General features: G+C 29.1%; 94 protein-coding genes, 6 tRNA genes, 3 rRNA genes and 1 pseudogene (2 of these 104 cut by a window edge). 94 read left to right on the top strand and 10 right to left on the bottom strand.

The genetic code is table 11. The annotated features are described in order from the left end of the window. The 39 genes from WFJ11_RS01150 to WFJ11_RS01340 all read left to right on the top strand — a co-directional run. Positions 1-368, top strand: the 3' end of a protein-coding gene (locus WFJ11_RS01150) for a V-type ATP synthase subunit A (RefSeq protein WP_009354608.1). Its footprint begins 1,402 nt before the window's first position; 368 of the gene's 1,770 nt are visible here — the last part of the coding sequence; the start codon falls outside the window, past its left edge; the stop codon is at positions 366-368. After that, positions 361-1,737 (top strand): V-type ATP synthase subunit B, encoded by a 1,377-nt coding sequence (locus WFJ11_RS01155; RefSeq protein WP_041954576.1) that lies wholly within the window; start codon positions 361-363, stop codon positions 1,735-1,737. The genes WFJ11_RS01150 and WFJ11_RS01155 overlap by 8 nt, the downstream gene beginning before the upstream one ends. A 13-nt stretch (positions 1,738-1,750) precedes the next feature. After that, the gene (locus tag WFJ11_RS01160) at positions 1,751-2,386 is read left to right on the top strand and encodes a V-type ATP synthase subunit D (RefSeq protein WP_004832806.1); all 636 of its coding nucleotides are present in this window, start codon (positions 1,751-1,753) and stop codon (positions 2,384-2,386) included. Positions 2,387-2,520: 134 nt separating this feature from the next. Next, positions 2,521-3,261 carry a hypothetical protein gene (locus tag WFJ11_RS01165; protein WP_338817507.1) on the top strand — a complete coding sequence of 247 codons (741 nt, stop codon included), beginning with the start codon at positions 2,521-2,523 and terminating at the stop codon, positions 3,259-3,261. Between the two features lie 592 nt (positions 3,262-3,853). Then, complete coding sequence (locus WFJ11_RS01170; RefSeq protein ID WP_338817508.1) at positions 3,854-4,150, top strand: DUF1292 domain-containing protein; 297 nt, start codon at positions 3,854-3,856, stop codon at positions 4,148-4,150. Between the two features lie 56 nt (positions 4,151-4,206). Next, complete coding sequence (locus tag WFJ11_RS01175; protein ID WP_009354405.1) at positions 4,207-5,067, top strand: Cof-type HAD-IIB family hydrolase; 861 nt, start codon at positions 4,207-4,209, stop codon at positions 5,065-5,067. Beyond that, the gene (locus tag WFJ11_RS01180) at positions 5,057-5,497 is read left to right on the top strand and encodes a peroxiredoxin (RefSeq protein ID WP_338817509.1); all 441 of its coding nucleotides are present in this window, start codon (positions 5,057-5,059) and stop codon (positions 5,495-5,497) included. The genes WFJ11_RS01175 and WFJ11_RS01180 overlap by 11 nt, the downstream gene beginning before the upstream one ends. Further along, positions 5,497-6,447, top strand: a complete 951-nt coding sequence (locus WFJ11_RS01185) for a TIGR01212 family radical SAM protein (RefSeq protein ID WP_338817510.1) — start codon at positions 5,497-5,499, stop codon at positions 6,445-6,447. Before WFJ11_RS01180 ends, WFJ11_RS01185 begins: the two co-directional genes overlap by 1 nt. Then, complete coding sequence (gene sdaAB / locus WFJ11_RS01190; RefSeq protein ID WP_338817511.1) at positions 6,444-7,106, top strand: L-serine ammonia-lyase, iron-sulfur-dependent subunit beta; 663 nt, start codon at positions 6,444-6,446, stop codon at positions 7,104-7,106. Before WFJ11_RS01185 ends, sdaAB begins: the two co-directional genes overlap by 4 nt. An 8-nt stretch (positions 7,107-7,114) precedes the next feature. Then, positions 7,115-7,996, top strand: coding sequence for an L-serine ammonia-lyase, iron-sulfur-dependent, subunit alpha (gene sdaAA, locus WFJ11_RS01195; RefSeq protein ID WP_338817512.1), 882 nt, complete (start codon positions 7,115-7,117; stop codon positions 7,994-7,996). Between the two features lie 26 nt (positions 7,997-8,022). After that, positions 8,023-8,108: transfer RNA gene (locus tag WFJ11_RS01200), tRNA-Leu, on the top strand. A 305-nt stretch (positions 8,109-8,413) separates the two neighbouring features. Next, entirely contained in the window at positions 8,414-8,899 is a 486-nt protein-coding gene (locus WFJ11_RS01205; protein WP_338817513.1) for a hypothetical protein, read from the top strand. A gap of 378 nt (positions 8,900-9,277) precedes the next feature. Beyond that, positions 9,278-14,881 (top strand): GbpC/Spa domain-containing protein, encoded by a 5,604-nt coding sequence (locus tag WFJ11_RS01210; protein WP_338817514.1) that lies wholly within the window; start codon positions 9,278-9,280, stop codon positions 14,879-14,881. A gap of 304 nt (positions 14,882-15,185) precedes the next feature. Beyond that, positions 15,186-16,511, top strand: coding sequence for an electron transport complex subunit RsxC (gene rsxC / locus WFJ11_RS01215; protein ID WP_425334775.1), 1,326 nt, complete (start codon positions 15,186-15,188; stop codon positions 16,509-16,511). Positions 16,512-16,521: 10 nt separating this feature from the next. After that, positions 16,522-17,979, top strand: coding sequence for an RnfABCDGE type electron transport complex subunit D (locus tag WFJ11_RS01220; RefSeq protein ID WP_338817516.1), 1,458 nt, complete (start codon positions 16,522-16,524; stop codon positions 17,977-17,979). After that, entirely contained in the window at positions 17,979-18,557 is a 579-nt protein-coding gene (locus tag WFJ11_RS01225; RefSeq protein WP_009355019.1) for an RnfABCDGE type electron transport complex subunit G, read from the top strand. Before WFJ11_RS01220 ends, WFJ11_RS01225 begins: the two co-directional genes overlap by 1 nt. A 10-nt stretch (positions 18,558-18,567) precedes the next feature. Further along, positions 18,568-19,182 (top strand): electron transport complex subunit RsxE, encoded by a 615-nt coding sequence (gene rsxE / locus WFJ11_RS01230; RefSeq protein ID WP_293440467.1) that lies wholly within the window; start codon positions 18,568-18,570, stop codon positions 19,180-19,182. Further along, entirely contained in the window at positions 19,182-19,757 is a 576-nt protein-coding gene (rsxA, locus tag WFJ11_RS01235; protein ID WP_293440465.1) for an electron transport complex subunit RsxA, read from the top strand. Before rsxE ends, rsxA begins: the two co-directional genes overlap by 1 nt. Before the next feature lie 10 nt (positions 19,758-19,767). Further along, entirely contained in the window at positions 19,768-20,601 is an 834-nt protein-coding gene (locus WFJ11_RS01240) for an RnfABCDGE type electron transport complex subunit B (RefSeq protein ID WP_338817517.1), read from the top strand. 146 nt (positions 20,602-20,747) lie between these two features. Further along, the gene (gene fusA / locus WFJ11_RS01245; RefSeq protein ID WP_338817518.1) at positions 20,748-22,808 is read left to right on the top strand and encodes an elongation factor G; all 2,061 of its coding nucleotides are present in this window, start codon (positions 20,748-20,750) and stop codon (positions 22,806-22,808) included. Between the two features lie 94 nt (positions 22,809-22,902). Then, positions 22,903-23,487, top strand: coding sequence for a TetR/AcrR family transcriptional regulator (locus tag WFJ11_RS01250; RefSeq protein WP_338817519.1), 585 nt, complete (start codon positions 22,903-22,905; stop codon positions 23,485-23,487). Between the two features lie 454 nt (positions 23,488-23,941). Further along, on the top strand, positions 23,942-25,993 hold the full coding sequence (locus WFJ11_RS01255; RefSeq protein WP_338817520.1) for a hypothetical protein: 2,052 nt from the start codon (positions 23,942-23,944) through the stop codon (positions 25,991-25,993). A gap of 211 nt (positions 25,994-26,204) precedes the next feature. Then, complete coding sequence (locus WFJ11_RS01260) at positions 26,205-27,161, top strand: RluA family pseudouridine synthase (RefSeq protein ID WP_338817521.1); 957 nt, start codon at positions 26,205-26,207, stop codon at positions 27,159-27,161. A gap of 63 nt (positions 27,162-27,224) precedes the next feature. Further along, positions 27,225-27,509 carry a CC/Se motif family (seleno)protein gene (locus tag WFJ11_RS01265; RefSeq protein WP_264175399.1) on the top strand — a complete coding sequence of 95 codons (285 nt, stop codon included), beginning with the start codon at positions 27,225-27,227 and terminating at the stop codon, positions 27,507-27,509. Positions 27,510-27,844: 335 nt separating this feature from the next. Next, positions 27,845-28,294, top strand: coding sequence for an ASCH domain-containing protein (locus WFJ11_RS01270; RefSeq protein WP_338817522.1), 450 nt, complete (start codon positions 27,845-27,847; stop codon positions 28,292-28,294). A 210-nt stretch (positions 28,295-28,504) separates the two neighbouring features. Further along, complete coding sequence (gene glmS / locus WFJ11_RS01275) at positions 28,505-30,331, top strand: glutamine--fructose-6-phosphate transaminase (isomerizing) (RefSeq protein WP_009354783.1); 1,827 nt, start codon at positions 28,505-28,507, stop codon at positions 30,329-30,331. 46 nt (positions 30,332-30,377) lie between these two features. Continuing rightward, positions 30,378-31,184: an HAD family hydrolase gene (locus tag WFJ11_RS01280; RefSeq protein ID WP_338817523.1), complete on the top strand. Its 807-nt coding sequence runs from the start codon at positions 30,378-30,380 to the stop codon at positions 31,182-31,184. An 8-nt stretch (positions 31,185-31,192) separates the two neighbouring features. Beyond that, positions 31,193-32,383, top strand: a complete 1,191-nt coding sequence (locus WFJ11_RS01285; RefSeq protein ID WP_293440447.1) for a GspE/PulE family protein — start codon at positions 31,193-31,195, stop codon at positions 32,381-32,383. Position 32,384: 1 nt separating this feature from the next. Further along, entirely contained in the window at positions 32,385-33,473 is a 1,089-nt protein-coding gene (locus WFJ11_RS01290) for a type II secretion system F family protein (protein ID WP_293440446.1), read from the top strand. Between the two features lie 21 nt (positions 33,474-33,494). Beyond that, the gene (locus WFJ11_RS01295; RefSeq protein WP_293440445.1) at positions 33,495-34,022 is read left to right on the top strand and encodes an isochorismatase family cysteine hydrolase; all 528 of its coding nucleotides are present in this window, start codon (positions 33,495-33,497) and stop codon (positions 34,020-34,022) included. A 338-nt stretch (positions 34,023-34,360) separates the two neighbouring features. Continuing rightward, positions 34,361-35,635, top strand: coding sequence for a DUF1576 domain-containing protein (locus tag WFJ11_RS01300; protein ID WP_293440443.1), 1,275 nt, complete (start codon positions 34,361-34,363; stop codon positions 35,633-35,635). Between the two features lie 2 nt (positions 35,636-35,637). Beyond that, complete coding sequence (locus WFJ11_RS01305) at positions 35,638-35,997, top strand: hypothetical protein (RefSeq protein WP_009354411.1); 360 nt, start codon at positions 35,638-35,640, stop codon at positions 35,995-35,997. Positions 35,998-36,094: 97 nt separating this feature from the next. Then, complete coding sequence (gene sufC / locus WFJ11_RS01310; protein ID WP_293440441.1) at positions 36,095-36,835, top strand: Fe-S cluster assembly ATPase SufC; 741 nt, start codon at positions 36,095-36,097, stop codon at positions 36,833-36,835. Between the two features lie 2 nt (positions 36,836-36,837). Next, a complete protein-coding gene (gene sufB, locus WFJ11_RS01315; RefSeq protein ID WP_293440440.1) occupies positions 36,838-38,253 on the top strand; it encodes a Fe-S cluster assembly protein SufB in 1,416 nt (471 codons plus the stop codon). Between the two features lie 11 nt (positions 38,254-38,264). After that, positions 38,265-39,296 (top strand): SufD family Fe-S cluster assembly protein, encoded by a 1,032-nt coding sequence (locus WFJ11_RS01320; protein ID WP_338817524.1) that lies wholly within the window; start codon positions 38,265-38,267, stop codon positions 39,294-39,296. A 1-nt stretch (position 39,297) separates the two neighbouring features. After that, a complete protein-coding gene (locus WFJ11_RS01325; RefSeq protein WP_338817525.1) occupies positions 39,298-40,527 on the top strand; it encodes a SufS family cysteine desulfurase in 1,230 nt (409 codons plus the stop codon). Next, positions 40,517-40,942, top strand: coding sequence for a Fe-S cluster assembly sulfur transfer protein SufU (gene sufU, locus WFJ11_RS01330; protein ID WP_293440437.1), 426 nt, complete (start codon positions 40,517-40,519; stop codon positions 40,940-40,942). The genes WFJ11_RS01325 and sufU overlap by 11 nt, the downstream gene beginning before the upstream one ends. Positions 40,943-41,056: 114 nt before the next feature. Continuing rightward, entirely contained in the window at positions 41,057-41,377 is a 321-nt protein-coding gene (locus tag WFJ11_RS01335; protein WP_293440436.1) for a DUF1294 domain-containing protein, read from the top strand. A 97-nt stretch (positions 41,378-41,474) separates the two neighbouring features. Next, positions 41,475-41,651: a hypothetical protein gene (locus tag WFJ11_RS01340; protein ID WP_293440435.1), complete on the top strand. Its 177-nt coding sequence runs from the start codon at positions 41,475-41,477 to the stop codon at positions 41,649-41,651. A gap of 56 nt (positions 41,652-41,707) precedes the next feature. Here WFJ11_RS01340 and WFJ11_RS01345 read toward each other — a convergent pair whose 3' ends face one another. Continuing rightward, a complete protein-coding gene (locus WFJ11_RS01345; RefSeq protein WP_293440433.1) occupies positions 41,708-41,857 on the bottom strand; it encodes a hypothetical protein in 150 nt (49 codons plus the stop codon). 282 nt (positions 41,858-42,139) lie between these two features. Between WFJ11_RS01345 and WFJ11_RS01350 the strand changes: the two genes are divergently transcribed. From WFJ11_RS01350 to WFJ11_RS01390, 9 genes are all read left to right on the top strand, one after another. Then, positions 42,140-45,898: a DNA-directed RNA polymerase subunit beta gene (locus WFJ11_RS01350; RefSeq protein WP_293440431.1), complete on the top strand. Its 3,759-nt coding sequence runs from the start codon at positions 42,140-42,142 to the stop codon at positions 45,896-45,898. A gap of 23 nt (positions 45,899-45,921) precedes the next feature. After that, the gene (gene rpoC, locus WFJ11_RS01355) at positions 45,922-49,584 is read left to right on the top strand and encodes a DNA-directed RNA polymerase subunit beta' (protein ID WP_338817758.1); all 3,663 of its coding nucleotides are present in this window, start codon (positions 45,922-45,924) and stop codon (positions 49,582-49,584) included. Between the two features lie 52 nt (positions 49,585-49,636). Further along, positions 49,637-50,722, top strand: coding sequence for an MGDG synthase family glycosyltransferase (locus tag WFJ11_RS01360; protein ID WP_293440429.1), 1,086 nt, complete (start codon positions 49,637-49,639; stop codon positions 50,720-50,722). Between the two features lie 67 nt (positions 50,723-50,789). Next, complete coding sequence (locus WFJ11_RS01365) at positions 50,790-51,167, top strand: hypothetical protein (protein ID WP_293440427.1); 378 nt, start codon at positions 50,790-50,792, stop codon at positions 51,165-51,167. 436 nt (positions 51,168-51,603) lie between these two features. Next, entirely contained in the window at positions 51,604-53,199 is a 1,596-nt protein-coding gene (locus WFJ11_RS01370; RefSeq protein ID WP_293440425.1) for an ATP-binding cassette domain-containing protein, read from the top strand. A 50-nt stretch (positions 53,200-53,249) separates the two neighbouring features. Next, positions 53,250-54,866, top strand: a complete 1,617-nt coding sequence (locus WFJ11_RS01375; RefSeq protein ID WP_338817528.1) for an ABC transporter ATP-binding protein — start codon at positions 53,250-53,252, stop codon at positions 54,864-54,866. Positions 54,867-55,237: 371 nt separating this feature from the next. Beyond that, entirely contained in the window at positions 55,238-56,308 is a 1,071-nt protein-coding gene (prfA, locus tag WFJ11_RS01380) for a peptide chain release factor 1 (RefSeq protein ID WP_009354571.1), read from the top strand. 3 nt (positions 56,309-56,311) lie between these two features. After that, positions 56,312-57,217, top strand: coding sequence for a C39 family peptidase (locus tag WFJ11_RS01385; RefSeq protein WP_338817529.1), 906 nt, complete (start codon positions 56,312-56,314; stop codon positions 57,215-57,217). A 2-nt stretch (positions 57,218-57,219) separates the two neighbouring features. After that, positions 57,220-57,990: a TIGR02206 family membrane protein gene (locus WFJ11_RS01390; RefSeq protein WP_293440902.1), complete on the top strand. Its 771-nt coding sequence runs from the start codon at positions 57,220-57,222 to the stop codon at positions 57,988-57,990. Between the two features lie 345 nt (positions 57,991-58,335). Here the strand turns inward: WFJ11_RS01390 and WFJ11_RS01395 are convergent, their stop codons facing one another. Continuing rightward, positions 58,336-61,452: a hypothetical protein gene (locus WFJ11_RS01395; protein ID WP_338817530.1), complete on the bottom strand. Its 3,117-nt coding sequence runs from the start codon at positions 61,450-61,452 to the stop codon at positions 58,336-58,338. Positions 61,453-62,036: 584 nt separating this feature from the next. Between WFJ11_RS01395 and WFJ11_RS01400 the strand changes: the two genes are divergently transcribed. The 12 genes from WFJ11_RS01400 to murI all read left to right on the top strand — a co-directional run bounded on the left by WFJ11_RS01400 (position 62,037) and on the right by murI (position 77,184). Further along, positions 62,037-63,110, top strand: coding sequence for a D-alanine--D-alanine ligase family protein (locus WFJ11_RS01400; protein ID WP_293440907.1), 1,074 nt, complete (start codon positions 62,037-62,039; stop codon positions 63,108-63,110). 2 nt (positions 63,111-63,112) lie between these two features. Further along, complete coding sequence (locus tag WFJ11_RS01405) at positions 63,113-64,483, top strand: UDP-N-acetylmuramoyl-tripeptide--D-alanyl-D-alanine ligase (RefSeq protein ID WP_293440909.1); 1,371 nt, start codon at positions 63,113-63,115, stop codon at positions 64,481-64,483. Between the two features lies 1 nt (position 64,484). Then, positions 64,485-65,612 (top strand): M20/M25/M40 family metallo-hydrolase, encoded by a 1,128-nt coding sequence (locus WFJ11_RS01410; RefSeq protein WP_293440911.1) that lies wholly within the window; start codon positions 64,485-64,487, stop codon positions 65,610-65,612. A gap of 8 nt (positions 65,613-65,620) precedes the next feature. Further along, the gene (locus WFJ11_RS01415) at positions 65,621-68,527 is read left to right on the top strand and encodes an insulinase family protein (RefSeq protein WP_293440914.1); all 2,907 of its coding nucleotides are present in this window, start codon (positions 65,621-65,623) and stop codon (positions 68,525-68,527) included. A 205-nt stretch (positions 68,528-68,732) separates the two neighbouring features. Next, entirely contained in the window at positions 68,733-69,803 is a 1,071-nt protein-coding gene (locus tag WFJ11_RS01420) for an ABC transporter substrate-binding protein (protein WP_293440916.1), read from the top strand. Between the two features lie 273 nt (positions 69,804-70,076). Further along, positions 70,077-71,159, top strand: a complete 1,083-nt coding sequence (locus WFJ11_RS01425; RefSeq protein WP_293440919.1) for an ABC transporter substrate-binding protein — start codon at positions 70,077-70,079, stop codon at positions 71,157-71,159. A 12-nt stretch (positions 71,160-71,171) separates the two neighbouring features. Continuing rightward, entirely contained in the window at positions 71,172-72,191 is a 1,020-nt protein-coding gene (locus WFJ11_RS01430; protein ID WP_293440921.1) for an ABC transporter permease, read from the top strand. Then, complete coding sequence (locus WFJ11_RS01435) at positions 72,191-72,952, top strand: ABC transporter ATP-binding protein (RefSeq protein WP_313961491.1); 762 nt, start codon at positions 72,191-72,193, stop codon at positions 72,950-72,952. The genes WFJ11_RS01430 and WFJ11_RS01435 overlap by 1 nt, the downstream gene beginning before the upstream one ends. Positions 72,953-73,172: 220 nt before the next feature. Next, the gene (locus WFJ11_RS01440) at positions 73,173-74,342 is read left to right on the top strand and encodes a double-cubane-cluster-containing anaerobic reductase (protein WP_338817531.1); all 1,170 of its coding nucleotides are present in this window, start codon (positions 73,173-73,175) and stop codon (positions 74,340-74,342) included. Then, positions 74,342-75,097 (top strand): acyl-CoA dehydratase activase, encoded by a 756-nt coding sequence (locus WFJ11_RS01445; RefSeq protein ID WP_338817532.1) that lies wholly within the window; start codon positions 74,342-74,344, stop codon positions 75,095-75,097. The genes WFJ11_RS01440 and WFJ11_RS01445 overlap by 1 nt, the downstream gene beginning before the upstream one ends. 448 nt (positions 75,098-75,545) lie before the next feature. Continuing rightward, positions 75,546-76,382, top strand: coding sequence for a 4-(cytidine 5'-diphospho)-2-C-methyl-D-erythritol kinase (gene ispE, locus WFJ11_RS01450; RefSeq protein ID WP_338817533.1), 837 nt, complete (start codon positions 75,546-75,548; stop codon positions 76,380-76,382). Between the two features lies 1 nt (position 76,383). Beyond that, complete coding sequence (gene murI / locus WFJ11_RS01455; RefSeq protein WP_338817534.1) at positions 76,384-77,184, top strand: glutamate racemase; 801 nt, start codon at positions 76,384-76,386, stop codon at positions 77,182-77,184. A 138-nt stretch (positions 77,185-77,322) separates the two neighbouring features. Here the strand turns inward: murI and WFJ11_RS01460 are convergent, their stop codons facing one another. Further along, a complete protein-coding gene (locus tag WFJ11_RS01460) occupies positions 77,323-78,171 on the bottom strand; it encodes a lipoprotein (RefSeq protein ID WP_009354756.1) in 849 nt (282 codons plus the stop codon). A 368-nt stretch (positions 78,172-78,539) separates the two neighbouring features. On the opposite strand from WFJ11_RS01460, the gene WFJ11_RS01465 reads away from it, so the two are divergent. The 17 genes from WFJ11_RS01465 (at position 78,540) to WFJ11_RS01545 (ending at position 91,673) form a co-directional block, all read left to right on the top strand. Further along, positions 78,540-80,065, top strand: a 16S ribosomal RNA gene (locus WFJ11_RS01465). Between the two features lie 55 nt (positions 80,066-80,120). Beyond that, positions 80,121-80,197 (top strand) — tRNA-Ile (locus WFJ11_RS01470). A 43-nt stretch (positions 80,198-80,240) separates the two neighbouring features. Continuing rightward, positions 80,241-83,141: ribosomal RNA gene (locus WFJ11_RS01475) — 23S ribosomal RNA — on the top strand. Between the two features lie 77 nt (positions 83,142-83,218). Continuing rightward, positions 83,219-83,334: ribosomal RNA gene (gene rrf / locus WFJ11_RS01480) — 5S ribosomal RNA — on the top strand. Together the 16S, 23S and 5S rRNA genes with 4 tRNA genes alongside form the textbook arrangement of a ribosomal RNA operon. Beyond that, positions 83,335-83,409: transfer RNA gene (locus WFJ11_RS01485), tRNA-Asn, on the top strand. Positions 83,410-83,414: 5 nt separating this feature from the next. Beyond that, a tRNA-Leu gene (locus WFJ11_RS01490) sits at positions 83,415-83,503 on the top strand. A 15-nt stretch (positions 83,504-83,518) separates the two neighbouring features. After that, positions 83,519-83,595: transfer RNA gene (locus WFJ11_RS01495), tRNA-Met, on the top strand. A 156-nt stretch (positions 83,596-83,751) separates the two neighbouring features. Then, complete coding sequence (locus WFJ11_RS01500; RefSeq protein WP_338817535.1) at positions 83,752-84,393, top strand: epoxyqueuosine reductase QueH; 642 nt, start codon at positions 83,752-83,754, stop codon at positions 84,391-84,393. Positions 84,394-84,407: 14 nt separating this feature from the next. Continuing rightward, a tRNA-Arg gene (locus WFJ11_RS01505) sits at positions 84,408-84,482 on the top strand. A gap of 113 nt (positions 84,483-84,595) precedes the next feature. Further along, the gene (cls, locus tag WFJ11_RS01510; protein WP_338817536.1) at positions 84,596-86,140 is read left to right on the top strand and encodes a cardiolipin synthase; all 1,545 of its coding nucleotides are present in this window, start codon (positions 84,596-84,598) and stop codon (positions 86,138-86,140) included. A gap of 147 nt (positions 86,141-86,287) precedes the next feature. Next, on the top strand, positions 86,288-87,031 hold the full coding sequence (truA, locus tag WFJ11_RS01515) for a tRNA pseudouridine(38-40) synthase TruA (RefSeq protein ID WP_338817537.1): 744 nt from the start codon (positions 86,288-86,290) through the stop codon (positions 87,029-87,031). Next, on the top strand, positions 87,018-87,527 hold the full coding sequence (locus WFJ11_RS01520; protein WP_323988134.1) for a nucleoside-triphosphatase: 510 nt from the start codon (positions 87,018-87,020) through the stop codon (positions 87,525-87,527). The genes truA and WFJ11_RS01520 overlap by 14 nt, the downstream gene beginning before the upstream one ends. Further along, positions 87,520-87,987, top strand: a complete 468-nt coding sequence (gene tadA / locus WFJ11_RS01525; RefSeq protein ID WP_338817538.1) for a tRNA adenosine(34) deaminase TadA — start codon at positions 87,520-87,522, stop codon at positions 87,985-87,987. The genes WFJ11_RS01520 and tadA overlap by 8 nt, the downstream gene beginning before the upstream one ends. Continuing rightward, a complete protein-coding gene (locus tag WFJ11_RS01530; protein WP_338817539.1) occupies positions 87,984-88,403 on the top strand; it encodes a hypothetical protein in 420 nt (139 codons plus the stop codon). The genes tadA and WFJ11_RS01530 overlap by 4 nt, the downstream gene beginning before the upstream one ends. Continuing rightward, positions 88,396-89,124: a DNA/RNA non-specific endonuclease gene (locus WFJ11_RS01535; RefSeq protein ID WP_338817540.1), complete on the top strand. Its 729-nt coding sequence runs from the start codon at positions 88,396-88,398 to the stop codon at positions 89,122-89,124. Before WFJ11_RS01530 ends, WFJ11_RS01535 begins: the two co-directional genes overlap by 8 nt. 130 nt (positions 89,125-89,254) lie before the next feature. Further along, positions 89,255-89,986 (top strand): ABC transporter ATP-binding protein, encoded by a 732-nt coding sequence (locus WFJ11_RS01540; RefSeq protein WP_009372732.1) that lies wholly within the window; start codon positions 89,255-89,257, stop codon positions 89,984-89,986. Next, positions 89,973-91,673, top strand: a complete 1,701-nt coding sequence (locus tag WFJ11_RS01545) for a hypothetical protein (RefSeq protein ID WP_293440146.1) — start codon at positions 89,973-89,975, stop codon at positions 91,671-91,673. The genes WFJ11_RS01540 and WFJ11_RS01545 overlap by 14 nt, the downstream gene beginning before the upstream one ends. A 66-nt stretch (positions 91,674-91,739) precedes the next feature. Here WFJ11_RS01545 and WFJ11_RS01550 read toward each other — a convergent pair whose 3' ends face one another. After that, positions 91,740-93,221: a nicotinate phosphoribosyltransferase gene (locus tag WFJ11_RS01550; protein WP_293440148.1), complete on the bottom strand. Its 1,482-nt coding sequence runs from the start codon at positions 93,219-93,221 to the stop codon at positions 91,740-91,742. A gap of 19 nt (positions 93,222-93,240) precedes the next feature. Continuing rightward, positions 93,241-94,020 (bottom strand): hypothetical protein, encoded by a 780-nt coding sequence (locus WFJ11_RS01555; RefSeq protein ID WP_338817541.1) that lies wholly within the window; start codon positions 94,018-94,020, stop codon positions 93,241-93,243. A gap of 248 nt (positions 94,021-94,268) precedes the next feature. On the opposite strand from WFJ11_RS01555, the gene WFJ11_RS01560 reads away from it, so the two are divergent. From WFJ11_RS01560 to WFJ11_RS01640, 17 genes are all read left to right on the top strand, one after another. Continuing rightward, on the top strand, positions 94,269-95,381 hold the full coding sequence (locus WFJ11_RS01560) for a metal ABC transporter substrate-binding protein (protein WP_009372496.1): 1,113 nt from the start codon (positions 94,269-94,271) through the stop codon (positions 95,379-95,381). Continuing rightward, complete coding sequence (locus tag WFJ11_RS01565; protein WP_293440153.1) at positions 95,381-96,052, top strand: metal ABC transporter ATP-binding protein; 672 nt, start codon at positions 95,381-95,383, stop codon at positions 96,050-96,052. The genes WFJ11_RS01560 and WFJ11_RS01565 overlap by 1 nt, the downstream gene beginning before the upstream one ends. Then, a complete protein-coding gene (locus WFJ11_RS01570) occupies positions 96,045-96,863 on the top strand; it encodes a metal ABC transporter permease (RefSeq protein ID WP_293440155.1) in 819 nt (272 codons plus the stop codon). Before WFJ11_RS01565 ends, WFJ11_RS01570 begins: the two co-directional genes overlap by 8 nt. Then, positions 96,856-97,536 (top strand): DUF1980 domain-containing protein, encoded by a 681-nt coding sequence (locus WFJ11_RS01575; protein ID WP_293440157.1) that lies wholly within the window; start codon positions 96,856-96,858, stop codon positions 97,534-97,536. The genes WFJ11_RS01570 and WFJ11_RS01575 overlap by 8 nt, the downstream gene beginning before the upstream one ends. A gap of 180 nt (positions 97,537-97,716) precedes the next feature. Next, on the top strand, positions 97,717-98,217 hold the full coding sequence (locus tag WFJ11_RS01580; protein ID WP_293440159.1) for a dihydrofolate reductase: 501 nt from the start codon (positions 97,717-97,719) through the stop codon (positions 98,215-98,217). A gap of 3 nt (positions 98,218-98,220) precedes the next feature. Further along, positions 98,221-98,997, top strand: coding sequence for a class B sortase (gene srtB, locus WFJ11_RS01585; RefSeq protein ID WP_293440161.1), 777 nt, complete (start codon positions 98,221-98,223; stop codon positions 98,995-98,997). A gap of 101 nt (positions 98,998-99,098) precedes the next feature. Beyond that, positions 99,099-100,076 carry a glycosyltransferase family 2 protein gene (locus WFJ11_RS01590; protein ID WP_293440163.1) on the top strand — a complete coding sequence of 326 codons (978 nt, stop codon included), beginning with the start codon at positions 99,099-99,101 and terminating at the stop codon, positions 100,074-100,076. Further along, a complete protein-coding gene (locus WFJ11_RS01595; RefSeq protein WP_293440165.1) occupies positions 100,076-100,885 on the top strand; it encodes a LicD family protein in 810 nt (269 codons plus the stop codon). Before WFJ11_RS01590 ends, WFJ11_RS01595 begins: the two co-directional genes overlap by 1 nt. Before the next feature lie 9 nt (positions 100,886-100,894). Beyond that, the gene (locus WFJ11_RS01600) at positions 100,895-101,707 is read left to right on the top strand and encodes a LicD family protein (RefSeq protein ID WP_293440167.1); all 813 of its coding nucleotides are present in this window, start codon (positions 100,895-100,897) and stop codon (positions 101,705-101,707) included. Positions 101,708-101,726: 19 nt separating this feature from the next. Further along, positions 101,727-103,226, top strand: coding sequence for an oligosaccharide flippase family protein (locus tag WFJ11_RS01605; protein WP_293440169.1), 1,500 nt, complete (start codon positions 101,727-101,729; stop codon positions 103,224-103,226). A gap of 111 nt (positions 103,227-103,337) precedes the next feature. Further along, on the top strand, positions 103,338-105,128 hold the full coding sequence (locus tag WFJ11_RS01610) for an NTP transferase domain-containing protein (protein ID WP_293440171.1): 1,791 nt from the start codon (positions 103,338-103,340) through the stop codon (positions 105,126-105,128). Beyond that, a complete protein-coding gene (locus WFJ11_RS01615) occupies positions 105,121-105,303 on the top strand; it encodes a hypothetical protein (RefSeq protein ID WP_293440173.1) in 183 nt (60 codons plus the stop codon). Before WFJ11_RS01610 ends, WFJ11_RS01615 begins: the two co-directional genes overlap by 8 nt. Beyond that, the gene (locus tag WFJ11_RS01620; RefSeq protein ID WP_338817542.1) at positions 105,303-106,733 is read left to right on the top strand and encodes a cytosine permease; all 1,431 of its coding nucleotides are present in this window, start codon (positions 105,303-105,305) and stop codon (positions 106,731-106,733) included. Before WFJ11_RS01615 ends, WFJ11_RS01620 begins: the two co-directional genes overlap by 1 nt. A 122-nt stretch (positions 106,734-106,855) precedes the next feature. Further along, complete coding sequence (locus WFJ11_RS01625) at positions 106,856-107,701, top strand: energy-coupling factor transporter ATPase (RefSeq protein ID WP_293440177.1); 846 nt, start codon at positions 106,856-106,858, stop codon at positions 107,699-107,701. Beyond that, a complete protein-coding gene (locus WFJ11_RS01630) occupies positions 107,701-108,555 on the top strand; it encodes an energy-coupling factor transporter ATPase (protein ID WP_293440179.1) in 855 nt (284 codons plus the stop codon). The genes WFJ11_RS01625 and WFJ11_RS01630 overlap by 1 nt, the downstream gene beginning before the upstream one ends. Then, on the top strand, positions 108,555-109,373 hold the full coding sequence (locus WFJ11_RS01635) for an energy-coupling factor transporter transmembrane component T family protein (protein WP_009372421.1): 819 nt from the start codon (positions 108,555-108,557) through the stop codon (positions 109,371-109,373). The genes WFJ11_RS01630 and WFJ11_RS01635 overlap by 1 nt, the downstream gene beginning before the upstream one ends. A gap of 17 nt (positions 109,374-109,390) precedes the next feature. Further along, positions 109,391-111,124, top strand: coding sequence for an Rqc2 family fibronectin-binding protein (locus WFJ11_RS01640; RefSeq protein WP_338817543.1), 1,734 nt, complete (start codon positions 109,391-109,393; stop codon positions 111,122-111,124). 32 nt (positions 111,125-111,156) lie between these two features. Here the strand turns inward: WFJ11_RS01640 and WFJ11_RS01645 are convergent, their stop codons facing one another. From WFJ11_RS01645 to WFJ11_RS01665, 5 genes and pseudogenes are all read right to left on the bottom strand, one after another. Beyond that, positions 111,157-111,330 carry a sulfurtransferase TusA family protein gene (locus WFJ11_RS01645; RefSeq protein WP_081446152.1) on the bottom strand — a complete coding sequence of 58 codons (174 nt, stop codon included), beginning with the start codon at positions 111,328-111,330 and terminating at the stop codon, positions 111,157-111,159. Between the two features lie 52 nt (positions 111,331-111,382). Beyond that, a pseudogene (locus WFJ11_RS01650) lies at positions 111,383-112,435 on the bottom strand (YeeE/YedE family protein). Positions 112,436-112,768: 333 nt separating this feature from the next. Then, entirely contained in the window at positions 112,769-113,251 is a 483-nt protein-coding gene (locus WFJ11_RS01655; protein ID WP_338817544.1) for a hypothetical protein, read from the bottom strand. 136 nt (positions 113,252-113,387) lie between these two features. Then, positions 113,388-113,942, bottom strand: coding sequence for a hypothetical protein (locus WFJ11_RS01660; RefSeq protein WP_293440185.1), 555 nt, complete (start codon positions 113,940-113,942; stop codon positions 113,388-113,390). A gap of 726 nt (positions 113,943-114,668) precedes the next feature. Continuing rightward, on the bottom strand, positions 114,669-115,343 hold the 3' portion of the coding sequence (locus WFJ11_RS01665; RefSeq protein ID WP_293440187.1) for an RNA-binding domain-containing protein. The gene runs 834 nt beyond the window's last position; the window shows 675 of its 1,509 coding nt (coding positions 835-1,509); the start codon falls outside the window, past its right edge; it ends in the stop codon at positions 114,669-114,671.

Consider the following 115,343-nt stretch of genomic DNA (forward strand, 5'->3'; position numbering starts at 1 on the left):
TGCAAGAAGTTGTTCGTCTTGTAGGTAGAGATTCACTTTCAGAAACGGATCAATTAAAGCTAGAAGTTGCTAAGTCTTTAAGAGAAGACTTCTTACAACAAAATGCTTTCCACGAAGTTGATACTTATTGTTCTCTTCCAAAACAATTCAAAATGTTAAATCTTATTTTAGGTTTCTATGATGAAGCAAAAAAAGCTTTAGATGCAGGAGTATATCTTGATGAAATTTTGAAGATTGAATCTCGTGAAGGAATAACAAGAAGTAAAAATATTTCTGAAAATGAATTGGAAAAGTTTGATGAATTATTCGAAACAGTTAAAGCTGATATAGAAAAATTAATAAGCGAAGGAGGTAACTCTAATGCTTAAAGAGTATAAGACAGTAAAAGAAGTAGTAGGACCTTTGATGGTTGTTGAAGGTGTTGAAGGTGTTAAATACGAAGAATTAGTTGAAGTTAGAGTTCAAAACGGAGAAAAGAGAAGAGGGAAAGTTCTTGAAATTGATGGCGATAAGGCAATGGTTCAATTGTTTGAAGGTTCAGCAGGAATTAACTTAAGAGATACATCTTGTAGATTTTTAGGTCATCCTCTTGAACTTGGAGTTTCTGAAGATATGATAGGAAGAATTTTCGACGGCCTTGGTAATCCTATTGATAAGGGACCAAAGATTATTCCTGAAATGAAGATTGATATTAACGGATCTCCAATCAATCCTGTATCAAGAGATTATCCTTCAGAATTTATTCAAACAGGTATTTCTACAATAGATGGACTTAATACATTAGTTAGAGGACAAAAATTACCTATATTCTCAGGTTCAGGGCTTCCACATAACAATGTAGCTGCACAAATTGCCAGACAAGCAAAAGTACTTGGTAGTGGAGAAAAATTTGCCGTAGTATTTGGAGCAATGGGAATTACTTTTGAAGAAGCTCAATTCTTTATTGATGACTTTACAAAAACTGGTGCGATAGATAGAGCAGTATTATTTATGAATTTAGCAAATGACCCTGCAATCGAAAGAATTGCAACACCTCGTATGGCTCTTACTTGTGCTGAATATTTAGCATTTGAAAAGGGAATGCATGTTTTGGTAATCTTAACTGACCTTACAAATTATGCGGAAGCACTTCGTGAAGTATCTGCAGCCAGAAAAGAAGTTCCGGGACGTCGTGGCTATCCGGGATATCTATATACTGACCTTTCAACAATTTATGAAAGAGCAGGAAGACTTAAAGGTAGACCTGGTTCAATTACACAAATTCCTATTTTAACAATGCCGGAAGATGACATCACCCATCCAATACCTGACCTTACAGGATATATAACAGAAGGACAAATTATTCTTTCAAGGGAATTATATAAACAAGGTATTCAACCTCCAATTTTTGTAATTCCTTCATTATCAAGACTTAAGGATAAAGGTATCGGTAAAGGAAAGACAAGAGAAGATCATGCAGATACAATGAACCAAATCTATGCTGGTTATGCATCAGGTAGAGAGGCTCGTGAATTGGCAGTAATCTTGGGTGAATCAGCATTGTCAGAAGCAGATAAAGCTTTTGCAAAATTCGCAGACGCTTTTGATAAGAAATATGTTGACCAAGGATATGATACTAACAGAACGATAGAAGAAACTTTAAACTTAGGTTGGGAATTATTAAGTATAGTTCCAAGAACAGAACTTAAGAGAATTAGAGAGGAATATATTGATAAATATTTAGGAAAGACAGAATAAAGGGGAGATATAGATGGCAAAGCTAAATGTAAATCCTACACGTATGGCTCTTTCTAATCTCAAAGGAAGACTTGTAACTGCTAAAAGAGGTCATAAACTTCTTAAAGATAAACAAGATGAACTTATGAGAAGATTTATTGAAATGATTAGAAAAAACAAAAAACTTCGTCTTGAAGTTGAAGAAGAACTCTCAAACTCATTTAAATCTTTTCTTTTAGCGAGTGCTGTTATGAGTCCTGAATTTTTGGAACAAGCTGTGGCGTTTCCAAAAGAACAGGTATCCGTTGCCATTGAAACAAAAAATGTAATGAGTGTAAATATTCCTAAAATGAAATTTGACAGAACAGAATCAAGTGGAGCAATATTCCCTTATGGTTATGCTCAAACTTCTTCTGAACTTGACGATGCGATTTTAGAATTACATTCAGTAATGGATAAGCTATTAGAACTTGCAGAAGTTGAAAAAGCTTGTCAATTAATGGCAGATGAAATTGAAAAGACTCGTAGAAGGGTAAATGCTCTTGAGTATAGAACAATTCCTGATTTGGAAGAAACAATTAAATTCATTAGAATGAAATTAGATGAAAATGAAAGGGCTACTATTACAAGACTTATGAAAGTTAAGGATATAATAGCTAAACAAGTATAAAAAAGGCTGTTGCAAATTGCAACAGCTTTTTTAGTATCCATTTTATACAATTACTTGCAAAAGTTTTTATATAATAGTATAATAAAATAGTATAATGAATGCAATTATATAATTTATTTTTTAGGAGGAATATTATGGATGATTTAAAAAATGATGATTTTGAAACTAAGGAAAACTTAGAAGAAAAACATGAAGAAAATCCAGTTGAAGAAATTAAAGAACAAGAAACTATTAAAGAATCTGTTGAAGTAAATGATGCTGAAGAAAAAGTTGTTGAAGAAAAAATAGAAGAAGAAAAGATTGTTGAAGAAAAAACTGTTGAAAGTAATGCTAATTCTAATGAAGGTGAAGAATCTCAAGTTGATGTGAAAGAAAGCTTTGACAAGTTTATTTCTAAAAAGAATTTGTTAGAATATATAATGTGTGGTATTTCAGTAGTTTTTGTACTTGATTTACTTTATATGGTTATAAAACTTATAAGTGTAGGTAGTCTTGGTAGAGGAGGAAGCAGTACAGAAAATTATTTATCTGGAATAACAAAAGCTGCTTCTAAGTATTCAAGTTTAAGAACAGTTGCTAATCTTAGAGATTTTTCTCACTTCTTAGTTTTCTTATCAATTGTATTAATTCTTGTTATGATTTATAAAAGTATTGTTCTTGATAAGAAGAATGACTTCTTTAAACTTACTAAGAATTTATACTTTATAGGTGCAAATGTTGTTGTTGTAGTAGCTGGATTGCTTTTAAAGTCAGCCTTAAGACATTTATCAACAGTAATGCTATATATATCTATTCTTGTTTATTTAGCAGCAATTGCAGGATTTGGATATATAGTTTATATTCTTTATCTAAGAATGTTTAAAAGTAAAAAATAATTAATTAAAAAAAATATTTTGTTTTTAGTTTATAATTCTATTATTTAAAAGAGTTTATCAGATTTATATTTGATAAACTTTTTTATTGCATAGCATCGTGGTGGGGTTCTTATTACAAAAAATAGAATTCTAAAATATCAATTTTATTACAATTGTAGTGGAAAGATATTTTTGAATAATATTTTTTGTATTCTTTTATAACTGGAAGATTTATTACTGAAAAATGTTATTATGAGACATCAAATGATAATCAAAAAAGTAAAGAGTTTTTTATAAAATTGTGGATAAGTTGAATAACTTGTGGATAAGTGGATATTTTGACCTTTATTTTGTGGATAACTTTTATAAAAATGTGGGATAACTTTTAAATTTTTATAGGAAACCGGGAAAAAATTGTCTATTTTAACATTATCAATAAAAAATGACGATAAAATAATAAAAAAATATTATTTAAAAAATACTATAAAAAGCTATGCTTTTTATTAAAAATGTGGTATCATTATTGTAGATATATATTTCATAATTTTGTGAGAAATATATTTTATCAATTTAAAATTTAAGATTTTAAAAAATTTTAAGGAGGACATACAAAATGGAAGAAAACAAAGGCTGTGGATGTGGCTGCGGTTGCGAAGAAGAAATGGAAGCTGAGTTATTAGTTTTTGAAAATGAAGATGGAAAAGAAGAAACTTTTGAAGTTATAGGAGTTTTTGAAGTTGAAGAAAAAGAATATATGGCTCTTCAAAGTCAAGAAGACGGAAGTATATTACTTTGCAAATATATAGAAAAAGAAGACGGAGAATATGAAGTTGAAGAAATCGAAGATGATGAAGAATTCAATAAGGTTTCTGATGCATTTGACGCTTTAGTTGAAGAAGACGACGAATAGGATTAAAGTCTATAAGGTGCCGTTATCGGCACTTTATTTTTTTGAAAGAGGTGTTTATGTTAAAAGCAGTTTGTTTAGATTTAGATGGGACTTTGTTAGATGATGACAAAAAAATATCTCCTCGTAGTTTTACTTTATTGGACAATTTAATAGGAAATGGTATTGAGGTTGTGATTGCTACAGGTAGACATTTTTATATGGCATCAGGCTTTTTACAACCTTTAAAAAGAGATATAATGGTCTGTGCAAATAATGGAGCAATGAGTAGATTTAAGGAATCCAGTAAATTAGTTAATGTTGAATATGTAAATAATTCTAAGTTTTTAGAAGTTTATAATAAGGCTCTAGATTGTGGAATGAATCCTTATGTTTATGTAGATTCTTTTGTCGATGGTTATCATCTTGCGATTAAAGATGGGCAACCTAAGAAAAGTCATTTTGAAGAAAATATTGTAGATAAAAAGATTGCCACAGATAGTATTAGGTATTTCAGCCAAGTTGATATGAAATCTTTAGAAACTGTTTTATGTATAGCTTTCTTGGATCAAAAAGAAAAGATTGATGAATTTTATGGATTATTTAAAGATGAAAATAGTTTGGTTAAAAATAGGTATATGATTCCAAATGGAAAAAAAGTTTTGGAATTTCAATCTGAAAAAGCTGATAAATGGGTTGCTATAACTAATTATCTTAAGAGTAAGAATATTGAACTTTCAGATGTAGTATCTTTCGGCGATGAATTTAATGATAAATCAATGATTAAAAATTCAGGAATTGGTTTTGCAATGAAAAATGGAATTGATGAACTAAAATCTTTGACAAATAATGTTACTGAATTTACAAACAACGAGGATGGGGTATATTTCGAGTTGAAGAAATTATTTAAGGATGTTATAGGAGAAAAAAATGGCTTGTAATTTAAAGTTTAATGGAATAAATGGTGAATTTTCTTTAGATAAGTTTAAAGGAAATAAGATAGTATTGTATTTTTATCCAAAGGATAATACTTCAGGTTGTACTTTGGAAGCTATTCAATTTAGCGAACTTAAAGATGAATTTGAAAAGTTAAATGCAGTTGTTATTGGAGTTAGTAAAGATTCTCTTGCTAGCCACAAGAAATTTATTGAAAAACATAATTTAACTGTTGAATTGGTTTCTGATGAAGATATTTCTATTCAAGAGTATTTTGATGTTTGGAAACTAAAGAAAATGTGTGGTAAGGAGTATATGGGAACTGTTAGATCTACATTTATTCTGGATGACAAGGGAAATATTTTAAAAGAATTTAGAAATGTAAAAGCTAAAGACCATGCAATAAAAGTTTTAGAAGCATTGAAGGAATTATAATGTTAGAGGAAGATTTTTACAGAACCTATTCAAAATATCTTAAAGATATTTATGGAGAAAAAGTTTATAAACTACCTGTTAAATTGAATTTGAGCTGTCCAAATAGAGATGGTAACATTGCAACAGGTGGTTGTATTTTTTGTGGAGAAGAAGGCGGTTCTTTTGAAAATTGTAATATTTCTATGTCTGTAAGAGATCAAGTTTTGAGAAATAAGGCTTATATTTCAAAAAAGTATAATGCAAAAAAATTCATAGTCTATTTTCAAAATTTTACAAATACATATCTTGGAATGGAAGATTTTAAGAAGATGATTGAAGATAGTGTTGTTGATGAGGACATAATTGGGATTTCTCTGTCAACAAGACCGGACTGTATTTTAGAAGAGCAATTGTTATTTTTAAAGAATTTTCAAAAGAACAGAAATTTAGAGATAGACTTTGAATTGGGATTACAGACTGTAAATTATAGAACTTTGATAAAACTCAACAGAGGTCATACTTTGGCTGAATTTATAAATGCTGTTAATTTAATTCATAAATTTGGATTTAGGGTTTGTACACATATCATCGTTGGACTTCCTTGGGATGATGAGTTAGATATGATAGAATCTGCAAAGATTTTATCTGCTCTAAAAGTTGAAGAGGTAAAATTACATTCACTCTATATTGTAAAAAATACAGTTTTAGGCGAAATGTATTCAAAAGGTGAAATAGAATTAATAAGTAAGGAAAAATTTATTGACTTAGTTATTTCTTTTTTAAGAAATTTAGATAAAAAAATAGTTTTACAAAGACTGCTTGGTCGTGTTCCTGAAGAAAACAGTTTATTTTGTAATTGGAATACGAGTTGGTGGAAAATTAGAGATGAAATTTTAGAAAAAATGGAGAAAAATAATTTTAGACAAGGAGACTTGTTTAATAATTTTGAAGGAGTTGTGAAAAAACAATGAAAAACTATGGACTTTTTGACGTTATTGGTCCTATAATGATTGGGCCTTCAAGTTCTCATACTGCTGGAGCTTGTAGGCTTGGACGAATTTCGAAAATTATTTATGCAAGAGATATAAAGAAAGTAATTTTTCATTTACATGGTAGTTTTAAAAATACATATCAAGGTCATGGAACTGATAAGGCTTTAGTTGGTGGGATATTAGGATATGACACTGATGATGAAAGAATTAGAGATGCTTTAAATATCGCAAAAAGTAGAGGAATAGATGTTTCATTTGTTCCTATGGACTTATTATTTGCACATCCAAATACTGTTAAAACTGAATTTATTGATCCTAATGGAGAGAGCTTTTATGTAATAGGTTCTTCAATTGGTGGTGGAGCCATTGAAATCACCAATATTAATGGAGTTGATGTTAAGTTTGGAGGAGTTTATAACACAATAATTCTTAAATATAATGATAGATATGGAATGATTGCACAAGTAAGTACAATTTTAGCGGAAAACAAGATAAACATAGGTAGTTTAGTTATGAATAGAGAAGAGGGAGTTGCATCAGCAATTATGGAAATTGACGGTGGAATTGATGAAATGGCTATTTATAGAATAAGTAAACTACCAGATATGTTGGAATGTATGATTTTAAAACCATTATAGGAGGTTATATGATTTCTTCAGGAGCACAATTATTACGATTATGTAAAGAAAAAAACAAAAAAATAAGTGAAATTGCATTAGAACATCAACTAGAAGAAATGGGTATAACAGAAGAAGAACTTTTAGAGATGCTTAGAGAAACTTATGAAGTAATGAAAGCTTCAGCATCTGATGTTATAACGAATGATAAAATCAATCCATTCAAAATAACTGGTGGAAATGCAAAGAAAATTTTAAGATATGCACAAAGTGGAAAAAGTATTTTAGGAGAGTCTATGGTTACAGCAATTGCTAGAGGTTTTTCAACTTCAGAAGTAAATGCAGGAATGGGAAAAATTGTAGCTGCACCAACTGCTGGTGGTGCAGGAATTTTACCGGGAAGTCTTTCTTGGATTCAAGACAAATACAATTTTACAGATGATGAAATGTTAATGGCGCTTTTGGTTTCCGGAACAATTGGGAGAATTATTGCAACAAATGCAACAATCTCTGGAGCTGAAGGTGGGTGTCAAGCTGAATGTGGTGCTGCAGCAGCAATGAGTGCAGCTGCAATAGTTGAATTGCATGGTGGAACACCTGAACAATCTTTGACAGCATCATCATTTGCAATGCTTTCTGTATTGGGATTGGTTTGTGATCCAGTGGCAGGACTTGTAGAATTTCCTTGTGCACTTAGAAATGGAACAGGAACTATTAATGCTCTTGTTGCAAGTGATATTGCACTTGCAGGGGTTGAATGTATAGTGCCTTTTGATGAGGTAGTCCAAGCAATGTATGAAGTTGGGAATGCCTTACCTGAAACATTGAGAGAAACTGCTTTAGGTGGATGTGCAGCTTGCCCATCTGCAAAAAAAATGGAATGTAAAGTATTTCCGAATAGATTAAGTTAGTAACGGGCTTTTTAAGTCCGAATTATGCAGAAATGGTGGAACTGGTAGACACGCTATCTTGAGGGGGTAGTGAGCAAAGCTTGTGAGGGTTCGAATCCCTTTTTCTGCACCAACTCCGTTATTTTTACTAGCGGAGTTTTTTTATTATGAAACAACAAGATTTCTCGGAACCATCTCGATGTGAATCATCGTATAAGGGTACAGTTCTTATGTAAATAAAAAAACATATTCTAAAGTATACATATTTAGTTGTATGTTTTAAAAAGTCAAACAATATTGACATAAAAAATATATTTGATACAATATACTTATAGATAAAAGCATTACATTTTAAATATAATAAAAAGGTTTTCTTATAATGCTAGACACAATAATATTTATATTATTGTGATGCTTATTTTATATAAGGAGAATATCATGGATTTACTAATGTTTATATTCAAATGGATATTAATGATTCCAGTTATGTGGGGGTTATTATTTATATCCATATTTTTTCATGAGATGGGTCATTTGATAATGTATCTTATATTTTATCGTGAAAATAATTGGAGAATTGAGATTGGATCAAAAGGGAAAAAATTACTTGAAATTGGAAGATTTACAATTTATCCAAAAATGCTAACTGGTCATATTTATTACAATTTTAAAAAATATAATAAACTTAATTCAATTATGGTTAGTGCTGGAGGACCTTTGGTAAATTTACTTTTAATAATATTTATACTGGGATATATGTTTAACGCTAATCCTGATAAAAATGGCTTATTGTATTGGAATTTGTGCTTTATGTTTTATCATAATCTATCTTTATTTATAACTGCAATAATTCCTATAAATACTAAGAATTATAAAAGTGATGGATGGAGAATTCTAGATGATTTAAGAGGAGATTATGAATAATATTAAAATATATAATTGGAATAATCTTAAGTGAAAAAGAGTTACATTGAATTAAATGAATTTTAATTTTTAGCGCAAAATACAGTAATTAAAATATAATATATTCAAATTCTGATGTGAAATTAATTGCATTATGACAAAAAAATTAAACTTTTGTTAAAGAAATTATGGACTTAAATTAAAAAATATGATAAAATATAGTGAAAAGATTTCTTTAAAAATATGATTTTTAAAAATATTAGAAAAATAGGAATATTAATTTTTTGGGGGACTTTTGTTTTATAATATTAAATTTTTTTGATGTAAAAAATTAATATTTCTTATTGAAAGGAGAAATGGATAGTGAAGAAAAGGGAAATCATTAACAAATTGGTATCTATGCTTACTATATTCGCATTGCTTATGCCAATTGCATCTCAAGTTCATGCAGCTGATTCAGCTAAGGGTTTAGAAATTAATGCTGATCATACTGAATTGGATAAAGCTGTAAAAGAACTTAAGGATTTGGGAGTGAATCCTACACAGACTCCTACTGAAGAAAAAGGAACTGTGAAGACAAAAGCAGATGTAGATGCTAAAGTGGCTGAAGTTAAGGCTGATTATGCTCAACAAATACAACAGCTAAAAAAAGCTAAAGAAGCAATCGAAAAATGCAACAAAGATACTCAAGCTTATGAAGCAGAAAAGAAGAAATATGACGAAGCCTTAGAAAGATATAACAAAGCGAAGGAACAATATGATAAGGATTTAGAGGCTTATAACAAGTCAATGGAAGAGTTGAAAAAGCATAATAAGGAAGAAGGTTATTTATCTCAACCAGTATCTCAAAACTTAAAGTTTTCTTCTGAGCCTCAAGCTAAGATGAGTATTTCAGGAGCAAAGGTATATTCACAAAATGAATTTGATTCTACTGTTAAATCTTGGGGATATAAATCTGGATGGGGATATGCATATTTTGATGCATTAAATAAAGGACTTAAAGGTACTTCAACTCCTTTAGTTGCTGGTGATTCTAGAGTGATTTTAGAAAAGGGAAAACCTGTAACAGTAACTTATACTAATCTTCAAAAATCTTATATGAATGGTGTAAAAATTACAAAGGCTGTATTTACTTATACTTTAAAATCAACATCACCATTACCAAATAAAGTTCCTGTTATTATCAAACAAGATCCTACTGCAACAATTTGGTACACAGACTTTTTTGGGAATACTACTATTGGGGTTAATTTTCAACTATTTGATGAAAATGATAAACCTGTAGATTTAACAGGTGGATTATTGAGTTTTGCATCTCTTAATAAGGGACATACTCCAAAAGTGTTACCAAATTATAAAAATGCTATTGAAAAAGTTGGAAATTTCAATGGGGAATTACTAGAAATAAATGGTTCTAGTATTAAAAATCATAGTGGTTCTGCTTATGCCAATACTAGTAATGCAAATATAGAAGATGGCTCTAAGTATACAACTGGTCAATGGGATACTGAAACTTCTAAACTTAGTTGGTATGGAGCAATTGTTGGAAGGGCAAAAGGTAAGACAGTTAATTATGAAATGTCATCTAATTACTGTGGTAATATTTGGTTTGCACTTAACTCAAAAATAAAAGCTAAAGGTATTCCAATAAAACCAATGGAACCAACAAAACCAACACCTCCAACTGAACCAAAATGTCCAAAGGTAGAAGCTAAATACCATTATGATGTATTTTTCTATCAACCACCGGTTGAAAAGAAAGTTCTTAATCAAAGTGATGCTGATATAAATAATAAAACTGTTGCTACAAATTCTGTTGTTAAATTTGTATTAAATGTTGTAAATTTACCGGCTGGACATGAAAAGCTGGAATCACTTTCATTTAAGGATAAGCTTCCATCAGGATATGAAGTTGATTTAGATGGTACAAAACAAGCAAGTTCTAATTATGATGTAAATTATGATAAGGACACTAATGAAATTACATTTACTGCAAAAGCAGAATATTTAAATACAATTAATGCTGATTTAAATAAAGAAATAAAAATATCTGCTCCTATTATTACTGGTAAAGTAACAAAAGAAGGAACAAAATATGATAATGATTTTGATTTGACTATAAATAATGACTATACTGTTAAATCTAAACCAGTTACTGTTTATACTCCAACTGAACCTAAAAAAGATGTTTTTAAAGGTAGTGATACTACTAGTATTGACGGTAAGATTGTAGAAGCAGGAGATGAATTGCGTTATGATATTACTTATAAGAATACTACAGGAACAAAACAAACTGTAACAATAACTGATAAAATTCCGCAATATACTAAATTTGTTTCTGCAGATAATGATGGTGTAGAAAATGGTGGAGTAATAACATGGGTTAAGGAAGTTGAAAATGGAGCTTCTCTAACAGTTAGTTTTAAAGTAAAAGTTAATGATGATGTTAATGGTAATCCAATAGACAACATATCTCATGTTAAAGATGGATTTAATGAAACTGATACAAATAAGACTCATAATCCAACATCAACAAAACCAGTAAAAGACGTTTTTGATAGCAAAGACGATAAGACAAGTATCGATGGTAATGAAGTAAAAACAGGCCAAGAACTACTTTATAAGGTTACTTACAAAAATACTACAGGAACAAAACAAACTGTAACTATTACTGATAAGATTCCAGAACATACAACATTTGTTTCTGCAGATAACGATGGTGTAGAAAATAGTGGAACTATTAAGTGGGTTAAAGATGTTGAAAATGGTGATTCTTTAACAGTTACATTCAAGGTAAAAGTTGATGAAAATGTAAATGGCGAAAAAATTCTAAATAAGGCTAAAGTGGTTGATGGACATAACGATTATGATACAAATGAAACAACAAATCCAACACCTACAAAGCCAGTAAAAAATGTTTTTGATAGTAAAGACGATAAGACAAGTATAGATGGTAATGAAGTAAAAGCAGGCCAAGAACTACTTTACAAGGTTACTTACAAGAATACTACTGGAAAAGAACAAACAGTAACAATAACTGATAAGATTCCAGAACATACAACTTATGTAGAAAACTCAGCTGATAATAACGGAGTTTTCAAGGATGGAAAAATTACTTGGACTAAAGAAAAAGTAGCCAATGGAGATATATTCGAAGTTACATTTAGGGTAAAAGTTGCTGAAAACGTAAATGGTGAAAAAATTCTTAATAAAGCAAATGTAGTTGAAGGAAAGAATAGTTACGATACGAACGAAACAACAAACCCAACACCTACAAAGCCGGTAAAAGATGTTTTTGATAGTAAAGACGATAAAGCGAGTATCGATGGTAAAGAAGTAAAAGCGGGACAAGAACTACTTTACAAGGTTACTTATACAAATACAACTGGAAAAGAACAAGACGTAACAATAACTGATAAGATTCCAGAACATACAACTTATGTTAAAGACTCTGCAGATAATAATGGTGTTTACAAAGACAGAGAAATTACTTGGACTAAAGAAAAAGTAGCTAATGGCGAAAAATTTGAAGTTACATTTAAAGTAAAAGTTGATGACAATGTAAGCGGAGAAAAGATTTTAAATAAGGCAAATGTTCTTGAAGGAAAAAATAGTTACGATACAAACGAAACAACAAACCCAACATCAACAAAACCAGTAAAAGATGTATTTGAACCACAAAACGATCGTATTAGTATTGATGGACAGGTTGTAAAAGGTGACCAAGAATTACTTTACAAAGTTACTTATACAAATACTACAGGTAAGGAACAAGACGTAACAATAACTGATAAGATTCCAGAACATACAACTTATGTAGAAAATTCTGCAGATAATAACGGAGTTTTTAAAGACGGAAAAATTACTTGGACTAAAGAAAAAGTAGCTAATGGCGAAACATTTGTAGTTACATTTAAAGTAAAAGTTGATAATAATGTAAATGGTGAAACAATCAAAAACAAAGCAAATGTAGTTGATGGAAATAATAGTTATGATACAAACGAAACAACTAATCCAACATCAACAAAACCAGTAAAAGATGTATTTGCTCCTAGCGATAACAAAACTAGTATCGATGGTAATGAAGTAAAAGCAGGTCAAGAACTACTTTACAAAATTACTTATAAAAATACTACTGGTAATGAACAAAAGGTTGTAATTAAGGATAAAATCCCAGAACATACAACATTTGTTTCTGCAGATAATGATGGTGTATATAAAGACGGAACAATCACTTGGACTAAGGAAAAAGTAGCTAATGGCGAAACATTCGAAGTTACTTTCAAAGTTAAAGTAAATGACAATGTAAATGGAGAAAAGATTTTAAATAAGGCAAATGTAGTTGATGGAAATAATAGTTATGATACAAATGAAACAACAAATCCAACACCTACAAAGCCAGTAAAAGATGTAGTTAGCCCTAGTGACAACAAAACTAGTATAGATGGTAATGAAGTAAAAGCAGGCCAAGAACTACTTTATAAAATTACTTATACAAATACTACTGGAAAGAAACAAACAGTAACAATAACTGATAAGATTCCAGAACATACAACATTCGTTTCTGCAGATAATGACGGAAAAGAAAATGCTGGAACTGTTAAGTGGGTTAAAGATGTTGAAAATGGAGATTCTCTAACAGTTACATTTAAAGTAAAAGTAAATGATAATGTAAATGGTGAAAAGATTCTTAACAAAGCAAATGTAGTTGATGGAAATAATAGTTATGATACAAATGAAACAACAAATCCAACACCTACAAAGCCAGTAAAAGATGTTTTTGCTCCTAGCGATAACAAAACAAGTATCGATGGTAATGAAGTAAAAGCAGGCCAAGAATTACTTTACAAAATCACTTACAAGAATACTACTGGAAAAGAACAAACAGTAACAATAACTGATAAGGTTCCAGAACATACAACATTCGTTTCTGCAGATAATGATGGTGTATATAAAGATGGAACAATTACTTGGACTAAGGAAAAAGTAGCTGATAGAGAAGTATTCGAAGTTACTTTCAAAGTTAAAGTAAATGATAATGTAAATGGAGAAAAGATTCTTAACAAAGCAAATGTAGTTGATGGAAGTAACAACTTTGATACAAATGAAACAACAAATCCAACACCTACAAAGCCAGTAAAAGATGTTTTTGCTCCTAGCGATAACAAAACAAGTATCGATGGTAATGAAGTAAAAGCAGGCCAAGAATTACTTTACAAGATTACTTACAAGAATACTACTGGAAAAGAACAAACAGTAACAATAACTGATAAGATTCCAGAACATACAACATTTGTTTCTGCAGATAATGATGGTGTATATAAAGACGGAACAATTACTTGGACTAAGGAAAATGTAGCGGATGGAGAAACATTTGAAGTTATATTCAAAGTAAAAGTAAATGATGATGTAAATGGCGAAAAGATTCTTAATAAGGCAAATGTAGTTGATGGAAATAACAATTTTGATACAAACGAAACAACAAACCCAACACCTACAAAGCCAGTAAAGGATGTATTTGAACCACAAAATGATCGTGTAAGTATTGATGGACAAGTAGTTAAGGCAGGACAAGAATTACTTTATAAAGTTACTTATACAAATACTACAGGAAAAGACCAAAAAGTTGTAATAAAGGATAGAATTCCAGAACATACAACTTATGTAGAAAATTCAGCAGATAATAACGGAATTTACAAAGATGGAGAAATCACTTGGACAAAAGAAAAAGTAGCTAATGGAGAAACATTCGAAGTTACTTTCAAAGTAAAAGTAGATGAAAATGTAAATGGCGAAAAGATTCTTAACAAGGCAAATGTATTAGATGGAAGTAATAACTTTGATACAAACGAAACAACAAATCCAACACCATTAAGACCAAGACCACAAGTACCAAAGACAGGATATGGAGTAAATACAGGATTATATACAGTATTACTAGGATTATCAGCTGGGGCACTTGGAGGAATGAAGATCAGATATAGAAGAAAGAGAAAGAAATAGTTTCTTAAAAGTTAATATTTGATAAAAAGAAAGAAAAGATTGGGAAGCATAATGATCCCAATCTTTTTTTGTATAATAATCAATAAAATTTTTTTATTTAAAAAAGAATAATTTGTGGAAGTTTTAAGGTTATTAATCGATTTGCTGTCTAAATTTAAATTGACATTGAAGTAAAAATGATGTAAAATAATTATGAATACAAGTTTTTAAAATTTTGTTCTTCTGTACTAGCAATTTTTTTATTATTAATTTTGTTTATACAGAGAGTTTTAAAAATTGTGATATGAAAAAAGAGGTGAATAAAGTGAGTGTGAACACTTTTAAAGGTGGAAAGCATATCCACGACTTTAAAGAGTTGACTAATTCGAAGCCAATAAATTTTGGTTTTGTACCTAAGATAGTAACCATACCTCTATCACAACACTCAGGTGCACCCGCTACTTGTTTGGTTAGTAAGAATGATTTAGTAAAAGTTGGACAAAAAATTGGTGAAGCTTCAGCTTTTATTTCTGCAAATGTTCATTCAAGTGTTAGTGGAAAAGTTAAATCTATTGATGAGATTATGACTGCAACAGGTGTTATGTGTCAAGGAGTAACTATCGAAAATGATGGTTTAGACGAATTGGGATATGAAGAAAAGAATTTAACAATTGATGAAGTAAGCGCGACAGACATAATAGACGCCATAAAAGAAGCCGGAATTGTCGGACTTGGAGGTGCAGGATTTCCTACTCATATTAAGTTAACTGCTAGAGAAGGACAAGTTACAGACTACATAATAATAAACTGCGCTGAATGTGAGCCATATTTAACAAGTGATCAACTTATGATGGAATTATATCCTGAAAAAGTTGTTATGGGACTTTTATTAGCAATGAAAGCAATGGGGGCCAAAAAAGGTATATTAGGTATTGAGGATAATAAGCCACTTGCTATTGATAAGTTAAAAGAAGCATCAAAATCTTATCCTGAGGTAACAGTAAGTGTTGTAAAGACTAAATATCCTCAAGGTGATCAAAAAAGGCTTATCCAAGCTACAACCGGAATAGTTGTACCTTCAGGAGCTTCTACTTCTGCGGTTGGAATAAGAGTAATAAATGCCAATACTGCGATTGCTATTAATGATGCTGTTTTACATGGGAAACCTCTATATGAAAAGTTGGTTACTATGACAGGACATGCACTAAAAGATCCACAAAACGTTATGGTTAGAGTAGGATCAAAAGTTTCTGATATTGTAGAATTTATTGGAGGATATGAAAGTGAACCTGGAAAAATTATTTCAGGTGGACCAATGATGGGTGAAACTCAATATACTCCTAATGTAACTACAGGTAAACCTATGGGTGGACTACTTTTTATGACTCAGGAAGAAAGCGCTCCTAAAGCTGTAAGTCCTTGCATAAGATGTGGTAGATGTGTTGATATTTGCCCTGTATACTTACAGCCTTTGTATTTACAGCTATATACTTTGAAGCATAGAGTTGAAGAAGCTGAAAAATTACATTTAATGGATTGTATTGAATGTGGATCCTGTTCATATATTTGTCCGTCAAATAGACCTTTAGTTGAAACTATTAGACTTGGAAAAGCTGAAGTTAGAAAACAAGGTAAAGGAAAGAGAGAATAAGGAGGGTACTATGGACGAAAAAGATTTAAAAGTTGAAGTCCCTTCTGAATTGGAAAAGGGAACAGATATAGATACAAAAGAAACTGAAGTCATAACTGAAAATGTTGAAGAAGTAAAAGAAGTTGAAGGTGAAAATATTGAAACAGCTTCAACTACTGAAGAAACAAAATCAGAAAGACCTGTAAGAGAAAGAAGAGAAAGAACTCCAAGAGAACCTAGAGAGAGGACAGAACGTCCTGCAAGGGAAAGAAGATCAAGAGTTGCATCTGATGATGTATCAACAAGTTCTGAAACTGTAGAAAATTCAGAATCAGGTAAAGAAGCGAAGGCAGAAAGACCCGCAAGAGAAAGACGTGAAAGAACTCCAAGAGAACCTAGAGAGAGGGCAGAACGTCCTGCAAGAGAAAGAAGAGAGAGATCTGCTGAAGCTGGAGATTCTTCAGAAGAAAGACCTACAAGGGAAAGAAGAGAAAGACCCGCAAGAGGAGGACGTAACGAAGAACCACAAATGAGATTATTTGTTGGATCATCTCCTCATTTAAGAAGTGAAGCAACAGTAAGTACTGTTATGAGAGATGTTGTTATAGCTTTGATACCAACATTACTTGCTGGAATTTATTTCTTTGGGTTAAGAGCATTATTAGTTACATTAGTATCTGTAGTTTTTGCTGTAGGTTCTGAATATGTTTATGAAAAATTAACACATAGACCAATTACTATAAAAGATTATTCTGCTGTAATTACTGGTATGCTATTAGCTTTCAATGTGCCATCTACTATTCCTTATTGGATGGTTGCACTTGGAAGTATGTTCGCTATTATAATCGTTAAACAATTATACGGTGGACTTGGAATGAACTTTATGAACCCTGCACTTGCTGCAAGAGCTGCATTAATGGCATCATTCCCAACAGCAATGGCAAATTATGCTGCACCTAATACAACAATTTCAAATTTAATAAATTCATCAACTTACTCTTCACTAGATGCTACAACTTTTGCAACACCTTTATCAAAGGGAACTCAAGTTAATTTTCTTGAAGCATTTATTGGTGTTAGAGGTGGTTGTATCGGTGAAGTTTCAACTATATGCTTATTGATTGGAGCTGGATATTTATTATACAGAGGAGTTATTCAACTTAGAATTCCACTAGTATTTATATCTACAACAGCAGTTGTTTTAGCTCTTACAGGAACAGCTATAGCTGATTTGCCAGTTCAACTTTTAATGGGTGGACTTATATTAGGGGCATTCTTTATGGCTACTGATTATGTATCAGCTCCCGTTAATAGAAAAGCTCAAATATTTTTCGCTATGGGTTGTGGTATAATTACCGCACTTATAAGAAACTTTGGTAATTTACCTGAAGGTGTAAGTTATTCTATTCTATTTATGAATATCTTAACACCACTTTTAGAAAAATATTGTGTCCCTAAAGTTTTTGGAGAAGGGAGAGTTAAAAAGTAATGAAAGAAACTATTAAATTGACAGTCAGATTGTTTATAATTACTGCAATTGCAGGTTTCGTCCTTGCATTTGCAAATAGTTTTACTTCTCCGGTTATTAAAGCAAGAGAAAAGGCTCAATATGAGGCAGCTTTGAAGGAAGTTTTTTCTGATGCAGATAAGTTTGAAACTTTAGAAGAAGAAAAACTTAATACAATAAAAACAAAGATAAAAAATATAGAAAAAATAGAAGTTGCGAAGAAGTCAGATAAAACTGTGGGATATGTTTTTAAAACATTAGGAAAAAATGGTTATGGTGGAGATATTTCAATGCTTATGGCTGTAAATACCGAAAGTCAAACTATAGTTGGGTTTAAAGTTTTAAAACATAGTGAAACACCTGGACTTGGAAGTAGAGTAACGACTGATGAATATGCAAAAAGTGTTGTCGGAAACAAAGTTACTGAACATCTAGTAAAAAATTTACATCCAGATGCAGATAATGATATTCAAGCAATAACAGGAACAACAATAAGTGTTAATGCAGTTTTAAATGGATTAAATGCCGCAATAGATGCATTACAAGAACTTGCAAAGTAGGAGGGACAATATGAAATTAAAAAAGATTTTCTTTGATGGTATATTTTCAAACAACCCTGTACTTGTTCAACTTGTTGGTATGTGTTCTGTTTTAGCCGTAACAACAAGTGTTGTAAATGCGATAGGTATGGGTTCATCAGTAATATTTGTAGTAACTTGTTCAAATATTGTAATTTCGAGCCTTAGAAAATTTATTCCAGATAAAGTTAGAATACCTGCTTATGTAGTAATTATTGCTACATTCGTAACATTAGTACAAATGTTCTTATCAGCTTACATACCTGCACTTTATGATAGTTTGGGACTTTTTATACCACTTATAGTAGTAAACTGTTTAATCTTAGCAAGAGCAGAATCCTTTGCATCAAAGAATTCAGTTTTTTCATCAATGATAGACGGAGTAGGACAAGGAATTGGATTTACTTGTGCATTGATTGTACTAGCAAGTGTTCGTGAAGTTTTGGGTAATGGAACTTGGTTAGGATTTCCAATTCTTGGAAAAAATTATGTAAGTATTGGTGTTATCACACAGGCTCCAGGAGCTTTCATTATTCTTGGACTTTTGGTAGCAGGATTCAATATGTTAAGTAAAAAAGTTAATGCTAAAAAAGAAGGAGGTAACTAATGGCTACAATATTAAAAATTTTAGTTGCATCAATTTTAGTAAATAACTATGTTTTAGGACAATTCTTGGGAATTTGTCCGTTGATTGGTGTATCAAATAAAGTTGAAACTGCATTTGGTATGGGGATGGCAGTTACATTCGTAATTACTATTTCAAGTGCTGTAACTTGGGTAATTCAAAAGACATTATTGGATACTTTAGGTCTTGAATATTTACAAACAATCGTGTTTATACTTGTAATAGCAACTTTAGTACAATTTGTTGAAATGGTGCTTAAAAAAATGAGTCCAAATCTTTATAATGCTTTGGGAGTTTTCCTACCACTTATAACAACAAACTGTGTAGTTTTAGGTGTTGCAATTACAAATATACAAAAAGAATATAATTTGTTAGAAACAATATTTAATGGTTTAGGAGCATCTTTAGGCTTTTTATTAGCCATTGTTTGCTTGGCTTCTATAAGAGAAAAATTGGAAGTAACAGAAGTTCCTAAAAATCTTGAAGGAGTTCCTCTTACATTAATTACCATTGGACTTATGTCTTTAGCATTTTATGGATTTGCGGGATTAGTATAGAGGTGAGATTATGAATGATATAATGATACCAGTTTTGTTACTTAGTATTTTAGGTATTGTATTTGCATTGATACTTGGATTTGCATCAAAAGTATTTTTTGTAAAAGTAGATGAAAAAGTTATACAAGTCAGAAATGAATTACCTGGAGCAAACTGTGGTGCTTGTGGATTTCCAGGTTGTGATGGTCTTGCAAAAGCCATTGCGGAAGGAACTGCAGGAATAAATGCTTGTCCTGTTGGTGGGGCTGACTTAGTTGCAAGACTTGCAAAACTTTTAGGAGCTGAAGCTGGCGAAGTTCAAAGAATGGTAGCTTGTGTAATGTGTCAAGGTGATAAAGACTTTGCAAAAGAAAAATACATATATACTGGCATTAGAGATTGTAGAGTAAACAACTCAATGCAAGGTGGAAGTAAGACTTGTGCTTATGGATGTTTAGGTTGTGGTACTTGTCAAGATGTTTGTGGATTCAATGCAATAGATATGATAAATGGGATTGCAGTTGTAAATAAAGAAAATTGTACAGCTTGTAACAAATGTATAGAAATTTGTCCAAAGAACTTAATTGATTTAGTTCCTTACGAACAAACAGTTATGGTAAAATGTAAGAGTTTTGCAGCTGGGAATGTTGTTAAAAATGCTTGTAAAGTTGGATGTATTGGTTGTAAAATGTGTGCAAGAGTATATCCTGAAGCATTTGTTATCGAAAACAATTTGGCTGTTCTAAATTACAAACATGGTTTAGATGAAGATTTACTTTTACAAGCTGCGGATAAATGTCCTACAAATGCAATTCATCCAGGACTAATAAAGAAAATGGCTGAAAAAGTAAATGAAGTAGCATAAACTTAAGAGCGAAGAAAATTCGCTCTTTTTTTATGCATCCTTTTAATATTTTTTTATAAAAAAACTTGACTTGAAAACATTTCCATATTATAATATCTTTAAGGTATTAATTTATCTATTTTACAATATGTTAGGGGGAATTAGATATGAAATCATATTCTACAGAAAAGATTAGAAATCTTGCGTTAGTCGGACATAGTGCCAGTGGTAAGACTTCAGTTTGTGAAGCTTTACTTTATAAAACAGGCAATTTGAAAAGACTTGGTAAGATTGAGGACGGAAATACCGTAACTGACTTTGATAAAGAAGAAATTTCAAGAGGAGTTTCTATTTCAACTGCTATTGCACCAGTTGAATGGAGAGACTTTAAGATAAATTTAATTGACACTCCGGGGTATTTTGATTTTAGTGGAGAAGTTTATAGTTCTCTAAGAGCATCTGAAGCTGCTTTGGTTGTTTTAGATGCACAAAATGGTATAGAAGTAGGAGCTGAAAAGGTCTTAAAATATACTGAAAGTATTGAATTACCAAGAATCATTTTTGTAAATAAAATGGATAAAGAAAATGTAAACTTTGCGAAAGTAGTTAGTGATTTACACATAGCTTTTGGTAAAAAAGTTATTCCATTTACACTTGCTTTAGGTGAAGGAGAAAATTTTAAAGGTATTATTGACGTTTTAAATAAAAAAGCTTATGAATATGATGGATTTGAAAGAAAAGAAGTTGAAATCCCTGAAATAAGAATTGAAGAAGTAAATCATGTTTATGATACAATAGTGGAAGTTGTAGCAGAAACAGATGATGAACTTATGGAAAAATTTTTCGATGGAGAAGAATTTAGTCACGAAGAATTTATGAAGGGTGTTACAAGTGCATTATTAAATGGATCTGCTGTTCCTTTGATTTGTGGTTCTGCTACAACAGGAGCTGGAATTGATATGTTACTTGATGTTATCACTGATTATATGCCTGCTCCAAATGATGAAAGAGCAAAAAGAGGCTTTAGAAATGAAGATGATAATGTTAGAAAGATTGATGTTAATGAACCTTTCTCAGCAGTTGTTTTTAAGACTATTGTTGACCCATTTGTTGGAAGAATTTCAATTTTCAAAGTGATGAGTGGTAAGATTACTAAAGATACTGAAATTTTTAATTCAACTAAAGATGAATTAGATAAGGCTGCTGGACTTTTCTTCTTAAGAGGAAAAACTCAAATAGAAACATCAGAAATTATTGCAGGGGATATTGGAGCTGTTTCAAAACTTAATTTAACAGAAACAGGAGATACTATTTGCGATAAAGTAAATAAAACCCTTTATAAGAAGATTAAGTATCTTAAACCAAACCTTTATTTTGCAATTGAACCTAAATCAAAAAATGATGAAGATAAGATTTCCCAAGCTCTTCATAAATTACATGAAGAAGATCCAAGTTTTGTTTCTGAAAGAAATGCAGAAACAAAACAACATTTAATCGGTGGACAAGGAAATGTTCAACTTCAAATTGTTTTAGATAAACTAAAAAATGTTTATGGTGTAGAAACAAATATTGTTCCTTTAAGAATTGCATATAGAGAAACTATTAAAGGAAAGTCTGATGTTCAAGGAAAACATAAAAAGCAATCTGGTGGTGCAGGACAATACGGAGATGTATTTATGAGATTTGAACCAACTACAGAAGAGTTTGAATTTGCTGAAGAGGTTTTTGGTGGAGCTGTTCCTAGAAATTACTTCCCAGCTGTTGAAAAGGGTATTAGAGATAGTCTAGAAAAGGGGATTTTAGCAGGATATCCTGTTGTAAATGTTAAGGCAACTCTTTATGATGGTTCATATCATCCAGTTGACTCTAACGAAATGGCATTTAAAATTGCCGCATCTCTAGCATTTAAAAAAGGTATGGAACAAGCTAATCCTGTTTTACTTGAACCTATAATGAAAGTTGAAGTTAGAATTCCAGAAAGCTATATGGGTGATGTAATGGGTGACTTGAATAAGAGAAGAGGTAAAGTTTTAGGTATGGAAATGCTTGAAGATGGAACTCAACTTGTTATTGGAGAAGCACCACATTCAGAGCTTTTTGAATATGCTATAGATTTAAGATCAATGACTCAAGCAAGAGGAGACTTTACTATGGAATTTGATAGATATGAAGAAGTCCCTGCAAATATTGCTGAAAAGATTATTGAAGAATCAAAAGCAGAAAAATAGATAAGTATATAATTATAAAATCCACCCTTCTACGATATAACACATTAGGTAAGGGTGGATTTTTTTACATATGAAGAACTAAAGGAGATAGTATATGCGTAATGAAAGATTACCTGCAGAGGAAAGAAAATGGCAGATAAGATATGCTGCTAAAAATGTATTTCTTAGTAAGGGATTTCATAACACAACTATGGAAGACGTTATTGCCGAGAGCAAAATGAGTAAGGGTGGAGTTTATAGATATTATAAAAGTACTTCTGATATGCTCTATGACCTAATGGAAGATGGTTGTGAATATAGATACAATATAGTAGATAATTTTTTGACTATAAATAAAAATTTGGATAAATATGATGCTGTTGCAGAAATGATTACAGAAAAAATTCTAGATGATAATGAACTTTCTAAGGTTTATGTTATGTTTCTTCAAGAAAAGCAATATGATGAAAATTTAGAAAAATTATTTTTGAAATTGAAAGAAGAGACTTTCATTGAGTTAAAAAAACTCTATGAAAAATTTGGTTTTTCTTTTAATTATTATGAATATGATTTTTTAACAGACTTTATGAACAGTCTAATCTTAGGAAGAGAAATATTAACTGCAAAAAATTCATTTTCTAAGAACAGAGTGGTTCTTAAAAAATTTATTTATGATTATCTAAAAAATTTAGAAGAGTAGTATAACTGCTCTTTTTTTATTGTGAAACAACAAGGCTGCCGGGAGCTCACCCGATTCGAAGCATCGTGGAAGGGTGGGATTCTTATTGATAAATTAAAGTTATCTATTACAATTTTGAAATGATATTTTTTAAAAATATTTTAAATGAAATTTTCAGAATTTTAATAAAATAAATTTTTAACAAAGTTTTTTTATAAAAAATATTGGATTAATTGCCATAATTGAATTAATAAAATATATCATTAATTATAAATAGGTACCATTTTTATTGTTGTTTTGGTTTTTATACTTTTTTTATCGATAATATATAAACAATTATATATATTAATTAAATGTTATATACTGAAATAGAAAAGTGTAAGAAATACTTTAAATCCTTTTATTAGATTATAACACAATATTTTTTAATTATATATTCTATGATAAAATTATAGAAAAATACAGGAGGATTTATATGAATCAAAAAATGTTTAAAAAATTCCTTGTTGCTATGTTGGCATTTAATATTTTTACTACTACAGCATTTTCAATGCAAGTAAATGGAAGTAAGACTACATATGCACAAGAAAAACAAGATTTTGCTTTTGTTATTACAGATCAAAAAGGTCCTATTATGACTAAGGATTTTACGTTTGAAGTTATAAATGAAAAAGGTGAAATTTCAAAGGTAAAAAGTATGATGTCAATGTTGAATTTAAAACTTTCTAATGGTAAATATACTGTTAGGTTAAAAGATGATGAATATACTATGAAAGATGTAAGTTTCACAGTAACGGATGATGGAATTGCTAATTATGATAGTATTGTTAATTTTATGCTTAGAAAGAAAAAATCTGAAGGAAAAGCAAAAGAAATTCCAGTTACTTTAATGCTAACTACTCAAAAAGGAGAAGCTAAGGATGTTGTAATGAGGAATTACGAATTTGAAGTTTTTGATAAGGAAACAGGAAAATTTGTTACATCAGCGACTTCTGATAAATCAATGTTAAATTTAAAGCTTCTTGATGGAATTTATACATTAAAACTTAAGAAGAATAAAGATTACACAATGAAAGATATAAGATTGGATGTATATGAAGATGATGGGTCTTATACTATTGATGAAAAAGAATCTATGGAGTTGAATTTAGTTAAAATCCAATCTGAAGATGAAAAGCCAGCTATTCCGGAAATTAAAGGTTCTAAAGAGGTTTTAGTCAGAGTATTATTTGATGGCAAACCTAAAGTTGATTTTAAAGTTGGTTTAATGGAATTTAATCCAATTCCTAATATAATTCAACAAGGTTCAACAAATGAAAAAGGTGAAGTTAAATTTAGCGGTTTTAAGAGTAATGTTAAATATCAACTAAGACTTAGAAGTACAGATAAAACTATGACTTTTGAAACTGAAGTTTTTGAATTTACTACTAATGAAAAAGGTTTGATAACAAAGATTAATGATAAAGAAGTTAGTAGTAAAGAAGATGCTGTAGTAGAGTTTAGAGGTTCTAATAAAGATTCTGAAAAATTTAAAACTTTTCCGGTCGAATTTTATGCTAAATATAAAGATGGAACTCCTGCAAAAGGAGTAGAGTTTTCTATTAATAGACTTTCTCCAAGATTATCTTCATATAGAAAAGTAAAATCTGATGAAAACGGAAAAGTTGTTTTCATGCTTGAAGGAGAAGCTCCAAAAGATGCTTCCTTTGGAAGATTATATAATATTACAATTTCAAAAATGGAAATGTTTAAACATAAATCAGTTCCTTTTGGTATGGATTTTACTGTTGACGACAAAGGAAATATAAAAGTTATAAGTGTTGAAAGAGAAATAGACGACAAAGAAACAGATACTTCAAATCCTGATAAATATAATAAGACATTTACTCTTGAAAAAGTAGATAAAACACAAATTTATAAAGATTTTAAATTTGTATATGATAAAGCTGTTGAATATTTGAAGAATACTAAATTTGAAAATAGCAAAGAGGCAGATAAAGCAAAAAAAGATTTGGAAAATATAATAGATGCATCAAAGATAGAGTTAGAAGAAACTATTCCTGAATATGCACTTAAAAAGATTGAAGAATTGAATACTGCCATAGATAATTTAAAAAAGTATGAATATAAATCTGAAAAAGTAAAAGACAGTTGGAAATTGATAAACAATGAGTGGTTTAGATATGATAAAGATGGAAATATAATGAAAAATAGTTGGTTTGAAGAAAATGGAAACTGGTATTATCTTGAATCAAATGGTTCAATGTCAAATAGCAAATGGGTATTGGCAAGTGGAAACTGGTACTATGCAAATGCAGGTGGAAGAATTTCACAGAACGAGTGGGTTTTAGTCGATGGAGAGTGGTATTATGCAAATGCAAGTGGACGCATTGTCTCTAATGAATGGTTTATTGTCGATAAAAAATGGTATTATGCAGAAGATGATGGACATATAGCTCAAGGAAAAATACTAAAAATTAAAAATATAAATTATACATTTGACTCTAATGGAGCATTAGTTAAATAATTAATATTGAAAACAGAGAAAAACTCACGATTAAGGAGAGTAAAAAGTGTCAATAAGAAAATATTGACACTTTTTTAATGGAGAAAAGAGTATAGAAAAAATTTGTACTTTTATTTCAATGTTTATTTTGAGATTTTTTCATTGACATAAAAAATTATATGGTTTATAATTTGTTTTAATTGAATTGAAATTTTAAATAAGTGAGATAATTATGAGAGATATTGAAGTTAATAATAATGATTCCGGACAAAGAATTGATAGATTTTTAAAAAAATATTTGAATAATGCGAGTACTTCTATGATTCAAAAATTTTTGAGAACAAAAAAGATAAAAGTTAATAGAAAAAAAGTTGATTCAAGTTATATTTTAGCCTTAAATGATGTAATTAATATTTTTATTTATGAGGAAGAACTTGAAAAACTGATAATTTCGAAATCAAAAAAATATTCTTATTCAAAAAAACTAGATATTATTTATGAAGATGAAAATATTATTGTTATGAATAAACCTAAAAATTTATTGTCCCATGCATCATCTAAAGAAGATTATGGAAATAATTTGGTGGATTTTATGATTGGATATTTGCTTGAAAAGGGAGATTATAATCCAAGAGCTGAAAAGACTTTTGTTCCTGCGATTATCAACAGACTAGATAGGAATACTTCAGGTCTTGTTGTAGGAGCTAAAAATTCTAAAGCCCTAAGAGAGTTAAATAAAATAAAGGAAAAATCTATTGAAAAGTATTATAAAACCATAGTAAGTGGAAAGGTCAAAAAAAATTTTGTAATTAATGAAAAGCTTGAAAAAGATGAAGAAAAAAACAAATCCTCAATTTCTGGAAATGGGAAAGAATCTATAACAGAAGTTTATGTAGAACAAAATAATGATGATTTTAGTCTGCTTAAAATAAAGCTTATTACTGGAAGAACACACCAGATTAGAAGTCATTTAAGTAGTAAGGGATTTTGTATTATTGGTGATATTAAATATGGAAATGCAAAAGTTAATAAGTTTTTTAGAGATAATTTTGATTTAAGAAGTCAATTTTTACATGCGGAAACGATGATTTTTAAAAATATTACTGGAGATTTAAGTTATCTTAACAATAAAGAATTTTTTGCTCCAATGGATAATCTTTATAAAAATATAATTCGAAAAATATTTTGATAAAAAGTTATATAGCTTTTGTGATGGGTATATTTTCCTTACAGAACATTATAGGAGAGTATTATGAAAATTATAATTGATGAAAAAGCAAAAAAATTTTTGAATAGCAAAAATAACAGTGTTATAACTGTTGATGTTAAAGGTTGTAGTTCCTGAAGTGGTACTGTTTTTAAACCAATGGCTTCATTAGGTAGACCTTTAGATGTAGAAAAATACACATTAGAAAATGTAGATGGAATTGATGTGTATCTTATGAATGGAATTAAAGCAGTTAATGATACTGTTAATGTTTCAACTATGAGTTTTCTTTTTATGGAAAATTTAGTAGTTAATGGAATAATTGTTTAAAAGGCTGTTAATTCAGCCTTTTTTGTTAGGAGTGATTTTTATTAAAGTTGTTGTAAATAATAAAGCTGTGAAACTTTTAAGAGAAAATCAAAGAGATATAATTGTTGAGCTTAAAGGTTGGAGCAACTGAAATTGCCCAACGGAATTAAAACCGTCGGTTTCGATTGGTATACCAAAAAATACTAATGCTTTTGACTTTTTTGAAGTTGATGAATATAATGTATATGTAAGTAGAAAAATTCCAAAGGATGCTTTTGTTGAAATTTCTTCTGGAAATTTTTATGGTTTGGAATATTTAATAGCAATTATAAAATAACTTTTAGGGGTTAAAGATTATGAATTATAAAATTAAAAAATATTGGGAAAATTTTTGTAAGGAAAAAAATATTCCTATAGATACAAAATATGAAGCGTGGAGTTTTGGAAACACAAAAGAAATGGCTGATGAATTAGCTGATTTAGTAAATAGTGGAATTAAAACTGCCACAACTGGAGCTTACGATCTTTTCGAAGAAGATGAAGAAATTCCAAAGGTTGGTGAATACAATATTATTTTAGATGGGTCAGGAGAGCCTAAATGTATTACAATAACAAGAGAGGTATATATTTTAGAATATAATTTAATATCATCTAATCATGCTTGGCTTGAAGGTGAAGGTGATAGAAGTTATGAGTATTGGAAAAAAGTTCACGATGAATATTTTACTGAAGAATTTAAAAACTCGGGGAAAGAATTTTATGAACAAGCTCCTATGGTATGTGAAGTATTTGAAAAAGTGTATTAATTATTGAAAACAGTAAATTAAAAGTTTTACTGTTTTTTTGTTGCCTTTCTTATGATTATTATGTAAATTCAACTTTAATAATTTTACATTAATAGAATAGTAAGATAATTGAATTATCAATCTAAGCTAGTTTGTCACTTGAAAATAATTGTAAAATATGATAAAATATGTGAATAAGTAGCAGTAAAATTATTGTTAGGAGGAAATTTTATGTGCGGTATTGTTGGATATATTGGCAGTTCAAATGCCATTGATATAATTTTAAATGGACTAGAAACTTTAGAATATAGAGGATATGATTCATCAGGAATTGCATTCTTAGATAATAATAAGATAGATGTTGTTAAAACTGTTGGAAGAATTAGTAATTTAAGAGAAAAATTAGAAAGTGAATATAAAAATAAAATTTCAAATATTGGAGTAGGTCATACAAGATGGGCTACACATGGAGTTCCGTCAAATGAAAATTCACATCCACATTTGAGTATGAATTCAAAGTTTGCAGTTGTTCATAATGGAATAATTGAAAATTATTTACTTTTGAAAGAAGAACTTTTAAAGAAGAATTTTGTTTTTAAGTCTGAAACTGATACTGAAGTTATTCCACAATTATTGGAAGATTTGGATGATGGAGATTTCTTAAGCACTGTTTTCAAGATGAGAAATAAGGTTAAGGGAAGTTATGCCTTTGGTATTTTAAGACAAGATACTAATGAACTTATCGGAACAAGAAAAGAAAGTCCATTAATTGTAGGTATTGGAGATGGCGAATTTTATATTGCTTCAGATGTTATTGCAGTTTTAAAATATACAAGAGATGTTATTTATCTTGAAAATGGAGATTTAATTCATTTTAAAGATGGAAAATATACAATTTATGATGAAAAAAATAATGTTGTAACAAGAGAGATTAAACATATTGATTGGTCCGTTGAATCAGCTACTAAGGACGGATATGATCATTTTATGTTAAAAGAAATTTACGAACAACCAAAAGTAATTGAAGAAACTTTCCGTAGAAGATTAAATGAAAATGATAAATTAATCTTAGATGGAATGGAAAGTTTATTAGAAGGAAATTTGAAAAAGTTCAATAAATGTTATGTTGTTGCATGTGGTACAGCATACCATTCAGGTCTTGTAAGTAGAGAAATTTTAGAAAAGGCTTTGAGATTTCCGGTAATTGTTGATGTTGCTTCTGAATTTAGATATTCAGACAGAATGATTGATGATAAAACTTTAGTTATAATAATCAGTCAATCCGGAGAAACTGCTGATACTTTAGCAGCTCTTAGAGAAGCTAAAGCAAAAGGAGCAACTATCTTGAGTGTTACAAATGTTGTAGGTTCTTCAATAGCTAGGGAATCTGACAATGTGTTCTATACTTGGGCAGGTCCTGAAATTGCTGTTGCAAGTACTAAAGGATATACAACACAAGTTACAGCTCTTTATATGATTGCTTTGAAATTTGCAGAAATTTTAGGAACAATTTCTGACGATGAATATAAGAATATAATTAATCATTTAAAGGAATTGCCTAGTAAGATAGAATTATTATTAAAAGATACAGAAATTTACAAAAAAATTGCATTAGAATTAAAGGATAAGACTACTTGTTTCTATCTAGGAAGAGGTCTTGACTACTATACTGCTATGGAAAGTGCATTGAAATTAAAAGAAATTTCATATATTTACACTGAAAGCTTTGCAGCTGGAGAGTTAAAGCATGGAACTATTGCATTGATTGAGGACGGTACACCTGTTTTTGTAATTGCGACTCAAGAAAGATTATATGAAAAAATTATTTCAAATGTAAAAGAAGTTAAAGCTAGAGGAGCTAAAGTTTTTGAAATAACTCATTTAGATAACAATCTTGATGTTTCTGATGAAAGAATATTAATTCCAGGTACTATAGAAATTTTAATGCCTATAATTTCGGTTGTTGCAAGTCAACTTATTGCTTATTATGCATCATTGGCTAAGGGAAATGATGTTGATAAGCCAAGAAATTTAGCAAAATCTGTTACGGTTGAATAGATTTAAAGGGACTGGGAAGTCCCTTTTTTATATAAAGGAGAAAATTATGTATAAGTTAATAGCGCTTGATATGGATGGCACTACTTTTAACGAAAATCATGAAATATCTGATGAAGTTAAAGATAGCTTATTTTATGCTATGAGTAAAGGTGTAAAAATCGCATTTATCTCAGGTAGAGAAGAATTTACAGTAAAAGAAATTTTAAAAAATTTAAATTTAGATACTTACTATGGAGCTTTAAACGGCAGTTTGATTTCTACAACTTATAGTGAAGTTCCAAAATTTGTAAAGAGTCTAGAAAAAAAGTATATTTTTGATGTTTTAGATATTATTGAAAATAACGGTTTTTCACCTATTATTTTCTTAAAGGATTTTATTTTTACCAAAGATTTAAAGGATGAATATGTTGAAATTATTTCAAAATTTATTAATCCTGAAATAGCTAGAGTTAAAGATGTAAAACAATATATTAAAGATAATAAATTGGAAGAAAAAGTTTTGAAAATAGGAATTTGTCAAGAATATGATGTATTAAAAGAATTGGACGATAAATTTACTGATACAATAAAGAATGAATACACTATTTCTTTTTCTCTTCCTTTTTTTCTTGAGTTAATGGCAAAAGATACGGATAAAGGCTCTTGCTTAAAAGAAATATGCAGGCTAAATAATATAGATATATCAGAAACTATTGCAATGGGTGATGGAGAAAATGATATACCCATGCTAAATATTTGTGGACTTTCTGTTGCAATGGAAAATGCAATGGAAAATGTTAAGAAAAATGTTGATTATATAACTGATACGAATAAAAATGACGGGGTTGCAAAAGCCATAAGAAAATTTGTTTAGAGGAAATTATGGAAAAGAATTTTGTTGAAAAAATCGAAAATGTGGAAAGTTTTGTAAATGAAGTAATTTTAAATGCAATTAAAAATAATGCTTCAGATATACATTTTGAGCCTAGAGAAGACAATTTTTATATAAGATATAGAATTGATGGAGAACTTATTGATGTTTATCAAATAAATAGTTTTAATGCTCCAATTATTATTTCTCGTATAAAAATTATTTCAAAAATGGATATTACAATTAAGAGAATGCCACAAGATGGAAGACTGGATTTTGATTATAATGGAAATTTAGTTGACATTAGAGTTGCATCAGTTCCTGTAATTTTGGGCGAAAAAATTGTAATGAGAATTTTAAATGCTGGAAATTTTAAAATTGACATAGAAAATCTAGGATTATATGATGAAGAAAGACGATTAATTGAAAATATAATAAAAAGTCCAAACGGAGTTCTTATCATAAGTGGCCCTACAGGAAGTGGAAAGTCATCTACATTGTATTCATTTGTAAAAAAATTACAAAATGAAAATATCAACATAATTACTTTGGAAGATCCTGTTGAAGTTAGAATTAGTGGAATAAATCAAATAAATATAAATTCAGCTTTGGGACTTGACTTTGCGGCAGGTCTTAGGGCGATGTTAAGACAAGATTTTGAAGTTGGATTAGTTGGAGAGATGAGAGATAGAGAAACTGCAAATATTGCTCTAAGAGCAGGAATAACAGGTCATCTTATCTTTACAACTTTGCATACTGCAGACACAGTTTCAGCAATAATAAGACTTTTGAATTTAGGAATAGAAAATTATGTTATTTCTTCAGGTGTAATAGCAATTTTATCTCAAAGGCTTGTTAGAAAACTTTGCCCAAAATGTAAAATTAAAAGAGATTTAACAAATTTTGAAAAAGAAATTTTTAAAGAAAATAATCTTGAAACACCTGAATATATCTATGAAAAATGTGGTTGTGAAGATTGTAATAGAGGATATATTGGTAGAACTTTAATTTTGGAATCTTTAGTTTTAGATGATGAAATAAAAGAAATAATAAATGGAAATTGTAATAGTGTAAGACTTTATGAATATTTTAAGAAAAACGGAAATGAAAGTTTATATAAAAACGGATTAAGAAAAATTGCAGATGGAATAACGAGTTTTGAGGAAGTAAATAAAATTTTATTTTCATTAGGAGAATTTTAAAATGAGCTTTAAAGAAAAAGTTTTTAATATTTTAAATATGGAAATTGGAAATAAACACAACTTATTAGATTTAAGTATTTCTTTAAAAGAAGCAGGACTTCTTTTAAAATCAAATATTAATACTGCAGAAACTATAAACTTGCTTTCAAAAACTTCGCCAAATAAAAATTTAAAGAAAATTTTTTCAGAAGTTTATGAAAATTTATTGCAGGGACATGATTTATATAACTCCTTTTTAAAAGTTAATAAATTTGACAATTTATTTTTATCTTTGATAAAATCAGGGGAAAGTTCAGAAAGACTATCTGAAGTTTTTCTATATCTATCTTTGTACTATGAAAAAAAGTATAAACTTAAACAAAAACTTATAAGTTTATTAACTTATCCCTTTATTTTATTGTCGGTTACAGTTATAGTTTTAATTTTTCTTTTGAATAATGTTATACCGACATTTTTGGATATTTTTGAAGATAGCAATATTGAATTACCTGCCATTACAAAGTTTTTAGTTAAAAGCATTGATTTTGTTAAATATAATTATCTTTATATTATTTTAGGAATCTTGGTTTTTATCATATTGCTAAAACGAATTTCAAAAAAATATAAAGTTAGAAGATTTTTTGGAAAATTGCTATTTAAAATTCCATATATAAAATCGCATTATCAAAACTATATAACTTCTGTAATTGCAAAAAACTTTACTATCTTGCTTAATGGAAATATAAATATAGTTGACAGTTTAGAGATAATAAAAAATTCTACTAGAAATGTATTTATACAAGAACATTTGGATAGAGCAATTTTGGAAATAAAAAACGGTAATTTGATTTCAAAATCTTTAAATGATGAATTAATTTTTAATCCCGCATTTATAAACATGCTTGCAATAGGAGAAAGTAGTGAAAATTTAGTTGAAATATTAGAGAGTGCAACGGAATACTATGATTCAAAAATAAATTATTCAGTTGATAAAATTTTACAGTATTTACAACCTTTAATTATAGTTTTAATCTCCTTATTTGTAGCATTCATTGTATTTGCAATAGCTATTCCAATTTTTGATTTATCAAACGGAATAAGTATAGAATAATTATTTTAATGGAGGTAATATATGAGAGCATTACTTGTAATTGATTTACAGAAAGGAATAATAAGTCAAAGAGATTGTAGTAATGAAATAGATAAAATTAGATGGTTGATTGAGGATTTTAAATGTAAGAATATGCCAATTATTTTTACCAAACATCTTGATGAAAATGTTGAAAGTCCTTTATATAAAAATTGTGAAGGGATTGAAATAATAGATAATTTGGATATAAACGCAAAATATATAGTTGAAAAAAGTAAGCCAGATTCATTTTTCAATACTAATCTTGAAAAAATTTTAAAAAATGAAGGTATCACTGAATTGGTTGTTTGTGGCTTTAATACTGAATATTGTTGTTTGTTTACTTCTATAGTTGCAGCTGATAAAAATTTTAAGGTCTATTTTATAGAAGATGCAACCGGAACGGTTTGTGATGAAAATACTTACGAAATGCCCGGATTGGATATTCAAGATTTTATAGGGTCAATACTAAATTGGTCAAATATGGTAAATGTTTTGTATTTAGATGAATATAAAGAAGAATTTATTTAATAAATTTTTAATTAAAGTAAAGCAAGTTATTTTAAAACTAACTTGCTTTTTTGCTATATATAACTTTATTATTAATATAATTAGGTCCAGCATTATTCTTGAAAATTATTAACATAAGTTGTATAATTTAATTAACGACGAAAACGTCTTTAAGTTATATAATTATTTAAAATATAATTTTTAAGGCTTGTTATTAATAATAAATATCGATAAGAAAATAATTAATTTTTATGTAGCGACTAAATTTTATAATCTTTTTTATAATTAAGTACTTTAGTTATTCACATTTCTTTTCTAATATGATACAATATATGTGAGAAAATTTTGGAGGAAATTTGTTGAGTAGAGAAAAAATATATGTAAAAAACCATTATAGATATGATGCGATATTTGTATTTTCTATTTTAGCGATGTCTGTAGGCTTTCTTTTTGACAGTCCTAAAGAAATTTTATACGGATATATTAATATTTTAAAATCTCCAAGTCATTTACTTACTGATTACATGGCGGTAGGAGGAATAGGAGCAACATTTTTAAATGCTGGTCTTCTTATGTTGCTTGCGTCTTTTGTATTGTGGAAAAGACAGCAGTTGTTGACAGGTCCTATTATAGCAGCACTTTTTACGCTTTTTGGTTTTTCTCTTTTTGGAAAAAATCTATTTAATACAATTCCAATAACTTTTGGAGTTTACCTTTATGGTAAAATCGAAGGGTTAAAATTTAATACATTGACAATGAATAGTCTGTTTGGAACAGCTCTCGGTCCTGTTGTAAGTTATTTATGTTTTGGAATAGGGCTTCCGTTTTTTAAAGGATTACTTATTTCTTATGCAGTTGGGATTTTTATTGGAATGATTATTCCTGCACTCTCTGCATCATTTTTACGTTTCCATCAAGGTTACAGCCTATATAATATTGGTTTTACATGTGGGGTTATTGGCCTTTTCATTCAAGGGGTTTTTAAATCTTTTAATTTAGAAGTAAAAAATGTAAATGTTGTAAGTGATGGAAATTTACGAATTGCAATTATAATGTATATATTTTTTACTATAGTTTTTGTTTTAGGATTTTATCTAAATGGATTTAGTTTTAAAAATTTAGGAAATTTATTAAAGAATAGTGGTAGGGCTCCATCTGATTTTGGGAATATTTATGGTAGAGGTGTCAGCATGATTAATATGTCTGCACTTGGAATTATATATACTACTTATGTGTTAATTATGAATCAACCTTTAAACGGACCGGTTCTTGGTGGTATATTTACTATTTTTGGTTTTGGAATATTCGGTAAACATATTAGAAATGTATTACCTATTCTTGTAGGAACATTAATTGCGTACTTTTTAAATATTTATGATCCACATAGTGTTTCTGCAACAGTTACTATTTTATTTGCAACAAATTTAGCCCCGGTTGCTGGAGAGTATGGTTTTATTGCTGGAATATTTGCAGGCTTCTGCCATGTATCAATTGTTTCTAGTGTTGGTGTCTTGCATGGAGGCTTAAACCTTTATAACAATGGCTTTTCAGGAGGCTTTGTAGCAGCAACATTAGTTCCAATTTTTGAGTCAATTAGAAATTCGAGATTTTTTTATAATAAAGGAGAGGAATAATTTTGAATACAATAAAAAATGAAGAAAATTGTGCTAAGTTAATAGTTAGTGGACTTGTTCATTATTATTTTAGTAAAAGAGTTCAAAATTTAAAAATAGATTTTAAAATAGAAAAAGATTCCCTAAGAGTTATTGCTGAGGGAAATGTTAAAATAAAGCCAAAAGATTTAGAAGAATTAAATAGAATTTCGAATTCTGCAAGACTTCCTGAGTTTGAAAATTATTATGATAATTTAATAGGATTAGGAAGCAATTCAAGTGACATATCAAATATAGATGCATTAGGCTCTATGGTTGATGAAGCTATAGTTTCTTATTCCGATGATGGTCTTTTGACTATTTTATTAGTTAGAAATTTCTAGCCTTTAGTATTTGGTGAATTGTACATATTAGTTTATTGTCTTGCTCTATGGGGTATTACAATTATGCTAAATAAAACTACTATAAGGAGTAACATATATGAAAATATTAGAGGTAAAGGATCTTCATGTTAATGTTGGAGATAAAGAAATTTTAAAAGGTATAGATTTAGATATTTTTGAAGGAAAGGTTCATGTTATTATGGGACCTAATGGTGCAGGAAAATCTACTCTTACTAATTCAATTATGGCTCATCCAAACTATGAAGTTACAAAAGGCGACATATTTTTCAAGGGCGAAAACATAAATGAATTAAGAGCTGATGAAAGAGCAAAACTTGGAATGTTTATGTCTTTTCAAAATCCTGAAGAAGTACCTGGAGTTACTGTTTCTAATTTTATTAGAGCTGCAAGAATGTCAATAACAGGAGAAAAAGAAAGTGTTGTTGAGTTTCAAAAAGAGCTTGAAGAAAAAATGGAAAGTTTAACAATGGATACTTCCTATGCTCAAAGATATTTGAATGTTGGTTTTTCAGGTGGTGAAAAGAAAAAGACAGAGATTTTACAAATGGTAATGTTAAATCCTACATTTGTAATGTTGGATGAAACAGATTCAGGTCTTGACATTGACGCTGTTAGAATTGTTTCAGAAAATGTTGAAAAATTTAAAAATGAAAATAAATCAATTTTAATCATAACTCATCATAGAGCAATATTATCAAGAATTAAACCGGATTATGTTCATGTTTTATATGATGGTAAAATTGTTAAAACATCAGATGCTTCTTTGATTGATAAAATTCAAAAAGAAGGTTATTTATGGATTGAACAAGAGGTGTAGTTATGACATCAGAAAGAAAAAAAACACAAGTAGAAGAAATGGACAGAGGTGTCTATGATATAAAAAACGAGGTAAGATACTCTTCAAAAACAGAAAAAGGCTTAACTCGTGATATTGTTAAACAAATTTCTAAGGAGAAAAATGAACCAGATTGGATGTTAGATTTAAGACTTAAAGCTTTGGAAGTTTTTGAAAAGTCTAAAAATCCAAATTGGGGACCTGATTTATCTCCTGTTGATATAAATGAAATTACAACTTATATCAGTCCAGATGCGAAAATGAGTGGAGATTGGAATGAATTACCTGAAGATATTAAGGGTACATTTGATGCTCTTGGAATTCCGGAAGCTGAATATAAGAGAGAACTTTCAGGGGTTGGAGCTCAATATGACAGTGAAGTTGTTTATCATAGCTTAACTGAAAAAATGAAAAATCAAGGTGTAATCTACACTGATTTTGAAACTGCCGTAAGAGAATATCCTGATATAATAAAAGAATATTTTATGACTTGCATAAAGCCTGAAGATCATAGATATGCTGCATTACATTATGCAGTTTGGAGTGGTGGCTCCTTTGTTTATGTTCCAAAGGGAGTTAATGTAAGTATTCCACTACAATCATATTTCAGACTTAATGCACCGGGTGCGGGACAATTTGAACATACTTTAATTATCATTGAGGAAGGAGCTTATTGTCATTTTATCGAAGGCTGTTCAGCTCCAAAATATAATGTTTTAAATGTTCATGCTGGAGCGGTTGAACTTTTTGTAAAGAAAAATGCAACTTTAAGATATTCTACAATTGAAAACTGGTCAAGAAATATGTATAACTTAAATACAAAAAGAGCAATTGTTGATGAAAATGGAACTATTGAATGGGTTTCTGGATCCTTTGGCTCAAAGGTAAGTTTACTATATCCGATGAGTGTATTGAGAGGAGAAGGAGCAAAGAGTGAATTTACAGGAATCACTTTTGCAGGTAAAGATCAGTACTTAGATACAGGAGCAAAAGTTATTCATGCTGCTCCAAGAACAAGCTCATCAATAAATTCAAAATCCATATCAAAGGGTAATGGAGTTGCTATTTACAGAGGACTTGTAAGTGTAAAACCAAATTGTCCAGGTTGTAAATCAACTGTAACTTGTGAATCTTTGATGTTGGATCAAGAATCTCAATCAGATACAATCCCTGTAATAGATATTCAAACATCAGATATTGACTTAGGTCATGAAGCAAAAATTGGTAGAATTGACGATGATGTAATTTTCTATCTAATGAGTCGTGGTATTCCTGAAGAAGAGGCAAAAGCCATGATTGTTAGAGGTTTTGCTGAACCGATTGCAAAGGAATTACCTTTAGAATATGCTGTTGAAATGAATGCTTTGATTAATCTAGAACTTGAAGGAACTATTGGTTAGGGGGTGTCTGTATGAGAGGAAATTTTATACCAAGTAATACTTGGAATGCAACAAGAGTTAATAATACAGAAGTACAATTACCTAATTTAAATCCAAAAGAGTATTCTTTAATTAAGAGTGAAAGCAAAAATCTTATTTTTTCTTATGAAAAATTTTCTTTTTCAAATGAAATAACTGAAAAATTAAATGAATTTACAAATCTTAAATTGGATTTTGTTTCAACAAAAGAAAATTCTTTAAATCAAGTTGTTTCGTTAGAATTAAATGAAGAAAATAATCAATTAGTTGATATTATAAAAATAAGAGCAGAAAAGAATTCAACTTTAAATTTAACTTTGGATTATTTTTCAGATGAAGCAGTTAAAGGTTTCAGACATTCTATTATAGAAGTTGAAGCTGAAGAAAACAGTAATGTAAAAATTTTCATTTCTCAAAGATTTTCTTTAGATGTTTTGAGTATTCAAAGCGTTTATTACAAGGTTAAAGAAAATGCAAATGTTGAATTTGTTCAAGTCGATTTAGGAGGCAGAGAAAATTATGTTTCCTATATAGGAGATCTCGTTGATAACAATTCAAATGTCAACGTAAATTCTATTTATTTCGGCAAAAACGAACAAAAATTAGATTTTAATTATGTGGCAACTCAAAGAGGACGTGCTACAAATTATGATTTGGCGATTAAGGGAGCATTAGCTGACAAAGCTCAAAAGACTTGTAGAGTAACTATTGACTTTAAGCGTGGATCATCTACTTCTAAAGGTTCTGAACAAGAATATGTAACATTACTTTCAGATGATATAAGAAATGTTGCAGTTCCTATTTTACTTTGTACTGAAGATGATGTTGAAGGACTTCATGCAGCAAGTGCAGGTAAAATTGATGAAAACATATTATTCTACATTATGAGCCGTGGTTTTAGCGAATCAGAAGCAAAGAGATTGATTTTAGAATCAAAATTTGCTGAAACTATTGACTTGATAGATAATGAAGAAATAAGAAAGAGAGTTTATACAACTTTATCCAAAAAACTTTCGGAGGTATAATATGACTAAAACTATTCTTGATATTAGAAGAGATTTTCCATATTTGAACGAAGAAAAAGTTGGGAAAAAAGTTATTTATTTAGATAATGCAGCTACAAGCCAAAAGCCACAAGCTGTTATTGATACTATAACAAATTACTATTCTTATCAAAATGGAAGTCCACATAGAGGCAGTCATTACTTAAGTATGTCTGCAACAGAAATTTATGAGGGAACAAGAAAAAAAGTTAAGAATTTTCTTAATGCAAAGAGAACTACTGAAATAATTTTTACAAAAAATGCTAGTGAAGCACTTAATTTAGTTGCCTATTGTTATCTTAACAAATTAGAAAAAGATGATGAAATAATGCTTAGTATTATGGAACATCATAGTAATTTATGTACTTGGCAATTTTTAAAAGAAAAAACAGGTGCTAAACTTAACTATATTTACCTTGATGACAATTTCCAATTGGATATGAAATCTTTTGAAGAAAAAATTTCCGATAAAGTAAAATTGGTATGTATAACTGCTGCATCAAATGTAGTAGCCACAATGCCTGACATCAAAAAAGTTATTGAAATCGCTCATAAAAACGGAGCAAAAGTTTTAGTTGATGCTTCTCAAATTGTTGCACATAAAAAATTAGACGTCCAAGAATTAGATGTTGATTTCTTAGCCTTTTCAGGACATAAAATGTTAAGTGCAATGGGCGTTGGTGTACTTTATGGAAAATTTGACCTCTTAAAAGAAATGAATCCTTTCCTTTATGGAGGAGACATGATTGAATATGTTTATGAGGATTATTCAACATATCTTTTACCGGCAGGTCGTTTTGAAGCGGGAACGCAAAATGTAGGAGCAGTTGCTTCACTTGGTTCTGCGATTGACTATCTAGAAGAATTGGGATTTGATTATATAGAAAAACTGGAAGGAGAACTTATGAATTTTGCTTTTGAAGAAATGAAAAAGCTAGATTTCATAAAGACTTATACTACAACTGAAGAAAACAGATGTCCAGTTATAGCTTTTAATGTAAAAGATGCACATCCTCATGATGTATCTTCAATACTTGATAGCTTTGGAATTGCAATAAGAAGTGGTCATCATTGTGCAGAGCCTTTGCATAGATATTTGAATGAAAATGCAACTTGTAGAGTAAGTTTTTCTTTCTATAACACTAAAGAAGAAGTAGAATATTTCATTGAGAAATTAAAAGAAGTAAGGAGAATATTACATCTTGGACATTAGAGAAATTTATACTGAGATAATAACAGAAGAAAGTAGAAATACAAAAAATAAAAGATATTTGGAACATCCGACTCACGAAGAAAAAGGTCATAACCCAAGTTGTGGAGATGAAATTACATTACAATTAGATATTGAAGATGGTATAATCAAAGATGCCTCTTATGTTGGAGTAGGTTGTGCAATCTCCCAAGCTTCAACATCTCTTATGATTGATTTAATTAAGGGAAAGACTTTAGACGAAGCAAAAGAACTTTGTGAAACATTTTTGGCAATGATTACAGAAGGACTTGAGGGTGATGAGCTTAAAAAACTTAAGGATGCTGTAGCTCTTCAAAATATTTCTACAATGCCTGCAAGAGTTAAATGCGCTGTTCTTGCTTGGCATACATTAAAAAATATAATCGAAGCTAATTAAATAAGGTCGTAGCTCTTTTGAGTTGCGACTTTTTATTGTGAAACAATAAGGTTACAGGGCACCAACCTGATCCGAAGCATCGTGGAAGGGTGGGGTTCTTATTTTGGAGGGTATATGAGGATATTTTTTATATTATATTTGCTTTTAGACGGTTTGTTATACAACTATAAATTATTGATTTCTATAATTTTTATAATGAATTTAATATCTTTTACAATATTTTATATTGATAAAAGAAAAGCTATAAAAGGCAAGAATAGAATTTCAGAGAATAGCTTATTGTTATCAGCTTTTTTATTAGGCTCAATCGGAGCTTTTTTATCCATGCAAATATTTAGACATAAAACTAAAAAACTTAAATTTAGAATTTTAGTACCACTATTTTTTGTGGGAAGAGTGTTGATTTTATATAATTTATATAAATATGTAATTTAGTATTGACTTTGCTAAATTAAATGAATATAATTGAGTTATAAGAATTGTAAAAGTATTTATAATAATATTTTAAATTATAAGGAATAGAGGTGTTTATATGTCTAATTCAGAAATAACAATTTTGGCATTAATATCTATACAATGTTGTGCAATTGTGTTTTCAATTTATAGTGTGGAGAAAACAATCAATAAAAACAATAAAGAAATGTTGTCTAAAATAGATAAATTAAATAATACAATAAAAAAACTGGAGTCAAAGTTAGAAAAGAAATAAAAAATTATTTAAAGGAAGTGATAAAAATTACTTCCTTTTTTGATTCTGAAATTAAATTAAAATTTATCTTTAAATAAATCGTATAAATGAGAGGCTAATACTATTCCAAAGCAGACAAATGTTATAGTAGAAAGCTCTTTGAAATGAAATATAATTAAAAATACTATTATAGTGATTGTTAAATAATTCATCCATTTTTTTCTCATAATTGCCTCCTTTAGATTAATATTAAATAGTAATTTATTGAACTATCAAAATAATATATTTACAACTATATTATACCATAATATAGTATTTAATTAAAGTATTCATAATATGAAATTAAAATTATCAGGTTCAAAGGTCAATTTCTGTTTAAAAAAATGAAAAAATTCCAAAAAAAGCCTTTACTTTTTATAAAAAATCTGTTAAAATTTAAAGATAATAATGTAATAGTGGGATAATATGTATTTTTATCTTTTTTTAATTTTTCAAAGGGGTGAAGTTTTATGACACATACTGAAAAGTATGGAATCACAGAAAGGGTTAGTTATTCAAAAATTCAAAATGTTTTGGATCTTCCAAACCTAATTGCCATTCAAACTGATAGTTATGATTGGTTTATTAAGCAAGGAATTAGAGATGTTTTTGACGATATTAGTCCGATTAGAGACTATTCCGAAGCTATGAAGCTGGAATTTTTAAATTATCGTTTAGAAAATGCTCCAAAGTATTCAGAACAAGAATGTAAGGATAGGGATATGAACTATTCAACACTTCTAAAAGTAGATGTTCGTTTAACAAACAATAATACAGGCGAAGTTAAAGAACAAGAAGTGTTTATGGGAGAAATTCCTTTGATGACTGACAACGGGACTTTTATTATTAATGGGGCTGAAAGAGTTATCGTAAGTCAGCTTGTTAGAAGTCCGGGTGTATATTATGGAGAAGAAATTGACAAGTCAGGTAATAAGTTATTTTCTTCAACAGTAATTCCGAACAGAGGTGCTTGGTTAGAATATGATACCGACACAAACGGAGTTGTAAGTGTTCGTATTGACCGAACAAGAAAATTGCCTATAACAACTATGATTAGGGCGTTGTTATATGAAACAAATGAAGAAATGGTTGAAAATTTCGGAGATATTAAAGAACTTCATACTACTTTGGAAAAAGATATAACAAAGAGTTATCAAGAAGCTATTCTTGAAATTTATAGAAAATTAAAGCCGGGGGATCCTGCTACTGTTGAAAGTGGGGAAAGTTTATTACATAATTTACTTTTCGATCCAAGAAGATATGATCTTGCAAAAGTTGGTAGATATAAATTTAATAAGAAATTAGCTTTAAGAAATAGATTAATAGGAACAATTTTAGCTGAAGATATTTTCAAGACCGATAAATTTGGTGAAATGGAAAAAATTGCAAGTGTTGGAGATTATATTTCAGAAGAACTTGCTGAAAAAATTGAAAATGCAGGATATAAGAGAGTTCATGTAAAAGTTGAAGACAAAGAGATTATCGTTGTTGGTAACCACTTTGTTGATATTAGTGCGTTTGAATTGGGATTTGATATTTCATGCAATGGACTTTCAGAAAAAATTTACTATCCAGTTATGATGGAAATTTTAGAAGCTGCATCAGAATATGAAGGCGAAGAATATGAAACACAAGTTAAGAGAGCTGTTAGAAATAGAGTTAAAGAGCTTTCTCCTACTCATATTATTCGTGATGATATTGAAGCTACTGTAAGTTATGAATTTAACTTATTCTATGGTCTTGGAATTTGTGATGATATTGACCATTTAGGAAATAGAAGAGTTAGAGCTGTTGGAGAACTTTTACAAAATCAATTTAGAATTGGTTTATCAAGAATGGAGAGAGTTGTTAGAGAAAGAATGTCAACTCAAGATCCAGATCTTGCTACACCTCAAGGACTTATTAATATAAGACCTCTTGTTGCGTCTTTAAAAGAATTCTTTGGTTCTTCACAATTATCACAATTCATGGATCAAAACAATCCACTTGCAGAACTTACTCATAAGAGAAGATTATCAGCATTAGGGCCTGGTGGTCTTAGTAGAGATAGAGCAGGATACGAAGTAAGAGACGTTCATGAAAGTCACTACGGAAGAATTTGTCCGATAGAAACTCCTGAAGGTCCAAACATCGGTCTAATTACTTCTCTTACAACTTATGCAAGAGTTGATCAATATGGATTTATTGAAACACCATATCGTGTTGTAAATAATGGAATTGCTACAAAGGACATTGTTTATTTAACTGCTGATGAAGAAGATGAAGTTATTATTGCCCAAGCTAATGAACCACTTGATGAAAACGGACGTTTTGTAAACGAAAGAGTAAGTGGTCGTGGTATTAATGGCGAAAATGATATTTATCCAAGAGATACAATTCAACTTATGGACGTTTCTCCTCAACAAATTGTATCAGTTGGTACAGCAATGATTCCTTTCCTTGAAAATGACGATGCAACTCGTGCGTTGATGGGTTCAAACATGCAAAGGCAAGCAGTGCCTCTACTTGTTACTGAAGCTCCTATCGTAGGAACTGGTATAGAACATAAAGCGGCAAGAGATAGTGGGGTTGTTATCGTTGCTAAAAATTCAGGAATTGTTACAAAAGTTGATAGTGATGAAATTCATATCAAAAGAGATTTAGATAATGTAGTTGATAAATATAGATTACTTAAATTTAAACGTTCAAACCAAGGAACAACAATTAATCAAAGACCTATAGTTAATGAAAATGACAGAATTAATGCAGGGGATATTATTGCCGATGGTCCTTCAACAGAAAATGGAGAAATTGCATTAGGTAAAAATATTTTAATGGCATTTATGAACTGGGAAGGTTATAACTACGAAGATGCGATGTTGTTGAATGAACAACTTGTTATAGATGATGTTTTAACTTCATTACACATTGAAGAACATGAATGTGAAGCGAGAGAAATCAAATTAGGTTCTGAAGAAATCACAAGAGATGTTATAAATATCGGTGAAGATATGAGAAAGAACTTAGATGAAAATGGTATTATAAGAATTGGTGCTGAAGTTAATTCAGGAGATATCTTAGTTGGTAAAGTATCACCTAAGGGAGAAACTGAGTTAAGTGCTGAAGAAAGACTTTTAAGAGCTATTTTCGGAGAAAAGGCAAGAGAAGTAAGAGATACTTCTTTAAGAGTTCCTCATGGAGAAACTGGTATTGTTGTAGATGTCAAATGTTATAGTAGAAAAAATGGAGATGAATTACCACCTGGAGTTAATGAAGTGGTTAGAGTTTATGTAGCTACTAAGAGAAAGATTAATGTAGGGGATAAAATGTGTGGTAGACATGGTAACAAAGGGGTTATTTCAAGAATTATGCCTCAAGAAGATATGCCATTCTTACCAGATGGAACTCCTTTACAAATCGTTCTTAATCCATTAGGGGTACCTTCTCGTATGAACATCGGACAAGTACTTGAAGTGCATTTAGGACTTGCAGCTAAAAGACTTGGTTGGAAAGTTGCAACACCTGTATTTGACGGAGCAAGTGATATTGATGTTCTTGATGCATTAAAGCTTGCTGGTTGTCCTGAATCAGGAAAAATAAAACTTAGAGACGGAAGAACTGGAGATGAATTTGACAATCCTGTAACTGTTGGTTATATGTATATGTTAAAACTTCACCATTTAGTAGATGAAAAAATTCATGCTAGATCTATCGGACCTTATTCTTTGGTTACACAACAACCACTTGGTGGTAAGGCACAATTCGGTGGACAAAGATTTGGAGAAATGGAAGTTTGGGCATTGGAAGCATATGGCGCAAGTCATACTTTACAAGAAATGCTAACTGTTAAGAGTGATGACATTGTAGGTAGAGTTAAGACTTATGAATCAATTGTTAAGGGTGTAAATATTCCTGAACCAGGTATTCCTGAATCTTTCAAAGTTCTTATGAAAGAATTACAATCATTATGTTTAGATGTTAAATTGATTGATGAAGAAGGAGAAGAAATCAAACTTAGAGAAAATTCCGATGAAATTAAGGCTCAACTTGTTTTAAATGAAGAGTATGCCAAAGAAGAAGAGGAAGAAGATTTTGACTTTGATTCATTCTATGATCAATCTGGAAATAAGGAAGAAGATTTTGATGGCTTTGACCTTAGTTTCTTAGAAGATAAAGATGAAAAAGAAAAAAGTAGTTCAGAAGAAGTAGAACAAGACGAAATATTTATAGAAGAAGATATTGATCAATAACATAGAGGAAGGGAGTGGACTCCTTGTTGGAATTAAATAATTTTGATGCAATGAAAATTGGCTTAGCTTCACCTGATAAAATAAGAAGTTGGTCAAGAGGAGAAGTTAAAAAACCAGAAACCATAAATTACAGAACCTTAAAGCCTGAAAAAGATGGTCTTTTCTGTGAAAAAATATTTGGACCGGTAAAAGACTGGGAATGTAATTGTGGTAAGTATAAAAGAATAAAATACAAGGGAAATGTATGTGAAAAATGTGGAGTTGAAATCACAAAGTCTAAAGTAAGACGTGAGAGAATGGGTCATATAGAACTTGTTGCTCCGGTTTCTCATATATGGTATTTTAAAGGAATACCTTCAAGAATGGGTCTTATATTAGATATGAGCCCAAGAGCACTTGAAAAAATCTTATATTTTGCAAATTATGTTGTTCTTGATGCAAAAGATACTGACCTTTATGTTAAACAATTACTAACTGAATGGGAATATGGAGAAGCTTGTGAAAAATTTGGTGCAGAAAATTTCAGAGTTGGAATGGGTGCTGAAGCAATTAAAGAGCTTTTAGAAAATATAGATTTAGATGAGCTTTCAGATGAATTGAAAAAAGGTCTTGTTGATGCAACTGGTCAAAAGAAAATTAGACTTTCAAGAAGACTTGAAGTTTGTGAAGCTTTCAGAAAATCAGGAAATAGACCTGAATGGATGATTATTGATGTCGTTCCTGTTATTCCACCTGATTTGAGACCTATGGTTCAACTTGAAGGTGGAAGATTTGCAACTTCAGACTTAAATGATTTGTATAGACGTGTTATAAATAGAAATAACAGATTGAAAAAACTTATTGAAATTCATGCTCCGGAAATCATTATGAGAAATGAAAAGAGAATGTTACAAGAAGCTGTGGATACATTAATAGATAATGGTAGACATGGAAAAGCCGTAACAGGAGCAGGAAATAGAGAGCTTAAATCTTTATCAGATATGTTAAAGGGAAAGACAGGAAGATTTAGACAAAACTTACTTGGAAAGCGTGTTGACTATTCAGGACGTTCAGTAATCGTAGTAGGACCAGATTTAAAATTCCACCAATGTGGACTTCCTAAAAAAATGGCTCTTGAATTATTCAAACCTTTCATTATGAAACAATTAGTTGAAGACGGAATTGTTCATAATATTAAGAGTGCAAAAAAATATGTAGAAAGATTAAATTCAAATGTTTGGGACATTTTGGATAAAGTTATCAAAGATCATCCTGTGCTTTTAAACAGAGCACCGACTCTTCATAGACTTGGTATTCAAGCATTTGAACCGGTTTTAGTTGAAGGAAAAGCAATAAAATTACATCCGTTAGTTTGTACTGCATATAATGCCGACTTTGACGGTGACCAAATGGCTGTGCATTTACCTTTATCAACTGAAGCTCAAGCAGAAGCAAGACTTTTGATGCTTTCTACAAATAATATTTTAGCACCAAAAGATGGTAAGCCTATCACAACTCCTACACAAGATATGGTATTAGGTTCATATTACTTAACAAGTGGAACTGTTGAAGAACAAGCTGTTCGTTCATTTATGGATTATGATGAAATGTTTAAGGCTTATTCTACAAATAATGTTAAAATTCATGATACTGTTAATATCTTGTATAGAGATGAAGAAACAGGAGAAAGTCAAATCGTAAAATCAACTGTTGGTAGATTTATATTTAATGAACATATTCCACAAGATTTAGGATTTGTTGATAGAAGTAAAGATAAATTCTCATTAGAAATAGATAGACTTGTAGATAAAAAAATGCTTGGTAAGATTGTAGATAAATGTTTTAGAAAACATGGAAATATTAAAACTGCTGAAGTATTAGACTATATTAAATCTACAGGATATAAATATTCAACAGTTGGAGCTATTTCAATTTCAATGAATGACGTAATAGTTCCGGAAGAAAAATGGGAAATTCTTAAAGAAGCAGAAAAGAAAATTGCTGTTTATGAAGAATTATTTAGAGACGGTTTAGTTTCCGAACAAGAAAGATATGAATATGTAATCTCTGTTTGGACTAAAGCTACTGAAGATATTACAAAGATTCTTGTTGAAAAACAAGATCCTACAAATAGTATTTCAATCATGGCCGACTCAGGAGCCAGAGGTAATATTAACCAAATTAGACAGTTAGCTGGAATGCGTGGACTTATGAGTTCTGCTACCGGTAGAATTGTAGAAATTCCTATCAAAGCTAACTTTAGAGAAGGTCTTTCTGTACAAGAGTTCTTTATTTCAACTCACGGTTCAAGAAAAGGACTTTCAGATACTGCACTTAGAACAGCTGACTCCGGATATTTAACAAGAAGACTTGTAGATGTTTCTCAAGATGTAATTGTTAGAGAAGATGATTGTTGTACAGATGAATATGTATTAGCTAGAGACTTTAAAGACGGAAATGCTATAGTTGAAAAGCTTGCAGACAGAATTGTAGGAAGACATTCATTTGAAGATGTATTAAATCCTACTACAGGAGAAATATTAATTCATAAAAATGAAATGATTACTGAAGGATTGGCTGAAAAAGTTGAAAAGCTCGGAATTACAGAAATAAAAGTTCGTTCAGTTCTAGGTTGTAAATCTAAACATGGTGTTTGTGCAAAATGTTATGGACGTAATCTTGCAACAGGAAATCCAGTTAATATTGGGGAAGCTGTAGGAATTATAGCTGCTCAATCTATCGGGGAACCGGGTACTCAACTTACCATGAGAACATTCCACTCTGGTGGGGTTGCCGGTGTTGGAATTACTCAAGGTCTTCCTCGTGTTGAAGAACTTTTTGAAGCAAGAAAACCAAAAGGACTTGCTTATATAACTGAAATTGATGGTACTGTAAAATTAGTTGATAATAAAAAGAGATATGATATAGTTGTAACTGCAGATGATGGTGATGAAAGAATTTATGCAATACCTTATGGAGCTAGAATTAAAGTTAAAGATGGAGAAGAAATTAAAGCGGGTGATATGCTTACTGAAGGTTCTATAAATCCACATGATATTTTAGTTATTAAAGGTCCAACAGGTGTTCAAGAATACATCACTAAGGAAGTTCAAAAAGTTTATCGTAATCAAGGGGTAGATATCGATGATAGACATATCGAAATCATTATAAAACAAATGCTTTCTAAAGTTAAAATCGATACTTCAGGTGATACTAATTTCTTAGAGGGAAGTTTAGTTCCATTTAGAGAAGTTGAAGCTGTTAATAGAGAAATGCTTGAAGAAGATAAGATGCCAGCAACTTTTGATAATGTACTATTAGGTATTACTAAGGCATCTCTTGCTACTGAAAGTTTCTTATCAGCAGCATCATTCCAAGAAACAACTAGAGTTTTAACTGATGCTTCTATTAAAGGAAAAGCAGATGGATTAATAGGATTAAAAGAAAATGTAATCTTAGGTAAACTTATACCTGCTGGAACTGGAATGAAAGTTTATAAATCAATCGAAATTGATTATGAAACAATGGAAGAAGAAGATAGGCTTGCAAGAGAAGCTGCTCTTGAAAATGCTGAATCAGAGGAAGATCATATTTTCGAGGAATCAAAAGAAAGTGCTGAATCAGATGAAGCAAAAGAAACTGAAACTGAAATCGAATCTGAAGTTGAAACTGAAGAAGTTGAAATCACGGAAGAAGTTGAAGAATAATATTTAGAGTCGGAAGAAACTTTCCGACTCTTTCTATAAAGTGAGGATTAATATGAAAAAAGCTTTAATTTTAACAGCATCTTTTGGTGGTGGACATAATAAAGCTGCTAATAATATAAGAGAAAAACTTGAACAAAAGGGATTTTATGTAGAAGAAATAGATTTACTAAAAGAAATTTCTGAAAAATTGGATAGTTTACTCGTTGGAGGATATTTAGGTATTGTAACAAAAACTCCTGAAATTTATGGACTAATATACAAGGGAACTAATATAACTCAATCACAAAATGTTTTTTCAAAACCAATTTTAAATATGTTGAGTAATAAAATATTACCTATTTTAGAAGAAAAAAAACCTAATGTAGTTATAGGTACTCATGTTTTTGCGATTGGAATTATGGAACATATTAAGCAAAAAAAATATTATGATGTTCCTTTTATTTCTGTAATTACAGATTTTATTACACATAAGATGTATTTTAGTGATTACGTTGATTATTATATTGTAGCAAGTGAATTTACAAAAAATAGAATGATTGATGACGGAATAAAACAAGATAAGATTTGTGCTTTTGGAATACCTATAAGTGATAGTTTTAAAGAAAGACATTATGAAAAGAAAGATGGTTTTAATATTCTAACTATATTTGGAACATTGGGAATGAATGATTTTTCGGAGTATATAATGCCTATATTAGAAATTTCAAATGATATTAGACTTACTATGGTTTGTGGTAAAAATGAAGAATTAAAAGAAAAACTAGAAAAAAAATATAGTTTGTTTATAGATGAAAATAGACTTGAAATCTTAGGCTATACAAATGAAATTGCAAGACTAATGGAAGAAAATCAGATTTTAATTACAAAACCTGGTGGACTTACAGTTTCAGAGGCAATAGTTAAAAATATACCGCTTATAATTCCTTTCTTTATACCAGGTCACGAAGAAGAAAATAAAAACTTCATTGTTGAAGAAGAAATAGGTGTATATGCAAACGGTATTGACGCTGTTGTAAAGGAAGTTAAAAAATTCTATAATAATAGAAGAAGGGTAGAATACATGGCTTTGAATATGAAAGATATAGCAAATGGATTTTCGGTTGATAAAATTGTAGAATTAGTTGAAAAAATAAGCTAAATTCATTGACAAAAATGTTTTCTTATAGTATAATGCACTATGGATAGAGATTTTTAGGAGGTTTTGTATGAAAATTAAAAAATATTTAATTTCTGCTATGGCTTTATTTTTAATGGGATCAATGGTTGCTTGTCAATCAAAACCAGCTGAAAACAAGAAAGCCGAACAAAAAACAGAAGAAAAGAAAGAAGAAAAGAAGGAAATGGAAAAAGCTTCTGAAGAAGAAAAAAATTCAACTATTAAAGCATTAGAAGAACAAAAATCAGTTGAATTAAAAATTCCAAATTTAAGTGATGCAGACAAAGAAAGTATTGAAAAGAAATACGAAAATCTAATTTCTTCAGTTAAAGAAGACAAAATTGACAAAGAAGAAGTTATTAAATTAGGAAAAGCTGCTGAAAATTATGTTAAGAATGTAAAAGAATCAGAAGGTGAAAAAAAATAATTTGATATTTTTAATGAGGGTTTTAAGACCCTCATTTTTTATTGTGAAAAAACAAATTGTAAATGGGATTTTATATATAATATATGAAGCATAAAATATTCTTAAAAATAATTAATAGTAATTATTATTGAAAGTTGTTGGGTATAAATAAGTCATAAATTTACTTCTTAATATAATTATTTTATTAAATTTAAAATAAAAAGTATAAACACTAATCACAAATATACTATTAGGATGTAAATACCACACTTAAAATTTATAGAGAATAAGCTATGTAAAATTTTTACATAGCTATTTTTTTATTCAAGAGCTATATTATAGACAAAGATAAGAAACTATTAAATCGTTGAAAAAACTCATTTACTATGATACAATAATTATGTAAAATAATGAAAAATTATTTTGTATAATTGAAATTTATGGAGTATTAGTTATTATGAAAAAATTAAAGAAAAATATTTATCTATATTCTATATTAATTGTAATTTTTAGTATTTTTACAGTTTATTCAAATGCTAATATGCCAATGATAATTAAGGAAATTACAGATAGTATTACAGAAAAACAATTTGATAAAATTTTTGGATATTTTGTAAAATATGCACTTCTAATAGTCTTAGTATTGTGTTCTGAATTTATTGGTAAATTGTTGAATGCTAAGTATAGAAGATTATTATATATGAAGCTTAGAAATCTTTTTGTAAGAGGGATTTTATTAAAGGGTAAAAAAGGAGAAAATCCTCAAGAGCTTTACTCTATTTATAATAATGAGATAGAATCTGTTGTAGAAGAATACTATTTAACAATACCACATATTATATTTCAAGCAGTATCTATTATTTGGTATATGTATTTGCTGTTTTCATTGAATATTCTTGCATCATTTATTATCCTAGGAACTAATATTATATCGATCCTAATTCCTTATTTTTTTGAAATAGATATGCAAAGAATAAGAGAAAAGAGCATTTTAGGACTAAGACGATTAAATACAGCTTTTTATGATATTGTTGAGGGAATAGGGACTATAAAAAGATATTCCGTAGAAAAAAATATAAATAATAAAATGGAATCCATTTCATCCGATGAACAAAAATATGCTTATAGATATAGCATAAAAAATGCAGTTTTAGAAATTAGCATGGGGGCAATTTCATTTATATCCCAGTTTCTAATTTATTATGTTGTTATCAGTTCAATTATTAGTGGAAAAGAAACTATCGGAGCTTTTATAGCAATTTTGCAATTATCAGAGTTGTTAATATATCCGATTAATACTATTTCCAGCTATTTGATAACTGTATTTTCTATAAAGAAAGTGAAAAATGATTTATTTAATACCTTATCCGATTGTGAATTTGAAGAAAATGAGCAAGAGAGAGTTGAGAAAATTGAATTTGAAAATGTAAGTTTCTCTTATAACCAAAATAAGTTTATAATAGATAATTTTTCAAATGTTTTTGAAAGTGGTAAAAAATACCTTATTAAAGGTCAAAACGGCTCCGGAAAGAGTACGATTTTGAAATTACTGTTCGGGGAGCTTGAAAATTATAGTGGAAATATAAAGATAAATGGTAAAAATATAAAGAATTATCCAGATATTTCAAAAAATCTTGTCTATGTTGAACAAAATTCTTTTCTATTTAATGAAAATATAGTTTCAAATATAACTCTATTTAAAAATATTGAGGATAATTTGATTTATGATATTTTAAATAAAGTGAATCTAGATAAAAAGCTTATAGAAAATAGAAATGAAAATTTAAATGAATTAAATCTTTCAATTTCGGGGGGCGAAAAACAAAAAATTATAATTGCTAGAGCTTTACTTAGAAATAGTAATTTTTTGGTATTTGATGAAGCTATGAGCAATATTGATAAAAATTCAATTTCAATAATTGAAAAAATGATTTTAAGTGATGAAAGCTTAGTACTTATTAATATTTCTCACAATTATTCAGAAGAAAATTTAAAAATGTATGACTATATTTTAGAATTTACAGGAGAAAAAATTAATATAATAAAAAATTGATAAATGTATCTAAGTTAAACATATATTTTCTAAGGAGGAGTTGTTTTCTAATGAAAAATTCAAAATTTGATTTACCGATTAAGTTAAAAAAATCCAGCGTTATTTTTCTATGTGTTTTTTCGCTTGGAGTTTATTTTATTTCACTTATTTTTCCTTATATTTTTAAGAGTATTCTTGATAATGTGGGGAATATAGACAGTGGAAAATTATATTTATACATATTTGGGATAATTGTATTTGCGGTTTTTGTTCATGGAATTAGCTATTTATGTGATTATCTAAATCAGATATTTTGTAATAAAACTGCTTTAAAATATCAAAAACAAATTGTAAAAAAGATTTCTAAGATAAATACACCGGACTATGAAGGAATGAGCAAGGCTAAGGTGTTGAATCTTTTGAATTATGATATAGCTGTAATTTATACATATATTAATTTAAAAATAGATTTAGTAGTGGATTCTATAAAGATTTTATTAGTAGCTCTTATACTGATAAAAATTAATTACATACTTGCAATAATAACTTTTGTATTAATACCGATTTATTATCTTGGAAATTATTTTAATAAGAATCGAATGGAAAAACTTGCAAGTGAAGAGATGAAATTAAATGACAAGATTTTTGAACAAGAAGAAGATGTTGTTTATAAAAAAACAAGTATCGAGTTATTTAAGGCTTGGGGTTTGTTTTTTAAGAAATTTAATTATATAGCTGAAAAACGTTGGAATATTACAGGTACAAAACATAAGTTCTTAATTTTAAATATGGAATTTCCAAAGTTTATTTCAACTCTCAGCCCTTTTATAGTTTTAATTTTGGGAGCAAGTTTTGTTCATAGGGGAATTTTTACTATTGGAACATTGATTATGTTTTTACAATATGCTCAAATGATTTATACACCAATAACTTCTATTGCAAATTTAAAAGCAAATGCAAATTCTTCGGTAGCAAGTTTTGAAAGAATTAGAAATTTTTTAAATTATGAAAATGAAGAAAATAATTATTCAAAACTTTTTGTAAAACAAGAAAGTCCTATAGAAATTAAAAATGTTGAAATTATAAATGCAAAAGATGAGTTATTATTTAAAATAGAAGATTTTACAATTTCTGAAAATGGACTTTATATTCTAAAAGGAGATAATGGAACAGGGAAAACTACGCTTTTAAATTTACTTGCAGGAGTTTATTCTGTAAAACAAATTAAAGAAAAAGGTGGATATTTTAGAATATCGGAGGATAAAAAAGAAGATATTTCCTACTTGTATAATCCGTCAATGTTATTTAATGGAACCGTTAGAGAAAATATAATTTTAACTGAAGTAGAAAGGGAAGAACAAATTTCAAAGATGCAAAATCTTTTGAAAAGATTTAATGCAAAAGATGAAAATTATGAAGTTAAAACAAATCCGGCAAATCTTTCACTTGGAGAACAGCAGAAATTATTTTTGATAAGAACATTTATGCAAGAAAAGAGTATTGTTTTACTTGACGAGCCGTCAGCAAATTTAGATGTTGAATCAAAAGCTATTTTAAGAGATTTTCTAGAGGAAGAAAAAAGAAAATGCATAATGATTTTAATAGCTCACGACCTGCTTTATGAAAAAATTGCTGATAAAATTTATACCATTAATAATAAAAATTTAGAACTTTCTAAACAAAGATAAAAGAATTTTATTCCCGATACTTATGTGTTGGGATTTCTTTTGATTTTTAGTAGATTTTTGGTGAGAAAATTTTACAATAATATAGTAAGTGTGTTATAATATAAGTAGCTTTGCGCCTAATGGCAAAGCTACTTATATTTCATCATAACTACCATAAAAAAAGTATCGTAAAGGAGTTATGATATAATTAATAGCTTTATGCCTGTTGATAAAGCTATATACATTTCATCATAACTACCTTAAAAAATTTATTTAAAAGGAGTTATGATTTAATTATTAGATTTGTGACTATTGATAAAGCTACATTTAAGAAAAAATAAATTGTTAATATAAATTAAAGTTAATTGTTATTAAAGAAGGAGAGATATACTTTGTTTGATAAATTAGAACTATTAGTTGAAAAATTCGAGGAGCTTGAAAAGAAAATTATAGATCCTGAAATTATGAAAGATATGAATGTTTGGCAAAAACTTGCTAAAGAACATGGCGATATGAAGCCAATTGTTGAAAAATATAGAGAATATTCTAAACATAAGAAAGAACTTGAAGAAAATAAAGAAATGTTAAAGGAAAGTTTAGACGATGAAATGAAAGAACTTGTTAAGGAAGAAATTTCAGAGCTTGAAGATAGTATTGAAAAGGAAGAACAAGATCTTAAAATTTTGTTATTGCCAAAAGACCCTAATGATGAAAAGAATGTATTTATGGAAGTAAGAGCTGGTACAGGTGGAGATGAAGCGGGACTTTTCGCAGAGGATCTTCTTAGAATGTATAGAATGTTCGCAGATAAACAAAAATGGAAAACAGAAATAATGAGTATTTCTGAACAAGGAGTTGGAGGAATTAAAGAAGTTGTTTTCTTAGTTAAAGGTCATGGAGCATATTCAAAATTGAAATATGAAAGTGGCGTTCATAGAGTTCAACGTGTTCCTGCTACAGAATCAAGTGGAAGAATTCATACTTCTGCTGCAACTGTTGCAGTTTTACCAGAAGTTGAAGATGTTGATGTTGTAATAAATCAAAATGACCTTAGAATTGATGTTTATAGAGCTAGTGGTAATGGAGGACAATGTGTAAATACAACTGACTCTGCTGTAAGAATTACTCATATTCCTACAGGAGTTGTTGTTACTTGTCAAGATGAAAAATCACAACTTAAAAATAAAGAAAAGGCAATGAAAATTTTGAAATCAAGACTTTATGAAAAGTATCAAGAAGAACAAAATAAGGATATTGCTGATGCAAGAAAATCGCAAATAGGGTCAGGAGATAGATCTGAAAGAATAAGAACTTATAATTTTCCACAAGGAAGAGTTACAGACCATAGAATAAATATGACTATTTATCAATTAGATAGTTTCTTAAATGGAGATATTTCTGATATGATTGATGCTCTTATCACAAGCGATCAGGCTAAAAAAATGTTAGCAATTGCGGAGTAGATTATGAATTTAAATTTACAAAATAAATTTACTAAATTTGGTGTTTATCTTGTATTATATGTATTTGGGATTTTTGTGTTTTTCAATTTTGTTTTTGCAAAAAAAGAAGATGAAGTTTTAGTTAATACAGTAAAAGAGATTGAAACTAATACAAAAACTTTAAATGCTAATGGAATTGATGTGTCTAAACTTTCAACAAAAGTTAATACTGGTGAAAAGGGAAGCATTTTAACAGAACAAACTGTTATGGACGGACTTGCTAACAGTGAAGATTCAGATATTCAAGAAATTTTAAAAAGTAAGGATAAACTAACTTATCCATATCTAGCTTTACTTTATAGAAATCCGTCTGCAAAACTTTTTATTAAAGATAAACTTGAAAATAGAACAGTGGATAATTTTACTGGAGAAAGTGTTGATTTTAAAAGAGATATTCCGTATTATTTACAATGGGATAGACGTTGGGGACAAAAGAAATACACTGATGACAATATTGCCATAAATGGTTGTGGACCAACTTCGATGGCGATGGTTGTTTCGGGGCTTCTAAAAGATAATTCAATAACTCCTGTGGAATTGGCAAAGTATGAAGAATATGCTGAAGGTTCAGGAACAGGTTGGAAATATTTTACAGAAGTTCCAAAAAAATATGGATTAAAAGTTAAAGACTTGAAAACTGATGAAGAAGTTTTTAAAAAGGAGTTGAAAAACGGAAGACCAATAATTGCAAATGTAGGACCTGGAGATTTTTCTTCAATAGGACATTATATTGTTTTAGTTAGTGTTGATGAAGATGGTATGTTCATAATAAACGACCCAAATAGTCCTACAAACACAAGTGAAAAGTGGAGTTATGAGAGATTAAAATCTCAGATGAAAAATGCTTGGTCTTTTACTAAAGGAGAATAGTTTTGAATTTTTTAGAAAGAATAATAAATTTTTTAGTTTATTTTTTTAGATCAGAACCTGAGGGCTATGACATTGAAAAATTTGGGTTTACTCATATTATACTAATGTTAATTGCCTTTTTGGGTGCAATTTTAATTTATAAATATAGAGATAAAATTAAAAATAATAATAAAAATATTTTAAAAATTTTGGTTATAGTATTATTATTTCAACAAATAATACTATATACTTGGTATATATTTAGTGGGGCATTTTCCATAGAGACAAGTTTACCTTTATATGATTGTAGAGTTGCAATTATATGCTTGATATATGGTGTGTTTTTTAATAATGATAAATCCAAAAGAATTGGGATTTATTTAGGATTTGTTGGTTCAATAGTTGCTTTAATAACACCAGAGTTAGACAGATTTATATTTCCACATTATACTTGGATAAGTTTCTTCGTTGGACATACTTTGTTACTTTGGATAAGTTGTTATATATTCTTTGTAGAAGAAATAGAAATTTCATTTAAAAAATATACAGAAGTTTTTGTTTTTACCAACATCTTGCATATTGCAGTTATTATTTTTAATAGTTTTACTAAATGTAATTATGCATTTTTATCAAAGCCACCAATTTTTACTGATGTGGCAGACAGATTGCATCCTATAACTTATATAGCAATTATGATGTTGGTGCTAAATTTTGGTTTATATCTTGTACATTCATATTTTATGAAATCAAGAGATGGAAAATTTAAAATATCACGTAGAAAAATTGAAAATTAATGATGTTAAGGAAAAAGTACTGACTTTATAGTTAGTGCTTTTTATTGTGAAACAACAAGATTCCTGGGTGCCGACTTGATGTGAAGTGTTGCATAATGTAGGTGCTCTTATTGTTAAATAAAATATTTAAGAGTTGTTATATATTCTTTATTGTTTTGCATTTTGTTCCAACTTCAATTTGTTTAGAAATATAAAATTAGGTATAAATTGACTTAGGTAAAGATTGTGTATTTGTATAGTTTCTCAGTAAATATATATGATATAAATTGTAAATTGTATATTCCATTATCATAATAAAAATTTTTCAAATATAAAGGCTGAGTTTTACTCAGCCTTTATCATTAACTATTCAATTAATACACCATTTGAATCGAATATATAATTTATATTGTTGATGTTAAGTATTTTTTCTTGAGCAATACGTCCATCGTCTTCGGCATAATACCATTTTTCACCAACATACACCCATTCATTAGTAGCAATGCGACCACTTTCATTTGCAAAATACCAATTTCCATCAACATACACCCACTCATTAGTAGAGATGCGTCCATTTTCGTTTGCAAAATACCAGTTTTCGTTAACGAACACCCATTCATTAGTAGCAATACGACCACTTTCATTTGCAAAATACCAGTTTCTATCAACATATACCCATTCGTTTTGTGAAATTCTTCCATTAGTATTTGCAAAATACCATGTTCCACCTACTAGTATCCATTCATCATTTGCCATTGAGCCATTTGATTTAAGGTAGTACCATTTTCCATTTTCTTCAAACCAACTATCCTTAAGCATGTTTCCATCTTTATCAAATCTAAACCAAACATTGTTTATAAGTTTCCAGCTGTTTTTTACTTTTTCATTGTTATCTGGGATATCTAATCCTGACTTTTCAAATTCTATTACTAAAGGATGAATTCCTAAACTATGAACATCAGTAATTTTTACAATATCTCCAACTTGTTCAAATTTCAATTCTTCTTTGTTATTTCCGTTTAGATAATAAGCGGAAGAAACTTTTTTACCTGTAGGGATTTTTCTTAGAATTTCAAAATCTCCATAGGCTAATTTAGTTCTTTCACAATTTTGTCTTACATGATTAAGTAGAACTAAATCGAGAATCATAGCATCTTTTTCTTTTAATTCAGGATAATCAGATTTATCTAAGTGGTCAGTAAGCAAGAATAAATTTTTAAAGTCCATTCCTTTTATTGTTGTGTTACCCGGTTTACAAGTAATAGAGCCATTAGTTCTACCTGAAATTTTATTTTTTACTTTGATAATTTCAGCACTTCCACAAGATGAATGATCAAAAACATATTTAATTCCCGGAGTTCCCCATTCAGTTTTATCTTTTACAACGATAGGGAATGTATCAATTATAAGATTTTCATTAGTTGGTTTAGCAACATAAGTTACATCTTCCATTAATCTAACTTTTAAATGTCCTAATTCATCTGTTGTAGCTTTTGTAGTATGAATTGCACTAATAAATTGAATTTCTTCATTTACAAGAGCTTTATTATCTTTTACGAACTTAATGTCAATTTCATAAGTTCCATCATTTTTAACATTAGATGTATTATTCTTAACAACAAGTTCTGTTAATTCTTTTTTATCCTTGAAGGCAAATGGGAACTTACCTTCTTTTACAGCTTCAAAATGTTTATTGTGCATAAAATATTTGTTTGAAACTAATTGTAAGAAATATGAATTCTTTTCAAATAACTCAAGAGCTGGTAACTTTCCGTTTTCATCTAGAGTAAATTCTCCTTCATATTGTTGTTTACTTGAATTAAATAATTTGAATTTTATATCTTTTTTGTCTGCACCTTCCGGTAGTTTTACAGAAATCGGTAAAGTTTTTACTTTGCTTTTACTTACTTCACAAACAACATCTGAATTATCAGGACAACTTGGACAAGAAGGATCTGTATCATTTCCACCAAGACCTGGAATATTATTTCCTACACCGTCATAACGTTTTAAAAATACAGCTTTAAGTTTTCTATTCTTACCTTGAGAAGTATCTCCTTCTGGTACTTTTGGCCAATATAAACCGTCTTCTTTATCTTTTTCAACTGTAAATTCTATAGGCTTTTCTAAATAATATTCAGAGTCCTTATCCTTCATAGTTATTTTATAAGACTTACCGATTTTTGCATCAAAATTTAAAAAGTTATTTTCATTTTTTCTAATTTGAACTGAGTTTGTTCCAATTTCTTCAATTTTAAAATCAATAGATTTTTTTAGATGTTTTCCACCTTGAATAACATAAATTCTAACTAGATAGGAACCTTGATATACATTTAGTTTTTCAACCTTCTCTTTTGATTCGTTTTCAATACTATTATCATCATTTATTCTGAATTTAAAGCCGCTCATTTTATAAGTATTTTCAACAGATCTAACTATATTTATAGTATATTCGGTATTTTTATAAAGTTCTAATTCGATTTTTCCATTTTTACTTACAAATTCTTTAGTTTCTCCACCACCCATAACTACGAATTTTAAATTATTTTCAGTAACTGCTTTATGTGAAGTAATATCAAAAACTTCTAGAATTTTTTTTGTTAATATTCCATTTTCAGGTTTTTTACCAATTAAGTCTGATTTTTTAACAACAACTATTTTTTCTACAGTTTTTTCGGATAATTCTCCGGTTATTTCATTATAATATTTTGCTATACCGTTTTTATCTGCCTTAAACCAAATATAGTTTTCGTATCCATTATCAGTTTTTAAAGTATATTTATCCTTATCAGTTGAAATACCTAATTTCATTCTAGCTCCAACCGGTACTTTAACTACTGATAATTTTCCATTTGAAGTTACATAATCAGCCATATCCTTGTTTTCCTTGTTAAATGTATGGAAATTAACTCCATCCGGAACTTTACTTCCATCAGGGAAAACAACTTCTATTTCTTTAATAGTAACATCCTTATTTTCATCCTCAGTATTTTCGTTATCATTTGATTTTTTTTCAAAAATTAAATTATTGATTTCAACTTCATCACCATTTAAGTTAGAAGTACGCAATGTCTTCTTTACAGAATCAAATTTTAGAATATTAAGATTTTTATTGTCTTTTTTAATATTTGATAATTGATAATCTGATTCTCCTTTAATCTCAATAGTGTAAAGATTACCTTTATCTTCAACTACTGAAAAGTCAAAAACCCCATTAACACTTTCAATATCGTACTCTTCCTCGCCCCAAAATGCATAATCTGGGTGAGTCTTTACTTTTAAAGTAATTTCTTTTGTTAATCTTTTTCCTGTAGCTTTATCAATACCTTCTAAACAAAAGTTTGGAAGTTTTGCATTTTTGGCTTTCTCTGTGTTTTCAGCATATACGGTATTACCAGTAGCCATAGCCATAGGAGTCAATGCTAAACTTAAAAGCAAAGACATTACTACAAATTTTCTAAAAATTCCTTTTTTTCTTTTCATATTTTCCTCCGTAAAATAATTTTTGCAATATAATTGTATACTGAACAACTTTTTTTTGTCAATAAGCACTTAAATTTTCTTTTTTTCTAAATTTTTAGTTTTTGTGACTCTTTTCTTTTTTTGCAGTGTGTAAAAATATATATAAAGATGATTGTTAATTTTTTTGTATATATAATTTTTTTGTGAAATAAAAAATAATTAAAGCCTCTTAAGATAGAATTTTGTTTTATATAAAAATGATAATATTTTAACTTGATTAATTTTTAACTCTTAAAAGATAACTTTATTATATTAAATCTAACAGTAAAATTTATAATTAAATAATTTTTAGAGAAATAAAAAAATGATTTATTAAACGAAAAAACATATTGATAAAAAATGTAAAAAAGATAATTAAAAATTTTTATAGATGTAAAATTTTAAAAAAACAAGTAATATTATGTCATTAATTCATTTTATTTACATAATATAAAAAATTTAAATAAAAATTTATTAAAAATATTTTTGAGTTTAATTATGAAAAATATTCTAATTTATGGTATACTATAAGATGATATTTATAATACAAAGAAGGGGTTTTAATTATGAAAAATTTATATTTGTTATATGGAGGAAAAAGTGCAGAACATGAAATTTCAGTTTTAACTGCAAAGTCCGTTATAAATAATTTAGATAGAAAAAAATATAAGATATTTCCTATTTATGTTGATAAAGGTGGAAGATGGAATTACTTAGGAGAAAATACAAAAAATATTGAAGATGAAAAAGAGCTTATAGTTGAAGGACATGGAAATGTTGCGGATTCTATTTCTAATTTTTTTGCAAATGACTTTGTAAATGAAAATGCGATTTTCTTCCCAGCAATGCATGGAACATTTTCTGAAGATGGAACTATTCAAGGTTTTTTTGATATAATGGATCTTACATATGTGGGAAATAATGTTTTATCCTCTGCTGTTTGCATGGATAAGGGAACTGCAAATGATGTTTTTGCGGGTAATGGTATTTTACAACCTGAATATTATTTAGTTACAAAGTATGAGTTTGATAAAAATAAAGATTTGCAAATAAAAAATATTCTTGAAAGAATCGGTGAGGTTTCTTTCGTGAAGCCTTGTAATGCTGGCTCAAGTGTTGGAGTTACAAAGGTAACTAAAAAAGAAGAGATTGAACCTGCTCTTATTGAAGCTTTTAAATATGATAATAGAGTTTTAGTTGAAGAGGCTGTTATTGGAGATGAACTTCAAGTTTTAGTAATGGGAAATAATATTTTAAAAGCTAGTTTACCTGGTGGGGTTAAAGTTACTAGAGAATTTTTTGATTATGAAGCAAAATATTTGGACGAAACAACAGACCACATTATACCTTGGGATTTAACTGAAGAAGAAATTAAAGAAATTCAATCAGTAGCAAAGAAAGCTTATGCAGTTACAAATTGTAAGGGCTTTGCTAGAGTTGATATTTTTGTAAGAGATAGCGATAGAAAAATGTTAGTTAATGAAATTAATACAATTCCTGGAATGACTGCTGTATCTATGGCGCCTGCAATGTATATGAAAACTTTTGGAAAGACTTATAGCGACTTTTTAGATGAGTTGATTGAACTTGCCGTTGAGAATAAAAAAGAAAAAGATTCTTTGACTACAAATAGGGGGTAATTATGTTAAAAGCAACTTTGGAGACAATTGCTAAAATAGTAGGTGGAAATTTGGTTACTACAAGTATGAAAGATAATGTTGTAGAGGGAGTTTCTACAGATACTCGTGATATTCAAGTTCACAATTTATTTATTCCGCTTGTAGGAGAAAAGTTTGATGGACATAATTTTGCTTTTGATGCTATTCAAAAGGGAGCAGTTGCTACTTTATGGGATAAAAAGCATCCTACTCCTTATCTTGATGCTGGAATTATTGTTGTTGATGATACATTACAAGCATATCAAAAACTCGCAAGCAGTTATTTAAAAGCGACAGGAGCAAAGGTTATTGGAATAACAGGCTCAAATGGTAAAACAGGTACAAAGGATATTTTAGCTGCAATTTTAAAAGAAAAATATAGAGTTCATAAGACTGCAAAAAATTTTAATAATGATATTGGTGTTCCTAAAACTATTATGGAAATGGACTTAGATGATGAAGCTGTTGTTCTAGAGATGGGAATGGATCATTTTGGAGATATTAAAACTCTTACAAATATTGCAAAACCTGATATAGCAGTTATCACAAATATTGGTGATAGCCACTTACAAGAACTTAAAACTAAAGAGAATATTGCAAGAGCAAAGTTTGAAATTTTAGAAGGATTAAAGCCTGACGGAATATTTATTTATAACAATGATGATGATATTTTAAGGGAAGTAATAAAAGAATATACAATTCATCAAAAGATTATAAAAATAGGGACAAGAGAAGATTCTGATGTGATTATAAGACCTATTCGTTCTGATGAAGAGGGAAGTAGTTTTTCAATCGGAGAGTATGCTTATAGCATTCCATTTATTGGAAAACATCAAATCTACAATGTTTCAGTAGCAATTACAATAGCAGGGCTTATGGGAATGAGTTATGAAGATATTGTAAGAGGTCTATCAAAAGTAAAGCTTACTGGAATGAGAATGGAACTTATGCACTTGTCAAGTTTTGATATCTTAAATGACTGTTATAAGTCAAATCCTCAAAGCCTAACTTCCTGTATTGAAACTGTCTATACTATGAAAGGCTACAAAAATAAAATTTTAATTCTTTCCGATATGTTGGAGCTTGGTGAAAACGAGAGAAAGCTACATTTTTCTGTAGGAGAAAAAATAGATAGAAATAAGATTGATTATGTGATATGTATTGGAGATTTAGCTAAAGAGATTTACAATGGAGCAAATAGAAATTTCAATGTCAACAACCTTTTCCATTTTGAAACTAATGAAGAAGTCGTAAATAAAGTTAGAGAACTTATTTCGGAAGATACTTTAATTATGGTAAAAGGAAGCAGAGGAATGAAACTGGAAAAAATTATTGAAATGTTAAAGGAGATTTAATATGAATAAAGAAAGACTTTTAAATACATTTTTAGATTTAGTAAAGATTTACTCACCTTCAAAAAACGAAATAAATGTTATGAAATATATAACAGAAAAGTTGGAAAAACTAGGAGTTAAATATATTTTACATGACCATTCAGCTGAATATGGCGGAAACACTCCTGTAATTATTGCAAAACTTGAAAAAAATTGTGATGATGAAAAACTTAAATCAATTTCTCTTTCGGCTCATATGGATGTCGTAGAACCTTCAAAGGATTTAGATGTTTACGTTGAGGATGGACTTGTTAAAACAAGAACAGAAACAACTTTAGGTGGAGATGATAAGGGTGGAGTTGCAATTATTTTAGAAACTTTTGAAAATTTAGTTGAAAATAATTTACCACATAATGATATATTTGCAGTTATAACTCCATCTGAAGAAATCGGACTTTTGGGTGCAAAATCAATTAAATGGGAAGAAATTCCATCTGAATTTATGCCTGCAAAAGATATGCTTGTACTAGATAATGGTGGTGGATCAGATTTAGTAGCGGTTGAAGGACCTTGTATGTATAAGATAAATGTTCATTATGAAGGAGCTTCAGCACATGCTGGAATTGAACCTGAAAAAGGAAGAAGTGCAATTATAGCTATGAGTAATGCTATTGCAAAGATGAAAATAGGAAGATTAAATGACCATACTACTTCAAATATAGGTAGTATTATTTCTGAATTTCCAACTAATGTTGTTCCTAAAGATTGTAAAATCAAAATGGAAGTTAGATGTTTAAATGAAGATGAAGCAAAAGAAAATGTTGATAATTATATAGATATTTTTGAAAAAACTGCAAAAGACTTTGAAGTTAAATGCAATATTGAAGTTAAATACGATTATCCACCATTAAAACAAATTGATGGAAATAATTTATTAAATAGAGTTTTAGATGCATATAAAAAAGTTGGGATTACTGCCAAACCAATTAAAATTGGTGGCGGTTGTGACGGAAATATTTATTTAAAAAATGGATTCCATTCTGTAATTTTAGGAGTTGGAATGTACAAAATTCATACGATTGAGGAATATTTAGTTATTTCCGATATGGAAAAAACGGCTGAGGCGGTTATGGAATTTATTACAAAATAGGAGGGAATATGTATAAAGGATATAAATTAATTCAAGAAAAACATATAAAGGATGTAAATTCCGATTGCGTTTTGCTTGAACATGAAAAAACTGGTGCTAGAGTTTTTTTGATGAAAAATAATGATGACAATAAAACTTTTAGCATCGGATTTAAAACTATTCCTAAAGATAACACAGGAATTTGCCATATAATTGAGCATTGTGTACTATCTGGTTCAAGAAAATTCCAAACAAAAGAACCTTTTATGGATATGGTAAAAATAAGTACAGCAACATTTTTAAATGCTATGACTTTTCCTGATAAGACTGTTTATCCTGTTTCTAGTAGAAATGAAAAAGACTTTAAAAATTTGATGGATGTATATATGGATGCTGTTTTCTATCCTGCGATGAAATCTGATAGAAGGATTTTTATGCAAGAAGGTTGGCATTATGAACTTGAAAATGAAGAAGATGAACTTAATATTAAAGGTGTAGTTTATAACGAAATGAAGGGAGCTTATTCTGTTCCTGAAACAACTCTTTATTATAAAGTAAATAATGCCCTTTGTCCTGATACTGTTTATGCTAAAGAATCAGGTGGAGAACCTTATGAAATTCCAAATTTAACTTATGAAGATTTTTGTGAATTTCATTCAAAATACTATCATCCTTCCAACTCATATATTTATCTATATGGGGATTGTGATATGGAAGAAAGACTTGAATTTTTGGATAGAGAATATCTTTCAAACTTTGAAAAAGAAGAACTTGATAATTTTGAAGGAAGTCAAGTACCTTTTGATAAACCTAAAAATGTCTTTGATGAATATTCAGTTTCAAAAGATGAAGATACTAAAAATAAGACATTCTTAGCTTATGTTTCTTGCTTTGGAGAAAGTGATGGGCTAAAAGATGGAATTATATCAAGATTACTAAATGAAGTTTTGATTGAGATGCAAGGTGCATATTTAAAAGAAGCTCTTCTTAAAGAAAATATATGCGAAGATGTTTCTTCGATTTCTATGGAATCTACAAAATTTTCAAGTTTTGGAGTTTATGTTACAAATTCAGAAAGGGAAAATTTAGATAAATTTAAGGAAGTTGTAGAAAAAACTTTAACAGATGTTGTTAATAAAGGAATTGAAAAAGAAAAACTAATTGCGGTATTGAATAGAACAGAATTTTCTGTAAGAGAACTTTTAAATTCTACAACTGCTGGAATAGAATGTATGTTACATGTTTGTGACAATTGGTTGTATGGTAAAAATCCTATGGAATCTTTAGCTTTTGATGATGCTTTATCAGAAATTAGAGAAGAAATTCTAAATAATAGATTGTTAGAAAGAATTATTGAAGAAAAGATTTTAAATAACAATCATAAGGCATTTATTGTTCTTTCACCGAGTGCTGGACTTAATGACAAAAAAGATTTAGCTCAAAAAGAGTGGTTAAAGAGGTATAAAGACTCATTAAATAAAATTCAAGTTGAAAAAATAATAGAAAATACTAAAAATTTAATTGAATATCAACAAACTGAAAGTTCTGATGAACAAAAAGCTACAATTCCAAAATTAAAAATTGAAGATATTGATAAGGAAACTTTAAAAATTCCGAATGACATAGATAAAGTGGAAGATATAACAGTTTTAAAACATGATATTTTTACTTCAGGTATTAACTATGTAGATATTTGTTTTGATTTAAAACATATCTCAAAAGATGAAATAGTATATTTATCATTAATCGAAAATCTATTAAAATCTTTGGATAAAAAATCAATGTCTTACAAAGATTTTACAGTTGAAACATTTTTACGTTGTGGAGGAATTTCAACTACAATTGCAACTTTGACAAATTCAAAAAATAGGGAAAAATTTGTTCCAAAATTTGTTGTAAGTGTAAAATTCTTCTCTGAAAAACTTAAAGAAACTGCAGAGCTTGTAAAAGTCTTATTAAAAGAAACAATTTTTACAGATAAGAATAGAATAAAAGAAGAAGTTTTAGCTATAAAAGGTGAATTGGAACAAGATATTATCGGAGCTGGTCATCTTTATGGAATAAACAGAGCAAAATCATATTATTCAAATAAGGCTTATTATGATGAAAAAGTTAAAGGTATTGATTATTTGAGATTTATTCAGGATTTAGCCGAGAATTTTGATGAAAAAATTGATAATGTGATTGAAAAAATGGAATTTGTTTACAATAGGATGTTTAAGTTAAACGAAACAATTGTAAATATAACAACAACAGAGGATAATTTTGATAATATAGAAAAAGAATTTGTTGGACTTGTAAAAGAGTTTCCTAAAATAGAAGATTCTCCTTATGATTTTACATTTGAAAAAGAGAATTTAAAAGAAGGAATTGCAACATCATCTGATGTAAATTATGTTACTTTTGCCGGGGATATGAAAAAGTACGGTATAGAGTATTCAGGAAGTTTTGCATTGCTTTCTAAAATTTTGAGTACTACTCATATGCATAATAATATCAGAGCGATAGGCGGAGCTTATGGTGCTGGATTTAGTATAACTAGAGATAGTGAAATAATTATGTTCAGCTATAGAGATCCTAATTTAAAATCCACAAAAGAAATTTTTTCAACAGTAGGGGAATTTGTTTCAGAAATGGAACTTTCAGAAGAAGATTTAGAAAGTTTTAAAATTTCAATGGTAAAAGATTTTAATCCATTACTTACACCAAAACATAAAGGTTATACTTCTATGATTATGTATATTACTGGGTCAGATGAAAAAGAATTAGAAATCTATCTAGAGGAGCTTTTAAATGCAAGATTAGAAGATTTAAAAGGACTTTCAGAAATAATAGGTAAAGTATTAGATCAAGATACTTTTGTAGTTGTAGGAAATGCAAATAGAATAAAGGAAAATTCTGAAGAATTTAAGAATATTCTGGTTTTAAAAAAATAACCAATAAGTTTTATATTTATTATATTACACAAGATAAAAAGCACTGCATATGCAGTGCTTTTTATATAGAAAATCTTTATAAATAGAGCTTTTTGTATAAGAAATTAATATAATAAAATTATTGACTTAAGTAATTATTACAAATATAATTAAATAAAATAGATAGTTAAAATTTAAAAATTATTTTATTAAATGGAGGAATTTTATGAAAAAAAGAAATCTTGTTTTATTATTAGTTTCTGCATTAGTTCTATGTTCTTGTGGAAAAACAGCTAAGAGAGCTGATGACAAAACTACTACAAAAACTGATGATACTAAAGAAAAATTGACTATTGGAAAAGTTGATTTAAATGATCCTGATTTGGAAGAAAAGTGGAAAAAAGAACCAGCTTATGGAAGAAAGATAATTATAAACTTTGATGGTGGACTTTGTGCTTCTACTTTAGGGGTAACTCATGCAAAGGGATATTTTGCAAAACAAGGATTAGAAACTCAAGTTGTTAATAATCCAGAACCTAAAGATGCGATAGCAACAGGGAAAATTGATGTTATGGTTGAACATATTTCAACATCTCTTATTCCTGCTGTTAATGGTCTAGATATAACTTTTACAAGAGCTGTAAATACAGGATGTAGAACTATGTTTGTTTTGAAAGATTCAGATATTAAGTCAACAAAAGATTTAGAAGGAAAAACTGTTGGAGTTCATGGCGGAATTGGTTCAGGTGATCACAATATAAGTCTTAGATTTTTTGCAAAAGATAATGTAGACCAAACTAAGGTTAAATTTAAACCAGTAGAAAGTGCAGCTTTAATCCAAGCTATGAAAAACGGTGAAATACAAGCTTGTGTATTGTCAGATCAATATGCAAAAGAATTTATTGATAAAGGAATAATTAGAGCAATTCGTTCAATAACTTGGGATGATGATTTTAAAATTGAACCATGTTGTGTACTAATTTTAAATAAAAAGTTTGTTGAAGAAAATCCTATTACTGCTGCAAAGATTACTGAGGCACATAGACAAGCAAGTGAATGGGTAGAAGATCACAAAGAAGAAACAGCTGACATTGTAAAGGCAAATAACTGGGGTTCTGGAGATAGAGATACAGATATTTACTTTTTGAATGCTTATAGCTTTAGAATTTCAGATGAACAAACTGAGAAATCCTTAAATGATATAGTTAGAGATTATAAAAAGTTTGATTTGATAGATAAAAATAAAGAAGCTAAAGATATTTTGAGAGATGTTTGGAAACCAATTAATCAAAAATAAATAGTAATTGTTAATAAAAAAGAGTTGTTTAATTATAACTCTTTTTTATTATATATTATGATATGTTAATAATGTATTATTGATTGAGTAAAACTATTTCATAAAATTTACTAATAAATAGGACTTTTACTATTAAAAATTAATATAAATAAATTGTTGACTTAATTATTTAAGATGTTATAATTTATTTAGTCAAAAATATTTTAAATTATAAAAAAGATTATTACATAAATTAACAAAGTTTTTTGGCGATTATTTATATGGAGGGTGTTTATGAATAAGAAAGGAATTAGTTTATTGCTATTATCAGCTATGCTATTTAGTGTTTCAGGATGTGGAAATACTGCAAAGAGGGCTGATAACAGCCAAAGTTCTGAAAAGAAAGAAGAAAAAAGTGGAAGTAAGATGACCATAGCGGATGTTGATTTGAATGATCCTAATTTAGAGGAAAAATGGAAAAAAGAGCCACGTTATGGAACAAAAATCATTTTAGGATACAACGGGGGACTTTGTACTTCTGGTTTAGGAATTGCTCATGTTAAGGGATTTTTGGCTAAACAAGGTTTAGAAGGTGAGATTAAAAACTTACAATTATCTGTTGCAGATGCTATTGGTACAGGTAAGTTAGATGCGACTACAGACCATATTTCTACTTCTGTTGTTCCTGCGGTAAACGGAACTAATATGGTATTTACAAGGGGAGCGCATACTGGTTGTAAATCTCTTTTTGTTTTAAAAGATTCAGATATTCAAAAAACAAGTGATCTAATTGGAAAAGAGGTTGCTATTCATGATGGAATTGGAGCATCTGACCATAATATAGCTTTAAGATTTTTATCAAGAGATAAGGTTGACTATTCAAAAGTTAAATTTAAAAATGTAGAAACTGCTGCAACTATTCAATCTATGCAAAATGGAGAAATTCATGCAGCGATGTTTTCAGATCAGTTTGCACAAAAGTTTGTTGATCAAGGAATTATTAGACCGATTCGTTCAATAACTACTGATGATGATTTTAAAATCGAACCTTGCTGTGTACTTATTTTAAATAAAAAATTTGTTGAAGAAAATCCTATAACTGCAGCAAAACTTACGAAGGCTCATAAGGAAGCTAGTGATTGGATTGAAGAAAATAAAAAAGAAGCTGCACAAGTAATTAATCAAAACAATTGGGGTTCAGGAAATGCTGATTCTGACCAAAAATTTTTAGAAACATATAATTTTAAGGTTACTGATGAGAGAACTACTGAATCATTGACAGATGTTTTAAAAGATTATGCAGAATTTAAATTAATAAAACCAGAAGCTAATTCAAAGGAAACTTTAGCGGAAATTTGGAGACCTATGAAAAAATAATTTGGAGTAAATATGAGTATTGATGTAAAAAACTTGACTAAGGAACAGTTAAAGGAAATAGAACAGAAGCCAAAAAGCAATTTATATAAATTATTTGATAAAATTATTATATTTTTGCCTGTAATAGCTATAGTAATGGCTTTATTAGAATTTTATTATGTTCCTAATTATGGAGAAAATGGAATAACTGATGTTTATGGCATATTTTTGGGAGTACAACTTGCTTTATTTTTAATTTTTGGAATTTTATCATTCTTTTTAAAGAGAGTTTATTATAAAATTAGACATATTGCTCCCCTAGCTACATTTGTCTATATTTTGCTTATTTTATATGATTATGCAACTTTAAAGACAAATTCACTTTTACTACCTTATTTTCCTTGGGTGGATAATATTTTAAATGCAATGTTAACTGATAGAGCTTATTTGCTAGATTGTATTAAAAATTCATTGAAGTTATTATTTACTGGTTATTTTTGGGGAGTTTTAATTGGACTTATAACTGGTATTGCTTGTGGTTATAGTAAAATTGTAAGTTATTGGATTTCTCCTTTTATGAAATTATTAGGAGCAATTCCATCTATTACTTGGATTCCTGTAATAATGGTATTCGCAAGTTCTCTTTTCAAAGGTGCTGTAATAGTAATTGCACTTGGGGTTTGGTTTTCAGTAACAATGTCTAGTTATACGGGAATTAAAAATATCGATGTAGCCTATTATGAAGCAGCGAGGACATTGGGTGCTAGTGAAAGACAGTTAATTTTAAATATAGCAATTCCATCCGCACTACCACATATCTTTCAAGGTTTAGTGATGGGTATGAGTACGGCCTGTGTATCATTGTTAGCTGCTGAAATGATAGGAGTTGAATCCGGACTCGGTTGGTATATAACTTGGCAAAGAGGCTGGGCAAAATTCTCTAATATGTATGGCGCCATAATCATAATTTGTATTATATTTGTTATAGTAAATTTTGCTTTGGGATATATTAGAAAGAAAGTTCTTAAATGGCAAGAAGGAGTGATACAATAATGGAAAAGAGAAAATTAGAATTAAGGAATGTCACAAAGATTTTTCCAAATTTTGATAATAAGGGTATCACTGAAGTTCTTCACGATATAAATTTAACTGTTGAAGAAGGAGAGTTTGTTTGTATAGTAGGACCTTCTGGATGTGGAAAATCTACCCTGTTAAGATTAGTTTCTGGATTAATTCCTGTAACTACTGGGGAGCTTAAGTTAAATGATAAATTAATTGAAGGAACGAATGTTAATAGAGGAATGGTTTTTCAAAAACATACTTTATTTCCTTGGTTGACACTTAGACAAAATGTAGAATTTAGTTTTAGAATGTCAGGAAAATTAAAAGAAAATAAAGAAAAAGTTGATAGATTTATCAAGATGATAGGAATGGAAGAATTTCAAAATTTCTATCCTCATCAACTTTCAGGTGGAATGGCTCAAAGGGTTGCACTCATAAGGACTATGATAACTGAGCCTGAAGTTTTCTTGCTAGATGAACCTTTGGGTGCTTTGGATGCTTTTACAAGAATGAATATTCAGCATGAACTAATAGAAATGTGGAAAAGTAATAAAAATATGATGTTTATGCTTGTAACACATGATGTGGACGAGGCAATTTATCTTGGAACTAGAGTTATTGTTATGGCACCAAGACCTGGAGTTATAAAGGAAGATATAAAGATAGATATGGAATATCCTAGAAATAGAAATAGTGATGAGTTTATAGAACATAGAAAGCATATTTTAGATGTTCTTAACTTTACAACTTAATTTAAGTTGATATTTATATTGACGATAGTTTGATTATATAATGTTCCCTATAAGCAAAAGAGATGAGTTTGTCAGCGACTTGTCTTTTTTGCTTATAATAGATTTATCTTATGAATAATGATTATTTAATAAGAAAAAATAATTTAACATTTTAAAGCAAATAATATATAATCTAAGTAGTTGCTTTTATGTATACTTATAAAACTAGAAAGGAGTTAAAATGAAAGAAGAAACAACTAAAATTAAACTTCCTAGTAAATTTGAGGATTTTAATGAAACTAGAAAAAATGGTTTTTTAAAGATGAAAGAATTGAAAGAATCTGGTCAAAAGGTTGCTGGTATATTTTGTACATACACTCCTCAAGAAGTGATTTATGCTACCGGACTCATTCCGGTTAGCTTATGTGCCACAACTGAAGATTCTATAAAATACGCCGAAAGAGATTTGCCTAAGAATCTTTGTCCACTGATAAAATCAAGTTATGGTTTTGCTGTAAGCGACACTTGCCCATATTTTTATTTTTCTGATATTGTAATTGGAGAAACAACTTGTGACGGAAAGAAAAAAATGTACGAACTTATGGGAGATTTTAAAAATGTTCATGTAATGCAATTACCCCAAAATAATAATGATGAGTTATCATTGAAACTCTGGACTAATGAAATTTATAAATTAAAAAGAAAGTTGGAAGAAACTTTTGATGTGGAAATAACTGAAGAAAAACTTTGGGATGCAATAAAGATGGGAAATCAGGAAAGAAAAAATTTAAGAAATTTTTTTGAACTTGGAAAGCTAAACCCCTCACCTTTAAGTGGAGTTACAATGAGTGGGACTCAAGATGCTTTTGGTTTTAATTTTAATAGAGAAGAAAAAAACAAAAGTATTGTTGAAAAAACTAAAGAAGTTTACGAAATGTGGGAAAACGAACTGAAAGGTAAGAAGAGCAAAAGGCCAAGAATTTTAATTACTGGTTGTCCGGTAGGAGGAATTCGTGAAAAAATATTGACTAAAATTGAGGAAGCAGGAGCTGATATTGTAGTTTATGAAAATTGCTCTGGTGTTCGTGAAAAACTTGAACTAATTGATGAAAATATGGATAATCCAATTGACGCGATTGCAAAAAAATATCTTAACTTAAGTTGTTCTGTTATGTCACCTAATGAAAAGAGATTTAGGGACTTGGATATGTTGATAGATGAATATCAAGTAGATGCAGTTATAGAAATTGTACTTCAAGCTTGTCATACATTTGCTGTAGAATCTACAAAAGTTAAAAAGTTTGTAACAGAGAAGAAAGGCAAGCCTTATATGTATATAGAATCTGATTATTCTATGACGGATGTTGGACAGGTTTCAACTAGAATTGAAGCGTTTTTGGAGATGATATAATGAATATAGGAATAGATATAGGATCAACAGCATCAAAAGTTGTTGTTTATGATAAGAATAAAGATGAAATACTTTATAAAATATTGATGCCATCAGGTTGGAATAGTAAAGAAACTTCTGGAGAAATTTACAATAATTTAGTTGAGAATGGATTTGATGTTGATAATTCATTCGTTGTAGCTACTGGATATGGAAGAGTTTCAGTTCCGTATGCAGATAGAGTTGTTACAGAAATTACTACACATTCCAAGGGAGCAATTTATTTGTTGAAAAGGGATTGTGATGTAATTGATATTGGTGGGCAAGATACAAAAATTATAAATATAACAGATGGTTTAGTTAGTGATTTTATAATGAATGATAAATGTTCAGCAGGAACAGGAAAATTTTTGGAGATTATGAGTAATCGATTAGGAGTTACTTTGGATGAAATGTTTGAATTATCCAAAGTAGGAACACCAATTCCTATAAGTTCAACTTGTACTGTTTTTGCAGAATCTGAAATTATTTCTCTTATGGGACAAGGTCGAGCAAAAGAAGATATAGCGAGTGGTGTTGTTCACTCAATTGCAAATAAGGTTGTTGGTCAAACTAGAAAATTCAGAAATGAAGCGGATTTGTATTTCTTAACGGGTGGCTTTTCGAATAATGCTTATATGGTTGAGCTTTTAGAAAAATTATTAGGTAAAAAAGTTGAAACGCACGAATTAGGAAGATTTGCTGGTGCTTTAGGAGCTGCATTGATGGGAGAATAAAATAAAAAAAGTTCTGTTTTGGGATTTAGCTCATTTTTACAGAACTTTTTTTACTATATAAATTAAACAAAAAAAGAAAGCTTTAAGCTTTCTTTTAAGTTTTACGGTGATTTGGGGGTACACCGCAATTTGGAGAGAGTAACTCATCGAAATTATAATGAGTAATATAGGTTATGTTATTCTTTAAAGTAAAACATCTTTAATGCTAAGCGCTAAAATTTTACTTAACAAAAGTATATCACGCTTTTTAAAATAAGTCAATAGTTTTTATAAATTTTTTTGAAAAAATATTCAAAAAAAATTCTTTTTTAGCTTCTAAATTTTTACCTTATTTTATAATAAAAGGTATAGTAAAAGCTTGAGAGCTTAAAATTTTTGTCTTTTAATTAAAATTGTGGTAAAATAACTAAAAGTATACTATGGATTTATATAATATAAAGGAGATTTTATGAAAAGGAAATCTTATGCAAAAATAAATTTAACTTTAGATGTAATTGAAAAAAGAGAAGATGGATATCATAATATAGATGGAATTATGCAAATGATAGATTTATATGATGAAGTTGAAGTTAAAATATCTGATAAATTTGAAATTACCTCAAATTCTAAAGAAATTCCTTTAGATGAGAAAAATTTGGTTTATAAAGTTTATTATGTTATGAAAGAAAAATATAAATTTAATGAAAATTTCTCAATACATATTGATAAAAATATACCAGTTTCTGCGGGAATTGGAGGAGGAAGTAGTAATTCTGCAGTTGTAATTGAGATGATTAATGAACTTTTAGGACTTAAAATGAGTTTAGAAGATCGAAAACAGATAGGAAGAAAAGTAGGAGCTGATATTCCATATTTGCTCGTTGGTAAAACTGCTAGAACTAGGGGAATAGGTGATGAACTTGAAATTCTTGAAAGTTTACCGACTACAGATATTCTTATTGTAAATAATGGAGTTGAAATTTCAACGCCTTATGTTTATTCAAAAATAGTTCCAAGTGGTAATAGTGAAAGAGTAGATAAACTCATAAGTACATATAAAAATAGAAAATATGATGAATTTTTTAGTAATTTATATAATGTAATGGAAGAAGTGTCAATTTCATATTGCCCTGAAATTAAAAATATCAAAGATAAAATGTATGAATTTAATTGTGTTAAATCTCTTATGAGTGGATCAGGGCCAACTGTTTTCGGGATATTTAATAATAAAGATATAAATGATGCTTATGAGTTTTTTAAAAAAGTGTATAAAAATACTTATAAAGTAAAGACAATGGAGAGATAGAATGGATAATAGAGCGATAGGAGTTTTTGATTCTGGAATTGGTGGACTTACCGTTGTAAAAGAATTGATGAAAGTTCTTCCAAATGAAAAAATAGTATATTTTGGAGATACAGCTAGAGTTCCTTATGGCAATAGAAGTGAAGAGGCAATTAAAAGATTTTCTGAAGAATGTATAGAATTTTTGAACAAAAAGGATATAAAGGCTCTAATTATAGCTTGTAATACAGTTTCAGCAGTTGCGCTTGAAATGCTTAAAGAAAAGTTTGATATGTATATACTAGGAGTAATTGTTCCCGGAAGTAGAATGGCAAGTGCTGTAACAAAAAACAAAAAAATTGGTGTAATTGGAACTAATGCTACAGTTTTAAGTGGAGCTTACGAAAAAAATATAAAAAATGAAAATCTGAAAAATGCAGTCTATTCAAAGGCTTGTCCTTTATTTGTACCAATTGTTGAAGATGGTTTATCAGATTCGAAAATAGCATTGGATATGACTGAATTTTATTTGGATGAATTGATATCTCAAGATGTGGATACTATAGTTATGGGTTGTACTCATTATCCTATATTAGAAAATACAATAAAATTGGTAGTTGGTGAAAATATAAATTTGGTAAACCCTGCAAAAGAAACAGTAGTAGAAATGAAAAGATATTTAGAAAAAAATAATCTATTAAATGAAGAGTTGAAAAACAATAATAATATATTTTATATAACGGATGATGAAAATAAATTTAGAAAAAATTTACTTGATTTTATAAATATTAAAAATCCGAATATTAAAAAAGTAGATTTAAAATAAATGAATAAAAATAAGAACTACAACTTTCTAGGATGCTTCACATCGGTGGGTACCTTGAACCTTGTTGTTTCACAAAAAAAGCCATTTAGAAACATTCTAAATGGCTTATCTACTGTTTAAAATAAATTTTCAAATTAACTATTTGCTTTTGAAAAATAAGATGTTAGGCCAAACTATAGCATTTGTAACTTCACTAGCTTTATAATATCTGTCTTTTCCAACAAGTTGACCATTTTTATATTTTCTAGATCCTGAGTCAGGGTCATATACTTCAAAATAAAGTTCATTATTTATATATTTATATCCCTTAACAATAAAAGTATGACGAACAACTTGTGGATCGTTATGGCTCTTTCCGATAGTTGAAGGATTATTACGAGCTCCGGATATTTTAGTCATATCTGCAAAAAACATTCCAATATAACCATCCTTAACATATTTTCTTATTGGCATATCACTCATATTTCCACGTTTAAAATTATATGTTACATATTTAATATTTCTCTTTTTTAATGCATCTAACATTATATCAGGTATCCATCCTTTACCATCTGCTAGATATTCATTTCTAAGAGATTCTCCAGTATCATTACTATTTGGATCTAAAAATTTTAAAATCATAGCGGTACAAGTAGGAACACAATTATCCATGTGGTATTTTCCTGTTACATTTTGATCCATATACCAGTCATAATCTTTGTTATTGGAAACAGTTACACCTTGAGCTGCTTCTTCTTCTCTAATCTTCTTTTCATTTTCTATTTCTTGTTCATATTGTTTTACTTTGTTTTTCTTTTGCTCTTCAATTTCTTTTTGCTTTTTTGCTTTATCTTCTAGCTCTTTTTCTTGCTTTTCTAAATCTTTCGCAATTCTTTCTGCTTCTTGATTTGTCTTTTTGATATTTTGATTTACGCTTTTATTTGAACAAGCTGAAGTTGAAATTGTAATAACTAAAGCTAAAGATAGTAACCTAATAAATTTTTTCATAATATCCTCCTAAATTAAATATTATTGTAAATTTAATTACAGAGTTATTATACCACAATTTTGTTATGTATAAAAATAATTACATTAATTTATAAAAATATAAGATTTTATACAAAAAACATTAAAAAAAAGTATTGACAAGCACTCTAATAACTGATATAATAAAGACCCAGTGAAAACTGGGTCACTTTTTTTGTAAAAATTTAATAAAAAATTTTTTAAAAAAGTGTTGACAACCAAAAAATGTTGTTGTATAATATAATGGTTGTTGTGAAACATTAAAAATTTCATATAGTGATAAAAACTTTGAGAGTACAAAGAAAAACAATAATTTAGGTGTAAAAAAGTCAGCGAGAGCAGACGAACTTTTAATAGAGAGTTTGATCCTGGCTCAGGACGAACGCTGGCGGCGTGCTTAACACATGCAAGTCGAACGTGATTTTTGTGGAAAGCCCTTCGGGGACGGAAGCGAAATGAAAGTGGCGAACGGGTGAGTAACACGTGAGCAACTTACCTTACACAGGGGGATAGCCGTTGGAAACGACGATTAATACCGCATGAGACCACAAAGCCACATGGCTTAGGGGTAAAAGATTTATCGGTGTAAGATGGGCTCGCGTCTGATTAGCTAGTTGGAAGGGTAAAGGCCTACCAAGGCAACGATCAGTAGCCGGTCTGAGAGGATGAACGGCCACATTGGAACTGAGACACGGTCCAAACTCCTACGGGAGGCAGCAGTGGGGAATATTGCACAATGGGGGGAACCCTGATGCAGCGACGCCGCGTGAGCGAAGAAGGTTTTCGAATCGTAAAGCTCTGTCCTATGAGAAGATAATGACGGTATCATAGGAGGAAGCCCCGGCTAAATACGTGCCAGCAGCCGCGGTAATACGTATGGGGCGAGCGTTGTCCGGAATTATTGGGCGTAAAGGGTACGTAGGCGGCCTATTAAGTCAGGTGTGAAAGCGTGAGGCTTAACCTCATTAAGCACTTGAAACTGGAAGGCTTGAGTGAAGGAGAGGAAAGTGGAATTCCTAGTGTAGCGGTGAAATGCGTAGATATTAGGAGGAATACCGGTGGCGAAGGCGACTTTCTGGACTTTTACTGACGCTCAGGTACGAAAGCGTGGGGAGCAAACAGGATTAGATACCCTGGTAGTCCACGCCGTAAACGATGAATGCTAGGTGTTGGGAGTCAAATCTCGGTGCCGAAGTTAACACATTAAGCATTCCGCCTGGGGAGTACGGTGGCAACACTGAAACTCAAAGGAATTGACGGGGACCCGCACAAGCAGCGGAGCATGTGGTTTAATTCGAAGCAACGCGAAGAACCTTACCAAGGCTTGACATATAGTTGAGTTATTGAGAAATTGATAAGTCCCTCGGGACAACTATACAGGTGGTGCATGGTTGTCGTCAGCTCGTGTCGTGAGATGTTGGGTTAAGTCCCGCAACGAGCGCAACCCTTATCTTCAGTTGCCAGCATGTAATGATGGGGACTCTGGAGAGACTGCCGATGACAAATCGGAGGAAGGTGGGGATGACGTCAAATCATCATGCCCTTTATGTCTTGGGCTACACACGTGCTACAATGGTTGGTACAACGAGAAGCTAGACAGTGATGTTAAGCAAAACTCTAAAAACCAATCTCAGTTCGGATTGTAGGCTGCAACTCGCCTACATGAAGTCGGAGTTGCTAGTAATCGCGAATCAGAATGTCGCGGTGAATGCGTTCCCGGGTCTTGTACACACCGCCCGTCACACCATGGGAGTTGGCAATACCCGAAGCCGCCGATCTAACCGCAAGGAGGAAGGCGTCGAAGGTAGGGTTAATGACTGGGGTGAAGTCGTAACAAGGTAGCCGTATCGGAAGGTGCGGCTGGATCACCTCCTTTCTAAGGAGTACAAAGAACGACAGTTCAATTAAAGTTCTTAGTTTTATCACTATATGGGCCTGTAGCTCAGCTGGTTAGAGCGCACGCCTGATAAGCGTGAGGTCGGAGGTTCGAGTCCCCCCAGGCCCACCATTACAACAATAGAAACCTGACAATTAAAGAGAAATATATTTCTGGTCAAGCGACCAAGGGCATAAGGTGAATGCCTTGGCACTGAGAGCCGAAGAAGGACGTGACAAGCTGCGAAAAGTCTCGGGGAGGAGCAAATATCCTGTGATCCGGGAATGTCCGAATGGGGAAACCCACTTGAGCAAACCTCAAGTATCTTGTTGTGAATACATAGCAATAAGAGGGAATAGTTGGTGAACTGAAACATCTAAGTAGCCAGACGAAAAGAAAGAAAAAATTCGATTTTCAAAGTAGCGGCGAGCGAAATGGAAAGAGCCCAAATTAAGTTAAGGAAGAAGAAAGATAGTTGAATGGTCTGGGAAGATCAACCGAAGAAAGTGAAAGTCTTGTAAACGAAATCAGACTTATTCTGACTTAGAAAGAGTAGCATGGGACACGAGAAATCCTGTGTGAATATGGGGGGACCACCCCCTAAGGCTAAATACTACTCAGTGACCGATAGAGAATAGTACCGTGAGGGAAAGGTGAAAAGAACCCCGGGAGGGGAGTGAAATAGAACCTGAAACCTTATGCCTACAAGCAGATAGAGTCTTAAGAGAGATGATATCGTACTTTTTGTAGAACGGGCCAGCGAGTTATGGTGTGCGGCAAGGTTAAGTAATGAAGTTACGGAGCCGTAGGGAAACCGAGTCTGAATAGGGCGGATTAGTCGTATGCCATAGACCCGAAACCAGGTGATCTATCCATGGGCAGGTTGAAGTGAAAGTAAAATTTCATGGAGGACCGAACCGGGTAGCGTTTAAAAGCTATCGGATGACTTGTGGATAGGGGTGAAAAGCCAATCGAACTTGGAGATAGCTGGTTCTCCTCGAAATAGCTTTAGGGCTAGCCTCAATTTAGTTTACAGGGGGTAGAGCACTGAATACCGTAGGGGTGTTAGACATTACCGAAAGTTATCAAACTGCGAATACCTGATAAATGATGATTGGGAGTCAGACTATGTGGGATAAGCTTCATAGTCAAAAGGGAAAGAGCCCAGACCACCAGCTAAGGTCCCTAAATATAGATTAAGTGGTAAAGGATGTTTTACTACTTAGACAACCAGGATGTTGGCTTAGAAGCAGCCATACATTTAAAGAGTGCGTAATAGCTCACTGGTCAAGTGGTAGAGCGCCGAAAATGAACGGGGCTAAAATCTAATACCGAAGCTGTGGACTAATGTAAATTAGTGGTAGAGGAGCATTGTGTAAGGGGTGAAGCTAAGTTGGAAGACGAAGTGGACTTTACAGAAGAGAGAATGCTGGCATGAGTAGCGAAAAGGAGGGTGAGAATCCCTCCCGTCGAAAGCCTAAGGATTCCTGAGGAAGGCTCGTCCTCTCAGGGTAAGTCGGGACCTAAGCCCAGGCTGAAAAGCGTAAGCGATGGACAACAGGTTGAGATTCCTGTACTATCTTTGAATGTTTGAGAGAAGTACTGACGCAGGAGGATATGTTGAGCGTGTGAATGGTAGAGCACGTCTAAGCAAGTAGGTAGAGAATAGAGGCAAATCCCTATTCTTAATATCGAGATGTGATGGGGAGCGAAAAATAAGTAGTGAAGCAACAGATTCCAAACTGCCAAGAAAAGGTACTATTGAGTGAGAAGATACCCGTACCAAAACCGACACAGGTAGGCAAGGAGAGAATCCTAAGACGCGCGGAAGAACCTTTGTTAAGGAACTCGGCAAAATGACCCCGTAACTTCGGGAGAAGGGGTACCATTAGATGTGAAGGGCATACGCCCAGAGCATAGAGTGGTCGCAGAGAATAGGCCCAAGCAACTGTTTACCAAAAACACAAGTCTCTGCTAAATCGAAAGATGAAGTATAGGGGCTGACACCTGCCCGGTGCTGGAAGGTTAAGGGGAAATGTAAGAGCAATCGAAGCATAGAACTTAAGCCCCAGTAAACGGCGGCCGTAACTATAACGGTCCTAAGGTAGCGAAATTCCTTGTCGGGTAAGTTCCGACCCGCACGAAAGGTGTAATGATTTGGGCACTGTCTCAACAAAGGATCCGGTGAAATTGTAGTAGTCGTGAAGATGCGACTTACCCACGATAGGACGGAAAGACCCCGTGGAGCTTTACTGTAGGCTGGCATTGGAATTTGGTATTAAATGTACAGGATAGGTGGGAGACTGAGAAACGAGAGCGCCAGTTTTCGTGGAGTCACTGTTGGGATACCACTCTTTTGATACTAAATTTCTAACTTGATACTCTGAAGCGAGTATAAGGACACTGTCAGTTGGGCAGTTTGACTGGGGCGGTCGCCTCCTAAAGAGTAACGGAGGCGTTCAAAGGTTCCCTCAGAATGGATGGAAATCATTCTAAGAGTGCAAAGGCAAAAGGGAGCTTAACTGCGACACCAACAAGTGGAGCAGATAGGAAACTAGGACTTAGTGATCCGGTGGTACCGAGTGGAAGGGCCATCGCTCAACGGATAAAAGCTACCCCGGGGATAACAGGCTTATCTCCCCCAAGAGTTCACATCGACGGGGAGGTTTGGCACCTCGATGTCGGCTCGTCTCATCCTGGGGCTGGAGTAGGTCCCAAGGGTTGGGCTGTTCGCCCATTAAAGAGGCACGCGAGCTGGGTTCAGAACGTCGTGAGACAGTTCGGTCCCTATCCATCGTGGGCGAAGGAAATTTGAGAGGAGCTGTCCTTAGTACGAGAGGACCGGGATGGACAGACCGCTGGTGTATCAGTTATCATGCCAATGGTAATGCTGAATAGCTAAGTCTGGAAGGGATAAGTGCTGAAGGCATCTAAGCACGAAGCCCCCCTCAAGATGAGATTTCCTGTTGCAGCAATGCAAGAGAGATTCGATACAGAAAATGTCGTAGATAGGTCAGAGGTGTAAAGGTGGCAACATCAAAGCTAACTGATACTAATAAATCGAAAGCTTGACCAGAAATATATACTCTTTAGTTGTAGGGGTTTTAAACAGAAATATATGAAAAGAAAAGAAAAAGTACAAAAGTAAACAAGTATGGCTGTGATGGCTAGGAGGATACACCTGTTCCCATCTCGAACACAGAAGTTAAGTTCCTAAACGTCGAAGGTACTAGTACATCTCGTACTGGGAGAATAGAAAACAGCCAAACTCCTAGGTAGCTCAATGGTGGAGCACCCGGCTGTTAACCGGTAGGTTGTGGGTTCGAGCCCCACCCTGGGAGCCAATTGTGCCGGGGTGGCGGAACTGGCAGACGCACAGGACTTAAAATCCTGCGATGTTAACTCATCGTACCGGTTCGATTCCGGTCCTCGGCACCAGTTTAGTTTTTATATCGCGGGATGGAGCAGTTTGGTAGCTCGTCGGGCTCATAACCCGAAGGTCGTAGGTTCAAATCCTGCTCCCGCAACCATAAGAATAATCGAAAGATTATTCTTTTTTTGTACAAAAGTTGGCTTAAATTGAATAAAAAATTTATATTATATTATTATATTATTATATTATATAATTACTCAAGATTTGATTTTAAAGCATATTTGTGTTAAAATTATATGATAAGGAGGCAAATATGAAAGAGAATTATCAATTATTATTAGACAATATAATAAAAGAAAATGAAAAAAATAATATTGTTCCAACTCTTCTACTACATTCATGTTGTGGACCTTGTAGTAGTTATTGTCTTGAATATTTGTCTAATTATTTTAGAATTACAATTTTTTACTATAATCCAAATATTTACCCTAAAGAAGAATATTTTTTTAGAGTTGAAGAGCAAAGAAAATTGATTAAAAAAATTAATGGGAAATATCCTATAAATATGGTTGTTGGTAAGTATGATGTTGATAGATTTTATAAAATTGTAAAGGGAATGGAAAAAATGAAAGAGGGTTCTGTTCGTTGCCACAATTGTTATGAATTACGATTAAGAGAAGCTGCACTATTAGCAAAATCTGAAAATTTTGACTATTTTACAACAACGCTCACAATTAGTCCTCATAAAAATTCACAAATTTTAAATCAGATAGGACAGAAAATTGCTGAAGAAGTTGGAGTAAAGCATCTTCCGTCTGATTTTAAAAAGAGAAATGGATATAAAAGGAGTGTTGAACTTTCTTTGATGTTTGGAATGTATAGGCAAGATTATTGTGGTTGTATCTTTTCTAAGATGGAGAGAGAAGAATTTAAAAAATTAAAAGAAAGCTCATAGCCTTCTTTTCTTATGTTCTTGTAGTTAAACGGATATAACAGTCCCCTCCTAAGGGACCGTTGTGGGTTCGATTCCCGCCAAGAACGCCAAGAAAGTACATTATTAAATGTACTTTTTATTTATAGTGAATAAACAAACACCCATATGACATAAAGAGTTATGTGGAAATAGAAATTTCACTGTTTTTGCATAGGAGAAAATAATGAAAAGTTTTTTTAATTTTATTTTTAGTAGGATTTTTTTCATATTTTGTATGGTTTTAATTCAACTAGCTCTTTTAACATTGTTTATAATCTATTTTAATAGATATTTTATTTACTTGTATGGAACAAATTTGATTTTTGGTATAATTTTCACATTTATTATTATAAATGATAATATTAATCCAGCATTTAAAATAACTTGGATACTAATTGTGGTGGTACTTCCATTTTTAGGCGGATTAATTTATTTAACTTTTGGAGAAAAAAGACTTTTGAAGTCTGTTAAAAAAAGACTTTTTAATTTTTCCATAAAGTTTAAAGATTCAATGGATCTTTCAAAGGATTATGATATTGAAAATTTGAATGCGGCTGATATGAATGTTTATAGACAAGCTAAGTATATAAATAGTGTGACTGGGAGCCCAATTTTTTTTAATACTAAAACAAAGTATTTTTCTTCAGGAGAAGAGAGTTTTGATGAGTATTTAAATGATTTAAAATCAGCAGAAAAGTTTATTTTTATGGAATATTTTATTATTTCAGAAGGTTTTTTCTTAGATTCTGTTTTAAGAATACTAAAACGAAAAGTAAAAAATGGAGTAGAAGTTAAAATTATTGTAGATGATTTAGGTAGCATTTTTACAATTTCAAATAAAAAACTTGCTGACATTAGAAATTCTGGAATAAAAGTTGTAGAATTTAATCAAGTTAAAGGTATTATTTTACCAAAACATAATAATAGGACTCATAGAAAAATGACTATTATTGATGGAAAAATTGCTTATACTGGTGGAATTAATATAGCTGATGAGTATATAAATTTATACGAAAAATATGGTTATTGGAAAGATTCAGTTTTAAAGCTTGAAGGTCATGCTGTAGCCTCTTTCATAAATATGTTTATTTCTCTTTGGGACTATTCAACTGGAGAAAATACTGATATTTTGAGTTTGTATGATAAAAGTGACCTTGAAAAAAAATCCAGTATTAAGGACGATCTTGGCGTAGTAATTCCTTTTTCTGAAACACCAGTTATGGAATCTACAAGTGAAAATATGTATCTTAATATGATTAGACGAGCAAATAGATATATTTATATAACAACACCCTATTTAATAATAACTTGGGAAATGGAAAAAGCTTTAATAAGTGCTGCAAAAACAGGCGTTGATGTTAGAATTATAACACCACATATACCAGATAAAAAATATGTTCACTTACTTACTAGGTCTTTTTATAAAAATCTTGTAGAAAACGGAGTGAAAATATATGAATTTGAAAAGGGATTTATCCATGCGAAGAATTTCCTTTGTGATGATGGATTTGTTGTAATAGGGAGTATTAATTTAGATTACAGGAGTCTTTATCTTCACTTTGAATGTGCAGTTTGGACATTTGGAACTCCTATAGTAAAGGATGTTAAGGAAGATTTCGAAAATACTTTAAAAGAATCTATAGAGATTACTCCAGAGTGGATAAAATCAAGAAAATTAATAACAAGAATATTGCAATCGCTGTTAAGGCTGTTTGCACCATTAATGTAAGGAGAACTTTTACTCATAGTAAAAGTTTTTTTTAAATAGTATTAATTAGAGCGATTTAATGTTGACAAGATTTACTTTCAAAATTGTACATATTATAAATATTATGATAGAATAATAGTCTAGAATATTATAAAAATGGAGATATTTATGAGAAATATTATGCTCACAATTAGTTACGATGGAAGCTTGTTTTTTGGATTTCAAAAGCAAGAAAATGTTGTAACTGTTCAGGGAGAGATAGAGAATGCCCTAAAAAAAATTACCGGAGAAAATATTAAAATTATTTCAGCAGGAAGAACTGATAGAGGTGTCCATTCTTTAAGACATATAATTAATTTTCATACTGAAAGTAATGTAGGAATTTTAAATTTTAAAACCGCTTTAAATCATTTTTTGCCTATTGGAGTTAGAGTTTTAGATTCTAAGGAGGTTTCTGAAAATTTTCATTCAAGATTTGATGCGAAGATAAAAACATATAAATATATTTTAAATTTAGATGAAGTTATGGACCCTATTTATTACAATTATAAGGCTAATTTTCCATATCCTTTAGATATTGATAAAATGCAAAGAGCAAAAGAATATTTTATTGGAAGAAAGAGTTTTAAGTCCTTTATGGGTCCAAGAACAGGGAATACTAATCCTATTAGGGAGATTAATTCTTTTGAAATGTATAAAGAAAATAATGACTTAATTTTTTTAATTAAGGGTCAAAGTTTTATTAGGAATCAAGTTAGAATAATGGTGGGAACTCTAGTAGATATTGGTAGAGGATTAATTGAAGAAGATGAACTTGAAAAAATTTTAGATAGTGAAGACAGAACTAAGGCTGGAGTAACTTTAAGTCCAAATGGTCTTTATTTAATGGAGATTTTATATGACAAATTTTAAAGATTTAGATTTTTTAGTTGAGAGTTTACGAGAAGTTGATAATGGTAGAAATCACATTTTGATAACTGGTAATATTAAAGTTGGGAAAAGTACACTTTTAAATGCTTTTATAGAAAAATATTACAAAAATTCTAAAATTGATGGAATTATGACTGAGCTTGTTATTACTGATAAATTTCGAATTGAACTTTTTAGATATGGAACAGAAGAAAGATTTGTTATTGGAGAAAGAGAAAAAGAAATGAAATTCTTTGACGAGATTTTCTTGAAAAAAAGTTATGAATTTATTGAAAATTTTAAAGATAATGATATTTTAGTTTTTGATGAGATAGGGAATAAAGAATTACATTTAAAAGAATACTGTAAAAAATTAATTTCTCTTTTTGAAAATAATAGAATTTTTGCAGTACTTAAGAAAGGTGGAAATCCAGTAATTGAAAATTTGGATAAATTAGAAAATTTTGTAATTTTTGATTTGGATAAGTTTTATGAATAGAGATGAGTATTTTATGAGTCTTGCTTTGAAAGAGGCAAAAAAGGCTTATGATAAAGGAGAAGTACCGGTTGGTTGTGTAATTGTTAAAGATGATAAGGTAATAGCTAGGGGACATAATCAAGTTTTGAGTAGAAAAAGTGGAGTTTATCATGCAGAAATTATTGCTATCAATAAAGCGGGACAAAAACTGGGCGATTTTAGACTTGAAGATACTGAACTCTTTGTAACTCTTGAACCTTGTTGCATGTGTGCAGGAGCTATTGTAAATAGTAGGATAAGTAGAGTAATTATTGGAGTAATGGATGTGAAAAGGGGTTTTTGTGGCTCAATCGAAAATGTATTAGATAGGCAGGAACTTAATCATAGGTCAATTATAAAGCTAGGAGTATTGGAACAAGAATGTTTAGAAATTTTGCAAGATTTTTTTAAAAATTTAAGGAGTGAAAAGAAAAATAAATGAAATTAGTAGTTTGTTTAGATGAAAATAATGGCATTAGGTTTTTTGGTAAAAGACAAAGTCAAGATGAGTTGCAAAGAAAAAATCTCTTTGAATTAATTGGAAATTCAAAAATTTTTTTAACAGAATATAGCTATGATTTATATAAGGAAATAGAATTTAATTTTGAAATTATCGATGAAAATATAGATATTGATGAAGACTCAGTATTTTTATATGAAGGAGAATTTTTAGATAAATTTTTACCTTTTATTGATGAAATAATAGTCTATTTTTGGAATAGAGATTATCCTTTTGATGAAACATTTGATGAGTTTGAACAAGATTGTTGGAAGGAAAAAGAAGTTTTAGAATTTAAAGGAAAAAGCCATGAAAAAATTACTAGAAAAATATTTGTAAAGGAGAATAAAGATGAATAATAAGATTAGAATTGATAAGAAAAATATTAAGATTTTTGGAACTTTATTACTTATTATTATTGCATTATTTATTGCTTTTTTTACATATAGGTATGTTGAAAATAAAAATACTAGTAATACTAATATCGTTGGACTTGATATAAACAAACTTCCAGAATATAATGGAAAGCCTTATGTGGTCATAAATAATAATGAGCCAAATTTTGATAAAAGTGAACTAGTTGCTGAATCTTTTGAAAAATATTCAGAACTTGATTCCTTAAAAAGATGTGGAGTTGCTGATTCAATAATTGGTCAAGACTTAATGCCAACTTCAAAAAGAGAGAATATTTCCTCAGTAAAGCCAACAGGATGGAAATCTGTTAAATATAACGGAATAGATGGTGGAAATTTATATAATCGTTGCCATTTGATAGGGTTTCAACTTGCAGGGGAAAATGCAAATAAAAGAAACTTAATAACAGGAACAAGATATTTGAATACAAAAGGAATGTTACCTTTTGAAAATATGATAGCTGATTATGTAAAGGAAACAAATAATCATGTAAGATATAGAGTAACTCCTATTTTTGTAGATAAAGAACTTGTAGCAAGAGGTGTTCAGCTAGAGGCCATTTCCATTGAAGATAATGGAAAGGCGATTAAATTTAATGTATATTGTTTTAATGTCCAACCCGATATTGAAATAGATTATAAGACAGGAAATTCTTGGAAAAAATAATTAATAAAAATAAAATAATGTTAAAAGATTAATGTTGATTTTTTATCTAAAAATGTGATAAAATTATCTGGTAAAAGTTTTTAATCGATACAATTAAAACTTTTTAATATTTTATAAGGAGGTATTATAAATGATTCAGTTCAAAAATGTAACAAAAATTTTTTCTAAAGGAGTTAAAGCTGTTGATAATATCAGTTTTACTATTGATGAGGGAGAAATTTTTGGATTTCTAGGTCCTAATGGAGCGGGAAAGAGTACAAGTCTAAAAATGTTGGTTGGAATTTTAGAACAAACAGAAGGTAAAATTACAGTTAATGGAGTTGATACTCTTGAAAACTCTATAAAGGTAAAAGAAATGATTAGTTATGTTCCTGATAATCCAGATATTTATACAAAAATGACTGGAATAAAGTACTTGAATTTTATCGCTGATATTTATGGTATAGATGAAGAAGTCAGAAAAGAAAAAATTGAAGAGTATAATAAGAAATTAGAGTTAGGAGATGCAATTTACAGTACAATAGATAGTTATTCACATGGTATGCGTCAAAAATTAGTATTGATTGGAGCGTTGATTACTTCTCCTAAGGTTTTAATTCTTGATGAACCAATGGTTGGACTAGATGTTAAAACTTCTTTTAATTTAAAAAACATTTTAAGAGAGTTTGCTGATGCTGGAAATACTGTAATATTTTCAACACATGTTATGGAAGTTGCAGAAAAAATTTGTGATAAATTAGTTATTATTAACAAAGGAAAAATTGCATTTTGTGGAAGTTTATCAGAATTGAAATCTGCAGATCATTCTAATGAAGATTTGGAAAGAATATTCTTGGAGTTGACTGACGATGAAACAATCTAAATTATGGACTTTAATAAAATATTTTGTTTCAATTGATTTTTTTGCAATTTTATCTATAAGACAAAATTTAAAAACAAAAGGAAAAAGAGCAGCCAGTTTTCAAGGTGCTGCAGGCATAATATTTCTTGCTATAATGTTTATCTGGGGAGCTCCTAAACTTGGAAAATTCTTAGCTAGTAATTTTCAAACAGCAATAGGTAGTGCAAGTATAACTACTTTTTCTGTAGGAATTTTTGTTATAACATTATTCTTATCATTGGCAACAGCTTTTGTATTCATTGAAAAGAATAATGAAACTGAAATATTATTATCTTTGCCAGTATCTGGTAGTGATATATTTTTATCAAGAATTTATTCTTTAGCAATAACATTTTTCATATCATTCTTTTTGATTTTTGTTATAGCATTTGGAGTAACTGGATATACTCTTGGAAAGGGAATTGATTTTTACATCTTTACTTTTCTAGGATTGATTTTACTTAATTTAGAGGCAATTTTATTAACTGGGGTTATAATACTTATTTTTGGTAAATTACTTAGAACTAGTAAAATATTCAACAGATTTTTAAAATTGATTTATGGATTATTTACAATTGGATTATTTATTGTGTATATGATTTTTACTCAAGCTGCATCAAATCCAGCCCTAGGAGTTAATCTTGGAAAAATTCTTGTAGATTTTGATAAAAAACTTTCATCAATATTTTTCTTTGTAGTTTGGATTAAGAAAATAGTTATTTCTAATGATATTATGACTTCTGTTGTAAATTTAGGAATTGGATTAATTATTTGCATAATTCTTTCATTTTTATTAAAATTCTTTGCAGAGAGAAATTATCTTGAAATTTTAAGAAGTGTAAATGTCGTTTCACAAGAAAGCAAAGCAGTTATTGAAAAAAGAAAAAAACAAGGTGTTGCACATGCAAGACAATATAAACTTATTGTATTAGTAAAGAAAGAATTTAATCAAATCATAACAACTCCAACATATTTTATGCAAGTAGTTATGATTGATTTAATGGTAGTTATTATGTCTTGTATAGCAGTGTATTATGGACTTAAATTTAAATCTCAATTTAAATTTGCTGTAAATTTTGCAGTATCTAACCAACCAATAGTATATTTATTAGCAATAGCATTTGGAATTGGTGCTATTCTAGGACTTTTCTGTGGACTTTCATCACTTACTACAAGTTCTGTATCAAGAGAAGGAAAGGCTTTTTGGGTAATAGCTACTGCTCCAATAGGAATTAATACGCATATAATGTCAAGAATTATTGCTTGTCAAGTATTGCACTTTATTTCTGCAATAATAGTAATATTATTATCAATGATTTTATATATCTTTAATCCTATTTTATATCTTGCAGTTATCCTTGGAATGTCTTTAACTTTATTTACAAGTGGAAGTTTAAATATGATTTTGGGATTAATTAATCCATATTTTGATTGGAAAACACCAAAAGAAGCTATGAATGGTGGTTCTGGTGGAATAAGTGTATTTGTTTCAATTTTGATTAATTATGGATTATATGCATTACTTATATTTGTAACTGTAAAGATGATTAAATGGGATTATAAAGCACCTGCAGTTATTTTAACTAATATATGCATTATTTTATTAACTGCAATAATATCATATTTAATAGACAGAAAACTATTTAAGAGATTATTAAGAAGATTATAATTTCAATGATGTATTACATCAATTAAGAATTTTAAATTTGTTTTTTACAATGAAAAACAGAGTGATTTATTCACTCTGTTTTTTTGCTTTTTTAGATATTCTTATTGTTTCTTTTAATAGATTATTTTTTAATTCCCATAAATCTTTTGAAAGATCGACTTTATATATGTGAGGATTATCAAATCTTTTAAACTCATCCCAAAGACTTTCAATTTCACTTGCACAATATTCTCTAATTTCTTTTATATCTGGAAGTTTGTAGATTAACTCTCCATTTTTGAAAATTTGTTTTAGCATTGGTCTTAAGATATAATCTTCATAAGTTGTAGTTTTCCAAGTATAAATTGGATGAAAAATAGAAATTGGTTTACTTTCATCAATTTTTTCATCGAATAGAGTAATTAAATCAGCTTCAGCTTTTTTTGTCTTTTTATCATATATTCTATATAGATTTTTAACCCCTGGTGTTGTTATTTTATCAACATTTTCTGAAACTTTAATCTTTGGAATAATCTTTCCGTCTTCTTCAATTGCTACTAATTTATAAACTCCACCAAAAACTGGATGAGTTTTTGAAGTTATAAGTCTTTCACCAATACCAAATGAATCAATTTGAGCTCCTTGGTGTAATAAATCTCTAATAGTATATTCGTCTAGTGAGTTTGAAACTACAATTTGTGCATCTTCATATCCAGCATCATCTAACATTTTTCTAGCTTGTTTTGAAAGATAGGCTAAGTCACCACTGTCAAGTCTAATTCCTTTTGGCCTTATTCCCATAGGTTTAAGAATTTCATCAAAAGTTTTTATTGCATTTGGAATACCTGATTGTAAGGTATTATAAGTATCAACAAGCAAGACACAATTATTTGGGAAAGATTTTGCAAAAGCTTTAAAAGCTTCCAATTCAGTATCAAACATTTGTACCCAAGAGTGAGCCATAGTACCAAGAACTGGAATATCAAATAATTTTCCAGTTAATACATTAGAAGTACCATCTACACCTGCAATATAAGAGGCTTTTGCTCCGTATACAGAAGCATCAATTCCCTGTGCACGTCTTGCTCCAAATTCCATAACAGCTCTACCTTTAGCAGCTCTTTTTATTCTATTGGATTTAGTTGCTATTAAACTTTCATGATTTATTATTAATAAAGCTATTGTTTCTATTAATTGAGCTTGAACTGCAGGACCTCTAACGGTCATTATAGGTTCATAAGGAAAGATTACACTTCCTTCAGGAACTGACCAGATATCACATTCAAATTTAAAGTTTTTTAAAAAATTTAAAAATTTATCATCAAAAGTATTTAAAGATTTAAAATATTCTATATCTTCATCATTAAATTTCATTGAATTAAGTATTTCAGTTAAATGTTCTAAGCCAGCAAAAATTGCATAACTAGCACTATCAGGATTTTTTCTATAAAAAATGTCAAAATAAGTAACTTTATTATCCAAATTTTCATTAAAATATCCTTGAGCCATAGTGTATTCATAAAAATCTGAAAGAATTGAAATATTGAATTTACTAAAATTTCTGTTCATAAAATACCTCCATAGAAATTTATTTATTTAATAAGTATTCAAGATCATGATCAAATATACGAATTCTATTATATATTTGTTTTTGCCACTCTGTATCAAAAGTACCGTCATTATTTATAAAAAAGTTAGAATCCATATATCTCATTATTATATAGTTACTATTTTTTTGATCAAAACCGTTTCCCCAAGAAAAATCAATTCCATTTCCGGTATTTCTTGTAACAATTGCCTCAATTAGAGGTAAAGTAATTTCGTTACAAGGAATTCTCATATCAGGAATATTCCAGAATGTTTTTTTCTCCTTTTTGTATATTAAAAGGTTTGAAATTGTACCATTTGATGCACATTGTACTCTACGAATTTCATTAATATTTATGCTATGCTTTGCTCCGGAGATAACACCATTAGAAATACGAATAGCTTTTTCTTTCAAACTACGAGCTAAATCTATATCTAAAGTATCAAGATTATTTGGAAAATCTTTTGTAAGTTTATATGCAGCATGTGCTAAAAGTATAGATTTAGTTTCTAAAATGTTGTGACAATCATTTATAATTGTAGTGTCAGATATAAAGTCTATTGGTGTTGACTTATCTTTTTTTTCAAATAACAAGTTATAGTTTGAATTAGAATTACAATAGCTAAGAGCTATTATATAAGAAATTTCATCAAATGAGATATCAAAACTTTTCTTTTCTTTCTTTGTATCTTCATAAGATACTCCATCTTTTTTTACTGTTAAAAGACTTCCATCTTTACGAGTAAATTTCAAATGTTGCTTTTCAAATATTGTTTTCATAAATCCCCCTTAAGCTTATTTATTATATCGATTCTTATTATAACACTTTTAGTATTTTTTTTCTATTATGATAAAAACAAATTTACCTTAAACTTAATTTCATTATTAAAAATTTAAATTTTTCTAAATGTAAATAAAAATTATTCTTATTTATATGGATAATTTTTTATTTTTGTGATACAATATAAAAGAATTAGAATTATGCTTGAAATTTTAATTTTTAAAATTTCTTAAATAGGGGGTACAATATGAAAAATATTTCAAAAAAAGTTTTTGGATTAATATTAGCAGGTGCAGTTTTAATTACAGGTTGTACTGCAAAAACTGAGAAAAAAGAAAAAGAGGAAACAAAAAAACCTAAATTAAAAGTTGTAACTACAATTTTTCCAGAATATGATATGGCAAGAGCCATTGCAAAAGATAAAGTTGATTTAGAATTACTGGTAAAACCAGCGGTAGACGTTCATTCATTTAGTCCTACTCCGCAAGATATAAAAACAGTTGAAAATTCAGATGTTTTTATTTATGGTGGAACTGAACATGATAAATGGGTTGATACTTTGACAAAAAGTATAGATATGCAAAATAAAAAAGTAGTAAAATTGGTTGATGGTATTAAACAGCTTGAAGAAGAAACAGTTGAAGGAATGAAACATGAACATGATCACGATCATGACCATGATGATAAAGATGAAGATCATGATGAAAAAGATCATGACCACGACCATGAAAAAGAAGAAAAGCACAATCATAAAAATGAAAAAGAACATAATCATAATGATAAAGACGAAAAAGATGAACATGAAGAACATCATGATCATGATTCAGAAAAAGAAATGGATCCACATTATTGGACTTCACCAAAAAATGCTATTCAAATGGTTAAAACAATAACTGATGCATTGGTTGAAAAAGACCCAGATAATGCAGAATTCTATAAAGAAAATGCTAATAATTACATTAAACAACTTGAAGGCGTAGATAAAGAATTACATGATGTTGTTGATAATGCAAAGATTAAAAAAGTTGTTATAGCTGATAGATTTCCTTTCAGATATTTATTTTCTGATTTAGGATTAGAATATAGAGCTTTATTCTCAGGTTGTAGTGTAGAATCAACAGCAAGTGCTGGACAAATAAAGAAAATGGTTGATTATGTAAAAGAAAATAAAATCCCAGTAGTTTATCATATTGAAATGGGAAAAGGAGAAATGGCTGAAACTGTAGCAAAAGATTCAGGAGCAAAAGTTAAACTTTTACACTCAATTCATACTGTAACTAAAGAAGAGTTCGATAAGGGTATAACTTATATAGATCTTATGAAACAAAATGTGGAGGCATTAAAAGAAGGACTTAATTAATGAAAGAAAAAATGTTAGTTTGTGAAAATTTAAATATTTTTTACAAAAATAATAAAATAATTGAAGATTTAAGTTTTTCCGTTGATGAGGGAGATTTCTTCCTCATCTTAGGAAAAAACGGAGTAGGAAAATCTACATTATTAAAAGGAATTTTAGGTTTAAAAAATATCTCTTCAGGAGAAATAAAGAAAAATTTTAGAATTTGTGGATATATGTCTCAAGAAGTTTTATTAAAAAAAGAATTCCCATCAACAATATGGGAATTTGTTTTATCTTCAAGAGCTGTTTATTCTAAGTTTTTCTATAATTCAAAAGATACTGAAGTTGTTAAAGAAAATTTAAAAAAATTAAATCTTTGGGATATTAAAGATAAGAGCATAAGTTCACTTTCAATAGGGCAAAGACAAAGGGTTTTACTTTGTAGATGTCTTTGTGTATCTGAAAAGATAATATTTTTAGATGAACCTACAAATTCTTTAGATATTAATGTTAGAAAAATGTTATATGATATTTTAGAAAAACTAAATAGAGAAGGACTTACTATTGTTATGATAAGTCATGATGAGGAAGCTTTTAAATATTCTAATAGAGCTTTAATTTTAGGAAAGGAAAATAAAGTCATAGAAAATGTTTGGGAAAAATATGAAAAGGGGGAAATAAATTTTGATTAGTTTAATTTCAGAAATGTTAAGTTATCCCTTTATGGTTAAAGCAATATTCGTTGGACTTTTGATTTCTATAAGCTCTGCATTACTTGGAATAACTCTAGTCTTGAAAAGATATGCAATGATAGGTGTTGGACTTTCTAATGTTTCATTTGCAGCACTTTCAATTGCTCTTTCTTTTGACATTTCTCCAATAGAATTTTCAATGCCTATAGTAATTATAGCGGGAATTATTCTTTTAAAGTATGGAGAAAAATATAATATTAGTAGTGATACAGCAATTGCTCTATTGAGTTGTGTATCAGTTTCTATAGGTGTAACATTTACTGCTGTAACTAAGGGATTAAATGTGGATGTCTGTAACTACTTATTTGGAAGTATATTGATTATGAAAAGAAGTGATATGTATATCAGCTTTGTTTTAGGGATAATAGTTTTAATTTCATATATTTTGTTGTATAATAAAATATATACTATAACTATTGATGAAGATTTTGCAAAGGCAAGCGGAGTAAATGTAAGTTTATATAATACTTTAGTTACAATTTTAATATCAGTAACTATAGTTATTGGGATGAAATTTATGGGAAGTATGCTTATTTCGTGCTTAATTATATTCCCTGCAATGACTTCTATGCGAATTTTTAAAAGCTATAAAGTAGTTGTAATCTCATCAGTTATAATTTCCGTAATAGCATTGTTTATTGGAATAACTTTATCATATATCTACTCAACTCCAACAGGAGCTAGTGTAGTTTTAGTCAATTTAGTTTTATTTATTTTATCTTGTATAGTAAGGAGGTTTATCAGTGAATAAAAAAGTATTAAGTTTAATATTATCTTGTCTTTTATTTTGTTCTTGTTCAAAGGCTGATGGTAATAGTAATTTTATAAAAAATAAAGAGAATAAAAATGATTTAAAAAGTGCTTTAAAAGATGATCCTGAAAATGCAGGAACAGATAAAGATAAAAAATCTACTGAAACTGATAAAAATCAAAATCCTGACGATTATAAAATTGATAGATATCAAAATCAAGATAATTCAAAAGATGAATACAAACAACCAGAGAAAAAGGATGAACTTACTAAAGAACAATTAAATGAAAAAAGAGATGCCGATTCAAAAGATGGAATAATAAATATTTCTGATGGAATTTTTTTAGCTCTTGTAAATGATATTTATGTAAATAAAGATGAATATGTTGGCAAGAAAGTTAGAATTTCTGGGCAAAATGTTAGATTTGAAGACAAAGATACCGGAGAAGTCATTTATGCAATTTTACGAGAAGGTCCAGGTTGTTGTTATAATGATAGCGTAATTGGATTTGAATATATTACTGATGGAAAATATCCTGAAAAGGATAAATGGTATGAAATGATTGGTGAAGTAATAATCGATAAATATAAAACTGGAAAAGTTGTAAAACTTAAACTTATTGAGATAAAAGAAATAGAACCAAAAGGAAAATTAATTCATTTTCAAAACTAATTGGAGATAATATCTCCAATTTTTTTGTAAAATAATTTATTTTTAAGGGTATAAATATCACATCTTAATAACAAAAATTAGATTAAAATATAGAATTGTGGTATAATAATTTCATCGCAACAACGGAAAATAGTTATTAAAAGGAGTTGTGATTTAATAAAAAATAAAAAGGATAAAAATATGGTATTAGATAATTTATATTTAATAGTTGCAATTACTGAAAAAACTAATGCAATAGGCAAGGATAATAATTTATTGTATTTTCTAAAAGAAGATATGAATTTTTTTAAAGAAAAAACTTGTGGCAATTCAATAATTTGTGGGAGAAAAACCTTTGAAGGTTTTAAAATTAAACCGCTTCCAAAAAGAAAAAATATTGTTTTGACAAATAGTAATTTTTCTTTTGAAGGAGTAAATACTTTTAAAAATATAAAAGATTTGATTGAATTTGTAAAAGAAAATCCAAAAGAAAAATTTTTTGTTTGTGGGGGAATGAGTATTTATAAACAATTAATTGATTTTTGTTCAAGAATGTATATTACAAAATATGAAGAAAAAGAAATAATAGAAGCGGATAGTCATTTTCCTAAAATTGACGAAACTATTTGGAAAGTTACTGAAAAAATTAAAGGAGAAAGTCAAAATCCAACATTAACTTTTTACACTTATGAAAGGATTTAATATATGAAAAAAGAAGATATAGATGTAAAAAAAGTAAAGAAAAAACAGAGCAAAGCTAAAAAATGGTTTTGGAATATACTTTTTGTAATATGTTTAGGTGTTTTTATATATTCTGCTGGAAATATAATCAAAGATTATTATGGTTCATATAAAGCTGGGAAAGATTTAAGAGATTTAAAAGAGTCTGTTTTTAACGGTGAAGAAAAAGAGACTAAAAAAGAGGTAAACTTAGAAGAATTAAAAAAACTAAATTCTGATTCAATAGGTTGGCTAGAAGTTCCTGATACTAATATAGATGAGCCAGTTGTTCAGGGGAAAGACAATGATTACTATCTATGGAGAGATTTTAATAAAAAAACATATCCCGTTACTGGAACATTATTTTTAGATGTATATAATAAGCCTGATTTTTCAGATAGAATTAGTTATATATTTGGACATAATATTTGGGATAAGACAAAATTTTATGAGTTGAGAAAATTTGAAGATAAATCATTTTTAGAAAATCATAAGACATTTTATCTTTATACAGAAAAAGGAAAACTAGAATATGAGGTACTTGGAATTGATCTTGTAGATCCTGATACTTCACTGTATGAACAAAGTTCTGAGAGAAATGAAGATGTAGAAGCAATGAAAAAAGAATTGTCTAAACATATTCCAAAGTCAGAGGTTGATAAAATTGATGAAAACACAAAAATTCTAATGCTTGTAACTTGTAAGACACCCGATGACAATACAGCAAGAAGAATTTTGTTTGCAAAATTAAAAGATAAGTAAAATCATAAGGGGATTTATATCTCCTTTGTTTTTTGTGAAAAATTGTAAATTTTAAGGATTTATAGTATACTATTTGTATTATTATAATATAAGGGAGAATTATGGACAAGATAAGTATTATTGTACCTGTATATAATGTAGAAAAATATGTAAAAAAATGTTTGGAGACAATTGCCAATCAAACATATAAAAATATAGAGATTATAATAGTAAATGATGGAGCAACTGATAATAGCGAAAAAATTTGTAAAGAATTTGTTGAAAATGAAAATAGAGCAAAACTCTATACAAAAGAAAATGGTGGTTTGTCAAGCGCTAGAAATCATGGAATGAAATTTGCGACAGGTAAATATGTATTATTTATAGATTCTGATGATTATATTTCAGAAAATATGGTTGAAGAACTTTATAAAAATATAAAATCCGAAAATGCAGATGTATCTATTTGTGGAGTATATAATGTTTATTCTGATAATCAATCACCACAATGTAAGGAAGATTTGTATTTTAGCTGTGAAAAAGATAGATTTTTAAAAGAGTATTTCATTGGAGAAAAAATTCCAGGAACTATTTGTAATAAACTTATCTCTTATGAAATTGCTAGTAAAATCTCTTTTCCTGTTGGAAAAATTTATGAGGATGCTTTTTATCAGTTTGAGCTTGTAAAATATGCAAAGAAATATGTTGTAACTACAAAGGCATATTATTATTATTTTCATAGAGAAAATAGTATTACAACAAAACCATATACTGTAAAAAATATGAATTGCATAGAAATTTATTCTAATTTTTATGACTATATAAATAAGGAAGTTCCTTCTCTTTCTGAATTTGCTTTTTTCAGGCTTTCATATGCTCATTTTATGGTTTTTGATAAAATGTTATTAAGTAATAATTATAAAAATATTTCAGAATATAGAGAAGTTTTAGGATTTTTAAAGAAGAATTTTTGGAAGATTTTTAAAAATAAGAATTTTAGAAAAGGTAGAAGAATTGCAGTAATAATGTTAAAATTAAATGTTAAATTATATAGATTTTTACTTTTAAAAGACTTGAAGAAAAAAGGAGTAAATGCTTAATGGAAATCAAATATCTTTCTATGGATGAAATAAAATTAATAGAACTTGAAATTTTACAATATATTCACGATTTTTGTGTTAAAAATGATATAAAATATTTTATAAATTATGGAACGTTGATTGGAGCAGTAAGACATAAAGGATTTATTCCTTGGGATGACGATATAGATATTTGTATGTTTAGAAAAGACTATGAAAAGTTTATAGATTTATTTTCAAAAGATGATGGAATTTATAAAATTTTATCTTTGGAACTAAATGACAAATATTATAATAACTTTATTAAAGTTGTAAATTCAAAGACTAAAATTGAAGATGAAAGAAATTATAAGACTTATGATTCAGGAATTTTTATTGATATTTTTCCTATGGATTTCTTCGATGATTTAAGTATAGTTGAAAAGACATATAAGTTAGAAAGTTTTAAACTTCTATCTTTTTCGAAAAAAGAAAATATTCAATATGGTGATAGTAAATTAAAGGATTTTATTAGGAGATTTTTCTGGACAGTTTTAAAACCAGTTTCACCTAGATATTTTGCTAAGAAAATCAAGAAAATTGTTGAAGCGAAAGTTAAAGATAGTGGGAAGTATTTAGGTCTTATAGGTTGCTCAAAATGGAAGTATGATGATGTTTTCGACTATAACCCTTTTGATGAATTAATCGAGTTAGAGTTTGAAAATAGTAGATTTTTTGCTCCAAAAAAATATGATGAAATTTTAAAAAAATACTATGGAGAATATATGGAATTTCCACCTGTTGAAAAGAGAGTATATCCTCATGAAATTAAGGCTTATTATATAGATTAGGAGATTAAGATGAAAGAGAGACTTACAGTTGATGAACTAAAAAAATATGAATTGGATATTTTAAAGTTCATTGACTATATTTGTAAAAAATATAATATAAAATATTTTGTAAGCTATGGAACATTACTTGGAGCTGTAAGACACAAGGGCTTTATTCCTTGGGATGATGATATTGATGTTGCAATGTATAGGGAAGATTATGAGAGATTTCAAAGAGCTGTAATAGAAGAAAATAATGAAAGATATACAATTTTATCTAAGGACAATAGTGATTGGTATTTTCAAAATTTTCTTGTAGTAATAGATAAGCACACTCTGTTGGAAGATAGTGTAAAGAGAAATAGAAAAGACAGCAATGTTTTTGTTGATGTATTTCCGATTGATAAATTTAATGACTTAAATTTTGTTAAAAAAGCACATTTGATGGTAACTTTGAAACATATTTGTTTCATAAAGAAAAAATATATAATTCATAAAGATAGCAGAATAAAAGATTTTTGCAGAGTTGTCTTTTGGCATTTGTTGGCATTTGTAAATCCGAGATTTTTTACAAAGAAAATTCAAAAACTTGTAGAAAGATATTCTGATGATAATGGGATTTATGAAGCTGCTGTAGGAGTTGATAAAACCGGAATGAAGGAAGTTTTTGAAACGGGAACTTATGAAGAATTAATAGAATTACCTTTTGAGGATATGATGGTACCAGCTCCTAAAAATTATGATAAGATTTTAACTCAATTTTATGGAGATTATATGCAAAAGCCTTCTGATGCAGAAATTGAGTATAAATCACATCTATTAGATGCTTACAGAATAAAATAAGGGAGAAATAATTTTAGATATGGCAAAAAATATAAAAGTTAATGCTTTAGCGAGTATTTTAGTTAGAGTTTTTAATATTCTTTTTCCTCTGATTACAGGTCCATACCTTGCCAGAATTTTGAGCAAGGAGGCTTATGGGGAATTTAATGCTGCAAATTCCATACTAAATTTGTTTATTCCATTTGCTGCATTTGGAATATACAGTTATGGAATTCGTTCGATAAGTAGAGTTAAAAATAATATGAAAGAAATAAGTAAAAATTTTACTGTTTTATTTTCAATTAATGTAATAAGCTCTTTAAGCATTGGAATTTTGTATATAATATATATGCTTGTGAATGTAAATTCCAATATGTATATGTTGTATATTGCACTTAGTATTCAAATCTTTACGCAATTTGTAACTATAGAATGGATGAATGAGGCTTTTGAAAACTACGGATTTATACTCTTTAAAACATTATTTATCCGTGTACTTATGTTAGTTTCTATTTTTGCATTTGTACGAAAAGCAGATGATATAGTTAATTATGCTTTTATCTTATCAATTACAAATCTTATAAACTATTTAATTAGTTTTTATTATATTAAGAAAAAAGTAAAATTTGTAAAAATTGAACTAAAAGATATTTTAATTCACATAAAACCATTAATTGGAATGTTACTTTTAGCTAATTCATATATGTTATATACTGCATTAGATAGAGCTGTGCTTTCATTATTAGATGCAAAAATTTCAGTTTCCTACTATACCTTTGCGTTGTCAATAGCTCAACTTATTACAAGTGTAGTTTATTCTATAATAGTAGTAAGTATTCCAAGGCTTTCATATTATCATGGGAATAGTGATGAAAAAAATTATACGGAATTATTAAATCAAGTTGCAAAGACCTTTTTATTCTTGGTAATTCCTATGGGTATTGGATTAAGTTGTGTATCTAATGAAGTAATGCTGATATATGCAGGAGAAAAATATTTAGAAGCTGGGTTTATTTTAAAACTGTTTTCGCTTAGAATAGTTATGTGGGCATTAGATCAACTACTTGCAAATCAAGTTTTATTTGTAAGGGGATATGAAAAGAATATAACTGCCTTCTATTTTATAGGTGGATTTATGAACTTGGTTTTAAATATAGTTTTATTTAGATTAAAAGTTGTTCAAGCTGAATATTTTGTTTATACAACTTTATTTTCAGAAATTGTAGTATTGATTATTCAAGTTTACTTTATAACAAAGAGAAATATTATTTCTATAAAGGGGATATTAAAATCTTATGTAAAATATGTGCTATGCTCCATTCCGTTTTTTGCAATAACTTATGGAATAAATCATATTTTAAAATATTCATTGACATTGAATGTACAATTTCTTATTAGAGTATTTGCAATAATTGTATCTTGTGTACTATATTATTTTATTATTATGTATGTTACAAAGGACAAAATTTTATTCATTACAATTGATGGAATAAAAAGCAAATTCACAGTTAGAAAATATAAATTTAATTCAAAAAAATAACAAAAAAACAATACTTCGAAAGTTCTAGAATATTATATTTTAGAGCTTTTTTCTTGTTCATTTTTATATAATATGATATAATAATTGAACAAGGTATTTAAGGAGGAACTTATGTTGTCAATACAACAATTTGATATTTTAAATTTATTTTTTAAAAATCAAGATAAAAAATTTACTCAAAGAGAGATTTCAGATATTACAAATTTTTCTTTAGGAAAAGTTAATGAGACTTTGAAAGAATTAAAAAATAATAAATTAATAGATGAAAATTTAAAGATTACTGATAAAGGTCTTGAAGAATTAGAACCTTATAAAGTTGATAATGCTATAATTATGGCTGCAGGAATGAGTTCAAGATTTGCACCGCTTTGTTATGAGAGTCCAAAAGGTCTTTTAAATGTAAAAGGGGAAAAACTAATTGAAAGAGAAATTTTACAACTAAAAGAGGCAGGAATAGAAGATATAACTTTAGTTGTAGGATATATGAAGGAAAAAATGTTTTACCTAGCTGAAAAATTTGGTGTAGATATTGTTGTTAATGAAGATTATTACAGATTTAACAATACTTCATCACTAATTTTGGTTACAGAAAGACTAAAAAATACTTATATCTGTTCTTCAGATAATTATTTTCCAAAAAATCCTTTTGAAAAATATGTTTATAGAGCATACTACTCTGCAGTTTACCAAGATGGAGAAAGTGATGAATACTTTGCAGAATGTGATAAAAAGGGAAGAATTACAGGAATAACAATTGGGGGAAAAGACGATTGGATAATGCTTGGTCATGTATTTTTCGATAGAGAATTTAGTGATAAATTTGTAAAACTTTTAAAAGCTGAATATCATGAGCCCATAGTTAGAGAAAATTTATGGGAAACTTTTTATATGCGTCATATAAAAGAATTGGATAATATGTATATTAGAAAATATGATGTAGAAGATATAAAAGAATTTGATTCTTTGGAGGAGTTAAGATTTTTTGACGAAAAATATGTTACTAATTCTGACTCTAAAATTTTCCAAAATATTTGCTCTGTTCTAAAATGTAATGAAGAAGAAATAAAGGATATTAAACCTATAAAAATGGGAATGACAAATACTTCTTTTAAATTCAGTTGTAAGGGAAAGTCCTATGTATATAGACATCCAGGCCCCGGAACTGAATTAATCATAAATAGAAAAAGTGAGTTTGACTCAATGAAAATTGCAAAAGAATTGGGTTTAGATGATACTTATATTTATATGGATAAGGATAGTGGTTGGAAAATTTCAAAATTTATCGAAGATGTAAAAATTCTCGATTATGCTGATAAAAAGAATGTAAAAAGAGCTATCTCTATGCTTAAAAAACTTCATACAAGTGGCAAAAAAACAGATTTTAAATTCAATATTTTTGAGGAAATTGAAAATTTTAAAATTAAAATAAAAAATTCACATCGTGATGATTTTGAAGATATGAATTTAATGAACGATAAAGTTTATAGATTAAAAACATTTTTAGAAAAAGATGATATAAAAGAGTGCATTTGCCATTGTGACAGTTATGATTTGAATTTTTTATTGGATAACAGAGATGAAATGTATTTGATAGACTGGGAATATTCTTCAATGTCAGATCCTGCAGGAGATATTGGTTGTTTTATAACTTGCTCAACATACTCTTTTGATGAAGCAGTTGATATAATAAAAGAATATTTTGATGGAAATCCTACGGATGAAGAATTAAGACATTATATTGCTTATGTTGCAGTAAGTTCGTTTTATTGGTTTTTATGGGCAATTAATCAAGAAATTCAAGGGAAGAGCATTGGGGAATATTTATATATTTGGTATAATCATACTAAAGAATATGCTGATTATGCTTTGAAATTATATGAACGAGGAGATAGTAATGAATAATCTGTCTATTGAAAAAATTATTTACGAAGAAACAGAAAAAAGATTGGATATAATGTCTAAAGAAGATTATGAATTTCCTAAAAAAATCACTAAAATAGATTGGCTTCTTATTTGTGGAATTGTAATAATTTCTATATTTTTAGTTATATTATGTATGATAGGAGTAATTGAATAATGAGTGGGAAATTAAATTATATTCAACAGGAGACGGTAACAGGTGTTGTCCCTATGATGAATTACGAAAGGAAGTATTCTTTCTTAGATTTGTTTTTAACCACAAGTGGTTTTGCAATAGCAACTTGGTGTTATACACAAGGAGCCTATGTTGCACAATTTTTAGGATTTAAACAGATGATTATAAATATTTTTTGTTTCAATCTAATATTTGTAATGATAGAATGTTTGCCTGTGTTATTTGCCGTGCGTTATGGAATAGATTTGTGGATATGGTTGAGAAGTGTTTTGGGAGAAAAAGGAGTTGCAATTTTATCAACAGTTATAAGTTTTGCAAACTTCGGTTGGTATGCAGTTGCAGCAAATCTCTTTGCTTCATCTATGATTAATCTTGCATTAAGTTTTGGAGTTGAATTAAATCCTATAATTTTCAAACCGTTACTTGGAACAGTATGTGTTGTGCTTGGAACTTTAATTGCACTTGGAGGACCTGAGGTTATTAAGTGGACAAACAGATTTTTAGTTATGGCTTTGCTTGTGGTTGGAGTTATAATAGTTGCAATTTGTCTTTTTGCAGTTCCAATTTCTGATATTCTAAAAGTTAAACCTATCTTAGCTGAAGGAACTACAAAATTACAAAACTTTATGTTATCTGGAGAAGGAAATATTGCTTTTGCATTTTCTTGGTCAACACAGGCTCTAGTACTTCCTAGACTTGCAAAATCTGAAAAAAGTGGATATTGGGCAACAAGTTTATCCTATGGAGCTGTAGCACCATTTTTCGTAGCGACAGGAGGTGTTATGGCATTGGCAATGTTTGTAAGAACTGGTGTATATGAAAGTGATCCTACAAAAATGTTATCAACATTGGCAACTCCGGGATTTGCATTATTGAGTTTGCTTTTAGTTGCCTTTGCAAATATTGGAACACAGGGAACTGGTTCCTATGTTAATTGTATGATAATAAAGAGCGGTATGCCTAAATTAAGCTACAAAAAATTAGTAATTATAGCTATGATTTATGTTAGTGGATTGACTATTTGGGGTGGAGTCGAAGAGTATTTTGGTTCATTTATTTCATTAGCGGCATATATTCAAGGTCCAATAATAGGGATGATTGTTGTAGATTATTTAATAGTTAGAAAAAGAATGCTATCTTTAAAATCTGCGTTTTTTATTAGAGGACATGATTCCTATAAATTTACAAATGGTTTTAACTTAGTAGGTCTTGGAATTGTAATAATAACTTTTGCATTAGCAATGTTATTTGTATATAATCCAATGACGGGAGCAATTAAAAGCAATCTGTTCTTAATTACAACAGGTAGTGGATTTACTGCAATTTTTGGAGGACTTTTATATTGGCTAGCAAGTTTAAGTCCATTAAAGTTATATATGTTAAAAGATAGAAATGATTTAGAAATAGTATAGAATATTTTAAAGGCAACTTTATAAAAGTTGTCTTTTTTGCTGATTTTTGGGTATTCAATACTTGTTATTATTGAAAAAATGTATTGTTTATGTTATCATAAATTGTTAGTAGGTGATAAATTTTGAATGAAAAAATAATTGATATAAAAGATTTAAGATATGAATATACTGGTGAGGATGATAAGAAAAGTATTGCTTTGGATGGAGTTAGTTTTTCTGTGAATAAGGGGGAATTAATTTCTATTTTGGGACATAACGGAAGCGGAAAATCTACTTTAGCAAAACTTTTAAATGCTCAGATTACTCCAACAGATGGAGAAATTGAAATTTTTGGGATTAATACAAAAGATGAGAATAAAATTTGGGATATTAGACAAAAATGTGCCATGGTTTTTCAAAATCCTGATAATCAACTTGTTGCAACAGTTGTAGAGGAAGATGTAGCTTTTGGACCTGAAAATTTAGGAGTGCCTTCAGCTGAAATAAGAGAAAGAGTTGATGAAGCTTTAGAAATTGTTGAGATGCAGGAGTATAAGAAGCATTCTCCACATATGCTTTCTGGTGGACAAAAACAGAGAGTTGCTATAGCAGGAATTTTAGCTATGAAACCGGATGTAATAATTTTCGATGAATCTACAGCAATGCTTGATCCTATTGGAAGAAAAGATATTATTGATACTATTTTAAAATTAAACAAAGAAGAAAATAAGACTATTTTATACATAACTCATTATATGGAAGAGGCTGTTCTTGCTGATAGAGTTATCGTTTTAAATGAAGGAAAGATTGAGTTTGATGACAGTCCTAAAAAAGTTTTTTCAAATGTCGAAACTTTACGAGAATTGGGACTTTCTGTTCCGCAGGTTACAGAACTTGCATATATTTTAAAGAATGACGGGGTAGAAATTCCTTCTGATATTTTAACAAATGATGAAATGATAGAATTTTTGGAGAGAAAATTAAAATAATGGATATAAATTTTAAAAATGTAAGTTTTGTCTATGGAGAAAAAACTCCTTTTGAAAAACTTGCTTTAGATAATATAGATTTAACTATAAAAAAGGGAGAATTTGTTGGTATTATAGGACATACAGGAAGTGGAAAATCAACATTAATTCAACATTTTAATGGAATTCTAAAGCCTACAAGTGGTGATGTTTTTATTGGGGATATGAACACTAAAGATAAGGAACTTGCTAAGAGTGGCTTAAGATATAAAATTGGATTAGTTTTTCAATATCCTGAATATCAACTTTTTGAAGAAACAATTGAAAAAGATATTGCTTTTGGACCTAAGAACATGGGACTTAGTGAAGGAGAAGTTACAGAGAGAGTAAAGGAAGCAATGGAGATTGTAGGACTTGATTATGAAGCTAAAAAGGATAAATCTCCTTTTGAAATTTCTGGAGGTCAAAAAAGAAGGGTTGCGATAGCAGGAATTTTGGCTATGAAACCTGATATTTTAATTTTAGATGAACCTACGGCAGGACTTGACCCTAAGGGAAGGGACGAACTATTTTTTCAAATTAAAAGGCTTTATGAGAAGAATAATATTACAATAGTTTTGATTTCTCACAGCATGGAAGATGTTGCAAAACTAGTAAATAGAATTATTATAATGAAAAATGGACATATCCACTTAGACAAAAGTACAAAAGAAGCTTTTAGCGATGTAGACGATTTAAAAAAAGTTGGACTTAATGTTCCGCAAATTACGGAACTTATGGATATTTTAAGAAAAAAAGGACATCATTTTAGTAAAAATATTCTAACAGTTGATGAAGCTTTTAGCGAAATTAAAAGAGAATTGAGGAAAAATTAATGGTAAAAAATATATCGATAGGTAGATTTTTTCCGGGAGATAGTATTGTTCACAGACTAGATCCTAGACTTAAACTATATTTTATTTTTATGTTTATACTTTCCATATTTTTTATAAAAAGTTTTCTTGTTTTTATACCACTTGCAATTTTTTTGTTTTCAATTATAAAAATTGCAAAATTACCGATTTTAATGGTTTTAAAGGGATTAAAAGGAATTTTTTATATTGTTTTATTTACGGTGATTTTGAATTTAATTTTAACACCGGGAGAGGTCTTATTTAGAATATGGATTATAAATATAACTAAAGAAGGTATTAAACTAAGTGCATTTATGAGTGTTAGAATAACTCTTTTAGTTATAGGTACAAGTCTTTTAACGCTAACAACAAGTCCTATTGTGCTTACCGATGCTTTGGAATATGTTATGAAACCTTTTGAAAAAATCAAGTTTCCTGCTCATTCTGTAGCTATGATGATGACAATTGCTCTAAGATTTATCCCAACAATCTTGGATGAAATGGATAAAATTACTAAGGCTCAAACTGCAAGGGGTGCAGATTTTGAAACTGGAAGTATTATATCAAGAGCAAAAAGTTTGATTCCTTTACTTGTTCCACTTTTTGTAAATGCTCTAAAACGTGCAGATGAATTAGCTGTTGCAATGGAAGCTAGATGTTATAGAGGGGGAGAAGGAAGAACTAGAATGAATGTTCTAAAATATTCAAGAACGGATTATATAGTTATGGCCTTAGTAACAGTATTTTTTGGACTTGTAATAGCATCAAGATATTTCTTGAATATTTGGATTTTTAATTAGAAATAAAGGAAAGAAAAATGAGTTTTGATGGAATTTTTACGAAAGCGGTTGTTGATGAAATATATACGCTTTTATTAAATGGAAAAATAAATAAAATAAATCAACCGGATAAAAATGAGATAAATTTACAGATTTACAACAAGGAGAATTATAAATTACTACTTTCTTGTGCAAATAATCTTTCAAGAATTCATTTGAGTGAAAAAAGCAAAAAAAATCCGATAACTGCATATAATTTTTGTATGTTGTTGAGGAAACATTTAGTTGGAGGTACTATTAAAAATATATATCAACATAAAATGGATAGGGTTGTTTGCTTTGAAATTGAAAATTTAAATGAATTAAAAGAACTTAGTAAAAAACTTTTAATCATTGAAATTATGGGAAAACATTCAAATATAATTCTTGTTGATAAGGAGAGCAATAAAATTATTGATGCAATTAAGCATATTGACTCCAGACAAAGTAGTATAAGAGAGGTTTTTCCAAATAAGGATTACTTTTTTGTAAAAGACGAAAAAGAGAATATTTTAGATGAAAATTATAAATTGCCTTCTGAAATTTTAAAAATTTCTGAACCTATTTCAATGAAAAAGTTCTTTTATTCAAATTATTTAGGATTTTCTCCAATAATTTCCTATGAGTTATTAAATAATTCAAATGTTGATTCGGATATAAATTCTGCAAATTTAAATTATGAAGATATTAAAAGGATTGACGAAAATTTTGTTAAAATAGTTGAAAATATTAAAGATAAAAACTATTATCCAATTTTTATTAAAGATGAAATGAATAACAATAAAGATTTTTATTGTTTTGACTTGAATTTGTATGAAAAAAAAGAAAATGTCGATAGTTTATCAAAATTAGTCGAAAATTTTTACCATAACAATTCTTTAAGAGATAGGATAAATCAAAAGGCATCAGGATTTAAAAAGATTTTAACTACAAAGTTAAATAGACTTACAAATAAATATATTGCAATGAATGATGAACTTTTGAATAATCAAAGTAAAGAAGATTTAAAGATTAATGCTGATTTACTTTCTATAAATATCTATAAGATAGAAAAGGGAATGAAAAAAATATCTGTAGAGAATATTTATGATAATATGGAGGAGGTTGAAATTTCACTTGATGAAAAGAAATCTCCAAGAGAAAATATTGAAGCATATTACAAAAAATATAAAAAATTAAAAACTGCTGATGAAATAATAAAGGCTGAATTGCCAAAAATTGAAGAAGAAATGAAGTATATAAAACAAATTTTGGAAACTATTGAAATTATTACAGAATTAAATGAGCTTTCTGAAATTGAAGAAGAACTTATTTCTTTAGGATATGTAAGGAAAAGCAAAAAAAATAAACAAAAACTTGAAAAGTCAAAACCTTATGTTTTTGAAACCGACTCTGGAGCATTGATTTATGTTGGAAAAAATAATTTACAAAATGAAAACTTAACATTAAAGTTTGCAAATAAAAATGATATATTTTTCCATGCTCAAGATGTACCTGGCAGTCATGTAATCTTAAGAGGAGCAAACCTAACAGAAGATGACTATAAAATTGCTGGATTTTTAGCAGGATATTATAGTTATTTTAAAAATGAAGGATATGCAAATGTAGATTACACAGAAAAAAAACATATCCGAAAAGCAAAGGGAACAGGACTTGGAATGGTGTATTACGATAATTACAAAACACTATTTATAGACTTTAAAGATAAATTGTATGATAAATATAAAAAATAGAATGGTAAAAAACCATTCTATTTTTTGTTTTTCTATTTTTTTAAAACTATTACCCAACCTTCTCTGTCAAGTTTATCAAAAGATAAAATTTCATGATTATGTTCTTGACAATATAAAGGTAAAGTTCCAACAGCTTCTGGACATGTAAATTCCAATTCAATAATTTGCCCAACCTGAGCATCACCTAAAGCTTTTTTAAGCTCTATAAGTGGAAGAGGTCAATCAAGTCCATGTGTATTTACTTTTATTACGTCCATCTTAACTCCTTTGTTTTGTAACTAAAAATATTCTTGCACTTATCCAAATTCCTATCATTAAAAATACAAATGCAAACCAGCCTTTCATAGATAATTGAGCAGTGAAAACAAAGCCGTTTGAAATGATACAACCTTGTCCCCAAATAGCTCCAAGTGCCATTAATGCACTACCTATGATTGTATATATTATTGTTTTTTTATTAGGCATAATGATTGAAAATTCTTTACTAATAAAAGATGTAAAGAAAGAGCCGAGTATAATTCCTAAAACAAACATACTTCCCCAGCCAAGACCTTGGCCATCGACACCTCATCCTATGCCTGCAGTTTCAATTGGACAAATTTTATCTGCCCAAGTTAAAATTGGAGTTGAAATCCCAAAACTACCAACACGTCCTGTAAGGCTACTAAAATAGAAAGCTAATCCCATTAAAAGTCCTATTAAGATAACAGTAAGTTCTTTTGACCACATTTTTTCACAAAATACATGGCGAAGACCTGTATATCTACTAGGTAACTTAAATTTTAATTTATGTGATTTATAATGTCTGAACATTAGGAAGTATAATACTAAAACTATAATTGCACATAATATAATTGGTGAAAAAGGTAATTTATCTAAAAATTCATCCGGCAAAGTCAAAGTTCCATTTTCAAGAGAAGTGGAAAGTGGCTTTAAAGGTCCTTTTACAGCAATATATGATGTTATTGTGAAAGTTACAAGAGAAATTAATCCTATAATTCTTCCATCACCGCTTTTTATAAGAGTACTTGTTAAACAACCATTGCACATAATTGCACCAAAGCCGAATATAAAGCTACCAAGTGCGATTCCAATTACTGGAAAATCAACAAAATATGTCATAGGAACAAGATTAAAATAACGTAGTATATGATAAATCAAAGCATTTGTAAAAATAATAGCTAAGAGTAAAACTAGGTTATAATATCTCTTTTCAAGATAGATATCACGAATAGTTCCTGTTGGACAAAATCTTGATCTCTTTAATAAAAAGCCAAAAAGAAAACCAAAAAGTAATCCTGTATAAATCATATTATCCTCCTTTTTTAAATGATATCAAATACAATTTTAACAAAAAATTGCTAAAAGGTCAATTAATTTTACTTATGGATGTATCGATTTATTGTAAGAAATTAAAACATAATTTTGAACTTATTTTATGACAAAATAAATATATTATATTGATTTAAAACCTATAAAAATTTTTTCCAAAAATTAATAATAATTTCAACAAAATTGAGTTTATATAGATTAAGTTATAAAATTTATTTCATCAATTTGTAGTAAAATTCAAATTTAAACACACAAAAAGGAGCATTAAGCTCCTTTTATAAGTATATTTTATTTAAAAATCAATATCAAATATTATTTCATTTCGTTCTTAGTTACTTGTCCACCTTTTACTTCAAGAATAACATTATCTTTGATTGGTGCTTTTACTATTACAGTTATTTCTCCTCCAACTTTTTTTGAAATTTCAACTGCAGGGTCAAGAACGTATTTTTTCCAGTTTTCACGATCTTTATCAGTAACTTTTCCATCTTTTAGATTTTCAAGTGCACCATTAATATCTGTTGCTGCCGGATTATCAAGCTTAATTCTAATTGTTTTCTTATCACTTTCATATATAGCTTTACCAAAATCTTTTATAGTTTTATTGAAATCATCAAGATATTTTTCAACACTTCTTTTTGATTGCATTTCAACTAGTTCTGCTTCTGCCTTTTTAACTCTTTCTTGTAGTTCTTTGTTTTCTTTTTCTAACTCTGAAATTCTTTCTTTAGCTCCATTTTCTACCTGTTTTGCTGTGTCATTCTTTCCAGAACAACTAACTAACATAATGCTCATTAATAGCATTGCTACAATTTTTTTTCATATAAATTCTCCTTTTTTGTTTTTGTAAATATAAAATTTACCTAGCTCTATTATAGTCTTATATAAAATAAAAATCAAATTGATAAAAAATATATTTAATATTTTGATATTACTTCATTATATCCTTAATCACTTTTCCAGCTTTTACTTCAACTATAGTTTTACTTTTATCTGTTGGCTGTAGAATTTTTACGGTAATTTCTTCACTAATATTCTTTGAAATTGTCAATGCAGTTCCTGTAACTTCTCTTTCCCATAAATCTCTAATGTTCTCATTAGCTTTGCCAGCATTTTTAGAATCAATCATTCCTGATACATCAGAAGCAGCTTGTTCAACTAATTCAATATTAACTGTATTAGTTTTTTCATCTAATGTAGCCTTGACAAAATGTTTATTGGAATCATTAAACTCTTGTAAATACTTATTAATTTTTGCAATAGATTCATTGTTAAGAGTATTCTTTTCAGAATTTTTTATTTTTTCTTTTAACTCTTTATTTTCTTTTTCCAGAGAATCATTTTTTTCTTGTAACTCATTGTTTTTCTTTTCTAAAGAGTCTTTTTGTTCTTGCAATTCTTTAATCGTATTATTATCTTCATTATTTTTACCAGAACAACTAACTAACATAATACTTATTAATAGCATAGTAACAATTTTTTTCATAATAAAATCTCCCTAAATTTTTTATAAATTATTATAATTCTATTTTTTTTCTTTTCTATATCCTGCATTAATAGCTTCTTGTTCGCTATGAAATATAACTAAATTTTTGCTTGAAATTTTATTATAATATGGTAAATTTTAGATTTTTTATTTGTATATATTTCTATTGATTCACTGGCTTCTTTTTTACTTAGAATCACAACCCATAAAAATAATAGCAGTTAATAATGCTAAAAAGTGTTTATTTCTTGTTTTCACAATAATTTCTACTGAAAAAATATTTTATATTAAAATATTTTCCATTTTTATAGTTTTAATTTTCATATTAAAATAATATCATTTGATATATATATATATAATTATTAATTGTCAATATAAGTAAATAATTGATGAATAGCTAAAGAAATATAACAAAAAAACTCTTATTTAATTCATTTTATACGCTTGTTTTATAATGGTTTTTATTTTTGGGAAATTTTTGAGTATTCTAATAGTTGTATGAAATTATAATTTTTGCAAAAAATCTTTTTTAACAAATTTTGTGATTATAAGATATATTTTACTATTATTTTTATGTTATAATACAATTGTATGAAAATTATTTTTTATTTATGCAGTCTTTTTTTGTAATTTGGCATTATAAAATCAAATCTTAAAATTTGATAAAAGTTGTATTTTTTTTGTGTCCAAGATTTTAGGTGCAGTAATATTTAAGAAATTTTTGTTTTAATTTCTTTTTAATTCTTCAAGTAAAGAAAACACACTATTAATAAGATTGTATTTTTCAAGATTTTTATCTTTATCATTAAGTGTATATATTATTTTTTTACCTAATCTATCTCTTACAATAATATTCTTATTTATTAAATTGTTTAAATATTTATTAGCAGTTGTTTTCGATATTTTTAATTCTAATTCAATATTATTTCTATTACAAATTTTATTTTTAATTAGATAGTTTATAATTTGTTTTTCATAAACATTAGAGAGTTTTAAATTCTCAATTAGAGAAGTATCCCATAGAATAAATTCAAAAGAATCTACTTTAGAAACAACATCTGGTTTTTTTAAATTATAGTCTTTGACAGCTTCCATTATTTTAGGAATTCCAGTTCCAGCTTTTTCACAGACATTTATTAGTCTAAATATTTCTTGAATATAGTAGTTTCTTGGGTCTGAATGTCCTCCACTGAAAAAGTCTTGCAAATCGATTCTTAAACTTCCACCATTAATAAATAAAATTTTGTCTGAGTATCTTATAACTTTAATTCCTTCTTTACTAAAAAAATCACAATGTATAATTGTATTAATTAATGCCTCTCTAATTGCAATTATTAATTTTGAATTATCTTCTCTTATTAGATTGTCTTCTGTTATCTTTGAAGAACTATTGATGGTATT

The sequence above is a fragment of the Parvimonas micra genome (assembly GCF_037482165.1).
Classification (GTDB): Bacteria; Bacillota; Clostridia; order Tissierellales; family Peptoniphilaceae; genus Parvimonas.

What these genes read in the sequence shown, in the direction of transcription:
- WFJ11_RS01400 (WP_293440907.1), top strand. Translation starts at nt 62,037, where the DNA reads ATGAAAAATTTATATTTGTTATATGGAGGAAAAAGTGCAGAACATGAA.
- WFJ11_RS01360 (WP_293440429.1), top strand. Translation starts at nt 49,637, where the DNA reads ATGAAAAAAGCTTTAATTTTAACAGCATCTTTTGGTGGTGGACATAAT.
- WFJ11_RS01425 (WP_293440919.1), top strand. Translation starts at nt 70,077, where the DNA reads ATGAATAAGAAAGGAATTAGTTTATTGCTATTATCAGCTATGCTATTT.
- WFJ11_RS01610 (WP_293440171.1), top strand. Translation starts at nt 103,338, where the DNA reads ATGTTGTCAATACAACAATTTGATATTTTAAATTTATTTTTTAAAAAT.
- WFJ11_RS01250 (WP_338817519.1), top strand. Translation starts at nt 22,903, where the DNA reads ATGCGTAATGAAAGATTACCTGCAGAGGAAAGAAAATGGCAGATAAGA.
- WFJ11_RS01320 (WP_338817524.1), top strand. Translation starts at nt 38,265, where the DNA reads ATGAGAGGAAATTTTATACCAAGTAATACTTGGAATGCAACAAGAGTT.
- WFJ11_RS01175 (WP_009354405.1), top strand. Translation starts at nt 4,207, where the DNA reads ATGTTAAAAGCAGTTTGTTTAGATTTAGATGGGACTTTGTTAGATGAT.
- WFJ11_RS01165 (WP_338817507.1), top strand. Translation starts at nt 2,521, where the DNA reads ATGGATGATTTAAAAAATGATGATTTTGAAACTAAGGAAAACTTAGAA.
- WFJ11_RS01340 (WP_293440435.1), top strand. Translation starts at nt 41,475, where the DNA reads ATGTCTAATTCAGAAATAACAATTTTGGCATTAATATCTATACAATGT.
- WFJ11_RS01580 (WP_293440159.1), top strand. Translation starts at nt 97,717, where the DNA reads ATGGTATTAGATAATTTATATTTAATAGTTGCAATTACTGAAAAAACT.
- ispE (WP_338817533.1), top strand. Translation starts at nt 75,546, where the DNA reads ATGAAAAGGAAATCTTATGCAAAAATAAATTTAACTTTAGATGTAATT.
- WFJ11_RS01285 (WP_293440447.1), top strand. Translation starts at nt 31,193, where the DNA reads ATGGAAAAGAATTTTGTTGAAAAAATCGAAAATGTGGAAAGTTTTGTA.
- WFJ11_RS01370 (WP_293440425.1), top strand. Translation starts at nt 51,604, where the DNA reads ATGAAAAAATTAAAGAAAAATATTTATCTATATTCTATATTAATTGTA.
- WFJ11_RS01205 (WP_338817513.1), top strand. Translation starts at nt 8,414, where the DNA reads ATGGATTTACTAATGTTTATATTCAAATGGATATTAATGATTCCAGTT.
- tadA (WP_338817538.1), top strand. Translation starts at nt 87,520, where the DNA reads ATGAATAGAGATGAGTATTTTATGAGTCTTGCTTTGAAAGAGGCAAAA.
- WFJ11_RS01260 (WP_338817521.1), top strand. Translation starts at nt 26,205, where the DNA reads ATGAGAGATATTGAAGTTAATAATAATGATTCCGGACAAAGAATTGAT.
- WFJ11_RS01550 (WP_293440148.1), bottom strand. Translation starts at nt 93,221, where the DNA reads ATGAACAGAAATTTTAGTAAATTCAATATTTCAATTCTTTCAGATTTT.
- WFJ11_RS01460 (WP_009354756.1), bottom strand. Translation starts at nt 78,171, where the DNA reads ATGAAAAAATTTATTAGGTTACTATCTTTAGCTTTAGTTATTACAATT.
- sdaAB (WP_338817511.1), top strand. Translation starts at nt 6,444, where the DNA reads ATGAAAAACTATGGACTTTTTGACGTTATTGGTCCTATAATGATTGGG.
- sufC (WP_293440441.1), top strand. Translation starts at nt 36,095, where the DNA reads ATGAAAATATTAGAGGTAAAGGATCTTCATGTTAATGTTGGAGATAAA.
- WFJ11_RS01395 (WP_338817530.1), bottom strand. Translation starts at nt 61,452, where the DNA reads ATGAAAAGAAAAAAAGGAATTTTTAGAAAATTTGTAGTAATGTCTTTG.
- WFJ11_RS01350 (WP_293440431.1), top strand. Translation starts at nt 42,140, where the DNA reads ATGACACATACTGAAAAGTATGGAATCACAGAAAGGGTTAGTTATTCA.
- rsxE (WP_293440467.1), top strand. Translation starts at nt 18,568, where the DNA reads ATGAAATTAAAAAAGATTTTCTTTGATGGTATATTTTCAAACAACCCT.
- WFJ11_RS01435 (WP_313961491.1), top strand. Translation starts at nt 72,191, where the DNA reads ATGGAAAAGAGAAAATTAGAATTAAGGAATGTCACAAAGATTTTTCCA.
- WFJ11_RS01325 (WP_338817525.1), top strand. Translation starts at nt 39,298, where the DNA reads ATGACTAAAACTATTCTTGATATTAGAAGAGATTTTCCATATTTGAAC.
- WFJ11_RS01210 (WP_338817514.1), top strand. Translation starts at nt 9,278, where the DNA reads ATGCTTACTATATTCGCATTGCTTATGCCAATTGCATCTCAAGTTCAT.
- WFJ11_RS01630 (WP_293440179.1), top strand. Translation starts at nt 107,701, where the DNA reads ATGGATATAAATTTTAAAAATGTAAGTTTTGTCTATGGAGAAAAAACT.
- WFJ11_RS01420 (WP_293440916.1), top strand. Translation starts at nt 68,733, where the DNA reads ATGAAAAAAAGAAATCTTGTTTTATTATTAGTTTCTGCATTAGTTCTA.
- WFJ11_RS01410 (WP_293440911.1), top strand. Translation starts at nt 64,485, where the DNA reads ATGAATAAAGAAAGACTTTTAAATACATTTTTAGATTTAGTAAAGATT.
- WFJ11_RS01530 (WP_338817539.1), top strand. Translation starts at nt 87,984, where the DNA reads ATGAAATTAGTAGTTTGTTTAGATGAAAATAATGGCATTAGGTTTTTT.
- WFJ11_RS01430 (WP_293440921.1), top strand. Translation starts at nt 71,172, where the DNA reads ATGAGTATTGATGTAAAAAACTTGACTAAGGAACAGTTAAAGGAAATA.
- WFJ11_RS01160 (WP_004832806.1), top strand. Translation starts at nt 1,751, where the DNA reads ATGGCAAAGCTAAATGTAAATCCTACACGTATGGCTCTTTCTAATCTC.
- rsxA (WP_293440465.1), top strand. Translation starts at nt 19,182, where the DNA reads ATGGCTACAATATTAAAAATTTTAGTTGCATCAATTTTAGTAAATAAC.
- WFJ11_RS01445 (WP_338817532.1), top strand. Translation starts at nt 74,342, where the DNA reads ATGAATATAGGAATAGATATAGGATCAACAGCATCAAAAGTTGTTGTT.
- WFJ11_RS01545 (WP_293440146.1), top strand. Translation starts at nt 89,973, where the DNA reads ATGAAACAATCTAAATTATGGACTTTAATAAAATATTTTGTTTCAATT.
- WFJ11_RS01660 (WP_293440185.1), bottom strand. Translation starts at nt 113,942, where the DNA reads ATGAAAAAAATTGTTACTATGCTATTAATAAGTATTATGTTAGTTAGT.
- WFJ11_RS01415 (WP_293440914.1), top strand. Translation starts at nt 65,621, where the DNA reads ATGTATAAAGGATATAAATTAATTCAAGAAAAACATATAAAGGATGTA.
- WFJ11_RS01170 (WP_338817508.1), top strand. Translation starts at nt 3,854, where the DNA reads ATGGAAGAAAACAAAGGCTGTGGATGTGGCTGCGGTTGCGAAGAAGAA.
- WFJ11_RS01620 (WP_338817542.1), top strand. Translation starts at nt 105,303, where the DNA reads ATGAGTGGGAAATTAAATTATATTCAACAGGAGACGGTAACAGGTGTT.
- truA (WP_338817537.1), top strand. Translation starts at nt 86,288, where the DNA reads ATGAGAAATATTATGCTCACAATTAGTTACGATGGAAGCTTGTTTTTT.
- WFJ11_RS01270 (WP_338817522.1), top strand. Translation starts at nt 27,845, where the DNA reads ATGAATTATAAAATTAAAAAATATTGGGAAAATTTTTGTAAGGAAAAA.
- WFJ11_RS01540 (WP_009372732.1), top strand. Translation starts at nt 89,255, where the DNA reads ATGATTCAGTTCAAAAATGTAACAAAAATTTTTTCTAAAGGAGTTAAA.
- WFJ11_RS01220 (WP_338817516.1), top strand. Translation starts at nt 16,522, where the DNA reads ATGGACGAAAAAGATTTAAAAGTTGAAGTCCCTTCTGAATTGGAAAAG.
- WFJ11_RS01240 (WP_338817517.1), top strand. Translation starts at nt 19,768, where the DNA reads ATGAATGATATAATGATACCAGTTTTGTTACTTAGTATTTTAGGTATT.
- WFJ11_RS01655 (WP_338817544.1), bottom strand. Translation starts at nt 113,251, where the DNA reads ATGAGCATTATGTTAGTTAGTTGTTCTGGAAAGAATGACACAGCAAAA.
- srtB (WP_293440161.1), top strand. Translation starts at nt 98,221, where the DNA reads ATGAAAAAAGAAGATATAGATGTAAAAAAAGTAAAGAAAAAACAGAGC.
- WFJ11_RS01590 (WP_293440163.1), top strand. Translation starts at nt 99,099, where the DNA reads ATGGACAAGATAAGTATTATTGTACCTGTATATAATGTAGAAAAATAT.
- WFJ11_RS01385 (WP_338817529.1), top strand. Translation starts at nt 56,312, where the DNA reads ATGAATTTAAATTTACAAAATAAATTTACTAAATTTGGTGTTTATCTT.
- cls (WP_338817536.1), top strand. Translation starts at nt 84,596, where the DNA reads ATGAAAAGTTTTTTTAATTTTATTTTTAGTAGGATTTTTTTCATATTT.
- WFJ11_RS01225 (WP_009355019.1), top strand. Translation starts at nt 17,979, where the DNA reads ATGAAAGAAACTATTAAATTGACAGTCAGATTGTTTATAATTACTGCA.
- WFJ11_RS01555 (WP_338817541.1), bottom strand. Translation starts at nt 94,020, where the DNA reads ATGAAAACAATATTTGAAAAGCAACATTTGAAATTTACTCGTAAAGAT.
- WFJ11_RS01405 (WP_293440909.1), top strand. Translation starts at nt 63,113, where the DNA reads ATGTTAAAAGCAACTTTGGAGACAATTGCTAAAATAGTAGGTGGAAAT.
- WFJ11_RS01440 (WP_338817531.1), top strand. Translation starts at nt 73,173, where the DNA reads ATGAAAGAAGAAACAACTAAAATTAAACTTCCTAGTAAATTTGAGGAT.
- WFJ11_RS01640 (WP_338817543.1), top strand. Translation starts at nt 109,391, where the DNA reads ATGAGTTTTGATGGAATTTTTACGAAAGCGGTTGTTGATGAAATATAT.
- WFJ11_RS01180 (WP_338817509.1), top strand. Translation starts at nt 5,057, where the DNA reads ATGGCTTGTAATTTAAAGTTTAATGGAATAAATGGTGAATTTTCTTTA.
- WFJ11_RS01595 (WP_293440165.1), top strand. Translation starts at nt 100,076, where the DNA reads ATGGAAATCAAATATCTTTCTATGGATGAAATAAAATTAATAGAACTT.
- glmS (WP_009354783.1), top strand. Translation starts at nt 28,505, where the DNA reads ATGTGCGGTATTGTTGGATATATTGGCAGTTCAAATGCCATTGATATA.
- WFJ11_RS01635 (WP_009372421.1), top strand. Translation starts at nt 108,555, where the DNA reads ATGGTAAAAAATATATCGATAGGTAGATTTTTTCCGGGAGATAGTATT.
- WFJ11_RS01335 (WP_293440436.1), top strand. Translation starts at nt 41,057, where the DNA reads ATGAGGATATTTTTTATATTATATTTGCTTTTAGACGGTTTGTTATAC.
- WFJ11_RS01295 (WP_293440445.1), top strand. Translation starts at nt 33,495, where the DNA reads ATGAGAGCATTACTTGTAATTGATTTACAGAAAGGAATAATAAGTCAA.
- WFJ11_RS01155 (WP_041954576.1), top strand. Translation starts at nt 361, where the DNA reads ATGCTTAAAGAGTATAAGACAGTAAAAGAAGTAGTAGGACCTTTGATG.
- WFJ11_RS01375 (WP_338817528.1), top strand. Translation starts at nt 53,250, where the DNA reads ATGAAAAATTCAAAATTTGATTTACCGATTAAGTTAAAAAAATCCAGC.
- WFJ11_RS01345 (WP_293440433.1), bottom strand. Translation starts at nt 41,857, where the DNA reads ATGAGAAAAAAATGGATGAATTATTTAACAATCACTATAATAGTATTT.
- WFJ11_RS01615 (WP_293440173.1), top strand. Translation starts at nt 105,121, where the DNA reads ATGAATAATCTGTCTATTGAAAAAATTATTTACGAAGAAACAGAAAAA.
- WFJ11_RS01255 (WP_338817520.1), top strand. Translation starts at nt 23,942, where the DNA reads ATGAATCAAAAAATGTTTAAAAAATTCCTTGTTGCTATGTTGGCATTT.
- WFJ11_RS01520 (WP_323988134.1), top strand. Translation starts at nt 87,018, where the DNA reads ATGACAAATTTTAAAGATTTAGATTTTTTAGTTGAGAGTTTACGAGAA.
- WFJ11_RS01535 (WP_338817540.1), top strand. Translation starts at nt 88,396, where the DNA reads ATGAATAATAAGATTAGAATTGATAAGAAAAATATTAAGATTTTTGGA.
- fusA (WP_338817518.1), top strand. Translation starts at nt 20,748, where the DNA reads ATGAAATCATATTCTACAGAAAAGATTAGAAATCTTGCGTTAGTCGGA.
- WFJ11_RS01565 (WP_293440153.1), top strand. Translation starts at nt 95,381, where the DNA reads ATGAAAGAAAAAATGTTAGTTTGTGAAAATTTAAATATTTTTTACAAA.
- WFJ11_RS01500 (WP_338817535.1), top strand. Translation starts at nt 83,752, where the DNA reads ATGAAAGAGAATTATCAATTATTATTAGACAATATAATAAAAGAAAAT.
- WFJ11_RS01560 (WP_009372496.1), top strand. Translation starts at nt 94,269, where the DNA reads ATGAAAAATATTTCAAAAAAAGTTTTTGGATTAATATTAGCAGGTGCA.
- murI (WP_338817534.1), top strand. Translation starts at nt 76,384, where the DNA reads ATGGATAATAGAGCGATAGGAGTTTTTGATTCTGGAATTGGTGGACTT.
- sufB (WP_293440440.1), top strand. Translation starts at nt 36,838, where the DNA reads ATGACATCAGAAAGAAAAAAAACACAAGTAGAAGAAATGGACAGAGGT.
- WFJ11_RS01280 (WP_338817523.1), top strand. Translation starts at nt 30,378, where the DNA reads ATGTATAAGTTAATAGCGCTTGATATGGATGGCACTACTTTTAACGAA.
- WFJ11_RS01290 (WP_293440446.1), top strand. Translation starts at nt 32,385, where the DNA reads ATGAGCTTTAAAGAAAAAGTTTTTAATATTTTAAATATGGAAATTGGA.
- WFJ11_RS01365 (WP_293440427.1), top strand. Translation starts at nt 50,790, where the DNA reads ATGAAAATTAAAAAATATTTAATTTCTGCTATGGCTTTATTTTTAATG.
- sdaAA (WP_338817512.1), top strand. Translation starts at nt 7,115, where the DNA reads ATGATTTCTTCAGGAGCACAATTATTACGATTATGTAAAGAAAAAAAC.
- WFJ11_RS01185 (WP_338817510.1), top strand. Translation starts at nt 5,497, where the DNA reads ATGTTAGAGGAAGATTTTTACAGAACCTATTCAAAATATCTTAAAGAT.
- WFJ11_RS01605 (WP_293440169.1), top strand. Translation starts at nt 101,727, where the DNA reads ATGGCAAAAAATATAAAAGTTAATGCTTTAGCGAGTATTTTAGTTAGA.
- WFJ11_RS01600 (WP_293440167.1), top strand. Translation starts at nt 100,895, where the DNA reads ATGAAAGAGAGACTTACAGTTGATGAACTAAAAAAATATGAATTGGAT.